Origin of the sequence: Akkermansia sp. 54_46 (assembly GCF_001917295.1) — a bacterium.
Classification (GTDB): domain Bacteria; phylum Verrucomicrobiota; class Verrucomicrobiia; order Verrucomicrobiales; family Akkermansiaceae; genus Akkermansia; species Akkermansia muciniphila.
In genome coordinates this window covers 1-84,182 of the sequence record NZ_MNUD01000030.1, presented here as the reverse complement: position 1 = coordinate 84,182, position 84,182 = coordinate 1, and the positions used below count along the sequence as shown (strand labels likewise).

The 84,182-nt window shown below is 55.4% G+C and carries 75 protein-coding genes; 42 read left to right on the top strand and 33 right to left on the bottom strand.

All coding sequences use genetic code 11. The features are described 5' to 3' along the window. From BHW66_RS06040 to BHW66_RS06030, 3 genes are all read left to right on the top strand, one after another. A partial coding sequence (locus BHW66_RS06040; protein ID WP_286688955.1) for a hypothetical protein occupies window positions 1-715 on the top strand: 715 nt, incomplete at its 5' end. A 295-nt stretch (window positions 716-1,010) separates the two neighbouring features. Beyond that, a complete protein-coding gene (locus BHW66_RS06035) occupies window positions 1,011-1,331 on the top strand; it encodes a hypothetical protein (RefSeq protein WP_146018624.1) in 321 nt (106 codons plus the stop codon). A gap of 125 nt (window positions 1,332-1,456) precedes the next feature. Next, window positions 1,457-1,738, top strand: coding sequence for a hypothetical protein (locus tag BHW66_RS06030; protein WP_046437555.1), 282 nt, complete (start codon window positions 1,457-1,459; stop codon window positions 1,736-1,738). Window positions 1,739-1,935: 197 nt separating this feature from the next. On the opposite strand, the gene BHW66_RS06025 is transcribed toward BHW66_RS06030, so the two are convergent. After that, window positions 1,936-2,130: a hypothetical protein gene (locus BHW66_RS06025; RefSeq protein ID WP_182916676.1), complete on the bottom strand. Its 195-nt coding sequence runs from the start codon at window positions 2,128-2,130 to the stop codon at window positions 1,936-1,938. A gap of 696 nt (window positions 2,131-2,826) precedes the next feature. Here BHW66_RS06025 and kdpA point away from each other — a divergent pair. The 10 genes from kdpA (at window position 2,827) to BHW66_RS05975 (ending at window position 15,617) form a co-directional block, all read left to right on the top strand. After that, entirely contained in the window at window positions 2,827-4,533 is a 1,707-nt protein-coding gene (gene kdpA / locus BHW66_RS06020; protein ID WP_046437594.1) for a potassium-transporting ATPase subunit KdpA, read from the top strand. Between the two features lie 85 nt (window positions 4,534-4,618). Next, window positions 4,619-6,652 carry a potassium-transporting ATPase subunit KdpB gene (kdpB, locus tag BHW66_RS06015; RefSeq protein ID WP_046437552.1) on the top strand — a complete coding sequence of 678 codons (2,034 nt, stop codon included), beginning with the start codon at window positions 4,619-4,621 and terminating at the stop codon, window positions 6,650-6,652. A gap of 19 nt (window positions 6,653-6,671) precedes the next feature. Continuing rightward, window positions 6,672-7,256, top strand: a complete 585-nt coding sequence (locus BHW66_RS06010; protein ID WP_046437550.1) for a K(+)-transporting ATPase subunit C — start codon at window positions 6,672-6,674, stop codon at window positions 7,254-7,256. Between the two features lie 178 nt (window positions 7,257-7,434). Beyond that, window positions 7,435-8,562, top strand: a complete 1,128-nt coding sequence (locus BHW66_RS06005; protein WP_046437549.1) for a histidine kinase — start codon at window positions 7,435-7,437, stop codon at window positions 8,560-8,562. 352 nt (window positions 8,563-8,914) lie between these two features. Next, entirely contained in the window at window positions 8,915-9,901 is a 987-nt protein-coding gene (locus BHW66_RS06000) for an SUMF1/EgtB/PvdO family nonheme iron enzyme (RefSeq protein WP_215833389.1), read from the top strand. A gap of 104 nt (window positions 9,902-10,005) precedes the next feature. Next, the gene (locus BHW66_RS05995; RefSeq protein WP_128153496.1) at window positions 10,006-10,272 is read left to right on the top strand and encodes a hypothetical protein; all 267 of its coding nucleotides are present in this window, start codon (window positions 10,006-10,008) and stop codon (window positions 10,270-10,272) included. A 369-nt stretch (window positions 10,273-10,641) separates the two neighbouring features. After that, the gene (locus tag BHW66_RS05990) at window positions 10,642-11,277 is read left to right on the top strand and encodes an MBL fold metallo-hydrolase (RefSeq protein WP_157759289.1); all 636 of its coding nucleotides are present in this window, start codon (window positions 10,642-10,644) and stop codon (window positions 11,275-11,277) included. Window positions 11,278-11,302: 25 nt separating this feature from the next. After that, window positions 11,303-11,899, top strand: coding sequence for a sigma-70 family RNA polymerase sigma factor (locus BHW66_RS05985; protein ID WP_046437545.1), 597 nt, complete (start codon window positions 11,303-11,305; stop codon window positions 11,897-11,899). Further along, the gene (locus BHW66_RS05980) at window positions 11,896-14,199 is read left to right on the top strand and encodes a serine/threonine-protein kinase (protein ID WP_286688954.1); all 2,304 of its coding nucleotides are present in this window, start codon (window positions 11,896-11,898) and stop codon (window positions 14,197-14,199) included. Before BHW66_RS05985 ends, BHW66_RS05980 begins: the two co-directional genes overlap by 4 nt. Window positions 14,200-14,468: 269 nt before the next feature. Beyond that, window positions 14,469-15,617: an aldo/keto reductase gene (locus tag BHW66_RS05975; RefSeq protein WP_046437539.1), complete on the top strand. Its 1,149-nt coding sequence runs from the start codon at window positions 14,469-14,471 to the stop codon at window positions 15,615-15,617. Window positions 15,618-15,844: 227 nt separating this feature from the next. On the opposite strand, the gene BHW66_RS05970 is transcribed toward BHW66_RS05975, so the two are convergent. Next, window positions 15,845-16,309, bottom strand: coding sequence for a MerR family transcriptional regulator (locus BHW66_RS05970; RefSeq protein WP_286688953.1), 465 nt, complete (start codon window positions 16,307-16,309; stop codon window positions 15,845-15,847). 234 nt (window positions 16,310-16,543) lie between these two features. Between BHW66_RS05970 and BHW66_RS05965 the strand changes: the two genes are divergently transcribed. Together BHW66_RS05965 and BHW66_RS05960 are read left to right on the top strand one after the other, a co-directional pair. Next, window positions 16,544-17,581, top strand: a complete 1,038-nt coding sequence (locus BHW66_RS05965; RefSeq protein WP_012420202.1) for an aminotransferase class I/II-fold pyridoxal phosphate-dependent enzyme — start codon at window positions 16,544-16,546, stop codon at window positions 17,579-17,581. A gap of 108 nt (window positions 17,582-17,689) precedes the next feature. Then, a complete protein-coding gene (locus tag BHW66_RS05960) occupies window positions 17,690-19,006 on the top strand; it encodes a hypothetical protein (RefSeq protein ID WP_128153497.1) in 1,317 nt (438 codons plus the stop codon). Here BHW66_RS05960 and BHW66_RS05955 read toward each other — a convergent pair. From BHW66_RS05955 to BHW66_RS05925, 7 genes are read right to left on the bottom strand one after another with little or no spacing between them, the layout of a single operon-like run. Beyond that, window positions 18,999-21,578: a VWA domain-containing protein gene (locus tag BHW66_RS05955; RefSeq protein ID WP_102734287.1), complete on the bottom strand. Its 2,580-nt coding sequence runs from the start codon at window positions 21,576-21,578 to the stop codon at window positions 18,999-19,001. The genes BHW66_RS05960 and BHW66_RS05955 overlap by 8 nt on opposite strands. Further along, window positions 21,575-23,302 carry a BatA domain-containing protein gene (locus BHW66_RS05950; protein ID WP_286688952.1) on the bottom strand — a complete coding sequence of 576 codons (1,728 nt, stop codon included), beginning with the start codon at window positions 23,300-23,302 and terminating at the stop codon, window positions 21,575-21,577. The genes BHW66_RS05955 and BHW66_RS05950 overlap by 4 nt, the downstream gene beginning before the upstream one ends. A 35-nt stretch (window positions 23,303-23,337) precedes the next feature. Then, complete coding sequence (locus tag BHW66_RS05945; protein WP_022196986.1) at window positions 23,338-24,207, bottom strand: DUF58 domain-containing protein; 870 nt, start codon at window positions 24,205-24,207, stop codon at window positions 23,338-23,340. A 34-nt stretch (window positions 24,208-24,241) separates the two neighbouring features. Further along, on the bottom strand, window positions 24,242-25,690 hold the full coding sequence (locus BHW66_RS05940) for a hypothetical protein (RefSeq protein ID WP_286688951.1): 1,449 nt from the start codon (window positions 25,688-25,690) through the stop codon (window positions 24,242-24,244). Beyond that, window positions 25,687-26,694 (bottom strand): ABC transporter ATP-binding protein, encoded by a 1,008-nt coding sequence (locus BHW66_RS05935; protein WP_286688950.1) that lies wholly within the window; start codon window positions 26,692-26,694, stop codon window positions 25,687-25,689. The genes BHW66_RS05940 and BHW66_RS05935 overlap by 4 nt, the downstream gene beginning before the upstream one ends. A gap of 2 nt (window positions 26,695-26,696) precedes the next feature. After that, window positions 26,697-28,280 carry a hypothetical protein gene (locus BHW66_RS05930; RefSeq protein WP_286688949.1) on the bottom strand — a complete coding sequence of 528 codons (1,584 nt, stop codon included), beginning with the start codon at window positions 28,278-28,280 and terminating at the stop codon, window positions 26,697-26,699. Window positions 28,281-28,304: 24 nt separating this feature from the next. Beyond that, entirely contained in the window at window positions 28,305-29,330 is a 1,026-nt protein-coding gene (locus BHW66_RS05925; RefSeq protein WP_012420210.1) for an AAA family ATPase, read from the bottom strand. A 233-nt stretch (window positions 29,331-29,563) separates the two neighbouring features. Between BHW66_RS05925 and BHW66_RS05920 the strand changes: the two genes are divergently transcribed. The 4 genes from BHW66_RS05920 to BHW66_RS05905 all read left to right on the top strand — a co-directional run bounded on the left by BHW66_RS05920 (window position 29,564) and on the right by BHW66_RS05905 (window position 32,882). Continuing rightward, window positions 29,564-30,748: a DUF418 domain-containing protein gene (locus BHW66_RS05920; RefSeq protein ID WP_102733071.1), complete on the top strand. Its 1,185-nt coding sequence runs from the start codon at window positions 29,564-29,566 to the stop codon at window positions 30,746-30,748. Between the two features lie 189 nt (window positions 30,749-30,937). Then, a complete protein-coding gene (locus tag BHW66_RS05915; RefSeq protein ID WP_286688948.1) occupies window positions 30,938-31,120 on the top strand; it encodes a hypothetical protein in 183 nt (60 codons plus the stop codon). Between the two features lies 1 nt (window position 31,121). Further along, window positions 31,122-32,120 (top strand): hypothetical protein, encoded by a 999-nt coding sequence (locus BHW66_RS05910; protein WP_102734292.1) that lies wholly within the window; start codon window positions 31,122-31,124, stop codon window positions 32,118-32,120. Between the two features lie 78 nt (window positions 32,121-32,198). Next, complete coding sequence (locus BHW66_RS05905) at window positions 32,199-32,882, top strand: hypothetical protein (RefSeq protein ID WP_022196995.1); 684 nt, start codon at window positions 32,199-32,201, stop codon at window positions 32,880-32,882. Window positions 32,883-32,919: 37 nt separating this feature from the next. Here the strand turns inward: BHW66_RS05905 and BHW66_RS05900 are convergent, their stop codons facing one another. Continuing rightward, window positions 32,920-33,972 (bottom strand): SPFH domain-containing protein, encoded by a 1,053-nt coding sequence (locus tag BHW66_RS05900; RefSeq protein ID WP_046437515.1) that lies wholly within the window; start codon window positions 33,970-33,972, stop codon window positions 32,920-32,922. Between the two features lie 260 nt (window positions 33,973-34,232). Between BHW66_RS05900 and BHW66_RS05895 the strand changes: the two genes are divergently transcribed. The 5 genes from BHW66_RS05895 to BHW66_RS05875 all read left to right on the top strand — a co-directional run bounded on the left by BHW66_RS05895 (window position 34,233) and on the right by BHW66_RS05875 (window position 38,555). Beyond that, entirely contained in the window at window positions 34,233-35,102 is an 870-nt protein-coding gene (locus BHW66_RS05895; RefSeq protein WP_046437513.1) for a TIGR01777 family oxidoreductase, read from the top strand. After that, entirely contained in the window at window positions 35,099-35,608 is a 510-nt protein-coding gene (locus BHW66_RS05890) for a lipocalin family protein (protein ID WP_046437511.1), read from the top strand. The genes BHW66_RS05895 and BHW66_RS05890 overlap by 4 nt, the downstream gene beginning before the upstream one ends. 367 nt (window positions 35,609-35,975) lie before the next feature. Beyond that, window positions 35,976-36,956, top strand: coding sequence for a ketol-acid reductoisomerase (ilvC, locus tag BHW66_RS05885; RefSeq protein ID WP_012420218.1), 981 nt, complete (start codon window positions 35,976-35,978; stop codon window positions 36,954-36,956). A 99-nt stretch (window positions 36,957-37,055) separates the two neighbouring features. Next, window positions 37,056-37,853, top strand: a complete 798-nt coding sequence (locus BHW66_RS05880; RefSeq protein ID WP_046437583.1) for an ATP-binding cassette domain-containing protein — start codon at window positions 37,056-37,058, stop codon at window positions 37,851-37,853. 6 nt (window positions 37,854-37,859) lie between these two features. Continuing rightward, on the top strand, window positions 37,860-38,555 hold the full coding sequence (locus tag BHW66_RS05875) for a FadR/GntR family transcriptional regulator (protein ID WP_022197000.1): 696 nt from the start codon (window positions 37,860-37,862) through the stop codon (window positions 38,553-38,555). Between the two features lies 1 nt (window position 38,556). On the opposite strand, the gene BHW66_RS05870 is transcribed toward BHW66_RS05875, so the two are convergent. Next, window positions 38,557-38,709, bottom strand: a complete 153-nt coding sequence (locus tag BHW66_RS05870) for a hypothetical protein (RefSeq protein WP_022197001.1) — start codon at window positions 38,707-38,709, stop codon at window positions 38,557-38,559. Window positions 38,710-38,714: 5 nt separating this feature from the next. On the opposite strand from BHW66_RS05870, the gene BHW66_RS05865 reads away from it, so the two are divergent. From BHW66_RS05865 to BHW66_RS05855, 3 genes are all read left to right on the top strand, one after another. Next, window positions 38,715-40,496 carry an alpha-L-fucosidase gene (locus BHW66_RS05865; RefSeq protein ID WP_102733053.1) on the top strand — a complete coding sequence of 594 codons (1,782 nt, stop codon included), beginning with the start codon at window positions 38,715-38,717 and terminating at the stop codon, window positions 40,494-40,496. Between the two features lie 362 nt (window positions 40,497-40,858). Next, window positions 40,859-41,455, top strand: a complete 597-nt coding sequence (locus tag BHW66_RS05860) for a hypothetical protein (protein ID WP_286688947.1) — start codon at window positions 40,859-40,861, stop codon at window positions 41,453-41,455. Between the two features lie 130 nt (window positions 41,456-41,585). Then, entirely contained in the window at window positions 41,586-42,983 is a 1,398-nt protein-coding gene (locus BHW66_RS05855; protein ID WP_102758663.1) for a sulfatase-like hydrolase/transferase, read from the top strand. Between the two features lie 115 nt (window positions 42,984-43,098). Here the strand turns inward: BHW66_RS05855 and BHW66_RS05850 are convergent, their stop codons facing one another. Continuing rightward, window positions 43,099-43,467, bottom strand: a complete 369-nt coding sequence (locus BHW66_RS05850) for a septum formation initiator family protein (protein WP_022197005.1) — start codon at window positions 43,465-43,467, stop codon at window positions 43,099-43,101. Between the two features lie 28 nt (window positions 43,468-43,495). Then, window positions 43,496-44,776 (bottom strand): phosphopyruvate hydratase, encoded by a 1,281-nt coding sequence (gene eno / locus BHW66_RS05845; protein WP_102733072.1) that lies wholly within the window; start codon window positions 44,774-44,776, stop codon window positions 43,496-43,498. 431 nt (window positions 44,777-45,207) lie between these two features. Between eno and BHW66_RS05840 the strand changes: the two genes are divergently transcribed. From BHW66_RS05840 to BHW66_RS05830, 3 genes are all read left to right on the top strand, one after another. Continuing rightward, the gene (locus BHW66_RS05840) at window positions 45,208-46,449 is read left to right on the top strand and encodes an LL-diaminopimelate aminotransferase (protein ID WP_046437574.1); all 1,242 of its coding nucleotides are present in this window, start codon (window positions 45,208-45,210) and stop codon (window positions 46,447-46,449) included. Window positions 46,450-46,728: 279 nt separating this feature from the next. Further along, entirely contained in the window at window positions 46,729-47,796 is a 1,068-nt protein-coding gene (locus BHW66_RS05835; protein ID WP_180975828.1) for an FAD:protein FMN transferase, read from the top strand. Next, on the top strand, window positions 47,745-49,463 hold the full coding sequence (locus BHW66_RS05830; protein WP_102758661.1) for a glycoside hydrolase family 27 protein: 1,719 nt from the start codon (window positions 47,745-47,747) through the stop codon (window positions 49,461-49,463). The genes BHW66_RS05835 and BHW66_RS05830 overlap by 52 nt, the downstream gene beginning before the upstream one ends. Window positions 49,464-49,800: 337 nt before the next feature. Here the strand turns inward: BHW66_RS05830 and BHW66_RS05825 are convergent, their stop codons facing one another. Then, a complete protein-coding gene (locus BHW66_RS05825; RefSeq protein ID WP_012420228.1) occupies window positions 49,801-50,025 on the bottom strand; it encodes a hypothetical protein in 225 nt (74 codons plus the stop codon). A 200-nt stretch (window positions 50,026-50,225) separates the two neighbouring features. Then, window positions 50,226-50,489: a 50S ribosomal protein L28 gene (rpmB, locus tag BHW66_RS05820; RefSeq protein ID WP_012420229.1), complete on the bottom strand. Its 264-nt coding sequence runs from the start codon at window positions 50,487-50,489 to the stop codon at window positions 50,226-50,228. A 455-nt stretch (window positions 50,490-50,944) separates the two neighbouring features. Here rpmB and BHW66_RS05815 point away from each other — a divergent pair, with 455 nt between their 5' ends. Next, entirely contained in the window at window positions 50,945-51,946 is a 1,002-nt protein-coding gene (locus BHW66_RS05815; RefSeq protein WP_022197010.1) for a 2-enoyl thioester reductase domain-containing protein, read from the top strand. A gap of 191 nt (window positions 51,947-52,137) precedes the next feature. On the opposite strand, the gene ruvX is transcribed toward BHW66_RS05815, so the two are convergent. Genes ruvX through BHW66_RS05795 form a run of 4 tightly spaced genes read right to left on the bottom strand, consistent with a single transcriptional unit; the run spans window position 52,138 to window position 56,228 of the window. Next, entirely contained in the window at window positions 52,138-52,563 is a 426-nt protein-coding gene (gene ruvX, locus BHW66_RS05810) for a Holliday junction resolvase RuvX (protein WP_022197011.1), read from the bottom strand. Further along, window positions 52,560-53,618: a sugar phosphate nucleotidyltransferase gene (locus BHW66_RS05805; protein ID WP_046437500.1), complete on the bottom strand. Its 1,059-nt coding sequence runs from the start codon at window positions 53,616-53,618 to the stop codon at window positions 52,560-52,562. The genes ruvX and BHW66_RS05805 overlap by 4 nt, the downstream gene beginning before the upstream one ends. Window positions 53,619-53,650: 32 nt before the next feature. Next, window positions 53,651-54,415, bottom strand: a complete 765-nt coding sequence (locus BHW66_RS05800) for an isoprenyl transferase (protein ID WP_257227932.1) — start codon at window positions 54,413-54,415, stop codon at window positions 53,651-53,653. Continuing rightward, window positions 54,387-56,228 carry a DNA topoisomerase IV subunit B gene (locus tag BHW66_RS05795; protein WP_022197014.1) on the bottom strand — a complete coding sequence of 614 codons (1,842 nt, stop codon included), beginning with the start codon at window positions 56,226-56,228 and terminating at the stop codon, window positions 54,387-54,389. Before BHW66_RS05795 ends, BHW66_RS05800 begins: the two co-directional genes overlap by 29 nt. A gap of 124 nt (window positions 56,229-56,352) precedes the next feature. On the opposite strand from BHW66_RS05795, the gene ispE reads away from it, so the two are divergent. From ispE to BHW66_RS05780, 3 genes are all read left to right on the top strand, one after another. After that, window positions 56,353-57,201, top strand: coding sequence for a 4-(cytidine 5'-diphospho)-2-C-methyl-D-erythritol kinase (ispE, locus tag BHW66_RS05790; protein WP_046437497.1), 849 nt, complete (start codon window positions 56,353-56,355; stop codon window positions 57,199-57,201). A gap of 63 nt (window positions 57,202-57,264) precedes the next feature. Beyond that, window positions 57,265-57,831 (top strand): hypothetical protein, encoded by a 567-nt coding sequence (locus BHW66_RS05785; RefSeq protein WP_012420236.1) that lies wholly within the window; start codon window positions 57,265-57,267, stop codon window positions 57,829-57,831. Between the two features lie 19 nt (window positions 57,832-57,850). Then, a complete protein-coding gene (locus BHW66_RS05780; RefSeq protein ID WP_102738992.1) occupies window positions 57,851-59,836 on the top strand; it encodes a helicase C-terminal domain-containing protein in 1,986 nt (661 codons plus the stop codon). A gap of 7 nt (window positions 59,837-59,843) precedes the next feature. On the opposite strand, the gene BHW66_RS05775 is transcribed toward BHW66_RS05780, so the two are convergent. The 3 genes from BHW66_RS05775 to BHW66_RS05765 are packed head-to-tail and all read right to left on the bottom strand — an operon-like array spanning window position 59,844 to window position 62,475. Continuing rightward, complete coding sequence (locus BHW66_RS05775; RefSeq protein ID WP_046437494.1) at window positions 59,844-60,614, bottom strand: ABC transporter ATP-binding protein; 771 nt, start codon at window positions 60,612-60,614, stop codon at window positions 59,844-59,846. Further along, window positions 60,611-61,423: a cobalt ECF transporter T component CbiQ gene (cbiQ, locus tag BHW66_RS05770; protein WP_022197018.1), complete on the bottom strand. Its 813-nt coding sequence runs from the start codon at window positions 61,421-61,423 to the stop codon at window positions 60,611-60,613. Before cbiQ ends, BHW66_RS05775 begins: the two co-directional genes overlap by 4 nt. Before the next feature lie 8 nt (window positions 61,424-61,431). Beyond that, window positions 61,432-62,475, bottom strand: a complete 1,044-nt coding sequence (locus BHW66_RS05765; protein ID WP_022197019.1) for an energy-coupling factor ABC transporter permease — start codon at window positions 62,473-62,475, stop codon at window positions 61,432-61,434. Between the two features lie 332 nt (window positions 62,476-62,807). On the opposite strand from BHW66_RS05765, the gene BHW66_RS05760 reads away from it, so the two are divergent. Next, window positions 62,808-63,092, top strand: coding sequence for a hypothetical protein (locus tag BHW66_RS05760; protein WP_012420241.1), 285 nt, complete (start codon window positions 62,808-62,810; stop codon window positions 63,090-63,092). Window positions 63,093-63,108: 16 nt separating this feature from the next. Here the strand turns inward: BHW66_RS05760 and BHW66_RS05755 are convergent, their stop codons facing one another. The 4 genes from BHW66_RS05755 to rplI all read right to left on the bottom strand — a co-directional run bounded on the left by BHW66_RS05755 (window position 63,109) and on the right by rplI (window position 66,050). Beyond that, window positions 63,109-63,474 (bottom strand): lipocalin family protein, encoded by a 366-nt coding sequence (locus tag BHW66_RS05755; protein WP_046437492.1) that lies wholly within the window; start codon window positions 63,472-63,474, stop codon window positions 63,109-63,111. Window positions 63,475-63,485: 11 nt separating this feature from the next. After that, complete coding sequence (argB, locus tag BHW66_RS05750; protein ID WP_046437489.1) at window positions 63,486-64,379, bottom strand: acetylglutamate kinase; 894 nt, start codon at window positions 64,377-64,379, stop codon at window positions 63,486-63,488. Window positions 64,380-64,441: 62 nt separating this feature from the next. Continuing rightward, complete coding sequence (locus BHW66_RS05745) at window positions 64,442-65,434, bottom strand: magnesium transporter CorA family protein (RefSeq protein ID WP_012420244.1); 993 nt, start codon at window positions 65,432-65,434, stop codon at window positions 64,442-64,444. A gap of 169 nt (window positions 65,435-65,603) precedes the next feature. Beyond that, window positions 65,604-66,050 carry a 50S ribosomal protein L9 gene (gene rplI / locus BHW66_RS05740; RefSeq protein ID WP_046437487.1) on the bottom strand — a complete coding sequence of 149 codons (447 nt, stop codon included), beginning with the start codon at window positions 66,048-66,050 and terminating at the stop codon, window positions 65,604-65,606. A gap of 254 nt (window positions 66,051-66,304) precedes the next feature. Between rplI and purH the strand changes: the two genes are divergently transcribed. From purH to acpS, 3 genes are read left to right on the top strand one after another with little or no spacing between them, the layout of a single operon-like run. Beyond that, the gene (gene purH, locus BHW66_RS05735; protein ID WP_012420246.1) at window positions 66,305-67,852 is read left to right on the top strand and encodes a bifunctional phosphoribosylaminoimidazolecarboxamide formyltransferase/IMP cyclohydrolase; all 1,548 of its coding nucleotides are present in this window, start codon (window positions 66,305-66,307) and stop codon (window positions 67,850-67,852) included. 39 nt (window positions 67,853-67,891) lie between these two features. After that, the gene (locus tag BHW66_RS05730) at window positions 67,892-68,632 is read left to right on the top strand and encodes a pyridoxine 5'-phosphate synthase (RefSeq protein ID WP_031930843.1); all 741 of its coding nucleotides are present in this window, start codon (window positions 67,892-67,894) and stop codon (window positions 68,630-68,632) included. Window positions 68,633-68,666: 34 nt separating this feature from the next. Next, window positions 68,667-69,053: a holo-ACP synthase gene (gene acpS, locus BHW66_RS05725; protein ID WP_012420248.1), complete on the top strand. Its 387-nt coding sequence runs from the start codon at window positions 68,667-68,669 to the stop codon at window positions 69,051-69,053. A 55-nt stretch (window positions 69,054-69,108) separates the two neighbouring features. Here the strand turns inward: acpS and BHW66_RS05720 are convergent, their stop codons facing one another. Next, window positions 69,109-69,858: a PEP-CTERM sorting domain-containing protein gene (locus BHW66_RS05720; RefSeq protein ID WP_046437484.1), complete on the bottom strand. Its 750-nt coding sequence runs from the start codon at window positions 69,856-69,858 to the stop codon at window positions 69,109-69,111. A 282-nt stretch (window positions 69,859-70,140) separates the two neighbouring features. Next, the gene (locus BHW66_RS05715) at window positions 70,141-71,967 is read right to left on the bottom strand and encodes a phosphoenolpyruvate carboxykinase (GTP) (protein WP_031930846.1); all 1,827 of its coding nucleotides are present in this window, start codon (window positions 71,965-71,967) and stop codon (window positions 70,141-70,143) included. A 255-nt stretch (window positions 71,968-72,222) separates the two neighbouring features. On the opposite strand from BHW66_RS05715, the gene BHW66_RS05710 reads away from it, so the two are divergent. The 3 genes from BHW66_RS05710 (at window position 72,223) to BHW66_RS05700 (ending at window position 75,588) form a co-directional block, all read left to right on the top strand. Then, window positions 72,223-72,894, top strand: coding sequence for an N-acetylmuramoyl-L-alanine amidase (locus BHW66_RS05710; protein WP_102758659.1), 672 nt, complete (start codon window positions 72,223-72,225; stop codon window positions 72,892-72,894). 46 nt (window positions 72,895-72,940) lie between these two features. After that, window positions 72,941-75,007 (top strand): ATP-dependent DNA helicase RecG, encoded by a 2,067-nt coding sequence (gene recG / locus BHW66_RS05705; RefSeq protein WP_046437563.1) that lies wholly within the window; start codon window positions 72,941-72,943, stop codon window positions 75,005-75,007. Window positions 75,008-75,144: 137 nt separating this feature from the next. Then, window positions 75,145-75,588 (top strand): hypothetical protein, encoded by a 444-nt coding sequence (locus BHW66_RS05700; RefSeq protein WP_022197033.1) that lies wholly within the window; start codon window positions 75,145-75,147, stop codon window positions 75,586-75,588. 107 nt (window positions 75,589-75,695) lie between these two features. On the opposite strand, the gene BHW66_RS05695 is transcribed toward BHW66_RS05700, so the two are convergent. The 3 genes from BHW66_RS05695 to BHW66_RS05685 form a co-directional block, all read right to left on the bottom strand. Beyond that, window positions 75,696-78,569: a 4Fe-4S dicluster domain-containing protein gene (locus BHW66_RS05695; protein WP_286688945.1), complete on the bottom strand. Its 2,874-nt coding sequence runs from the start codon at window positions 78,567-78,569 to the stop codon at window positions 75,696-75,698. A gap of 374 nt (window positions 78,570-78,943) precedes the next feature. Continuing rightward, the gene (locus BHW66_RS05690; protein ID WP_046437480.1) at window positions 78,944-79,648 is read right to left on the bottom strand and encodes a cytochrome c3 family protein; all 705 of its coding nucleotides are present in this window, start codon (window positions 79,646-79,648) and stop codon (window positions 78,944-78,946) included. Window positions 79,649-79,679: 31 nt separating this feature from the next. Then, window positions 79,680-80,957, bottom strand: coding sequence for a Gfo/Idh/MocA family oxidoreductase (locus tag BHW66_RS05685; protein WP_102758657.1), 1,278 nt, complete (start codon window positions 80,955-80,957; stop codon window positions 79,680-79,682). A gap of 297 nt (window positions 80,958-81,254) precedes the next feature. On the opposite strand from BHW66_RS05685, the gene BHW66_RS05680 reads away from it, so the two are divergent. Then, entirely contained in the window at window positions 81,255-81,671 is a 417-nt protein-coding gene (locus BHW66_RS05680) for a hypothetical protein (protein WP_146023454.1), read from the top strand. A 216-nt stretch (window positions 81,672-81,887) separates the two neighbouring features. Here the strand turns inward: BHW66_RS05680 and aroB are convergent, their stop codons facing one another. After that, entirely contained in the window at window positions 81,888-83,000 is a 1,113-nt protein-coding gene (gene aroB / locus BHW66_RS05675; protein ID WP_046437476.1) for a 3-dehydroquinate synthase, read from the bottom strand. A 75-nt stretch (window positions 83,001-83,075) separates the two neighbouring features. Next, window positions 83,076-83,546: a hypothetical protein gene (locus BHW66_RS05670; RefSeq protein ID WP_128191278.1), complete on the bottom strand. Its 471-nt coding sequence runs from the start codon at window positions 83,544-83,546 to the stop codon at window positions 83,076-83,078. Window positions 83,547-84,182 lie beyond the last annotated feature (636 nt).

Below are 84,182 nucleotides of genomic sequence, written 5' to 3'. Positions count from 1 at the left end.
CGAAATAGCAGCAATATTGAAATGCTCAAGCAGGAACTTGATGTCCATGTTTCCATATATAAAGAATATGATTTTTAGCAAAATATTATACTTTTTCTTGTTTCCGGCTGTATTGTTTCCATCCTGTCGCCAGGGGATGACTACGGCGGCACATCCCCTGAAACCGGTATTTGTACGCGTAGCAGATCCTCTCAATCCGGAATCTCCCCAGTCAAGAGAAAAGATAAGGGACTTGTCACAACAGCAGAGGCAGCAGTTGGCGGGCTATATCGTTCATTCTGCAAATTGGGAACAAATGACCAGGAAAGAATTTGAACTGATCCGCAGCGGACGGGGCCAGGAAGGTTTGTCTATGGATCACTGGAGTTCCGATAGTTATTTTAACAGGATGACTGTTCCCTATATCCGTTCGTCGAGTAAGGATGAAGATATTTTATCCCTTCTTCAAAACAATGAAGACGGAGAAGTTATTTTGAGCAGAGCGAATCTTTTTGAATTGGTAGCGGAAAATTATATAGAACATTATCCTGATGATAAGAAAGGATGGGATTTTTTATGGTTTTTTATGGGTGAGGACGTAGACGAAATACCTTTTTGCAGTATAATTAAAGAAATGATTATAAAGAGGAATCTCGATCGATTCGCCTATGGGAAGAAAATATTGGATATGATAGGCGATTCCTCTATCAGAAAGAATGATGGACGCTGCCTTTAGTTCTATAGAGGGGCTGACAGGCAACAAACTTTGGTCTGAAGCAGGGAAGAATAGTACAGGATATGGGCTGAGTTTGCAAATTTTCTCAACTGAACCGCAAATTTATTGATAAATCAGGAGTTGATGAAGAAAATTTATTCTGAATAATGAATGAAATTTATTATAAAATACTTTGATAGCAAAAAGAAATTTCATTTCAACGAAATATACAAGACAGCTAAATATATTAAATCATTAATTGTTATTTCTCCGCAGGTTCTCCAGATAGTTTAAATTTTCAATAACAGAAATAATTATGGACAATGAGAATACTAAAATAAAAGATACAGGATCTTGGTCCCCATTCTACTATTGGATAGTAGGAGTAGTGACTATGTGTGCCTTGATGTGGATGCTTCCTAATAATTATCCTAGAGAACCTTGGGAAAATATCATTAGAGTTTTACTTGGAGCATTGTTCATATTTCTCTTTTTTGTATGTCCAGTGTGGATGATTATTTCAGCAATACGCTATTGGAAGACAAAAGATTATATTCGTGCTACCGTGGCGGTATTAATTGCTTTGGCAATTTTAGAGAATGTTTTATTTGGTCCTCTGTTAAGCATGGATTTTTGATTTCACTATTTGTTTTCTAAAAATTCTGACGAGTGACTGGAAAGAAAAAAGGAGCTGCTGAACAATAAAATTGATCATTCCCGGCAAGCAAAAAAGTTATAAATCTCAGTTGAAACGGATAAAAGATGGTGATTAATATAATTTTTTTCTGGATATTAGTTGTTTTTGGAGTTATTATCAGCTTATATAATTGGATAATAGTTTTTAACTGTGTAATAAAATCCAAAAATTCATCTTGTATTCCTCTATTGGGCGGTGGAGCAATTGTTTTAGCTATGAATCTTCCTGGAATAGATATGGAAGAATACGAATCTATTCCCTTATTATTGGATTATGGATGCATTCCTCTTTTTGTCCACACGTTTTTTTCCTTTATATATAAAATGTTGAAGGGATTATTTAAATAGAGTAAAAAACAATTAGCCAAAAGGATCGTTTTTAACAGTTTTTCATCAAGGGTATTTGCATATAGCAGAGTGCGGATTGACCGAGGAAATGCCGGATTCGTGCGCAGTTACATCTGGGACCCTTCGGAACTGGAGGCTGTGCGCATCCTGTCCATGACGCGCCGGGAAGCGAACGGGATGTAGGAGAAAGAGCATCTCTACTGCGTGCACGAGACGATGAAAAACGTTACCTCCCTCTTCGGGGAAGCGTATATGGTCGCCGTATTCTGTACGAATACCAGCCGTATGGCGGTCTGATCACGTCGGGAGGCAATATGGGGGAAGAAAACGGGTTCCGCTTCTCGAACGAATACATGGATGGCGAACTGGGGCTGGTCTATCACAGTGCTCATCGGTATCAATTCGTTTGATATCTTTGGAACAGCCTCATTCCTGTTGGAAATCTGCCAACGGGGATTGGAAAGAGATAGGTATTCATGCAGAGTGAGTTCTGTAAATTTTGTTGAGGAAGCCTTTTGGAATTCTGTATGGAATTCAAGCTGCATCCGGTATGTTCCGGGTGCAGTTTTTGTGTAGACAGGTTTAGAAAGACTTGCCGCTATCCGCCTTCCGGGAAGAACGGAAGGCGGGAGCGCAGCCGGAAGAATTAATTTTTTCTTAACAAGAAGAAGGAGGAAGTTAACTACCCAGAATGGGATTTCCGGATATATTGAGGCAATGTTTTTACATTATATTAAACATCGCCGGTCCGTTCCGGGACTCCGTATCTGCCATAGCGGTTTTTCCGTGAAATTTTTTCAAATGAAAAAGAAAAACGGCATAAGATAATATTTTTGTTTCCATATATGTTGGAATGGTTTGAATTTAAATTTCATAAAATATCATGATGGAATCATTGTTGGGTTTTATCTTTTGTCTATTGAGCGGAATATTCTGTTTTTGGCTCTTTTTCAAATGCGTCGACTGGTTTGAAAAAATCTAAAACTGCGCCTGTCTATGTATACACTATTATTTGTGATTAGCTTAATTGTGTTCGGTTATTTGATGTATGTCTTGATCAAACCGGAAAAATTTTAACCAGCAAGATGATGAAAACAGAAATTTTAGGTATTATTGCGCAAATCGTTCTTATGGTGGCTTTGAGCTATCCTCTGGGGAAATATATTGCCAAGGTTTACAAGAAGGAGAAAACATGGCTTGATTTCATGAGGCCTGTTGAAAGGCTGATGTTCCGCCTGTCCGGGATTAATCCGGAGGAAGAAATGAACTGGAAGCAGTTTTTGCGGGCTTTGCTGACCGTAAATCTGTTCTGGTTCGTATGGGGGATGGTTCTTCTGGTCAGCCAAGGGTATCTGCCCCTCAATCCGGACGGCAATATTGGGCAAACGTGTCACCAGGCGTTCAATACATGTATTTCATTCATGGTGAATTGCAACCTCCAGCATTACAGCGGGGAGAGCGGTTTAACCTATTTTACACAGTTGTTCGTGATTATGCTGTTCCAATTCATTACGGCAGCTACCGGCATGGCCGCAATGGCAGGGATCATGAATGCCCTCAGCAAGAAGACAACCAAAACGATTGGCAACTTCTGGGATTACCTCGTGTTGAGTTCTACCCGTATTTTGCTGCCTCTTTCTCTGGTAGTTGGGTGCATCCTGATTACGCAGGGTACGCCAATGGGGTTTGACGGAAAAATGGAAGTGACGACTCTTGAAGGGGTGGAACAAACCATTTCCCAGGGCCCTACTGCGGCTGTCGTACCCATTAAACAGTTGGGAACTAATGGTGGGGGTTATTTTGGCGTTAATTCATCCCATCCGCTGGAAAATCCGACCTACCTCTCCAACATGGTTGAATGCTGGTCCATCCTGATTATTCCGATGGCGATGGTTCTGGCCTTTGGTTTTTATCTAAATCGCAAGAAACTGGGATACAGTATTTACGGCGTAATGCTGTTTGCCTTTTTAATTGGCGTCTGCGTTAACGTGTACCAGGAGATGAACGGAAATCCCCGCATTGAAGAAATGGGTATTGTTCAGGAAAGCGGAGCCATGGAAGGGAAAGAAATCCGGCTCGGGTCCGCGGCTACGGCTTTGTGGAGCGTCGTTACGACAGTTACATCAAATGGGTCCGTCAACGGGATGCATGATTCCACCATGCCTCTTTCAGGCATGATTCAGATGCTGAACATGCAGATTAATACGTGGTTTGGCGGCGTCGGGGTAGGGTGGATGAATTATTTCGCCTTTATAATCATTGCTGTATTCATCAGCGGTCTTTTGGTTGGAAGAACTCCCGAATTCCTGTGCAAGAAAGTAGAAGCCCGTGAGATGAAGATCGCTTCCATCGTGGCGTTGCTCCACCCGTTTGTGATTCTCGTCGGTACGGCTCTGGCTTGTTACCTGTTTGTTTACGCGCCATCGTTTGTGGAAGGCGAAGGCGGGTGGGTCAATAATCCCGGCTTTCATGGACTGAGTGAATTCCTTTACGAATATACTTCAAGCGCCGCCAATAACGGTTCCGGGTTCGAGGGACTGTCCGATAATACCTGGTTCTGGAATTACTCTTGCGGTATTGTCCTCATTTTGAGCCGTTTCATCCCGATCGTAGGACAGGTTGCCATTGCCGGGCTTCTGGCGGGCAAGAAGTATATTCCCGAGACGTCCGGAACGTTGAAGACAGATTCCGTGACATTCAGCGCTGTGACTTTTGCCGTGATTTTCATCGTTGCGGCTTTGTCCTTCTTCCCTGTCCATGCCTTGAGCACCATTGCCGAACATTTGAGTTTGTAAATACAGGTCAGAACACGTTGATTACCGATAATATATTTATATATTTCTATTCCATTTTCTGGAATTGAAACAAGAAATCTACGATATGAAAAATTCCAATAATACTTCCCTGTTCGAAAGGGAGCAGGTACGGGAAAGCTTGAAGCAGTCATTGATCAAGCTTCATCCGGGAATGATGAGGAGGAACCCGATCATGTTTACCGTGGAAATCGCCACGATGATCATGCTTCTGGTAACCGTTTATTCCCTCTTCAGTGACGGGCAAGGGGCTTTCCTTTATAATTTCCTTGTTTTCGTCATTTTATTCCTTACCCTTCTGTTTGCCAATTTTGCCGAGGCGATTGCCGAGACCCGAGGAAAGGCGCAGGCTGATAGCCTTCGCAAGACGCGGGAGGAGACGCCGGCCAAGTTGATCGTCGATGGAACGGTTACCGTCATCAATAGTTCCCAGTTGAAAAAAGGGGACTATTTCGAATGTGTCGCGGGAGATATTATTCCCGCCGACGGGGAGGTCGTCGAAGGGTTGGCGTCCATTGATGAAAGCGCTATTACGGGGGAATCCGCTCCGGTTATCCGTGAGTCCGGCGGGGACAAGAGTTCCGTGACGGGGGGAACCAAAGTGCTGTCAGACCGTATTAAGGTGCTTGTCACCGCGCGTCCTGGGGAAAGTTTCCTTGATAAAATGATTGCCCTGGTTGAAGGCGCTTCCCGGCAGAAAACTCCTAACGAGATAGCGCTAACCATTTTATTGGCTGTCTTTACTCTGGTTTTCCTCGTCGTCTGCATTACCTTGAAGCCGATAGCGGACTATTCCGGAACGGAAATCAGCATTGCCGCCCTGATTTCCCTGTTCGTATGTCTTATTCCTACGACAATCGGAGGATTGCTTTCGGCGATCGGCATTGCCGGAATGAACAGAGCCTTGAGGGCCAATGTGATTACAAAGTCCGGGAAAGCTGTGGAAACAGCCGGGGACATCAGTACTCTCCTGCTTGATAAAACGGGTACGATTACTATTGGCAATCGGAAAGCGACAGGGTTTTTCCCTGTTCAGGGTTTTGACAAGCAGGCTTTTGTTGAAGCCTGTCTGATGTCTTCTGTTTCAGACGATACACCGGAAGGGAAATCAATTATTGAGCTTGGGCATGAATATGGAGTCCATATGCGCAACCTTCATACGGAAGGGGCTCGCATGATCCAGTTCACGGCGGAGACGAAGTGTTCGGGCATTAATTTGAGCGATGGAACCGAAATCCGGAAGGGGGCTTTTGACACCATCCGCAAGATGACCGAGGAAGCGGGAAATCCGTTCCCCAAAGAAGCTGAGGAAATTATTGATAAAGTGGCGGGCAACGGGGGTACTCCTCTTGTCGTCTGCATCAACAGAAAGGTTGTTGGCGTTATTGAATTGCAGGATATTATCAAGCCGGGCATAGAAGAACGCTTCGAACGCCTGCGCAAGATGGGGGTGAAGACGGTAATGGTGACGGGGGATAATCCGAGTACAGCCAGGTATATCGCAGAAAAAGCCGGTGTTGATGATTTCATTGCGGAAGCCAAGCCTGAGGATAAAATGAATTATATCAGGAAGGAGCAAGCTTCCGGCAAACTGGTTGCCATGATGGGAGACGGGACGAATGACGCCCCGGCTTTGGCGCAGGCTGATGTCGGTGTGGCCATGAACAGCGGAACCCAGGCCGCCAAGGAAGCCGGCAATATGGTTGACCTTGATAATGACCCCACCAAATTGATTGAGGTTGTGGAAATAGGAAAGCAGCTACTGATGACGCGCGGCACGTTGACGACGTTTTCCATTGCCAATGACGTCGCCAAATATTTCGCGATTGTGCCTGCGCTGTTCATGATTGCGATTCCTGAACTTGCTGCGCTGAATATTATGCATCTGCATAGTCCGGAAAGTGCCATCCTGTCTGCGATTATTTTCAATGCAATCATTATTCCCATTCTGATTCCTCTGGCTTTGAGGGGCGTGGCGTACAAACCCATAGGGGCAAGCGCGCTGCTGCTTCGCAACATTCTGATTTACGGCGTGGGTGGTTTGATTGCCCCCTTCATCGGAATCAAACTGATTGATATGGTCGTCGGCCTGTTTTTTTAACTGAAATAAATATATTGTTATGAGAAATTTAGTGAAATCATTGCGTCTTACACTTGTCTTTTGCGTCTTTTTCTCCATATGCTACATCCTGGTGCTGTGGATATTCGGATTGATTGTCGGTCCTGGCGGAGGAAATGCGGAAACCCTGGTTTTGAACGGGCGCGTGGTAGGCGCCGCCAATGTTGGGCAGCAATTCACGAAGGATGTTTATTTCTGGGGCCGTCCGTCCCATGCGGGTGACGGTTATGACGCATCCAGTTCATCCGGCAGTAATAAAGGGCCGACCAATGAAGAATACCTGGCCGACGTGAATACGCGGATAGATTCGTTTTTGGAGAAGCATCCTTATTTGGAACGGAATGATGTCCCTTCCGAAATGGTTACGGCCAGCGCTTCCGGTCTGGATCCGCATATTACTCCGGAGAGCGCCTATGTGCAGGTGAAGCGTGTTGCCAAAGCACGTGGTATGGAAGAGGGTGCAGTGAGGTCCCTTGTCGATCAGGCCGTGGAAAAACCGCTGCTGGGCATGTTTGGCACGGAAAAGGTCAATGTACTCAAGTTGAATATTGCTCTTGAGAAGGCTGACTCTTCCGTGAGGCATTAATTTCCGCATTATTTAGGGCGGCAATGGCAATGCCGGTTCAGGTATGAATTGCCGCCCTGAAAAAATGAAATCGATTGCGGGCTTCACGTCATGGGAACGCCCGCAATTGATTTACATCTTTAAAGGGTTCTGTGAAATCAACAAAATGTTTTAACCGCAAAAGCCGGGTGAATGTAATATGACTGACGAAAGTAACGGATCGGAGCATTTTCTTGACCTGATACGGCGTTCGCGGAGGGGAAAGTTCAAGATTTACATCGGTATGATGGCCGGAGTAGGCAAGACGTACCGCATGCTGCAGGAAGCCCATGAATTGCTGAACAATGGCATTGATGTCAGAATTGGTTACGTTGAAACCCACGGGCGAGCAGGGACTGAAGCCATGCTCCGGGGGGTGCCCGTCATCCCTCGTAAAGTGGTTTTTTACAAAGGAAGGGAGCTTGAAGAAATGGACCTGGACGCGATTCTTCAAGCCCGCCCCGAGTTGGTTATTGTTGACGAACTGGCTCATACCAATGTGGAAGGGAGTCGCCACCGCAAGAGATGGGAAGACGTGATGGAGCTGCTTGACGCCAATATTAATGTGATTTCCGCGATCAATATCCAGCACATTGAAAGCCTGAGCGGCGAAGTGAAGGAGATTACAGGGATTGGGATGAAGGAACGGGTTCCCGACAGGATTTTGCAGGAGGCGGACGAAGTGGTGAATATCGACCTGACATCCGAGGAACTGATCGGCCGCCTCAAGGCCGGCAAGATTTACCGGCCTGAAAAAATCCAGATTGCGCTGAATAATTTTTTCAAAACGGAAAATATTCTTCAGTTGCGTGAACTGGCATTGAAGGAAGTTGCTTTCCGCGTGGAGAAAAAAGTGGAAACGGAAGTTCTCCCGGCAGTTTCTTCCGCCAGAAGGGAAAAGATTCTGGCCTGCATCAGCAGTAATGAACAGACGCCCCGACGCATCATCCGAAAAGCATACCGGATTTCCTCACGTTACAGTACGTCGTTTATCGCCCTTTATGTCCAGACGCCAAGGGAGTCCCCCGACCGTATCAATCTGGCGTCCCAGCGCCATTTACTTAATCATTTCAAGCTGGTGGCCGAACTGGGAGGGACGGTGAAGCAGGTGAGTGCGGAAGATATACCCCAGGCCATCATCGCTGCGTGCAAGGAATATCATATTACGGCTATTTGCATGGGGCATCCCGCATTTAAGATGCCCGGGGCCATGTTCAAGATACTGGGATATAAACAATTTCTTCGTGTCTTGTCGGAGATGAAGATAGATTTAATCATCATCGCATAAAAGGCCGCGGTGAATTTGAAAATAAGGTCGGAGCCGGCTCTTTTCACAGGAAGCAGGCGATGAGATTATCATTCTTGTCTTCCCTGAGCGGAACGGATTGTTGCCGACAGTTTCCGTTATAGACTCCCCGGGGGCGTTTTCCGTTACCATTCCCGAGCGGGGCGCCCCCTTCTATTTTTTCCCGTCTGGTTGTTTGAAAAACAGTCCAATGTTCCGGTCCGCCGCATCTCCGGCAGCACCTTTGTTGAAAAAGAATGTAGAATTCCCGGAGGAGCAGCATTCTTAAAAGTGAAACGATAACGTTCCGTCTTCCATGGAGGGGCGGCGGTTATCATAAACAAAAGGAACAGTTATGAGCATCAATTTGCAAAAAGTCATTATAGCCGTATGTGCAGCCGCAACGGTCAGTGCGGGATTCGCAGCCCGCACCGAGGGGGCCAAACTGTACCGATTCAGCACTACTATCGAAAAAGAGAGGACGGAGTTGAATGAAGAAACGAAACGCTTGATTGCTTCCTACCGCCGGGACCCGTCCGAGGCTAATCGGTCGGCTTTGAGGAAACAGGTCGGGATTAATTACGACAAGGTCCTTGACCGAAAAAAGGCGAAGCTTGAAGAATTGAAACGAACGGCCCGGCATGCGTCCAAGATACAGGAAATGCAGGAGATCGTGGATGAAATGGTTCAAAACAGGGAAGCGCGCATCGACCAAAGCATGCGGCGTTTCAGTGATCCGCGATTCAGACCAGGTGCCCGCAATGCAGATGGCGGGTATTTGCCGGTGCTCGGAGCTTCCTGGAATGTATCAATTGCATATACTCCGGTTACCAACGAGGATTATGCCAAATTCCTGAAGGCAACGGGAAGGAAGGCTCCTAAGGATTGGGATAATGGCGCCATGCCTGCCGGCAAAAGGAGGCATCCCGTGGTGAATGTTTCCTATGACGACGCTTCTGCCTATTGCCGATGGTTGTCGCTCCAGGATAGGAAAGCCGTTTACCGCCTGCCGACTGAAGAGGAGTGGGAGTTTGCCGCCGGGCATATGCCCAAGGATGCGGATTTTAATTGCGGCGAGAGAAACGGGACATCTCCCGTGGACGCCCATGCCGCGACATCCGGCGCCTGCGGAGCGATTGATATGTGGGGCAATTGCTGGGAATGGACTTCTTCTCCAGTTGAAGTTTCCAAGGCCGCGGCACACGGTAAAACGGTCATGGCGGTGAAGGGAGGTTCCTGGCGTTCGCCGCGGACGAGCTGCAGGACTGAGCGGAAAGGAGAAGGAAGGGAATCTTCTTTCGCTTTCAGTGATGTCGGTTTCCGGGTCGTCCGCGAAGGTTGAGGGGGATTCCATGCGTTTCAGTTTCTTACAGGCAATAGAATCTGGCTGGCAGACCTGATGGAAATTCCGGCCGAATTGGTAGATTTCCCTAGGGAACTGCATTCTTGAAAAGTGAAACGATACCGTTTCAGAAAAAATATCAACCCTCATTGATTATCATGAACAAGCTCATCATTCCTGCAATTATTGGAATATTCGGTCTGGCTCCCGGTACGGTTACTGCCAACGCGGCGGAATCAACAACAACCTCCTTTTCTGTTCAAATACTGAAAAAGAAACCGAAGGCGTTGAAGTACGGCCTGAAACACGGCCTCAAGAAAGGTTTGAAACACGGCCTGAAAAAAGGCAGGATAAACGGCGGTAAAAAATAGTCGCCGCCATCTTATCTGCTGCCGGGCCTGCAGCCCGGCAGCGTTTTCCCATCAATAAGGATGTTTTATCACCTGTAGTGCGGAAACATATCTGACTTCCGTACAGCTTTGATACATTGCCCATCATGTCTTAAAAAGTCAACATATTGAGAAGAAAGGCGTTTTATGGTAAAATGGTTGTTGTGCGGAGCCGCCATGATTTCCGGCATCGTGATCGCGGCTGAGACGGAAAATCGTTCATTCCAGTTTGGAAATTTTGAGGTGATTGCTGTTCAGGATGCTCTTTCAGCGATGCGGTTCGAATTATTCCCGGGTATGCCGGAAGAGGAGTTCCTCCGCTTAACCGGAGGCGGGAGGGTTCCTTCTTCCGTGAATGTTTTCCTGTTGAAACGCGGCGACGGAAAAATCATTCTGGTGGACGCAGGGAACGGAGGAAAACGGGGCGGGATGCTCCGTAAACTTGAACAGAGCGGCGTTTTTCCGGAGAGCGTCGATTTCATTTTGCTCACCCATATGCACGGCGACCACATCGGAGGATTGCTTGGGAAACATGGCGAAGCCGTTTTTTCCAGAGCCCTCGTCTATGTTTCCATGCCGGAATGGGAATTTTGGCAAAATGGTACGGCCGGACCACAGGGAAAACAGGTCCGGAAGGTGTTGCATGCTTACGGCAGCCGGGTGAGAACATTCCGGTTTGGAGAAGAAGTTCTGCCCGGCATCAAGGCTCTTGACGCTTCCGGGCATACACCCGGGCATACCGTTTTTGAGACTGATTCCCTGCTGATTGTCGGAGATTTGCTTCATGCTGCCGCGCTCCAGATTCCGCGTCCGGAGGTTTGCACGATTTACGATATGAATCCGTCCGGAGCGGTTCAGGCCCGGCGGCGCTTTTATGAGTTTGCGGCTTCTTCCCCGAAGCCGGTCGCCGGAATGCACCTGCCGTATCCCGGAATCGGCCGGATAGGAAGGAGTGCGGCGGGATATGTCTATCTGCCCGGAAAATGAGAAAGGATAAAAAAGACACGGTACAATGACGCAAGCAGAAACAGCATGCCCGGATGTCTGGGGAAGCCATTTCCTTGAATACCGGGGAAGGCTTCTTGCCCTGGCCCGGAGGAATTTGAATCCGGTTCTTGCCCGGCGCGTTTCGGCGGAAGATGTGGTTCAGGAGGCTCTGCTGGCAGCCTGCGGGAAAATGGCTTTTTTTGAAAACAATCCGGAGATTCCTGTCTATTTCAAACTGCGGATGATTCTGTTCCAGACCCTTACGGCTATGGAAAGGAAGCATCTGCAATGCCTCAAGAGAGACGCCTGCAGGGAAGTGAATGTGACGGATGACAGCGTGGGGTCCGCTGCCCGGTTGGATTGGAACCGGTTTGCAGATACTGTGACCGGGCCTCTTACCCGTGCCGTCAGGGCGGATCGTTATACATTGCTCCGGAAAGCGGTCGAGGCGCTGCCCGAAAACGATCGGCAGATTCTTGAACTCCGCCATTTTGACGACATGTCCAATGCGGATTGTGCCGAAGTTCTGCATATTGGGCCGAAAGCCGCAAGCATCCGCTATGTGCGGGCGCTGCAGCGGCTTCGGAAGCAGCTGATGGAGTTAACCGAGTTTCAGCCATGAAGGGGAAGATTTCTCTGGAAGATCTGGTTGAACAATTCCTGGATCAGTGCCGTTCCGGCAATGTTCCCGATATTCAGGATTTTGCCGGGGCGCATCCGGAGTTTGCTTCCGAGTTGCTGGCTCTTCTTCCGCTTGTGATGGAGATGGAAGATTGGAGCGTTGAAAAAAAACAGGGAATTATGCCTCCGGTTCACGATTTTCCCGATTTGGAGGGGGACGATTACCGGCTGATTCGGAGACTAGGCAGCGGCGGTATGGGGGTGGTATTTGAAGCGCTGCAATTGTCCCTCAACCGGAAAGTGGCCCTCAAGCTGTTGTCTCCGTTGCTGCTGCAGGATGCCGCCCAACGCAGCCTGTTTGAGCATGAGGCGCATGTGATTGCCAGGCTTCATCATCCCAATATTGTCAGAATTTTCAGTGCCGCGTGCCGTCCGGGATGTTGTTATTATGCGATGGAGTTGATAGAAGGCAAGAGTCTGGACGGATGTGAATTCAGTAATCCGTATGAGATAGCCCGCATTGGCCTCCAGGCCGCCAGGGCGATTGCGTACGCCCACCGCTGCGGCATTCTACACCGCGATATCAAACCGGCGAACCTGTTGCTGGATGAAGCGGGGGAAGTACACGTCAGCGATTTTGGACTTGCTTTTCTGCTTCAGGGGAGAAATGAAGTTATTGAGAAGGAAGGAGCTCAGAGCGGAACGCTGCGGTATATGTCCCCGGAGCGGCTGGTGCATGGAGTCAATACCTTTTCCAGCGATCAGTATGAGTTTGGGGTGACGCTTTATGAGCTTGTTGCAAAATCCCCGCCGTTTCCGGGGCTAGCTCCTGAAGAATTGATGGAACGGATTTGCAGGGAACCGGTTCCGCCGTTGAAGTGCAGCGAACCCGACTTGGCCGCGATTATTAACAAGTGCGTCAGTTTCCGCCCGGAGTCGCGCTATCGAAGCATGGACGAACTTTCTGAAGATTTGCTGCATTTTTTGAATCATGAACCGGTCGGGGCCTCCTCCCCGTCTCCGGCCAGGCGGTTGCAGCTGTGGATGAAACGTAAACCGGCTGTTGCCGTATTGTCTTTGGCTGCGGCCCTGTGTGTGGCCGCTTTCGTTGTCGCGTTGGGCGCCGGTTATCTGCAGACGGCGTCTGCGCTGAAACTGGCGGAAAACAATGCCGCAGTTGCCGATGCGGCTTTGTCACAAGTGTTCACCCGTATTGCGGAGCAGCCCCCTTCACAGAAAAATACGCAGCTGCTTTCAGCTTTGCTGCCCTATTACAGGATGATCGCCAGAGGAAAAAATCTGCCGGAGTCAAAGGTTTGCGAGGCCAATGCCGTCATCGGGGAATGCGCACTGCGCACCGGGAGTTATGCTCTTGCGGAAGAAGCGTTCCGCAACATGATGAAATTCAGGAAAGACGCTTTTCCCGTCAACCAGTTGGCGACGGCTTTGAAAAAACAGGGTAAAGATAAAGAGGCAACGGAACTTTTCCGGCAGGTGGCCGACCGCTTTGCGATGTCGGAGCGGGCGGAGGATCGGTTTGAAACGATCCGCGCGTTGCTGGCTTTGTCCGGTTCTCCGGAGAGTGTTGAGCGTTCCCGGGCGTTCGGAATGTTGGAAACATTGTTGGAGGATGATCCTGACCATCCTGAATACCGTTTTCAATACGCACAGCTTTTGGCCGGAAATCCCCGCCTTTTCCGGGAGAGACGCATTCCCGGCATTGAACCGAATGCAGCCGTGCTGCTCCTCCAGCTTGCCGACGCCCATCCGGAACGGCCGGAATACGGCCTGGCGCTGGTAGAGCTGATGCTGAAGAAACTCCGGTATGCCAGGAATTTCCGGGAACATAACCAGAGGGAACTTGCCGATACGGTGAATCTTTCCGAAAGGCTTCTCGGGCGTTGGCCGAATGATCCGCAGATTATTTCCGGCATGGTCCGGCTGCATGCACGGTATATTGGGGCCCTGCGACGCGAAGGAAAAGATGCCTGGGCCCGAAGGGAAAGCGACCGCCTGCAGGGCATCCTGGAAGTTCTTTTTTACAATCCCGAGATTTCCGATGCCGTGAAAGAAAGCCTGATCCGCCTCCAGCTTCAACGTTTGAAACTGTTACGGCATGACGGCCGGAGTTATGAAGGAGAGGATCTGCGGAAAAAAATCAGCCGGGAGCTGGGCTTTTACCACGGACCGATGCTCCGGGTGTTCCGGGAGGAGTTGGATAAAGCCGGGCCGGATGATGAATCCTCCGTCGGGAAAAGTGAAGATTCCATTATTTTTGAACGCACCAAGCAAGGTTTGTAAATTGTCCGCTTACCGGCACTCAGCAATTTGTTGTGCGAGGGGGAAAGGAAAGCGTCCCGTTCCGAGCGGCGCTGGTGCAGAAGAAGGCGGGTATTTGCCTCCGTTGCAGGCGGAGTGTCAGATGCGTTCCTGATGCATCTTTGTTTTCCGAGCCAGCTTTTTGTTCCAAGGCGCTTCCTGAGATAAATTGCGGTATTCCCTTGTTGACTTCCAGTTGGTGGAACCCATATGCTCGGATTATATATCAAAATTTCAACCATCAACGTTTAATGAGCATGTATAAACACTATTCTGACGGCCGCCGCCGCTTTCTCAAAATGTCCGCCTTGTTCGGTACGGCTGCGCTGATTTCTCCGGCCATTGCCCGGGCAGAGGGCGGGGGTGCCGATTCTCCGGAAAACGGCGGCTTTGCCGCCTCCCGGAGCCGGACGCTTGGCAAGGGTTCCTGTGCCTTGGAAGCTTCTCCCCTTGGCTTCGGAGTCATGGGAATGACCTACAACCGCAGCCAGTCTCCCTCGCGTGAGCAGTGCATCCGGCTTCTTCATGAGGCCGTGGAGCGCGGAGTTACTCTTTTTGATACGGCCATCATCTACGGCCCCCTGAGCAATGAACTTCTGGCTGGGGAAGCTCTTTCCCCCTTCAGGGGGAAGATCAGCGTCACTACCAAGTTCGGGCACGAAGTTATTAACGGAAAGGGGACGGGCCGCCAGGACAGCCGCCCGGAAACCATCCGGCGCTACTGCGACGAGTCGCTGCGCCGTTTGAAGGTGGACGCTATTGAATTATTCTACCAGCACCGCTTTGATCCCAGGGTTCCCGTTGAAGATGTAGCGGGAACCATCTCCGAACTGGTCAAGGAAGGCAAGGTGCGGCGCTGGGGCATGTGCGAAGTCACTCCCGGTACAATTCGCAAGGCCCACGCCGTCCATCCCCTGACAGCCATTCAGAGTGAATACCATCTCATGCACCGGGATGTTGAAAACAATGGCGTTCTGGATGTCTGCCGTGAACTGGGTATAGGCTTTGTCCCTTACAGCCCGCTCAACAGGGGATTCCTGGGGGGCTGCATCAATGAATACACGCAATTTGACCCGAACAACGACAACCGCCAGACCCTGCCGCGTTTCACGCCGGAGGCCATGAGAGCCAATATGCGTATTGTCAATATTCTGCAACAGTTTGGGAGGATGCGCGGCATGACTTCCTCCCAGGTTGCCCTGGGATGGCTGCTGCAAAAGGCTCCTTATATCGTACCCATTCCCGGCACCACTAAACTGTCCCATCTGGAAGAAAACCTACACACGCTTGATTTTACCTGCTCTCCGCAGGAGTGGGCGGAACTGGAGAACGCCGTAGCCTCCATACCCGTGACCGGAGCACGCTACAACGTGGAACAGCAAAGGCAAGTAGGGCATTGACCCGATTTGTTTGCCGGGATAAACGGCAATCGCAACGGCGGCCTCCGCAGAACGTCCGTCAGGCGTTCCATACTTCCGGAATTCCTTGTTGATTCCGTTCTTACGGATTGTCTGAAAAACATTTCCTTCTGAAAGCATTCTGTTGGAAGAAGGGGATGTGCTGTTGCGCGAAGCGAGTAGCCTCCATTTGCCCCTCCCGGCAGCAGGCCCAGGCGTCAGCACCTTCTTCAAATTTTTTGTTTCAGGAAGGAATCCATCCATGCCGGGTTCACCTGTGGCAGAGGTTCGCCTTTGTCATATGCCTCGCAGCACTGGCCGATATACTCCATTTTGATTTTGGAGTATTTCAGGCATTTTTTCAGTTCCCGAATGCGCGTTTTCATGGCCTGATGCCCTTCCTTCAACATGCGGTAACGTTCGCGCAATGTCGAATTACCTTGGCGAACCAGGTGAAAAAAGCGTTTGATTTCCTTGAGTTTCAATCCAGAATGCTTAAAGCAAACCAGCTCCGGCAGTTCTTCCATTTCCTTGCGGTGGAAGACACGGCATCCCGCCCCGTTTCTCGGGATGTCCAGGATTCCTTCTTCTTCAAAAAAACGCAGATTGGACGGCGTGGTGCCTGTCAATTCCGAGACTTCCGAAAAGGAAAGGCACATGTCTTTCTGTTCTCCAAGTTCTGATGCGTCTTGCATGAAGACACGACGGCTTTTTCTTAGGCTGCGGGAAACGACAATTTCCGTGTATGGGCGGGGAAGCCGGTTATTATTGCCTTTTTAAGGTACGTGGCATTCATTTTCTCAAACTGCATGCGGCTTTCCGTTTTTTCTGGAGTTTCCAGCAGCGCTGTTCCGGTTCCGGTGTATTTTTCATATTCCTTTACATCAAAGGTTCCGGGGGATATGGTCCCCGCGTTTTTCAGCAAGGCAATGATTCTTTTCAACTGTGATTACAGTGAAGGCGCCCATGCGGATATTCTCCGCAGAATGGCGGAAACGAATATGGAGCAGACTGCCGGTTACGGGGAGGACCCCTATTGCGACCAGGCCCGGAAGCTGATTGCCGGCTTGTGCGGCAGAACGGATCTGGATATCCATTTCCTTATCGGCGGGACCCAGACCAATTTCACGGTAATTGCGGCGGCGCTGCGCCCCCATCAATGCGTGCTGTGCGCGGACACGGGCCATATCAATGTGCACGAGTCGGGAGCCGTTGAAGCTTGCGGACACAAGGTTTCCGCTATTCCTTCCCCGGACGGGAAGCTGACGGCCCGGCAAATTGAGGAGGCGTGGCATGCCCACTGGGATGACGAGACCCGTGAGCATATGCCTCAGCCCCGGATGGTTTATATTTCCCAGCCAACCGAATTGGGCACCATTTATTCCAGGAAGGAACTTCAGGAAATTTCCGGAGTCTGCCGCCGGCGGGGGCTGTATTTGTATATGGACGGAGCACGCCTCGGCTACGGCTTGTGCGATGAGGACAATGACCTGGATTTGCCGGCGATTGCCTCCCTTTGCGATGCTTTTTACATCGGCGGCACGAAGGTAGGCGCTCTGTTTGGTGAAGCCCTGGTTCTGCGGCATGAGGCCCTGAAGGAGGATTTCCGTTACATCGCCAAGCAGAAGGGCGGCCGTCTTGCGAAAGGGCGGCTTCTGGGCATTCAGTTCCTGGAGCTGTTCCGCGACGGCCTTTATTTCCGGCTGGGCGCCCATGCGGACCGCCTGGCTGTGATGCTGCGGGATTTTTGCCGTTCCAGAGGGCTGGCGCTTCCCTTTTCCAGCGGAACGAACCAACAGTTTGTCACGATGCCCGATTCCGTTCTGGAGGAGCTGGGGAGGAAATACGGTTTTGCCTATTTGCGCCGGGAGGATGAAACCCACAGCACGGTGCGCTTCTGCACGAGCTGGGCCACCCGAGAGGAAGACGTACGGGAATTGATGGCGGATATCGCCCGCCTGTGCTGAAATTTCCCTCCGTCCGGCAATGCCGGGAAACTGCGGAAAGGGCCGTTCCCCCATTCGTTTGCGGAAAAGCATTTTTGTCTTTCCGGGAGGAACCTGTTGAGCCATGATATGGTTATGCCCTTAATCGTGGGACAGGAATGGCGGAGGAGAATTTCCCGCATGCAGTGGCTGCTGAATGCCGTGCTGGCGGTGGAGTGCCTTAGCATGCCTTTTTTTGCCGCCGGGGCGGTAGCTGGGATGGTCTGGTACGGCGGACGCAGGATGGGGGCTGACTGGGGCTGGCTGACGGGAGGCGCCCTTGCCGCCGCAGGTTTATTTTTGGCGGTGTGGGGGTGGCTGCGGCTCCGGGGCCGTTTTTTCAGCAGACGTGATACGGCGGCCTTTTTGGATGAACAGCTGGGGTTGCATGCGGCGTTGAGCGCCGGTGAGGAATGGGGCCATGCCGTGGAGGCAGGGGAAAGCGCGGTACAGGGGAATTCCGTGCTGCGGATACGTTCCGCCTGGTGCCTGGCCTGGCTGGCGGGAGGCGCGGTTCTTATGGCTTGCGGGGCTTTTTTGCCGTTGCCCGCACCGCAAGCCGTAGGGCAGCTTCCGGATTTGCCGCCCGTTCTGGCCCGGGTGGGGGAAGTCCTGGACCGCCTGGCGGAGATGGAGAGCGTGGATAATAAGAGCCTGGAGCCTTTCCGGGAGCAGTTGGAGGATTTGAAAAGAATGCACCGGAATGAGATGTATTCCCATGCCGGACTGGAAGCGGCGGATGCCCTGAAGGGGAAAACGGCAGCGGCCGTTGCCGGATTATCCAATCAGATGTATCGGACGGATTCCGCCCTTTCCCTGCTGGACAGCCTGAATGGAGCGTCCAGCCCGGAGGCGATGCAGTCCCTTCAGGAGGCGTTGACGGGAATGGAGTCCCTCGCCCTGCAGCCGGGCGGCATCATGAGCCGCCAGCTCCAGAAGCTGAAGGCTTCCCTGCCTTCCCGGCAGATTGATCCGGAGACGGCCCTCCGTCTGCGGGAACAGCTGGAACGGGCCGCCCAGCAGCTGCGGAGCATGTGCGGGCAGTGCGGCATATCCCTGATGGCGTCTCCGGATGAGCGTACCGTGATGGAAGCCGGGCAGGGAGAGGGAAGTGAACCCGGACGCGGAGGAACGGGGCGTGGACGCGGGGACGCTCCCCTTGCCTTTGAGATGGAAGAGCGTCCCCGGCTTGACACGGTTTCCAGACGGGTGGTTCATGAGGACTTGAGCCGCGCCGCTCTGGGGGAAGCTGCGGGGGTGGAGACGGCGGCTCCCTCCCCGGAAGGGGCTGGAAATGGACAGGAACACGGCGGCCGGGGGGCTCGTCCGGCCCGCGGTGGAGATGCCGTGTGGTCTGATTGCCTTACTCCTCAGGAACAGTCAGCCCTGAAGGAAATTTTCAGATAGATTGATTGTTTTCTCCTGAAGGCCGGGAGCGCGTACCCCCCTGCCGCGGTTGTCCCCGGGGAAGCAGGCCGGTCCTGGTAAACAGAGCGTCCAGAACAAGGAGGACGCAGGCGCTCCACAGCAGGATGGGACGGAGTTGGAGGTATGTTCCGGGCCTCGGTTCCCGGAAAATGGAGGGAAGGTCCATCCTTTCCCTGCCTCCGGTCCGGTTCACCAGATCCAGGAAGGCGTTGCCGGATTCAGGCGGCATGGCCCATTCCGGGTCCACCTGCTGGCTGACAGGGCCGAAGGGGATAACGCTGCCGCCGATGCGGACCGCGCCTCGCGCCATGACTCCGTGCGGGAGGGGAAAGCTGCACTGGAATATTCCCGGCTGCAGGTGTTCCCAGATACCGTTTTGTGTACGGGAGCTTTCTTTTCCGGAGAGTTCCAGGGATATTTCCGGCATGCGTTCCGCCAGGCGCGGGATGTTTTCCTCACTGTAGTAAAGGCGAATCCGTAACCGGTCTCCTGCCGTGTCCGCCTGCACGGAGTATCCCTGTGGGGGATTTTTCCTGTTGAGCCACCGGGCCAGGGTTTGGATAAGGTCTCCGTAGCCGTCCCATTGCTGGATGTTTTTTCCGAGTTCTCCCCCCATGGCGAACGTAACGGCGGCCGTCCGTCCCGTCCCCCTGTTCCAGAAGGAGACCAGGGGAGCCGCGTTTCCGTCTTCCGTTACGCAGGCTGCTGTTGCTCCATTCCTTAAATAACACAGGTTATAACCGTCTACGGCAGGGGGCCATTCCGGCTGACCGGCTGCAATTTGAAGCCAGCCGGCCGTACCGCGCAGGGAGGTGCGTTCCCTGATGAAGGCGGCCCGGGCCACGCTGACGGTTTCCTGTGCAAAGATGCTGGGGATATCCCCCGGGCGGTCGCAGAAAAAGATGCGCCCCCGTCCCAATTCCGCTATTTCCCTGAGCAGTCCGGCATCGGCGCTTTTTTCCGTTCCCAGTGCGATGACGCTTACGGTAGCCCCTTCCTTAACCATTTCTTTCAGAGTTTCCCGGTAGTCGGCAGGTTCTTCGGAATCGTCGGCATCTGCAAAGAGGAGCAGATGCCGTGTTCCGGCCACGGAACGTTGCAGTTCCCGCCAGCCCGCTTTCAGCCCGGCGCCGATGAAGATGCCTCCGCCCATGGAGGCAATCCTGGAGACGCTGGATATCATTTTCTTCCTGTTAGGGCCCAGACTGCTTAGCGTGACAATAGGGTGCGGTTCGCTGTCCACGGCGTGGACGGAGATGAGATCCTGGTCGGACAGCAGGGAAATGGTCTGGCAGGTTCCGGCATTGGCCAGATCCATTTTCGTCTTTCCTCCGGGAACGGAACAGGACATGGAGCCGGAACGGTCCAGAACGATGCTCATGGCCGTCATGAGCTTCATCTTGTCCTTCTTCATTTCCATGGAAACGGGGAGCAGTTCGTCAATGGGGGAGGAGAAGTAGCCGCCGGAGCCAAAACTATGCCTGCCCCCGCACATGAGCAGGCCGCCGCCCTGTTCCCTTACGTAATAGTCCAGGGCATGCAGAAAGTCCGGCGGGACGGAGGATGCGGAGAGGTTGTTGATGATGACCAGCCCCACGCCGGAGAGGTGGCGGGCATCAAGCCGGTTCAGGCCGGGCGGTTGTTGGACGCGGAACCCCTGCGCTTCCAGGAAAGGCGCCAGGGGATCGCGGTCGTAGCCGGAGAGCAGCAGGACGCCGTTTCCTCCCGTCACTTCAAGGAAGCTGACGGCACGGTTGTTTTCAGGGATTGGATCGTTTTGCGGCGTTATGGTCATTTCATAAGCGGAACAGCCGGGGGTGGAGAGCCTGTCCGCCAGCCTCACCGTGGCTTTGCCGTTGAGCAGGGTAGCCGTCCCCCGCAGCGGAGCCCCCCCGTTTTTGCTGATTTGCCACGGAACGGTGATGGCCGGGCCGGGAGGGCCTGCCAGGGTTGCCTCTAAAATAAAGGCTTCGCCGGGCCGGATGCGCGCCGGGGTTCGGATTTGTTCTATGCGGATGTCCGCTTCCCGGAAGGTGACGGACAGGCGGTAGTCCACCGGAATCCGGGACTGGATGAGCTGTTCCGCCGCTTGGTCCAGCGGCGTGGTGGGCCAGCCGTCCGTCAACATCAGGATGCGGTTCGTCCGGTTCGGGGACATCAGGGCCATGGTATAGGCCAGGGCCTGTTCCATGTCCGTTCCGGAGGTTCCCCCGGCAAAGACGGGGTCTCCGCGTCCCCGGAGCACGGCGGATTGCGCGAAATCCACCAATCGGACGCGGTCCCCGGCATGTTTGTGCCGTTCCAGAATAGCCTGGATTTCCTCTGCCCCGGCTGCCGGAATTCCCGCCGTGGAATTTGATTGGTCCACCAGCACCCACAAGTCCATGTCTTTGCCGCCCCTGTCAAGGGCAGGCTGAGCCAGGGCCAGCAGCAGGCAGGTCTGCAGGAGGAGGCGCAGGGGGGAGGCCAGGCGCAGACGCCTGTATTTCCAGCCTGCCGCCAGAAGCAGGGGGATCAGGAAGAACCATTCCGGAGTGTTGAATTGAATCATGGGCGCAGGGAGGTGTCTGGGACGGGAGGGAGCCAGGAAAGAATCAGGGCCAGGAACACCAGCGCCAGCCAGAGGGGGGCCAGAGGGTCACGTTTCATGTGCCGGAGCGCCTCTTCATGGGGCTGGGGAAGTCCTGTGTCAAACGTTGAGCAGTGGGAAAAATCTCCCATCCGGGCGTCGGAGAACCAGACGGAGCCTTGGAACAGGGGCGTTTTCCCTTCTCCGGGGGGGAAGATTTCCACATATCCGGTTTCTTCCGGGAGCCTGCCGTTAAAGACAGTTTCACGGCGTTCTCCCCCCGGCATGGTTTGAATGAGTTTTCCGCCTGCGGGCATGGATAAGAGAGTTCCTCCGGGAAGGTTGCCGTAATGTGTTCCGGGCAGATTCTCCTGTACGGATTGCATAAATCTGCGGGTCATGAGCAAGGGCGCCGGAACGCGGTCCGCATTGGATTTTTCCCAGGGCCAGTTGAGGAAAAGGCGTTTCCCGTCCACCCAGGCCAGGGGGGATTCCCCCTGCCAGAGCAGGACGCTGGCTTTTTCCCCCGGCTTCATGGAACCGATGGAGGGGATGAGCAGGCCGCTCCAGTTCAGCCCGTCAGTCAGCGGATGCCGTTCCGCCGTGACAGCGCCGTAAGATGGCTTGCCGCTGGCTGCAAATATGATGGCCGCTTTTCCGGGGGCCCTGGCGTTTTCCGTTTTCCCCTCCAGCAGGAGGAGGTCGGGATCTGAACCGTCCGGGACGGGGGAGAATCCCGGCAGGCTATGGATGATATTGAGGAAGATTTTTCCGGATTGTTCCGGAATTCCCATGCTGACGGCAACGGGGGCGGGAGCGGAGCGGACCAGCAGGAGCTCATTGTCCGCCGGGAAGGCGTCCGTCGGGAGCCGGAGCACGGCTTTTCCGCATTCAGGAGGGAGGCTGTATTCAAATTCCGTGACAGTTCCTGGATTCAGGAACAGGGAACGCCGGGCAGGAGGACGCCCGCCTTCCGTATGGATGGAGATTTCGCTCCGAAGAGGGGATGGACTATTGTTTTTAACGGCAATCCTCCAATGGCCGGGGCCGGCGGCCTCCACCGGGGTTATTCCCGCAAAACCCGCATTTTCCAGAGGTTTCCCTACACCCCGTGCGGATTGCCCGGCGGGAACCCTCCGGGCAGTGGATGTAATCAGGCGCGTGATGCCCGTTGGACCGGCAACGGCTGTGGCGGTGCGCAGGGCTGGGGCCAGGTCATGTGTTCCTTCGCGCGGCTGCCAGAGATCCAGGGCGTGCAGGGCCTGGCGGGCGGACGGCCCCCGGTAGAGCGGCTGTCCGGAAGCCCTGCTGCCCATGAGAACCCATGTGGCCGGGATTCCGGACCGGAGGATGACGTCCATGTCTTCGGAAACGGCATTCACGGCTTCTTGACGAAAAGGGGTCATGTTTGCGGAATCATCCAGAATGAAGACTACGGTCTGGCCGGAGCCTTTGCCGGGCCAGACGGGAGCGGCCAGAACCCAGGTAAGCAGGAGGACGGCCAGAATTTGCATCCAGAAGGAGCGCGATGCGCGCAGCCGGTCCCAGGCATTACCCTCATGGGCCTCCGGAACCAGCGCTTCCAACAGGAAGAGCGTAGCCGTGGCCTGGGTTTTTGTTTTATGCTGGAGGAAATGGATGGCGGTGATGAGGGGGATGGCCAGAAGCGCCCAGAACGCGGTCGTGTTGGTGAAGTGGGGGATCATGGGCTTGGGGGGAGAGTAAAGGGTGCGGGTGCGGTTCAGGAGAGTTCCACGGCCCCCTGCCGTAATGCTTCTCCGGACAGGGCTTCCGTCAGCGTCCCCTTGCAGGGGACGCGGGCAAGAACGGTCTGGCGGCGCAGGCAGGCAGAAATCCAGAGTTCAAAATGGGCGGCGTAGGCGCGGGCGTACCTCCGGGACAGGGAAGGGGTGATGAGCTGGCGGCGCAGGTGGCCGGATTCACAGTTTTTGAGTCTGGCGTTGCCGGCGGGGAGTTCCGCTTCTTCCTGCAGCGTGGGGGCCAGGATGACGGACATCCCTTTTAAGGAGGCCATGGTTTCCAGAAGGTTGTCCGGTTCCCCCGGGTAGAGCAGGTCGGAGATGAAGATTTTCATTCCATTGGGGCGCCAGATGGAAATGGAGGGCATGGATTCATCCGGGGGAAGGCTCTGGAGCTGCGCTTCCCATTGGCCGGAGAGAACATCTTCCTGGTCCAGGGGGATGATACGGCGCCCTTTCACCGCATGAATCTTCACCTGGGCTCCCGTTCCGATGGCGGAGAGCAGGCAAAATTGAAGCAGGCCCCGCGTGCGTGCCGCGCGCTCTTCGTGAAAAAACATGGATTCGGAAACATCTACCGCCACGTCTACCTGCGGTGACAGTTCCGCCCGGAAGACTTTCATGGTGAGCTGACCGGTTCTGGCGTACGCCGCCCAATGGATATCCCGCGGGTCATCCCCCCACTGGTAGGAGCGGCTTCCCTGAAAGTCGATGGAGTTGCCTGCTCCCGTTCCCTCCCAATGGCCCTGTGTTCCTTTCCAGGCGCAGCAGGAAAAGGGCAGGCGGAGACGGCGCGCCGCCTGTTCGGCGTCCGGCTGGATCACCTGGCTGGGGAAGGGGAAAGAAGTCATGGGGATGGGGGAGATGCAAAACGGAGGGCAAGAACTATTCCCGTTCCCTGCGGGAATTTCCCGGTTTCTGGAGAGGTTCGGGGGATGCGTTCCGGAATATGTCAATCCAGTGTTTGCTGGTGAGAGCCAGAACCGCTATTCCGGCAGCCAGGTCCATCAGGCTGAACAGGGAAAATTTGCTGAAAGCCGGCAATGTTTCTTGTCTCAAAAGTTCAGATAAATACCCTCCGGGGAGAAGGGGGACGGACAGATTCACGCCCCACAGCACGTTTTGCACCAGGCAGAGGATGAGGCAGATCATGGTGTACGTCAGCAGGGTATTGTTTTTCAGTTTTTCCCAGAACGGTTTCAGAAGCATGGCCGGCATGGTGATGGCGTACCAGCTGCCTGCTGCGAGGCAAAAGAGCCGTTGAGGGGACTGGAATTCGGGGACGGATGCCATGCGGTCTATCAGATACACGGCGATAGCCGCCAGGGCGCAGAGCAACAGGGTGAACAGGACGCTCCCCGGCATGCCGGGGAGGAACAGCAGCTGCTGGAGCCTGGAGAATCTTTTGTTTTTCATTTGCTCCATGTGAATGGGAAGAAGGCGGGCAGGCGTGTTCAGGTTGATAATCATCAGGAAAATTCCGTAAACCATGACAAAAATGGAATTTCCGGTCATGATGTTTTGAATGGAGCCGCTTGCGTTTTCCAGAAAGGGGAGGGGGAGGATGGAGGCTGCGAAAAAAGCCAGCAGAAGCTTCCGCAGGGAGGCGGCCGTGTTTTGTGCGGCAGGGGAGAACCATTCCCTTGCCAGCAGAAGCAGGGATGAGATGACCAGGAAGGCGTCCGCCAGGACGAGGAATATCAGGAGAACGCCTTCTCCCGCTCCATCCCGGAAAAAATCCAGCTCCGCATGGTTGCCTCCCAGGGTCAATATACCGATGCCCATGAGGGAGAAAGCGATGATGCGCATCAGGGAGGGCATGGCGGACGCCCACAGGGTATATGCGGTCAGCATGCCGGAACCCAGGTAAAGGAGGAAAAACAGGGTTACATCCTGTACCAGGTTAATTTCCCCGTAGTAATACCGGATGAGAAAGAAGGGCAGGGAGATAAAGGCAATCAGCAGGGATTGGGCCATGAAGGATATCCATTTTCCCAGCACGATGCGGCCTGCGCTCTGCCTGGTGAGCAGCAGCAGTTCGTTGTTTCGGGTGAACAGTTCGTTCCTGATGGAGGTGGAGGCCCTCAGCGGCATGATGAAGAGCAGGGCGACGACCATGGTAACCCAGAAGATGATCTGGCATCCGTCGGGGCTGACGAAGGGCTCCCCGTCAAGAGGATTGATGATGAAGCTGAACAGGAAGAAAAAGGAGAGCAGGGAGGGCACTATGCTGACCAGGAGGATGAATGACGGCGTTCTGAGACCCTGGCGCAATTCCTTGACCAGAGCGGAGGGCATCCATATGGGGAAATCAAGAGAGCGGGAGGTATTCATGAGGCGGGGATGGATGGGCTTTCCTGGGAAGAGGCGGGATTCTGCCGCGGGGCCGGTTCCCCGCTGCCGTGGATAAGGATGTCCACAAAAGCTTCTTCCAGACGGCGTTCGCTGCGGTGGAAATCAATTACGGGGAGGTCGAGGCAGAGCTGGCGGAGTTCCGCAGCCACAGCTTCCGGTTCGCAGGAGACGAAGGCGGCCACTACTTTCTGTTGCTGTACATGGCGCACGTTCCATCCCCGGCGGAGGGCCAGCCATTCCTCCAGTGAGGCGGTGTTGTCTCCGGCGGTGCGGATTTCAAAGGCGTATCCGGATTCCGTCTGGCGGTGCAGCAGGTCTTCCATATTGCCGTCATGGATGACGGTTCCTGCATTCATGAAGATGAGGGCGTCGCACATTTCCCCCAGTTCCGAGAGAATATGGGAGCTGATGAGCAGCGTTTTTCCGCGCGCTTTGAGCAGATGCACCAGATTTTTGAATTCAAGGCGCGCTTTGGGGTCCAATCCTGCCGCCGGTTCGTCCAGAATGAGGAATTGCGCGTCGCTGATCAGCGTACGCGCTAGGCAGAGCCGCTGCGTCTGCCCTTTTGAAAGTTTATCGATCATCTGGTTCTGGAGGCTGGCCAGTTCCGTGAAGTCCATCACTTCGTCCACGGCGTCCAGTAAACGTTCCCTGCCCATGCCGCAGGCCCTGGCGAAAAAATCCAGATATTCCCGGACGCTGGTGTTTTTATAGGGGTGGAAATAGTCCGGCATCCATCCGATGCGGGAACGTGCCAGTTCGGGATGATCCACAACATCGGCCCCGTTGAGCCTGATGTGGCCAGAGTCAGGCATTTCCAGCGTGGCCAGCATGCGCATGAGGGTGGTTTTGCCGGCTCCGTTGGAGCCAATCAGGCCGACGACCTGGCCCTGGCGGATGACGAAGGAGGCATTGTTGACGGCTTTCAGCGGACCGAATGATTTGGACAGTCCGGAAACTTCCAGCAGTAGGGGCGTACTCATGGTTATTCGTGCGGCTGGGGAGTGACGGGGCCGGAGACGGTGACGGAGGTTTTTTCCCAGTTAATGGAAGGCAGGGTGGGGATGGGGCCCAGTTCCCCGCCCGCCGGTTCCATGGATGCCCGGAAGTGCAGCGGGGGAGGGCCGTCCGGTTCTTCTTCCGGCAGGAACGGAGATGCCTGCATTTTACGGCCGGGAGGCAGTTGTTCAAGAGTCCAGTATTTTCCGGAGGCGTCCCGGTAGGTGAGTCCGTTCAGGGTTCCGGGAAAGGTGCTTTGGAATACGGGCGCCCCGCCGGGGCGCGTCTCCAGCAGAGTGAGCGCCGCCCGTGTGGAAACCGGCATGATGATCCGGTGCTGGAGCGTGGAGCGGCTGGTGAACCATTTTCCCCCGCATTCTTCCCCTTGCCGAGCCGCGCCTTCTATGGGTTTTTCCTTAATGGAGCCGCGCGCCTTGCTCATGCGTGCTCCGGTGATGCCTGCGTTTTCCGGCAATTGAAATGTATTGTTCAGCAGGACGGAGGTCTTGCAAATCTGGTTTTGGGAGATCAGGGCGGAGTGGTCCTGCGGATTAACCTGGATAAGAACTTCCCGGCTGCCCGTCCCTCCCGTGCCGTCTCCGGCCAGAATCAGGAGCAGCAGAAGAAGGGAAAATCCCACGGAAATGGCCGGGATCAGCAGGAACAGCCTTTGCCTTTTGCCTGCGGGAGCCCACAGGAACAGGCTCAGCGGGCCGACAAGCACGGCAAAGATGATCAGCCCCAGCCCCAGCGTGGTGGATGGGGCTGAGAAATAATAGGGAGCGGCGGAGGTAATCTCCGGGTAACAGTTTCCCTTTTCGTGGAGGTTGATGAATTCCTCCAGTTTCAGCTTTTTTTCTTCTTCCGGCAGGCCGTCCAGGGACGGAACGTGCAGAATGCGCCCGTTTCCCAGCAACCGGGTGGAAACGGAAAGCCCCCTGTCACCGATGAGCCACAGGTTTCCCCCTCCCGTCACCCATTGGCGGATGGCTTTGCGGTGGGCTTCGTCAAAATGGGTACGGTAGATTTTTTCCGGGATGATGAGGCAGGTCTGCCCCTCGTACATCCGGTAGTCGGCTGGCCATTTCATCAGGTCGCAGGAGGAAACGGCCGCGTTATAGGAAGATTCGGAAAGCAGGTGCCAGTCCGCCGGAGCGCCTTCCTGGATAACCGCGACAATTTTCCTGTGCTCCGTATCCGTGGGAATGGGGGAAGCTCCTTCATGGTTTTCCTTCACTTCGTAGACGAGATTGTAGGAGAGGGGAGGGTAAACGACTGCATGAACGCTTTCCCGGGCCGGAATGAAGAACGGATAAGTATGGCTGGTTCTCCTGTTTCCGTTCCACCCTTCATGGAATTGAAGAGTGGCTTTTCTGTCCGAGCCGGTGGTGTTTTCCAGCTTCACCCGGAGAGGGACGCGGGCGCCGTTCGCGCTGTAGTCAAATGCTTTCTCCACGGAAACGGCGATGGGGGGAGCGGCGGCCGGTTTTGCGTGGAGCGGGAGAATATTGAATGCCGAAAGAAGGAAGAGGCTGAAGAACAGCCATGAACGGGAGAGAGGGCGGCGCATGGGGGAAGGGCTGAGGAGGTGTGGTCAATGAATTTTTGCGGCGGCCAGGGAATCCGGCAGGGGCTTGTTCTGGGCAGGGATTTCCCTGACCAGGCGGTTGATGACTGCGGCGGGTGTCTGTCCGTCCAGACGGGCTGTGTGGTTGAGCAGGATACGGTGCTCCAGCACGGGATGAATAACGGCCTGCACATCCTCAAAGGAGCAGAAAGCGCGCCCGTGGCGCAAAGCTCGGGCTTTGGCGGCAGCCGCCAGGCCCAGGGCCGCCCGGGGGCTGGCCCCGTATTTAACGCCTCCGGAGGCTTCCGATTCTCCGGGATGCGTAGCGTTGACCAGCCTGCCTATATAGTCCGCCACCACTTCGGGAATGGCTACATTCCGGGCCATTTGCATGAGTTCCTGCAATTCCTGCGCGTTCAAAACCGGGGATATTTCAGGTTCCACGCCCATTTCCCGGTTGAGGACAATGCGGGCCAGCACATCCGCCGGTGTGCGGTTGACGTTGATTTTGAAAAGGAAGCGGTCCAGCTGGGCTTCCGGCAGGGGAAAGGTTCCTTCCAGTTCAATGGGGTTCTGGGTGGCAAGCACGAAAAAGGGGGAGGGGAGGGCATGGGTCTCTCCCATGACGGTGACGCGGCGTTCCTGCATGGCTTCCAGCAGGGCGGACTGGGTCTTGGGGGAGGCGCGGTTGATTTCATCCGCCAGCATGATGTTGGCGAAGACGGGCCCTTCCTGGAAGATGAAGTTTTTTGTTCCGTCCCTTTCCTGAAGAACCGGGGTTCCCGTGATGTCTCCCGGCAGTAGATCGGGTGTGAACTGGACGCGGCGCGCTGTGATATCCAGTGCCCTGGAGAGGCCTTTGACCAGTTCCGTCTTGCCCAGGCCGGGCAGGCCCTCCAGCAGGATATGCCCGCGAGCCAGTACGCCAATGAGAACCAGTTCAATGAGATCCTTTTGACCGAACAGGACCTGGTTCATGGCGGCAGCCAGAGCACGGAGCTTTTGCATGGCGCAGCCAAGTTCTTCCTGAGAGAGGATAGGGGGGGTATTCATGGGAAACTGACGGATTTCCGCGGCTTTTGGGAAAAAGACCGGGCATTTGTTAGATTTCTTCATGAACTTATGCCATGCATCCAGAGGGGCTGCAAGCAGAAAGATAGCGGGACCTGTTAATTTTCAGTAATATGAAGAGAAAATACCCTGCGGGGTTTGAGTGGTAAATGGAATTGCCGCAATATATGTTCCATCTGTTGAAAAAAGAAGGTTTCCTGGCATGTATTATTGTCATGCCTTCCGTATATCCCCCCGGCAACGAACGCATTTACGTGGTGGACGCTCTGCGCGGCTTTGCCGTAATGGCGATCATGCTGCTGCATTTTCTTGAACATTTCATCTATAATTCCTATCCCGTGGCTTCTTCCCCAATGATGGAAGCGGCCAACCAGCAGTTCAAGGAGGTCTTTTTTTTCCTGTTTGCCGGCAAGTCCTACACCATTTTCGCCCTTCTGTTCGGATTCTCTTTTGCGGTCCAGTACCGTAACCAGGCCCGGAAGGGAAGGGATTTTGCGGGCAGGTTTGTCTGGCGCATGTGCCTGCTGGCGGTGTTCGCCTGCATGAATGCAGCGTTTTTCCCGGGCGGTGATGTTCTGCTGACTTTTTCACTTGCAGGTTTGTTGCTGGTGCCGTGCCGCCGGTTGAAGACATCCTCGCTGGTGGCTTTGTCCCTGTTTTTCCTGGCCCAGCCGCTGGAGTGGGCCTATGCGGCGGTTCAGTGGATGCATCCGGGCTGGGTTCCTCCCTCCCTGTCTGTTGCGGAATCGTACGCTTCCCTGAAATCCGCCGTGGATACGGGAAATTTCTGGGTGATGGCCTGGGAGAACCTGACTACAGGACAATGGGCCAGCCTGGCATGGGGTATTGAAGCCGGGCGTTTGATGCAGGCCCCGGGTCTGTTCCTGCTGGGGTTTGTTCTGGGGCGCCAGGATTTCTTTCTGCAGAATGACGGAACGGCTGTGTTCTGGACCCGCGGACTGCTGTTTTCCCTGGCCGGGGCCTGTGCATTTTACGTGGTGATGTGTCTGCCGGGGCTGCCGGGGCCTGTGCATACCGTGTTTAGCATGTGGCACAATGTTTGCTTTACCGGCGTATGGGTGGCCGGGTTCGTTCTGTTGTACCGGCTGGAATATTTCAGGAAAGCGACGGCTCCGCTGCTGACCTACGGGCGCATGAGCCTGACCAACTATGTTTCCCAGTCCGTGATCGGCTCCCTGATTTTTTTCCCGTATGCACTGGGGCTGGCTCCCTACTGCGGGTATCTGACCAGTTTTGCGGTCGGCTTTGCCGCCATGACCGGACAGATATGGTTCTGCCGCTGGTGGCTGGAGCGGCACCGCTACGGGGTGCTGGAAGGATTGTGGCACCGGGCGACATGGCTGGCCGCCGGGAAGGTTTCCGCTCCGGAACACCGGTAAGAAACGGGGGCCGGCGCAATGATGTTTCCCGATACTTGCGGGACGCTTTTTAGCGTCTTCTGCCAAAGCCGGTGATTTATCCGGACGGAGGATGCATCCGGTTCCGCAAGGGGCATTTTGGAGAGGAGACATGGAACAGGGGGCAGAGGCAGGAGGAAAAGGGATGAATGTTTCATGGCGGCGGGAGACATGAAAGCGCGGTATTTTTTGAAGAATGGCTTTCCGGGAGATTTTTTCCACAGGGAACGGTTTGTTTTCCTGGGGATGGCGTACCGCGCCCTCTCCGATCCGTGTTCCGGCGGCTTTTCCGACGGACTGATGCAGGAGGGGATTCCGTACCAGATGGCGCTTTTCTTTAAAGGGGAGATGTAGTATGGCATGGTGTATGGAAAGGAGGACGGGCATAGGCGGTTTTTTCGGGCTGGAATTGCCGGAGTACGGCAATTTCCCGCAATGGCATCCCGGCAGGAGTGTAGCCGTTAATTCCGGCAGACGCGCTTTGGAATATATCCTGCGCCGCCTGGGGGATGTGCGCTGTGTCCGTGTTCCCCTGTATACATGCCGGACGGTGGTGGAAACGATGGAACGGCTTGGCATTCCCGTGATTACTTACCGCATTGACGAACGCTTGGAACCGGAGGAACTGCCGGAATTGGAAAAGGGGGAATACCTTTTGTACACCAATTACTTCGGAATCAAAGAGAAATGCGTGGACCGTCTGGCTTCCCGGTATGGCGGCAGCCTGATTGTGGACAATGCGCTGGCCCTGTATTCTCCGGCCCGTTCCGGAGTGGCCTCCCTGTACAGCCCGCGAAAGTTTTCCGGTCTTCCTGACGGGGGGATCGCCGTGATGGATGCGGAGCGGTCCTTGCCGGAACCGGAGGAGCGGGACGAATCCCTGCCTGCCGCCGCTTTTTTGCTGGAATGCCTGGAGCATGGGCAGGAAAGGGCTTCCGCCGCCTGTGAACGGAATGAACGGCGCTTGCGGAATACCCCGCTGCGAAGGGTTTCCCGGCTGACGGAGCGACTGATGAGCGGCATTGATTATGAACAGGCGCGGCTGCTCCGCATGAATCATTTCCTTTTTCTTCATGAAAGGCTGGGCCATTTGAACCGTCTTTCCGTGGAGGCGGATTCCTTGTCCGCTCCGTGTTATTATCCGTTTTGGACAGCTTTTCCCGAGCTGAGGAACGTGCTGATTGATAAGCGCGTTCTGATTCCTCTCCTGTGGCCGGAGGTATTGGAACAGTCCCCTGCCGGCAGCCTGGAACGGAAACTGGCGCTGCATCTTCTGCCGCTTCCTGTGGACCAGCGCTGCGGGCCGCAGGACATGGAGCGCATCGCCCGGATTGTGGAGGCATTCTATTCCTGAAGAAAAGGGAGGATTATTTTGTTAGACAGTTGGATAAGACGTTGACGATACGTGAATGAATGTTCTAACATTTTTGGTATGTCCGACTACCTTTCCTCTCTGGGCTATCCTTTCCGTGGAAGGCCCATGGTTTTTGTCTTTTCCGTCATGATGGTATGGGGCGTGTTCCTGGCGGCCCGGGATGTTCTCATCGGATGGATTGCCGCCTTTTGTTTTCTGTTGCCTTTCATGTGCGCCTTTTTCATGAAAATGGTGAGGCAGTCCGCCATGGGAGAAGAGGATATCTGCCCCTTTCCTGAACTGGATGAATGGCTTGTCTCCCTCATGTTGCCTTTTGTCCGGCTGGTGGTGTGCATCATCGTTTCCTTCCTGCCTTTCGCCGTGTATGCGCATACTGCGGCCTGGGCGGCGGATACTACCCTGGCGTGGCTGTTCCTGGCGGCGGGTGTGATTTACTTTCCCGGTGTATTCATGAGAACCTCCGTTCGGGAACGTTTTTCCGGTCTTTCTCCCGTGGGCTGGTGGGGGCTGGTCAGAAGGGCTCCCTTTTCCTATGCCGGGTTACTTGGCGCCATATGCGCCGGGGGATGGATCATCCTGAACCTTCCTTCAGGGCCTTTGATGGATTTCGCCATGGTGCCCGTGAAGCTGTATGTCGCCTGCGTGTTGATGAATATGTGCGGACTGTTCATGCTCAAGCATGAATTTGCCGGGGAGGAAGAGGACGGCAGCTTTTCCCCTTCCGGGCCTGCGGCCTCGTGATGCTGCCGCCTTTCCGGCGGGCCGGGAACAGGTGAGTTTATTTGGCGGGTTCCTTGTCCAGGTTCAGGATGCCCAGTACAGACATGTTGCCTTCCGCATCTTTTCCGGAGGGGAGATAGACCTTCGCATTGTTCAGCATGTTTTCAAAGGCCTTGGCGCGGAGCATGTTCGGTCCCATGGCCTTTTCCTTCAATGCCAGTCCTTCCGCTTCCGCCCGGGCTGCTTCCAGGGCTGCTTCCGCCTGGGCCTTGCCCCGCATGACAATGACTTTGGCCTCCGCTTCTCCCCGGGCCAGGTTGGCGTTTGCTTCCTGGCGCGCTATTTCCATTTTCATGGCGCCTTCCGCCTCCCCGCGTGCACGCTGGATAGCGATGTCTTTCCGGGCGATTTGAAGTTCCGTTTCCTTGCGTTCGTTTTCCTGAGTCGTCTGAACTTTTCTGACGACGGATTCAATGATGGCCTGCGGGGGATTTGTTTCCCCCACGGCTACGGAATCCACAATAAAGGGGGTGCCGTCCAGCCGCTTGCTTAACTGCGTGTAAACGTTGTCGGAAATTTTTTGCAGGCTGCCGGAGGCGTCCAGGGCATTGTACTGGCTTAATTCCGCCCGCACGGCTGTACGGAAAGGCTGCTGAATGAAATTTTTGTAGGCAAAGAGCATGATTTCGTCCGCCACTTCGTCATCATTGCGGCCGGAGCTTTGGGCGATGCCTCCGTAATCTTCCATGAATTCCTTGACCCGGGACGGGTCCAGCCGGTAAACCAGAGAAGCTTTGCAGGAAATGGGGAGCTTGTCCTTGCCCAGGATAGCCCCTCCATTGCGGGCGTCGAATTCTTCCACCGTGGTATCCGGCGTGATGGAAACCTTGCTGACTTCCTTTCTCCACGCCCATCCCGTGGAGGACGGCCCGATCAGGATGCCTTCAAACCTGTTCTGTCCGAAAATGGGTTTGGAATAGACATATCCGGCAAAGCCGGACAATACGCGCTTGTTGCTGAAATTCTGGAAGGCAAAAATGGCGGCGCCCGCAGCGACGAAGATGACGGCGGGAATGAGCAGGGAGAAGACGGTTTTGGGAGATTTATTCATGACAGGGCAGCGGTTGTGACGGTATCCAACATAAGATGAGGCTGGTGAAAATCAAGTTATCTTTTCCTGTGCGGCCGGGAAAAGTGTTCCACTGAAAAAATTCTTTCCGGAAGAGGGAATGCGGCAAAGTATGTCCTCTTCTGAACACAGGGGAGTGCCGGAAATGTCTTATCCGGCAAAGGCTGCCTGTTCCGTGGGGGAGATTCCGGCGAGGTGCCGGACCTCCGCCCCGGAGGCGGGCCTCCATTTGGGTTAAGGTGATGAATGTAGCCATTACGGGATCCGGAGGATTTATAGGGAGTCATTTGTCCAAGCGTCTTGAGATGTTCGGGCATCGGGTGACGCCCTTGCGGCGCTATCTATTTGCCCAGGAGGGCGTGGATTGCCTGGCGCAGGCCCTGGCGGGATGCCATGCCGTCATCAATCTGGCCGGAGCGCCCATCGACCGGCGCTGGACGGATGCCTACAAGAGGGAGCTGGTGGAGAGCCGCATCATGACCACCCGCAAGCTGGTGGAAGCGGTCAACAGGCTGCATGAACCGCCGGGAGTGATGATTTCCGCCTCTGCTGTCGGGTACTATGGCTCGTCCGGCGGCTGTCATGGGGAACTGGACGCTCCGGAAGCGGATTCCTTTCTGGCGGAATTGTGCGTGGCCTGGGAAAAGGAGGCCGGGCTGGTGAACAGCTCCGTGCGGCTGGTCCTTACCCGGTTTGGCGTAGTCCTTTCTCCGGATGGAGGGGCGCTCCCCGAGATGATGCGGCCGGCCCGGTTCGGCGTTACGGCAACCGCAGGAAATCCGGATCATCTTTTTTCCTGGGTGGCTTTGGAAGATCTGGCGGATGCCCTGGTCTTCATTATGGGCAGGCAGTATATTTCCGGCCCGGTCAATGTAACGGCGCCGGAGCGCACCACCAACCGGGAATTCTACAGGGCAGCCGCGGAACATTTCCACACCCGTCTGTCCATCCGTGTTCCGGACGCCGTTCTGCGGTTGCTGATGGGAGAAGCTTCCCAGGTGATTACCGGCGGCCAGTGCGCCGTTCCGGAGACGCTGATGAGGGAAGGGTTTACGTTCCAATATCCGGATATCCGCACTTTTTTTAACAAAGCATTTTCTGTCAAATCATGAGCATGATACAGACCATCGTTACTTCCCTGTTTCACGGTCATTCCGTCAAAACCGATCCCATGCCGGATTTCAATCTGGAACGTTATCTGGGGGAATGGCACGAAATAGCCCGTCTGGAAAACTGGTTCGAGCGCGGGCTCAGCAGGGTTCTTGCCCGGTATGACCGCAGGGAGGACGGTTCCATTTCCGTGGTTAACAGCGGTTATGACGTTCGTACCGGGGAACGGAAGGAGGCGCGTGCACGGGCGGTGGCGGGGGATGCCCCCAATCATTTGAAAGTGTACTTTGTACCACTGGTATACGGCCGGTATGAAGTGGCTTTCCTGGATGAAAATTACACCCGCGCCGTAGTTTCCGGCGGTTCCCTGAATTATCTGTGGCTGCTTGCCCGCTCGCCGCAGTTGAAGGATGACGAGCTTCAGCCGATGCTTCATTGCGCGGAAAAACTGGGGTATGATACTTCCCGGTTGATTTACGCCAATGTCCAGGCCTCTCCGGACAAATGACATGGGGCGGGCTTGAAGAAGCGGTGTGCCGTGAATATGGGATATTTTTGAAATGGGGAATGTGGAAAAGGTGGCTTTTCTCCTGCCAGGAAAAAATTTTTGGGCATGGGCCGGGCGTTCCTTTCCAGTGTTCCGCCGTGCGGGAATGTCATGCTTTTGAATTCTCCGGTGTGGTTCTTCTTCCTGCATGGCTCCGGTCCCGTATTTTTCCGCTTTTTCCTGCCCCGTCCTTTCCGTTTTTTTGCAAAGAACAGGGAAAAACACAGGCGCCTGCTTAAAATAGGCTTGCAATCATGAGAAGGATGGATATGTTGACATTCATCCAAACATTGGATGTTTGGATGAATTACTTAAAGAAGGAGTAACAATGGATATTATTCATGACAACGCCGCTGATCTCAGCGCATTGAACGGCAAGACCGTTGCCGTGATCGGATATGGCGCCCAGGGGCGCGCTCAGGCACTTTGCATGCGTGATTCCGGTGTGAACGTGATTATCGGCGTTCGCCCCGGCAAGTCTTTTGACGCCGCCGCCCAGGATGGATTCCAGGTAATGAGCGTCGCGGAAGCCGCCGAAAAAGCGGACATCATTCACATTCTGCTGCCGGATGAAAGCCACGGCGCCGTGTATGAAGCTGAAATCAAGCCTCACTTGAAGGCCGGCAAGACGCTTTGCTGCTCCCATGGCTTCGCGTATGTTTTCAATACCATCGTCCCCCCCGCGGATGTAGATGTCATCATGGTGGCCCCCAAGGGCCCGGGCACGGAAGTGCGCCGAGTATTTGAAGAAGGGTTCGGCTGCCCCGGCCTGATTGCCGTTCATCAGAACCCCTCCGGCAAGGCCCGTGACGTGGCTCTTGCCATGGCCAAGGCTGAAGGCCTGACCCGCGGCGGCGTGCTGGAATGCACCATGGCCCAGGAAACGTATGAAGACCTGTTCGGTGAACAGAACGTCCTGTGCGGCGGTCTGGTGGACCTGATGAAGTACGGCTTTGAAACCCTGACGGAAGCCGGCTACCCGCCGGAAATGGCTTACTTCGAATGCGTGCATGAAGCCAAGCTTATTGTGGATCTGATTTATAACGGCGGCATTCAGAAAATGAACTCCGTGATTTCCAACACGGCCGAATTCGGCGAATATTACAACGGCCCGCAGATCCTGCCCGCGGAGGTGAAAGAACGCATGAAGGAATCCCTCAAGCGCATTGAATCCGGCAAGTTCGCCAAGGACTGGCTGGAAGAGGCAGCCAAGGGCGCTCCCAACCTCAAAGCCAAGCGCGAAGCCCTGGGCCAGCACCCGGTGGAAATCGTGGGCGCCAAGATTCGCAGCCTGTTTGAAAGGAACTAAGGTTTCTTTTACCTGGAACGCGTGCCGTTCCGCCGGAATGCGGCGGAGCGGCACGGATATTCCCGGGCTTTTCCCGGAAATCCGCCATTTGTTCAGTTTATGGAGCACGCCACGCCGGCCGTCAATGTGGAAAACGCCAGGGTATACCTGGGCGGGCACGAAATCCTGCACAATATTTCCTGGCAGGTGCAGCGCGGAGAACGTTGTTTTATTCTGGGGGCCAACGGCGCCGGAAAGACAACGCTGGTCAAGGTGCTGATGGGGTTTGCGTGGCCGCTCTTCGGAGCCAGGGTGCAGGTTCTGGGCAAGACCTTCGGGCACGTGAACCTGCTGGAATTGCGCAAGTCCATTGCGTGGGTGAGTCCGTTCATGCACAAGTGGCTGGAGGATGGCTCCTGGAACGGGCGCGACATGGTGCTTTCCGGCCCCGACGGCACTATCGGCCTCTTGAGGGAGCCGACGCCGGAAGAGGAGGAAAAAGCCGCAGGAATCATGAAATCCCTGAAAGCGGAGCATTTGATAGACAGACCGGTGGTAGCCATGTCTTCCGGGGAACAGGTGAAAGTGCTGATTGCCCGGGCTCTGATGACGAATCCGGAACTGATGATTCTGGACGAACCCAGCGTTTATCTGGATTTGGCAGGGCGGGAATTTTTATTGAAAACCATTGAAGAACTGGCTGAAACGAGGCCTGATCTGACCATCGTGTTCATCACCCAGCGCATTGAAGATATCCTTCCCGTATTTAACCGCGGCATGATTTTAAAGTCTGGAGAAATCGTGGCGCATGGAAGCCGGGACGAGGTGCTGACGGAGGAAAACCTGAAAGACGCCTTTGGGCTGGATATCCAGTTAATCAAGACGGAGAAGGGGCGTCTCTGGACCGTTATCCGATAATTTTTCATGAAGCAGTCCAAGACAATGGAGCTGAAGAAACCGGTGCGGGTGTCCCTGGCCCGCCAGGTGCTTACCGCCATGGAATCCATGATACGGTCCGGCAAATGGAAGGTTGGAGACCGCATTCCCGCGGAAGCGGAACTGGCCCGTGCCTTTTCCGTCAGCCACAACACCATCCGCGAAGCCCTTCAATCCCTGATTCACATGGGGATGCTGGAAGCGCGCCCCGGGGACGGCACGTACGTGATGGCGTCAGACCGCTTTGCCGTCGCGGTGAGCAACCGCCTCAAGGAATCCGAGCTGCCTCAGATTCTGGAGGCGCGGCTGGCTTTGGAAAAGGAAATTGCGCGGCTGGCCGCCGTTAAAAGGACGGATGAAGATTTGAAGGAGCTGGAAAATGCCCTGGAAGACTGCCACGGCAGGGTAAGGCAGGGCATTGAGGATGACATGCTGTTTCATGCCGCCGTGGCCCGCGCCACGCATAATCCGGTGCTCTCGGAATTATATAACGTGGTCATCCGCCATGTGCAGGAGAATCTGGAAAAGCTGCTTCAGGAGAAGCAATACGACTCCGGCGCCATGAAGCTGCATGACGACCTTCTCGCAGCCATCAGGAATCAGGAGGCGGATGAGGCGGAGAACATTATTGTAAAGATTGTGGAATTTGACACCGTCAGTATAGGCGGGTCATGCCCTTCTTAAATTAACGGAACAGGCGATTCCCATCATGCGGAATCGGCATTTTTTTCTTTTCGGCCTTTTTAGTAAGGCCGTCCGGAGAAATGAAATTGGGGAACAAGAAAGCAGAACCGGCATGAATAATTCTGAAAGAAAAAGTGTTGCGTTTTGTATTCATTGGTAATGAAGGCGAATGTATTTTCCATAATGATGTTGTTCTTTCATCTGTTTCCGGCATATGGAATCGACCCCAGCGTGAGGGGATTTGAAGAACTTCATGAAGTGTTGAAAAGTGCGGTTCGGGAACTTGATACCGTTCAGTCTCCGGATCATCTTTCTATGGCTATGAAGTATTTCCGTGCCTTGGTGGAGGAATGTGGGCGTAATCCCGATCTTGTTGCCGTTCTTGAGCTTACTTCAGAATCATGTCCCCCTCAACTAAAGGAGGCTTATAAAGCGGCAATGGAGTTGCAGGGGAAATTGCATGATGCCTCTAAACGGCTGGCTATGAGTGGAATGATGCAAAATAAAGAGGAAATCAAACCGTATTTGGAGTTTATGCAAAAGTTTACTTTAAAGAAAAATGCTCAAAAAAGAACGGAACCGCAGGTGCATGAAGGAGCGCCTCCCGAGACTGAGGATGCCCGGGACGCAAGAATGAAATGGTGGCGAGATGGAAAATTCGGCATGTTCATCCATTATGGGTTGTATTCCGGGCTGGCGGGGGAAATTCAGGGGAAAAAATATAAGGGATGCGTGGAATGGATTATGCAGTATTCCGGAGTGGATAGCGAAACATACGCCAGAGAGGCCCTTCCCCGGTTTAAGCCCAAACGCGGAAAGGCTGAGACATGGGTAAAATTGGCCAAAGAGGCCGGGTGCGTTTATACAATCCTGACAAGTCGGCATCATGAGGGTTTTAACATGTTTGATTCAAAATTCAGTGATTTTAACGTTAAAACGACCAAGGGTGTTGATATTGTAAAGGAATATGCAGAGGCATGTAAAAAATATGGAATGAAGGCAGGATATTATTTTTCCCTTCTTGACTGGAGCCATCCGGATTACGATCCGACAGGTTCAGGCATTTCTTATCCTAAGGGTAACTATGAGGCTCAAAAACAAGGACGGCGGCAATTCGGGAACCATGAAAAATACAAGGATTACCTTTACAATATTTTCAATGAGCTGCTGACCAGTTATGCCCCGGTAGATCTGGTATGGTGGGATTTCAGCCAGCCTGGTTTTCAGGGAGATAAGGCGTGGAATGCGACAGCATTGATGAAGAATCTTTTTGAAAAAAATCCCAAGGCAATTCAAAATAATCGCTTGTACCATTCTGCAAATCATCTTAGTGAAGGGGGAATCAGAGTAACTCCCGCATGGAAAGGGGATTATTCCACAGCGGAACACCATATTCCGGCAACTGGCATTAATGGAGATTGGGAAGCATGCCAGACTCTTAATGGAACATGGGGATATTCAGCGGATAATCAGGAATGGAAAACATCTCAAGCCCTGATTCGGGAGTTAATTGATACAGTTAGCCGCGGAGGGAACTTTCTGCTTAATATAGGCCCCATGCCCGACGGATCCATTCCTCCTGAAAGCATCCGTATTTTCAAGGAAATCGGTTTCTGGATGAAAAAAAACGGTGAAGCCATTTATGGAACCAGAGCCAATCCGCTGAATATTGAACTGACATGGGGACGCCTTACCAGAAAGGGGGAAGATATTACCTATATTTTTGTTTATGATAAACCGGATAATGGAGAGCTGACCATTCCCTGCTCGTTTGAGGGTGATGTGAAAGCGGTTCTGCTTGGCGGAGAGAAAACTGTCAACATGAGTCAGGATAAAAAGTCCAATACCACGACATTCTACATAAAAAATATGAAGATGGATACAGCCGCCACTGTGATCAAGGTGATGGGAAAACGCATGATTCACAAGAGGTCCGCGTGACCCTTCCGAGGGAGCTGGAAGGGGCGAAGGTTCCAGCTCCCCATTTTGAAAATGACATTGGATCGCCCTGTGTCACGGATGATAGTTTGCCGGACAAGGCAGTAAAAACAGCCAATGTGGTTTGTTTTATATTCTATCTGTAAAAATAGAATGAAGCCGGATTGTGTAGGAAGAGAAAGACCGACGTCCTTTTTTCCTGTTTTTAAAAAGTGGTATTCCCATGAATGGGATGCGTGTGGGAACGGGCTATGTTTTTTATTCTTTAACGAATATGGAAGTTTGTTAGAGTGCCCGATATGGCTATCCACACTGAATGGAAGTGCCTGGCATGCGGCGCCTTTCTGGCTATGGAAGATGTGAATATGGCTGCAGATATGGTGTTATGCCGCTCCTGCAATAAGATAAGCAAATTTTCAGAGATTGTTCAGGAGGAAAGGGATGAGGAAATTCTTGATTCCATTCCCCGCCGCATGAGCGTGACGAAAACGGCGAGGGGGCTGGAAATAACGTATAAGAAACCAAAAGGTGCGGGACTTTTTCTACTGATGTTTTCGATTTTTTGGAATTCTGTAACATGCGTTGCCCTGTTTGCGGTGAGGAAGGAAATGTCTTGCGAAAATCTGTTCGGACTATTGTTTTTAATCCCTTTTGTTCTGGTTGGGGCTGGTACATTTGCGGGAGCTTTTTATGTGTTGTTTGGCCGCATGACGCTGATCCTGACGCCAAGCAGGGGGGAATTGTTCCGAGGAGTAGGTAATCTGGGCCGCCGACAGCATTTTTTGCTGGAGAAAGATTCCCGTATTTCCATCGAGGAAAGCAGTATACGGCGGAATCATGGAACTCTGTATAAAATTGTGGTGGAGCAACCGGGAGGAAAGCCATTCGAGTTTTGTACGGGTATTGAGGAAGCGGAGGCCCGGCAGTATATAGCGGCTCTTTTACGACAGATGAGAGAGTAGTTCTGCCGTTCCGTAATTTCAGGCAAAGTCATGGAACGCCGGAGGATCTGGTTTGCGGAAACGAAGCGTCAGGGAATTTCTGAATGAGGTTTTTTGATTGATAGGGCGGCTAAGATACGTAGATAAACGCATGATGAAGAAAGAGCGCCTTTTGTTGATTCTATGCGGTTTGTTTTGCGGAGCGGCAGTGGCGCAGCCCCGTCTTCCCACACCGCCGAACATGATTGTCATTCTGGCGGATGACCTGGGTTATGGGGATTTGGGCTGTACTGGTTCCAGGCAGATTAAAACGCCTTCCATTGACCGGCTGGCCAAGGAGGGCGTGTTTTGCTCCCGGGCGTATGTGACGGCACCGATGTGTTCCCCCTCCCGCATGGGATTGCTGACGGGGCGTTTCCCCAAGCGTTACGGCATCACGACGAATCCCAATATCCAGATGGATTATCTTCCGGAGTCCCACTACGGGCTGCCGCAGACGGAAAAATTGATTCCGGAGTATTTGGCCCCCTACGGGTACCGGAGCGCGGTATTCGGCAAGTGGCATCTTGGCCATACGAAGGGATACACGCCGCCGGAGCGCGGTTTTACGCATTGGTGGGGGTTCCTGGGCGGTTCCCGGCATTATTTCCCCGTGAAGAAGGAGGCTGAAGGCCTGAATCCCTCCATGATTGTATCCAATTTTACGGATAAGACGGACATCACCTATTTGACGGACGATATTACAGACCGGGCGGTCGAATTTCTGCGGGAAGCCGGAAAGGATAAGAAACCTTTTTTCATGTTCGTTTCCTACAATGCCCCCCATTGGCCCAATGAAGCCAAACCGGAGGATATCGCCAAATTCAGGAACGTGCAGAACGGGGAACGACGGGTTTATTGCGCCATGGTATATGCGATGGACAGGGGAATAGGCCGCATTCTGGATGCCTTGAAAGCGGACGGTTTGGAAAAGGATACCATCGTCGTCTTCCTGTCGGACAATGGAGGCGCTCCGGAAGCTTCTTCCTGCAATGCCCCTTTCCGGGGTGCCAAGAGGCAGCATTTTGAGGGAGGTGTTCGCGTACCTTTTATTATCAGATATCCGGCGGACAAGCGTTTGATTCCCGGAAGCGTTTGCAGACAGCCTGTTTCCTCCGTGGATTTGCTTCCTGCTTTGCTGAAGGCGAATGGCCGTCACATTCCCAGGAAGCTGGACGGCATGGATATTCTGGAGCTGGTGGGGAACAAGGGAGCTTCCGTTCCGCGCACCTTTTTCTGGTGTACGGATTATACGTCCGCTGTGCTGGCCGGTGATATGAAGTACCTGCTGGTACCGGACCGCGCTCCGCAGTTTTACAATGTGGCGGATGATCCCCAGGAACAGAGGGATTTGTATTTTTCCAGGCACCAGGATGCGGATTCCCTCGCTAAAAAGCTGGGAACATACCTGACTACGACGCCTGCATGCCGTTTTCCCGACAGTATCAGCTGGTCCGCCAAATTGATGAGGGAGTATGACAAGACTGAGCCGGACAGACAGCCAGAGTAAGGCTGCGTTAGATTTAGCCCGTATTTCGTTCTGCATGCCAGCGTTTGGGAACCTCCCACGACGGGAGAGGGGGAGGAACCGCGTGCATGGTTTTCTTTTCCCGCTGAAAAACGCTTTATTTCAGGCGCTTGGGTTCCGCAATGCGGAGAATGTGCTCTCCGGGAAGGGCCAAGTTGCCTTTATCCCGGGCAATCATTTCAAAGTAGTGGGGATCCTGTGAGATCCAGATAAATTCGTTTTTTGCCTGTTCCATCTGCTCCCTTGATTTTTCCAGATGAGCCTGAAGGAAGGAACGTTCATGCTCCAGGGAGCGCAGATCCTTCCATGGCTTGAAACACACCAGGGAAAGCAGCATCGTCAGGCACAGGGCCAGGACAATGGCAAAGAGGCGCAGGGCTCTCTGGACGATCAGGGCACGTTTCTCCCGGCGGATTTCAAGCTCCGCCAGGGTAAAACGGTGGTAGTAGCGGCGTCTCCAGAGCATTCCTTGCAGTCAAACGACACATTTTTGATCATAGAATATGAATTTTACCACCATAAACTGCGTCATTTCCCAGTTCTTCTTCAATTCTAAGCAATTGGTTGTATTTGGCCATGCGGTCGGAACGGCTTAGAGAGCCGGTTTTGATTTGCCCCGCGTTCGTCGCTACGGCAATATCCGCGATCGTGGCGTCTTCCGTTTCCCCGGAGCGGTGGGAGATGATGGCGGAGTATTTGTTATCCTTGGCCAGTTCCACCGTATCCAGCGTTTCCGTCAGGGAACCTATCTGGTTGACTTTCACCAGGACGGCATTCGCTACATGGCGGGAAATGCCCTGATTCAGGAATTCCACATTCGTCACGAACAGGTCGTCCCCTACCAGCTGGGTATTGCCGCCCATGGCTTTAGTGAGCTGTTCCCAGCCCAGCCAGTCGTTTTCCGCACAGCCGTCCTCAATGGAAATGATGGGGTATTTTTTCTGGAGTTCCTGATAGTAAGCCGTCAGTTCCTCCGCCGTTCTGCCTTGGCCGTCTGATTTTTTGAAGACGTACAGGTTCCGGGAGGGATCATAGAATTCGGAGGAAGCCACGTCCAGGGCAATGAAGATATCCGTGCCCAGGGTGTACCCGGCCCGTTTTACGGCCTGTGCAATGCATTCCAGGGCGTCGTCCGCTGATTTCAGGGCCGGGGCGAATCCCCCTTCATCCCCCACGGCAGTGGAAAGGCCGCGGTCATGCAGCACATCCTTGAGCGCATGGAAAACTTCCGCCCCGTAGCGCAGGGATTCCCGGAAAGTGGGAGCCCCCTTGGGCATGATCATGAATTCCTGAAAGTCAATGGGGGAGTCCGAATGGGCCCCTCCATTGATGATGTTCATCATGGGGACGGGCAAAACCTTGGCGTTCGGCCCGCCCAGGTATTTGAAAAGGGGAAGGTTGAGCTGAATGGCGGCGGCTTTCGCCACGGCGAGGGAGACGCCCAGGATGGCGTTGGCCCCCAGGCGGGATTTATTGGGCGTGCCGTCCAGGTCGATCATGATTTTGTCAATGGCCGGCTGCAGGGTGGCATCGTGCCCTGATATTTCCGGGGCAATGATTTTATTGATGTTTTCCACGGCTTTAAGCACGCCCTTGCCTCCGTAGCGCTTGGCGTCCCCGTCCCGGAGTTCCCAGGCTTCATGCTCTCCGGTGGAGGCTCCGCTGGGGACGGATGCGCGTCCGATAGCTCCCCCGGCGAGGGCCACGTCCACTTCCACGGTGGGATTGCCCCGTGAGTCGATAATTTCACGGCCGCGGACGTCGATGATTTCCATTTCATTCATGATCATAAGATTTTTTCTTGTTCTTTTTAGACAGGGAAACGGGTTTTTCCGTTCCGGAGAAGCATGTCATGTCCCTGGAAGTTCCGGTTTCAAAAGCAGGACTGGCGCAGAAGGGGGGATGAAGATTGCCGGCGTCTTCAGGACCATAATGCCCCGCAGAGTGAAGGTTTTTTCTTGCCGGGCATCTGCCTGCCCATTTTTGGGAATCTTGCCCGGAAAGAAACTCAGGGAAATCAGGGAAGACAAGACGTTTGGTGAGGAGCATGAAACGCAGAGGGACAGGAGCAGCCGCTTTGGCACGGTGGAAACAGCATCAGGGGAAGACGCACCGTTTCGTGACGCAGGGAAGGACGGCATGCCGGAAAGGGGCCTTGATTCCGTCCCGTTCCGGGTATGGAATAAAAGCGCTTACTACTAAAACCATGCCTAACATTAACGATAATTTTCTCAAGTTGCAGGCGGGATATTTGTTCCCGGAAATAGGGCGCCGCGTACATGCGTTTGCCGAATCCCATCCGGAGGCGGCCAAAAGGCTGATTCGCTGCGGCATCGGCGATGTGACGGAGCCGCTTCCCATGGCGGCTATTGAAGCCATGCACCTGGCCGTGGATGATTTGTCCACTCATGAACGTTTTCACGGCTACGGTCCGGAGCAGGGGTATTTCTGGCTGAGGGAGGCAATCGCCAAAAAAGCCTATCAGGTTCACGGCGTGCATGTGGAAGTGGATGAGATTTATGTTTCTGACGGAGCTAAATGCGACACGGGAAACATTCTGGATATTTTCGGGACCGGCAACAAAATCGCCGTGCCGGACCCGGTTTATCCCGTGTATGTAGATACCAATGTCATGGCCGGGAATACCGGGAGTTCCAGCCCGGATGGTTCTTATGAAGGGCTGGTGTATCTGCCGTGCACTCCGGAAAATAATTTTGTGCCGCAATTGCCTGATGAGCATGTGGATTTGATTTACCTGTGTTTCCCGAACAATCCCACCGGAGCCGTGGCTTCCCGGAATGAACTGCTGAAATGGGTGGAATACGCCCGGGCGAACCGTGCCATTATTCTTTATGATTCCGCTTATGAGGCTTTCATACAGGATTCTTCCATTCCCAGATCCATTTTTGAAATTCCCGGCGCGCGGGATTGCGCCATTGAGTTCCGTTCCTTCTCCAAGCAAGGAGGCTTTACAGGGGTGCGCTGCGGTTATGTGGTGATTCCCAGGGAATTGCACGGATATGATTCCGAAGGGAACAAGGTTTCTATCAGCCAGCTCTGGAGCCGCCGCACCAGCACGAAATTCAACGGCGCTTCCTATATTGTCCAGCGGGGCGCCGCGGCTCTGTTCACCATGGAGGGCATGGCCCAGACCGCCGCGCTCATCAGCCATTACCTGGGGAATGCTTCGCTTCTGCTGAATGCCTGCCGCCAGGCGGGCATGCGCGTGTGGGGCGGGGAAAACGCCCCTTATGTATGGGTACAGTGTCCGGATGGTCTGGACAGCTGGCAAATGTTTGACAAGATGCTGCATGAGGCGAATGTGGTTATTACGCCTGGTTCCGGTTTTGGTTCCAGGGGGGAAGGATTCTTCCGCATTTCCGCGTTTAATTCACGGGAAAACGTGGATGAAGTCTGCCGCCGCATCCACAGCCTGTTTGCCAGATAGAAGGGCGTTTTCAGACAGATTGTCCAGGCCGCGGTGCAAAACACCGCGGCCTGTGTATTTCTTTTCGGGTGAGTTGATGACCGTGGCATTGCATTTCCTGCCGGGAGGGGGCTCCTGTAAAAAGGTCATCTTCCTTTCTTACGGATTTGGACCGGGAAAGAGCAGAGTCCGTTTTCAAGTGATGGGATTCCGGTAAAGGGGCGTTCCTATGGCATATTCGGCCCTTGCCCCCGTTCATTTGTACGGAGTAGGTTGTTGCTTATGTCCCCGTGGGTGCGCATGAGTTCCTTTTTCCGGCAGGCTGCTTTTCCTGCATGTTGCGCCTGCCTGCTGTCTGTTGCTGGCGCCATCCGGGGGCAGGAAGGGGAAGCGGAGCTCCCTTCTGTGGAGCCGCTTTCCTGCGCGCACTCCCCGGATGGGAGGGTAACAGTTCGGGGGGCGGTTATGGGTACGGTGTTCACGGTGCGCGCTTATCCCGGGAGTGGCATGGACGCGGGAGATGCGGAGAGGATTTGCGGGGAGGCTCTGGCCTGTGCCGCCCATTGGGAAAAAGTGATGTCCGCCATGGATGCGGAAAGCGGTCTGGCCCGGCTTAATGCTGCGGAATACGGCATTTCCGTGCCTGTTTCTCCGGAATTGGAAAGGGTGCTTCTTCTGGCCCTGGATTATGCCCGGCTGACGAACGGCGCTTTTGATCCCACGCTGGGGCCCTGCATCCGTCTGTGGAAAAAGAGCCGCCGCCTTGGCATTCTTCCGTCCGGCGAGGAACGGGAATGCGCGCTCCGTGCATGCGGATGGGAAAAGTTGTCCGTCCGTAAGGGAATGGCGGTCAAGGCGGTTTCTGGAATGAGGCTGGATTTGGGAGGCATGGGAAAGGGCTTTGCTGTGGACCGGATGGCGGAGATGTTGAAAACAAGGGGTGTATGTTCCTTCTTCATTGACAGTACCAGCGATGTTCTGGCCGGCGCTCCTCCTCCCGGGGAACCGGGATGGCGGCTGCGGGTGGATACGGGAAATGGGCAGGGGGAAGTGTTGCTGTTGAGCCATGCGGCCGTTTCCACTTCCGGGAGCGCCCGTCAGATGGTGAAAATTGGCGGGAAAGCGTATTCCCACGTGCTTGATCCCCGGTCGGGGCTGGGCGTTACGGAAGGGAGGCAGGTGAGCGTCCGGGCGTCTTCCGCTGCGCTGGCGGATGCCCTGGCGACGGCAGGGTGTGTGATGCGTGAGGAGGAGTTCCGTTCCCTGGCGGCCGGATTGCCGGGAGTGTCCGTTCCGGCCTTTTTTCAAAGTCCGCCATGTTCTGCGGGGGAAACGCAGAAACAGGATGGACTGCGGAAGGAGGGATGAATGGGGGCAATGAAAGGAATGGCAAAGCAACTACGTTTTTAAGGTACACCTTTATAACCCTATTTATGAGATTGTACCATTTTTTACTCCCTGCCGTTGTCAGCGCTGCCGTATCCGCATCATTTGGGGCAGAGTTTCCTAATCCCTATCCTGCGCCTGTTCCCGGTGTCCGCCTGACTCCAGAAATTCCGCTTTCACCCTCCATTAATGGCGCCCGTATCGTCGGGGCTACCCCCGGTTCCCGCATGCTGTTCCAGGTTCCCGTCTCCGGGGAGCGGCCCATGAAAATTCAGGCAACAGGGCTTCCCCCAGGCCTGAAGATGGATTCGCGCGGATTGATTGCGGGTACCGCTCCGTCCGGGAAGAGGGAATACAAGGTAAATATCCAGGCTTCCAACAGGCATGGAAAGGATATGAAGGAGCTGATTCTGAAGGTGGGGGACGAATTGTGCCTGACTCCGCCCATGGGCTGGAGCAGCTGGTATTCCTACAGTGAGGCTGTAGGGCAGGATAATGTGCTGAAGACGGCACGGCTTTTTGTGGAACGGGGGCTGGTCAATCATGGCTGGACCTATATCAACATTGACGACTGCTGGCAGGGCAGGCGCGGAGGGAAGTATGGCGCCATTCAACCCAATAAGCGTTTTCCTGACATGAAGGCCATGTGCGACGCTATTCACGCCATGGGCATGAAGGTGGGCATTTATTCCACGCCTTGGATGGGAACGTATGCCGGTTTTATCGGAGGGAGCGCGCCTAACGCTAAGTCGGACTACGGGGAAATGGCCATTCCGGAAAAGGAGCGCAAGCAGGAGGATCAAATTTTTGGAAGTTATCCGGGCGTTCATCGCAGAAAGGCGGATCATGTGGGAGCCGTCTGGCTGTTTGACCGTGACGCTAAACAATGGGCGGATTGGGGGGTCGATTATGTGAAGGTGGATTGGAACCCCAACGATGTGCCTACGACAAAACGTATCCGCAAGGCGCTGGACGAGTCCGGAAGGGATATCGTGCTCAGCTTGTCCAATGCCGCCCCGTACGAACATGTGGAAGAGCTGGGCAAGCTGGCGAATTTATGGCGGACGACGGGGGATATCCAGGATCACTGGGGCAGCGTCAGCGGCATCGGTTTTTCCCAGGAACGCTGGCAGAAGCATATGCGCCCGGGACATTGGAATGACCCGGACATTCTCCAGATTGGGAAGCTGGGCAAACCTAACCAGCCCAACACCACGTTTGTCCAGACGCGGCTGACTCCGGATGAACAGTACACTCACGTGACCCTGTGGTGCCTGCTGTCCGCTCCGCTCATCGTCTCCTGTGATTTGGAGCATATTGATTCGTTTACGATGGGGCTGCTTACCAATGACGAGGTGATAGCGGTGGATCAGGATCCGGCTGCCCGCCCCGCCCGCAAAGCGTGGCGCCAGGGGAGTTTCCAGGTGTGGACGAAGGAGTTGTCCGACGGTTCCGTGGCGGCCGGCTTTTTCAATACCGGGAAGGAGAAAGGAATTTTGAAGGTGAATCTGAAGGAGCTGGGGCTTTCCGGCGCGTATGAGGCAAGGGACCTCTGGAAACGCGCTGACCAGGGGACCGTACAGGGAGATATGGCGGTAGAATTGAACGGGCATGGAGCATCCATGTTCCGGTTCAGCAAAAAGAAGTAACGGGAAGGAGACGGCTCTGTATTCATTCAGGGGCGGCAGGTATATGCCGCCCCTGAAGCCTGTGGCAGGGGAGGCTTTTAATTGAACCGGCATCCATAGAAACAAACCTTCTGCACAAAATCCCACTTTTAAAGTACCTGCCTGCGGATTGCCGGATTCCAGGGGGCAGGAGGGGCTGTGAATGCCTCCCCTGTACCAGAGCTTGCGCTTCAATTCCGGAAAGTTTTTCCCGGGAAGCCTTTGTTATTGTGTAATAAAAAAACCGCTCCGGCAGATCCGGAGCGGTTCTTATAAAAGAGATTGATGTGACTTGCCTTAATCTCTCCCGACAGCTTTTCTAGGCGGCAATGCCGAAATGCTGCTGAATGGAGGCGAAAATCTTGTCGCGACGGGCGCGGGCTTTTTCAATGTCACGGGTTTTCAGCGAGAATCTCAGGCGTTCCGCCGTGGAGTCCGGCTTGTGAACCGTAACGTGGCACCACCAAACCCCCCTGTTATTCCACAGGTGGTGGTTGGGGTTGTCATCATTAATTCTAAGAGCGATTTTGGTTTGGGCTTTCATCTGTGTGATCTTTTCCAGTAGAGGACGTATTGTTTACGTCCGTTGGCGTATTAATGTTTCAATAAAACCTTCAACTTGGAGGTGCCTCACTTAAGCAGATGATCCCTTGTCTTTTTGGACATCTTTTTCTGCCAGTTGCTCACCTCGTTGAAGCCTTAGAGTTCAAGTGGTGAAACAACGTTCAAAAAAAAGAATCTTTTTTACAGGAGACCTACTTTTTTAAGAGTGTTGTAAGCACCGTTCTTGTTGATCGTACGCAGGGCCTTGGCGGAAATCTTCATTTTCACGAATTGACCGAGTTCAGGAACCCAGATGCGCTTCTCCTGAAGGTTGGGGAAAACGGTACGATTGACAGTCTTAGTGACGTGACGACCAATACCGCCCTTTTTCTTGGCAAGACCGGAGCGATGGATACGACGACCTTTGTGAGGCATGGTACCTCTGATGATGCAAATTCGGGACATGGCAATCGAAGTTATTTGTTAATGCGAGAGAGATAGTCTAGCGTATTTTTGCCTAAGGTCAAGAACAACCGGACGAAAGCCCTGGAATTTATCCTGGACTGTACGGAAGCATGCCTTTTCTTTTGCGTGAACTCCGGTTTTTTCTTCCATGATGAAGAGGGGCTGCAGAGGCGGTGAGCTGAAAGCGGGAGAGGCTGATCCGGGAAAATGAACGGTACCGCAGATAAAGAGGAAAATGAGGCGTTCTTCCGTATTTTTTCCCGGACTTCCTCTGTGGAGCAGGGGCAGGCCGGATAGCCGGGCCGGATGAAGGTCTTTCTCCACAGGAAAAGTGCAGAATGCGGGAAAGATTGCACCCCTGGGTTTTTTCACGGCAGCGGTATTATGGCTGACTGCTCCCGGGTAAAACGTATCCGGCGCTTGCACGGAGGGGCGTTCCATGAGAAAGTGAAAGCATGAGTGAGAATCATTATGCAGAGTTTTCCGAATGCAGCATGAAGCCCCAGGAAGTGCTGGAGTACGTTTCCGGCCCCATTCCCGTTCCGGAGGAGGGAGAAGTTCTGGTCCGGATGAAGGCGGCCCCGATCAATCCGGCGGACATCAATTTTGTGCAGGGAGTTTATGGTTTGAAGCCCGTATTGCCGCACTCCCGCGCCGGCCTGGAAGGCTGCGGCGTGGTGCAGGAGTCTCGCGCAGAGGGATTCCGAGAGGGAGATGAGGTGATTCTCCTGCGCGGCGTGGGTTCCTGGAGCGAGTATGTGGCGGTTCCCTCCGTGAATGTCATGAAGCTTCCGGTGGGGGTAGATCCCGTCCAGGCGGCCATGCTGAAGGTGAATCCCCTGACCGCCCTGCGCATGCTGGAAGGGTTCGTTTCCCTGGAGCCGGGGGATTGGCTGGTGCAGAATGCCGCCAATTCCGGAGTGGGAAGGTGCATTATTCAACTGGCCCGTGAAATGGGCGTGAAGACAGTGAATTTTGTGAGAAGGCCGGATGAATTGAGGGATGAATTGACTGAGCTGGGCGCCGATCTGGTGGTGGGCGAGGATGACGGGGATGTGGTGAAGAATACGCTGGCCCGCCTGGATGGAAAGAGGCCTGTGCTGGCTTCCAACGCCGTGGGCGGAGAAAGCGCCCTGCGCCTGATGGATATACTGGCTCCCGGCGGGAGCATGGTGACGTACGGAGCCATGAGCCGGAAGAGCATCAAGGTGCCGAACGGTTTTCTGATTTTCAAGGGTATTAAACTGGAGGGGCTGTGGGTGACGCAGTGGCTTAAGAATGCCCCTGTTTCAGAGATTGAGGCCGCCTATGACAAGCTGGCGCGCCTGATGGCGGACGGCAGGTTGAAGCAGGCCGTGGACACCGTTTATCCGCTGAGCGATGTGCGGAAAGCTGTGGAGAAGGCCCAGGAGGAGTTCCGCAGCGGCAAGGTGGTGCTGAGCATGGATTGCGCCTGATGCGCGGAAAGGGAGCTTTGTTTTCCCGTACTGCGGAATGCTGAAAGGACGTTTTCAGCGTTCCGTGGTTGGGGGCGTTGGCTGGCGGCGTTTTTGTTTGCCGGGAGAATGGTCTTGCTCAGGAAACGGGAAGTAAGGAGTTCCGTAGGAGCGTAGAGCCGGGAGGGACGGAGCGTGCGCGCCGTTTGGCTTCAGCCCAGCGTGGAATCAAGCCAGGTGTTGAGTATTTCCACGGCGGCTACCTGGTCGATGACGGGGCGGAAGTTTTTTGCCTTTTTCCCGGCGGCGTGCAGTTTTTCCTGCGCAATGACGGTGGTGAGGCATTCATCCATGAAGATCAGGGGAAGGCCGGGAAGGGCTGCGGCCAGTTCCCTTCCGAAAGCGCGCACCTTGGCCGCGGCAGTTCCTTCCGTGCCGTCCATGCGGACGGGAAGACCCAGCACCAGGGTGCGTATTCCCCGTTTCTGGACGAGCTGGACAATGCGGGAAATTCCGTCCGTCTGATGCCTGTGGATGGTTTCTACGGGATGGGCCATGATGCCCACGGGGTCCGTGGCGGCAATGCCGATGCGGGCTTCTCCGTAATCGATGCCCAAGGCGGGGTGCGGACTGGTCATCTGAGTTCGTCCGGCAGCTGGTTGACGATTTTCTTGATTTCGTCCGCCTTGTTTTTATCCGCAATGAGGATGGCGTCCGCCGTTTCCACCACAATCAGGTTTTCCACTCCCAGCAGGGCCACGTGCTTGTCTCCTTTCTGGGAGAAAACAATGTTGCCGGAGGCGTCCTGCACGGTGATGTCCGTGTTGGTGGTATTTTTATTGTGGGTTTCCAGATAGTTGGCTACGGATATCCAGGATCCTACATCGTCCCAGTCAAAGGTGGCTTCTATGTTCAGCACTCTGTCCGCATGCTCCATGAGCGCGAAGTCTATGGAAATGGGGGTGAGCGCCGGAAATTCTTCCCGAATGGTTTCCTGCGGGGCCGGAGATTCGGCAACGTGTTCCACGAAGGAGGCCAGTTCCGGGCAGTGCTTGTCCAGCTGTTCGCACACGGCGGGAATGCTCCAGACGAACATGCCGGCATTCCAGCAGAAATTGCCCCGGCTCAGGTAGGATGCGGCCGTGGCCGTGTCCGGTTTTTCGCGGAATTGAATGACTTCACGGCAGGAACAGCCCGGAACGGATTGGATTTCTTCTCCGCGTTCAATGTAGCCGTAGGAGGGGCAGGGCCAAGTAGGCTTGATCCCCACAGTGACAAGCGCTTTTTCCCTGGCAGCCGTGTCCATGGCAGCTTTCATCAGGGTGCGGAAAGATTCCTGGTCCTGAATGAGCTGGTCGGAGGGGATGACGAGCATGACTCCGTGCGGATCCGCCGCCTTGATGAGGCCGATGCCCAGGGCGATGGCGGGAGCCGTGTCCCGGCGCACGGGTTCGGAAATGATGTTGTCCACGGGAATATCGTGGGCCTGGCGGCGCACTTCCGCTTCCTGCAGATGGTTGGTCAGGATAAAGATGTTTTGCCGGGGCACCAGCCCGTCCAGCCTGTCGATGGCCTGGCGGAGGAGGGTTCCTTCCCCGAACATGTTCAGGAGCTGTTTGGGGCGGTGGTCGCGGGAGAGGGGCCAGAAACGGGTGCCGCTGCCGCCGGCCAGGATAAGAGCGTATTGGTTCATGTCTGTTTCGCAGGAATGGGGGTTAAAAAAGGTCAGAGCGCTCCGAAACGGCGTTTTCTGCGGGAGTAGTCCAGCAGAGCGGCTTCCATGTCCCGGTCGCCAAAGTCCGGCCACAATGTGTCCGTCACGTAAATTTCCGCGTAGCTGATCTGCCAGAGAAGAAAGTTGGAGACGCGCATTTCTCCGGAGGTGCGGATAAGCAGGTCCGGTTCCGGCATGCCGGCGGTGTCCAGATACTCGCCGAACAGGTCTTCCGTCACGGCATCCGGCTGGAGCTCCCCGCGGGAGACTTTTTCCGCTATTTTCCTGGCGGCGGAGGCAATTTCCCCACGGCTGCCGTAGGAAATGGCCAGAACCAGGTTGAGCCTGGTGTTTCCCGAAGTGGCTTCCAGACTGTCCTGAAGAAGTTTCCGGGTGCGGGCGGGAAGACGGGAAAGGTCGCCTATGGCATGAAGGCGCACGCCTTTTTCCATCATTTGATGGAGACGTTTTTTCAGGAATTCGTGCAGCAGGAGCATTAACGCGTGCACTTCCGTCTTCGGGCGGTTCCAGTTTTCCGAGGAAAAAGCGTAAAGAGTGAGCCAGGGAATATTATGGGTCATGCAGAAGTCCGCACAGCGCTCCACCGTATCCGCTCCCGCCCGGTGGCCTGCCTGCCGCGGCAGATGACGGCTGTTCGCCCAACGGCCGTTGCCGTCCATGATGCAGGCGATGTGAATCGGCAGTTTTTCCTTGGGAATGGTAAGCATAGATAGGCGTTGCTTTACTCTAGTCCATGACCGGATCCAGTTCAACACGCAAGTTGTTCAGGATGTATTCCTGTCTTTCCCGCGTGTTTTTGCCCATGTAGAAGGACAGCAGGTCTTTCACCTTGTGGGAGTCTTCCAGACGGACGCGGTCCAGGCGCATCCCTTCCCCGATGAAAGCCTTGAATTCCTGGGGGGAGATTTCTCCCAGGCCTTTGAACCGGGTAATTTCCGGGTTTTTCCCCAGCAGGCCGATGGCTTCCTCCCTTTCTGCGTCCGAGTAGCAGTAGATCGTTTGCTGTTTGTTGCGCACGCGGAAGAGGGGCGTCTGGAGGATGAAAAGGTGTCCCTCCCGTATCAATTCCGGAAAGAACTGGATGAAGAATGTCATCAGCAGGATACGGATGTGCATGCCGTCGTCATCAGCGTCCGTGGCGATGACCACTTTGTCATAGCGCAGTTCCTCCAGCCCGTTTTCAATGTTCAGGGCATGCTGGAGGAAGTTGAATTCCTCATTTTCATAGACGACTTTACGGCTCATGCCGAAGGAGTTCAGCGGCTTGCCCCGCAGGGAGAAAACGGCCTGGGTTTCCGCGTCGCGCGCCGTCGTGATAGAGCCGGAGGCGGAGATACCTTCCGTAATGAAGAGGGTGGTTTCCCCGGCGCGGGAGTGCTTGGAGTTGTAATGCACCCGGCAGTCCCGGAGATTCTTGTTGTGAATTTTGGCCTTGCGGGCGTTTTCGCGCGCCAGTTTCTGGATGCCGGAGAGTTCCTTGCGGTCCCGTTCGGAATCCTTAATCTTGGCTTCCAGGGCTTTGGCCGTTTCCGGGTTTTTGTGCAGGTAGTTGTCCAGCTCCCTGGCAATGAAGTTGCCCACAAAGGTGCGGATGGTTTCCCCTTCCGGGCTGATGGTGTTGGAGCCCAGTTTGGTTTTGGTCTGGGATTCGAAGACGGGTTCCTTCACCTTGATGGAGATGGCGGCTACGAGGGAGGAACGGATGTCCCCCGCCTCATAATTTTTCTTGAAGAAGTCCCTCAGGGTTTTGACGATGGCTTCCCGGAAGGCCGCCTGGTGGGTGCCTCCCTGGGTGGTGTGCTGCCCGTTGACGAAGGAGTAGTGCTCCTCCCCGTATTGGCCGCCATGAGTGAAGGCCACTTCAATGTCATGCCCTTCCAGGTGGATGATGGGGTACAGGGGTTCTTCGCTCATCGCTTCCGCAAGCAGGTCCAGCAACCCGTTTTTGGAGATGTAGCGGCGGCCGTTGAAATGCAAGGCCAGCCCTTTGTTGAGGTAGGAGTAGTATCTGCACATTTTTTCGATATACTCCGGCCGGAATTGCGTGGCCGCTGGAAAGATATCCGGGTCCGCGTGGAAAGCCGTGCGGGTGCCGTTGGGTTCCTCCGTGGCGCCGTCCTTCCGTCCCTTGGGGATTTCCTTTCCGCGGCAGAACTGGTAGGACCGCGTTTCCCCGTCGCGGTAGGCCTGGATTTCAAAAAAGTCGGACAGGGCGTTGACCGCCTTGATGCCCACTCCGTTGAGGCCTACGGATTTTTTGAAAGCGTCGCTGTCATATTTGGCTCCGGTGTTGATTTTTGCGGCGCAGTCCAGCAGTTTGCCCAGCGGAATGCCGCGGCCGAAGTCGCGCACTTCGCACAGGCCGTCCGGAGTCACGTCAATGGTGATTTTTTTGCCGAACCCCATGACGAATTCGTCGATTGAGTTGTCGATGACTTCTTTTAAAAGGACGTAAATGCCGTCGTCCGGAGAAGCGCCGTCCCCCAATTTGCCGATGTACATCCCCGGGCGCATGCGGATGTGTTCCCTCCAATCCAGGGTTTTGATGCTGTTTTCGTCGTAGGCCATGTGCAACGGGGTCGCGCTTATTATAGCGGCGCCCCCGGAATTTGCGAAGAAAAAATGAGGGCCCGTTCGTTTGTGTTTGATGAAGCTTGACCCGGAGGCCGTCCCTTGGTGGAATCCACGGCGTATGATCAGTTGCAAGGCTCCGTGCAAAGTGAACGTTTCCCTCCGCGTTCTGGGAAAGAGGCCGGACGGCTTCCATGAGGTGGATACTGTGATGGTTCCCCTGGATTTGTGCGATGTGCTGGAGTTTTCCCCGGCGGCCTGTCTGGAAATGAGCTGCGACGCCCCGGGCGTGCCTCTGGATGAGAGCAACCTGGTTATGAAAGCGGGACGGCTGATGGAGCGGGAGCTGGGAAGGTCCATGCCGTGGCATGTCCGCCTGGTGAAAAAGGTGCCCCATGGTGCGGGGCTGGGCGGCGGCAGCAGTGACGCCGCATGCGTGCTGCGTACCCTCAATGAGCTGGAACACGGAGGTTTGTCCCGGGAGCGTCTGGCGGAGCTGGGAGGGGAAATCGGCTCCGACGTGGGGTTTTTCATTTATGGCGCGGCGAGCCGCTGCACCGGGCGCGGAGAGAAGGTGGAGCCCTTGCCGGAGTGGAAGGGATGGCGTCCCCGGGTTGTTTTATTGAAGCCGTCGTTTGGGGTTTCCACACCGGACGCCTACCGCCGCTGGTCCGGTTCCAGGGAATTGCCCGACATTCCTTATGGGGAGCAGGATGTGGGCGGCCATGTGCTGGTCAATGATCTGGAAAGGCCCGTGTTTGAAAAGCATTTATTCCTGGCGGAAGTGAAGCGCTGGCTGATGGGGCGGCCCGGGGTGCGCGGCGCCATGATGTCCGGTTCCGGTTCCACCATGTTCGCCGTGGTGGAGGATGAAGGAACCGGACGCGCGCTGATGGAGGATGCCGCCCGGGAGCTGGACCCCACTTTATGGATGTGGTCCGGCCTGGTGATGCAGGATGACGCGCGGTAAAAACATGATTCCGCAGGAGGCCTTGCCTTGACGGAGGGGGATGCATGCCGTTACACTCCGTCCATGATTAAGAGTTTGTTGGCAGGCATGATGGTGGCGGCTGTATGCGCCGTCCAGGCCGGTGAATATGGGGACAGCGCCGTCCGGGCCGCCCGGGAGCTTTCCGGGGCGGTGAAGACGGGCGACATGATGTGGATGATTGAGAAGATGTACCCGCCCATGAAGAAGCAGCTTGTTGCTTCCTTTCCAGGCGGGGAGGCCTCCTTCATGGAGACCATGAGGGAAAAGATGCAGGCCGCCGCCGCCGTGATGAAGGAACGCGGCATGGTGGTGGAGACGTATGAAATAGGCCAGCCTGCGGCGGAACATCTGGTGAAGGGAGGCGGGGAGGTGCTGGTGGTGCTTCCCACGCGGATGGTCATTTCCATGAAGCGTCCGGACGGGGTGCCCGTGAAGGTGGAGAATACCGGTGTTCTGGTGCTGGTGAAGGATTTGAAGGATAAGGGGCCCTGGACGTTCATCGACGCTTCCAGAATGAATGCGAACGGCTTGCGCTCCATGTTCTATGACCTGCCTGAAAAGGTGAATCTTCCGCCGGTTTCTTCCCGCCAGCTTCCCGTGGGCCAGTAAGGGGGGCAGGTTCCCACATATGAAGGCCGCCGGGGAAGAGGGCATGGAAGGCGTCAGCGCTTTTGAGGCTTATGTCCACCGGGCATTTGCCCCGGACGGATTGTTTTCCCGCGCCAGGGATTTTGAGTACCGGGAGGAGCAGCAGAGCATGGCCCTGGCTGTGGCGAGGGCGCTCCAGGTGGATGCGCCGCTGCTGGTGGAGGCCGGCACAGGCGTGGGCAAATCCCTGGGGTATTTGCTGCCGGCGGTGAAGTTTGCTTTGGATTTTGACCGGAAGGCGGTGATTTCCACGCATACCATCAATTTGCAGGAGCAGTTGTTCAACAAGGATATTCCGCTGCTGCGCACCGCCCTGGGGATTGATTTTTCCGCCGCCCTGCTGAAGGGCAGGCAGAATTACCTGTGCCATACCCGCCTGCGGCGTGCGCTGGCGCAGATGGATTCCCTCTTTACGCAGGGTGAGGCCGCGGAGTTGAAGAGGATCCAGGACTGGGCCCTGAGAACGCAGGACGGCACCCTGAGCGATATGGCATTTCGGCCGTCTTCCAAGGTATGGGCCATGGTCTGCAGCGAACCGCATGCGTGCAGCATGCGCCATTGCGGCCCTTCCTGTCCGTACCAGGCAGCCCGCAAGCGGGTTCTGGAGGCCAAAGTAGTGGTGCTTAACCATACCCTGTTTTTCGGGCTGATGGCCCAGGCGGAGGATTCCGAGGAGGCGGGGTTCGTGTTTCCCGGGGATTTTGTGATTCTGGACGAGGCTCACATGATTGAGAACATCGCCGCCCGCCAGCTAGGCGTCCAGCTCTCGGAACCGCATTTGAATTATGAATTGCTGCGGATGTACAATCCGCGCACGCACAAGGGGTTGCTGAAACCGCTGAACAATCCGTCCCTGTTTCAGCGGGTTCAGGACGTGATGGACGCCTCCGGCCTGTTTTTCCAGAATGCGCGGGATGACCTGGGGTTTGCTGGTTCCGGAAAGATTGTCCGCATTCTTCAGCCGGAGTGGTCGCAGGATATTCTTTCTCAGCCTTTGATGGAACTGATCGGGGAATTGAAAACGGAGAGGGAGAAACAGGAGGAAAACGCAGCCGCGAAGGATGAACTGGCGGATATGGCCGCCCGGATGGAGGAGGCGCAGGCTTCCCTGAAGGTGCTGATGGACATGACGGAGGAAGGTCACGTATATTGGGCGGAGCGTTCCGGTCCGGATGGAAGGAACATGAGCGTTTGCTCCGCTCCCGTGGAGGTGGGAGATATTTTGAGGGAACGCCTGTTTTTCGCCGGACGTTCCGCCATTCTGACTTCCGCCACGCTGGGGACCGGAGATGCGGACATGAGTTATTTTGCGGGGCGCGTAGGGGCGGAAAGCGTTCGGAAGCTTCAGATTGGAAGCCCGTTCAATTACCGGGAGCAGATGCGGCTGATTGTAGCCCGCTCTATGCCGGAGCCGGACCAGCCGGAGTATGCGGAAGTTTTGCCGGAATGGATTAAAAGGTATCTGGCGGAGTCCCGCGGCAGGGCTTTCGTGCTGTTTACCAGCTATCGTCTGATGGTTCAGGCGGCGGAGAAAGTGCGTCCTTTTTGCGAGGAACAGGGATGGACGCTGTATGTGCAGGGGCAGGATATGCAGCGGCATGCCATGCTGGAGGCGTTCCGGAAGGATGTGGACAGCGTGCTTTTCGGTACGGACAGTTTCTGGACCGGGGTGGATGTGCCGGGAGAATCTCTTTCCAACGTTATTGTCACGCGCTTGCCGTTTGAAGTGCCGGATCATCCGCTTGTGGAGTCCCGTTTTGAGAGTATCAGGGAACGCGGGGGGAATCCGTTTTACGAATATTCCGTACCTGTAGCCATTCTGAAGCTGCGGCAGGGGGTAGGGCGGCTGATCCGCACCAGGAGCGATTCCGGCATGGTGGTGATTCTTGATCCGCGCGTAGCTACCAAGAGGTATGGAATGCGTTTTCTCAAGTCCCTGCCGGAGGCCCGGCTGGAGTTTGTATGAGGTTTTTTCAGGATGCCCCGGAATTGTTCCGTTGCCTCTCCTGCCGCATCAGGAGGTAGCTGAGGGGTTGTTCCAGGCGCGCTTCTTCCAGAAGGGAGCGGTCTGCAAAGATGTCGGGAACGGGAGCGTCTGCCAGGATGGAACCGTCTTTCATTACGATGCAGCGCGTGCACAGATCCATGACCATGTCCAGATCATGGGTAGCAATGATTTTGGTATGGGTGAATTGGCGCAACAGGCTGATGAGGGTACGGCGGGAGGCAGGGTCCAGGTTAGCGCTCGGTTCGTCCAGCACCAGGATGTCCGGACTCATGGAGAGGACCGTGGCGATGGAGACGGCCCGTTTTTCCCCTCCAGAAAGATGGTGGGTCATTTTGTCTGCCAGGGCTTCCGCATGGACTTCCCGCAGGGCCTGTTCCACGCGGCGGCGGATTTCCTCCGGGGGGAGCCCCATGTTGAGCGGCCCGAAGGCCACGTCTTCCCGGACAGTAGGCATGAATAGCTGGTCTTCCGCCTGCTGGAAGACCATTCCCACGCTTTCCCGGACGCGGGCGACGGTTTTGGGGGTCACGGGAATGTCCCCTACCCGTACCTGGCCGGAAGAGGGGGGCAGCAGGCCGTTGAGGTGGAGCAGCAGCGTGGATTTCCCTGCGCCGTTCCCGCCTACGACGGCGACGGATTCCCCGTGGGTGATGCGCAGGGAAACGCCGTTCAGCGCCGGAGGGGAATCCGGGTAACTGAAACACAAGTCAATAGTTTCTACAAGGTGGTGGCTCATGGGATGAGGCTGCGGGCGTACTGGCCCGCGAGCATGGTGATGTTGAAACAGCGGAACAGAATGACGAGAATGCAGAAAAGAAGGCCTCCCGCTGCGCCGCGGCCAGTGATGACGCTGCGGGAATTGACGAATTCAGGATCTTCCCCGCCTCTGCACAGGACGGCCTGGTAAATGCGTTCCGCCCGCCCGAATGTCCGCAGCAGAAGTTGTCCGGCCATAGCCCCCCACGTGGAAAGAGGGATGGGCCCGGAGCCTCCCCGCCGGGAGCGGAATGCCATCAGCATATGTTGGCATTCATCCACCAGGATAAAGGCGTACCGGTACAGGAAGGTCATCAGCGTGATTAGAATGCGCGGAGCGCCGAGCTGCCTCAGGCCGCGGCAGAGAGGCGCAAAGCCTGTGGAGGCCAACAGCGTGAAGGCACCCAGGATGGTGAGCATGCACCTCAGGATGATGGAGATGAAGGAGATCATGCCCTGCGTGACGGGAATGCCGAACCATTCTCCCATGGGAGTTCTGTCCACCAGAGGGTTGAAGAGGCCTATCATGACGGCGACGGGCAGCAGCCACAGGGTACGTTTCAGAAGGTAGCCCAGGGGAAGGCCCGCCAGGCGGATGACACAGACCGGGAACAGGAAGAAAGGCAGGAGCCCCGTAATTTCCTGCGGAGGCCAGGAAAGAACGCAGATTTGATAGACGAGGAAAGCTCCGATTTTAATGCGGGCGTCCAGACGGTGGATGCCGGTATTTCCGCAGGAAAACCGATCCATCTGGCGGAATTGCTGCGAGGCGTCCGTAAACAGTGGCATGGGGAGGGTCAGCGGGGGCAGTGGCTGTGCGGTTTTCTGCCGAACAGGAAACCGGCCGCAAAAATAAGGGCTGCGATAATGGCGCTTCCCAGCACGCCGGCCATGCTCGTTTCAGGGTTGACAATGGAGGAGGAAGCTTCCGTTTCCGCGGTGTTTGCCCCGTCATCAGCGGGAAAGGCGTAGTCCGGCATAATGGCGGTGGCCTCCTGTACGGTTTCCAGGTTCCGGTGGAGGGGGGACGGTTCCGCCAGCCTGGTTTCTTCCGACCCGGTGACTCCGGCTACAGACCATTCCAGTCCGTCAGGATAGGCGGAGGCGAACCAGGAGAGGGCGGCTCCGCAGAGCAGGGCCGCTACCGCAAAGATGCCCAAAACGGTCCAGGATGCTTTTTTGACGGTTCCGGTTTCCAAGTCGGCCGGGCGCAGCAGGGACGGCTGTGCCTTGCTGATGAAGATGACGACGGCTGCCGTAGCAAGGCCTTCTACGGTGCCGATGGCCAGATGAATGGGCAGCATCAATTCAACAAATTGGGCGAAGGGCAGGGCTGAGATGCCGGAGGCCGTTGTTTCCAGAACGACGGAGAAGGCCCCCATCTGGAGCCCGATGACGGCGGCGATGACGCTGGCCAGCGTGATGCGGCCCGTGCCGGTTTTTGTTCCGGCCAGGGGCCTGTAAATGAAAGGGTAAGCCACCAGGCAGGAGAAAAACCCCATATTGAAAATATTGCAGCCCAGGGCCAGCAGTCCCCCATCCGCAAAGAAAAGGGCCTGCACCGTCAGGATGGCCGCCATGACCAGGAACCCCGCATACGGTCCCAGAAGGACCGCCAGGATGAGGCCGCCGCCCAGATGGCCGCTGGAGCCGGTGCCCGGAATGGTGAAATTCAGCATCTGGCAGGCAAAGATGAAGGCTCCCAGCACGCCCATGAGCGGGACGAGCCGCATTTCTTTTTCCTGCCTGACCTTACGTGCGCAGAGCGTTGTAATTGCAGCGGAAGCCGCCCACATGGTGCAGCCTACCGCCGGTGAGATGAAGCCGTCCGCCATATGCATGATGTTGATGCCTTTCTATTGAATAGTGTGAAGTATTGCTGAAAGCCCCGTACCGGGCAGATTGGCGCCACTTTAGCATAAACGCCGCAAAGCCGAAGAAGGAAATGCGGCAACGGAGGAAAGTATGTTCCTTCCGCTTCTCGGTTTTGGTTCCCGTGCGGAGCTGGTAAGGACTATTTCCGGCAAAAGAGCCTTTCCGGAGGGGGAACGGAAGGGAGGGCGCGTTTCTTCGGGTGTATCCGGCGGCAATTCATCTGCCGTTCCGTGCCGACAAAGGGTGTGGACGGGTTGGGCGTGATGCAGGCGGGAAAACTGTCTGCTAGACGGGACCCATGATGAATTTTTCCATAGCCAGGTGTTTGTTTTCCATAGGAGGATGCACGACAATCCTAGGCAATATTTCCGCAGACACGGCCGTGTCTTCCGCCGGAGCCATCGGAGGCCTGGGCGTTCTGACGATTGCCGTGAATTACACGCTGAATTTGCTCAAAAAGAAGGATGAGCAGTTGATGGCGAAGGATGCCCGCATTGAAGCCCTGATGGACCGCCTGATTGACAAATGCCCGAATTGCGAGCTGGCGAAAGCAGCCAACAAGTCCCTGCTGGATGATGAATGACGGCAGGCGCGGGGGACTATCTCCCGTCAGCGTCCGCCATGCGGGTGTAAACCTCCCGGGTTCCGTCCGTGTTCAGAATCAGCGTGTTTCTGCTGAGACTGTCAATGGTGGAGGTAGCGGTGAAGAGGGAGGAATTGCCGTTTCCCATGCTTTTCCCCGTCAGGATCAGGCGGCTGCCGTCCAGCTGCCAGCCTTGGTAGAGAAGCGTGTGCATGTTGATGGAAACGGCCCTGCCGTCCGGCAGGAGCTGCATTCCCTGGACATGCCCAGGCTGCCCGGGGACGGGCTGGGTCCAGGAGCCGGAGAGGCTGGCGGGAGTGGGCTGCATGGAGCAGGATGCCGCCAGCAGGAACAGGGCCGGGAGAAAGAGGGAAAATTTCACGGCGAGGGAGTTCAGCGTTGTTCCCGGATGATTTCCGTGCCGATGCCGTCCGGAGTGAAAATTTCCAGCAGCAGGGTGTGGGGAAGGCGTCCGTCAATGAAGTGCACTTTGCGCACACCCGCGTTCAGGGCGTCAATGGCGGAGTGGATTTTAGGTATCATGCCGCCGGATACGGTGCCGTCCTTGATAAGGTCGAGGGCTTCCGTACGCGTGACGGATTTGATGAGGGTGGAGGGATCCGAAGGGTCTTTCATGATTCCGGGGACATCGGAAATATAGATGAGTTTCACCGGCTTGAGTTCCTTGGCCAGGGCGGCGGCTGCCAGGTCTGCGTTCACATTGAGCGGTTTATGGGTGCCCAGTTCTTTTGCCAGCGGAGAGACGATGGGGGTGATCTGGAGTTCCAGCGCTTCCGTGATGCGCTCCGTCAGGCAACCGATGACGTTGCCCACTTCACCGATATCTATGGGGTTGCCCTGTTCATCTTTTTCATGGATGCGTTCCCCAACGAAGATTTCCGTGCCGGGAATGCCTACGCCCTTGCCGCCGTAGTCGCGGAACATTTGAACCAGACCGGGATTGATGGTTCCGGAAAGGGTGCGTTCCACAATGGAAATGGCTTCCGGAGTCGTGACGCGAAGCCCGTTGACGAAATGGGCTTCCAGCCCTGCCTCCGCCATCGCCTTGGAAATGGCTTTGCCCCCGCCGTGGACAATCACGGGGTTGAAGCCCAGGACTTCCAGCAGAACGATGTCCCGCATGAGCTTTTTGACCAGGCGGGCGTCATCCATGGCGCTGCCGCCGAATTTGATGAGGAATGTTTTGTCCCGGTAGGCCTGGAGGTAGGGGAGGGCGCCGACAATGACGGAGGCCTGTTCAATCAGGCGGGTGATTTTGGAGTCCATGTCAGTAATGAAACGGTAGGAGTTTTAACGGAAGGAGAGGGAGATTTTGAGGCAGGACCCGTTCAAAGCAGGCGCCTGCTTCTGAAGTAAACCAGGGGCAGGATGATGGAAACGAGCATGACTACCAGGGAGATGTAGTAGCCGTATTCGTTTTCCAGGCCGGGCATGTGGGCGAAGTTCATCCCATAAATGCTGGCAATTAACGTGGGGGGCATGAAGACCACGGCCGCCACGGTGAAGATTTTAACGATTTCGTTCTGTTCGATGTTGATGAGTCCCAGAACGGCGTCCAGCATGAAGTTGACGTTGCTGGAAAGGAAGTTGGCGTATTCGGAAAGGGAAGTGACGTCCCGGCTCAGAGGACGCAGCTTGATGTACAGCGTGGAGTTGGTGTCGTCCAAGGCCTCTTCGTTGCTGGCGTACGTGAGCAGGCGCAGAAGGTTGACCAGGCAGTCCCGCTGGCGGGTGAGCAGGTCGCCCACGCGGCCCAGGTCCTGGAGCGTCAGGCGCAGGGCACTGGAGACGGGCACCCGCTTGCTGGTCTTGCCTTCAGGTTCGTCCCTGCGGAAGATGTTTTTGGAAAGGCGGTCCAGTTCTGCGCCGAAACGTTCCAGCACGTCCGCTTGGCGGTCCACGATGGTTTCCAGCAGGCCGGTGAAAACCTGGTCCCGGCTGATTTGCTTCTGGCGCAGGAGCTGGTGGGAAAAAACGCGGAAGGAATAGGAGTCCGAATGGCGGATGGTGATGATTTTCGCCCCCATGAGGACGAAGGTGATTTCCGACAGGGAGGGGGATTCCGTATCCACGCGGCTGAGAACCGTGGTGGTCATGAAGCGCGCTCCGTCCTCCGTGTACAGACGGCTGGTGGCCTCAATCTCCCTCATTTCGTCATAGGTCGGCATTTCCAGCCCGCAGAGGCGTTCCACAAACTTGATTTCCGCCGGTTCCGGGGTAAGGAGGTCAATCCAGAAGACGGAATCCAAGTGTTGTTCCGCCGCATCCACCTGGGTGGTGCGCTCAATGCCTTCCGGAGTTTGACGATAGAGCCGGATCATGCCGTTGATTTCGGTGGGGGGATGGAACGATGCCGTGCATGAGGTCGAGTGACACCCAACGCAGGCATGATGCCTTGTTTGTTCAGGGAAGGGAAGTAAAAAGGGTGACAAAAAGAGGCCCGGTCCCCAAGGTGGGAACCGGGCCTGCCGGAAAAGGGATGCGCGCCTCTTAGGCGTTTTCCTTGACGATCACCTTGAGCGTGGCTTCCACCTGGGGATGCACCTTGATGACGACTTCGTGTTCGCCTTCGCTCTTGATCGGCTTTTCGAGTTCAATCGCCCGGCGGTCCACTTCCACGCCCTGAGCGGTCAGGGCATCGTGAATGTTCTGGTTGGTGATGGCGCCGAACGCCTTGCCGCCTTGGCCCACTTCAAGGGTGAGGTCTACGGTCAGTCCGCTGATCTTGGCGGCCACTTCCTGAGCGGCGCTGAGTTCTTCCGCTTCGCGCTTGGCGCGGGCGGCCTGAAGATTGGCGATGAAACGGCGGTTGGAGGCTGTTGCTTCGTGGGCCAGACCCTTGGGGATGAGGTAGTTGCGGCCATAGCCAGCCTTAACGGTCACCAGGTCGGCTTCTGCGCCGAGCCCTTCAATTTTTGTTGCGAGAATTACTTCCATCGTTGCCATGGCTAAAAAGAAATGGTTATTTGTGAGCGGTTGAAGTAGTAAGTATTCGCCCGAATGTCAAGACAAGAGCGATAAAAAGGGCGTTTTTTTATGTTTTGGGAGGAAAAATCCTCCCGGTTGTCATGATTGGTGACATTGCGCTTGCTTCACGCGGCAGTAGTATGTAGGGAAAGGAACCGCATTTATCGCGTTCTCTCCCGGAGGGGTGGGGTTCGCCCGCGGGTACATTACAGATATTTGATCTTATGGCTATTCAGCGCGCATTGATATCCGTTTCCGACAAGACCGGCCTGGAGGAGTTTGCCAAGGGCCTGCACGAGTTTGGAGTAGAGCTTATTTCCACTGGCGGGACCGCCGCTTTCCTGAAAGGCCTGGGCCTTCCGGTGATTGAGATTTCCGACTATACCGGAGAACCGGAGTTGTTTGAAGGGCGCCTGAAGACGCTTCATCCCATGGTGCACGGGGGTCTGCTGCACCGCCGCGATAATGAGGAGCATGTGCGCCAGGCTAAGGAAAACGGCATCAAGCCCATCGACCTGGTCTGCGTGAATCTGTATCCTTTTGAAGAAACCGTCGCCAGGCCCGGAGTCACGCTGGAGGAAGCTATTGAAAAAATAGATATCGGCGGGCCGTCCATGCTCCGTTCCGCCGCCAAGAATTACGCTTCCGTCACGGTGGTTTCGGATCCCGCGGATTACGCGCGCATTCTGGATGAAATGCAGACCCACAAGGGGGATACGACCCTGAAGACCCGTGAAAACCTGGCGGTGAAGGTGTTTATGCGCACCTCCAATTACGATAACGCCATCACTAATTATCTTGGCCACCAGAGCGCGGAAAGCACCAAGGGCAGCTTCTGCATCTGCGCTCCCCTGTATCAGGAATTGCGTTACGGGGACAATCCCCACCAGGAAGCCAGCCTGTACGGCAGCTTCGGGGATATTTTCCACCAGCTTCAGGGCAAGGAGCTTTCCTATACGAACGTGCTGGACATTGAAGGGGCTGCCGAGCTGATTACCCAGTTCCGCCGCCCGACGGTGGGCATTTTGAAGCACACGAATCCCTGCGGCGTGGGCCAGGACGACGAAGACCTGCGCAACGCATGGCAGAAGGCTTTTGAAACGGATACGCAGGCCCCCTTCGGCGGCGTGATCGTGGTCAACCGCCCGATGACGGAAGGCCTGGCCCGTGTGCTGAGCGCCATTTTCACGGATGTCATCATCGCTCCGGAGTATGATGCGGAAGCCCGCGCCATTCTCCAGAAAAAGAAAAATTGCCGCATCATCCGCATGAACACGGAAGCCTGGATGAAGGCGCGCCGCGAACCCATCATCCGTTCCGCGCCCGGCGGGTTCATGACCATGAAGCGGGATACGGACGTGATGGGGCTGGACAATCTGGAAGCCAAGGTGGTGACCAAGCGCCCCCCGACCGAGGAAGAATTGACCGCCATGCGTTTCAACTGGCGCGTCGTGAAGCAGGTTCATTCCAACGCCATCGTTTTTGGCGGTACGGACCGCACGCTTGGCATCGGCGCCGGGCAGATGAGCCGTGTGGATTCCGCCCGCATTGCCGTCTGGAAGGCCGGGCAGGCCGGCCTGGATCTGAAGGGCAGCGTTGTGGCGTCCGACGCCATGTTCCCGTTTGCAGACGGCCTCCAGGTGGCGATTGACGCCGGAGCCACCGCCTGCATCCAGCCCGGAGGTTCCATCCGCGACGAGGAAGTGATTGCCGCCGCTGACGCCGCGGGAATTGCCATGGTATTTACGGGACACCGCCATTTCCTCCATTAATTTGAATGTTCGTCCCCGCCCCTTTGTCTTAAAACCGATATGCTGCTAGGTGTAAATATAGACCACATCGCCACGTTGAGGCAGGCCCGCTACGCGACCATGCTGGATTCCTTCAATGTGGAGCCGAGTGTTTTGGACGCCGCTTATGCGGCGCAAAGGGGCGGGGCGGATTCCATCACCCTCCATGTCCGGGGCGACCGCCGCCACATGCAGGATGCGGATGCCCTGAGCGTCCGGGAGAGCGTGGCCCTTCCCCTGAACCTGGAAATGGGAAATACCCCGGAGATGGTGGATTTTGCCCTGCGGCTGAAACCGGACTATATCTGCATGGTTCCGGAGAAGCGCGAGGAAATCACTACGGAAGGCGGCCTGGACGCCGTTTTTCATGAAAAGGATCTGGCTCCAACCATGGCAAGAATGGCCGACAACGGCATTCAGGTGAGCCTGTTCATTGATCCGGAAGTGCCCCAGGTGGAGGCTGCCGCCCGCCTGGGCGCCCCCATGATTGAGTTGCATACCGGATGTTTTGCCAACCATTCCGGCAGGGAGCGCACGGAGGAACTGGCCCGTTTGAAACGCGCCGCGGAACTGGCCCATTCCCTGGGCATCCAGGTGAATGCGGGCCATGGCATCAATTACCAGAATCTGGAACAGCTGCTGGCTGGCGTCCCTTGCCTGCATGAGCTGAACATCGGCCATACGATTGTATCCCGCGCTCTTTTTGTGGGGATGGAGCAGGCCGTGAGGGAAATGCGCCAGGCGATCGACCGCCTGAGCTGATTGCGCCGTTTCAATTGATCCCGGTTGCCGGAGTATGAGCCGCATTGCAGGATTGGGAATGGATTTGGCGGATATGGAACGCGTACGCCAGGCCCTGCGGAAAAACGGGGAGGCGTTTGCGTTGCGCATCTGCACCCCTGATGAGTGGGCTTATTGCCGGAAGCACGCGGATCCCGTGCCGCATCTGGCGGCGCGCTTTGCGGCCAAGGAGGCCGTGGCGAAAGCCCTGGGAACGGGAATCGGGGCGAAGTGCGCTTTTACGGATGTGGAGGTGGTGCGCGGCGATGCGGGAGTTCCTTCCATTCTTTTGCACGGGGCTGCGGGAGTGACCGCCCGGGAGCTGGGCATTACGGGCTGGTTCCTGACCATGACCCATTCCAGGTTGAGCGCCGCCGCCACCGTTATTGCCTTGGCGCAATAAAAAAGCCGTTCCCTGGGAAGAAAGGAACGGCTGGCATTAAAGGAGGAAAGGGAAGTTATTTTCTCCTTCTGCGTGCGGCAAATCCCGCGAACGCAAGCAGAGACAATGCCGCTGTGGAGGGTTCCGGAACAGCGGCATAAGAGACGGAGAGCGAACTCAGTTTCGTGCCGTTCAAGCCGTCATTATTCCAACCGGGAGCACGATGTCCAATGCTGTACATCTCGTTTTGGGTATCTCCTCCGTCATCAGTTCCGGTGTACCAGGCGATATCGCTGATAGAAACGGTTGCGGTGCTGGCAGCAGTACCATTATCAAGAGTAACGGTTACGTCATGTCCCAGGATATCAACGGTTACGTTTGTCCACGTATTTGCCGTCAGTCCGGCTTCTGCGATTGCTCTTCCGGAGGAGAGATTGCCGGAGTTGATGGCAACAGCCCCATTGCTGAGTCCCAGGCTGAAGCCGAATCCGCTGCGGGCAACGTGAATGATATTCTCAAGGGAATTGTTGCCTCCCCATGAGATGTCCATGGTGATGCTCATGGTCCCCTCCCCGGAAAGGGCTCCGTTCAGCATTTCCCGGAATACATTTGTACCGCGTTCGTCAAAGGTGGAACCGGTAAGAACCGTCCCCTTCTCTGTATCTTGGGCAGTATTGAAATTACCTGTAGCAGTTCCCCCCATGACGGCAGCCGCGGAGGAAAAATCCCATGTATAGGTAGCTGTCTCCGCCGCCTTTGCCGCACCACAGAAAAGCAGCCCTGCTGCCAGCAGCAAATATTTTTTAATGGATAGATTGATAGCCATATGACAATAGCACGTAATTGCAAAAAGATTCAACGATTTTCAAATTCGTTGAATGTTTTTCTATCTTAACCCATTAATAAATAGGTTTTTGAAAATATCCCTATTACAAGATTGGTTTCTTTTTTCGTTTGTTTATTTTCACTGTTCCATACAGAAAACGAGAAAATTATAGATTTTTTTCTTGTAAAACGGATTTGAAATTCGTTGCTATGGAATAAAAGAGGCCGCCCTGTCAAAGGGCGGCCTCTGCCTTAAGAGTTTTTTCTTAAGTCAGGTGGACTTTTAAGAAAAGCTCTTAATGAGGAGCTGGCGCTGTTCTTCCAGTTCGGCCGGGAGCTTCTTGCCCACCTTGTCGAACAGCTCGGTCTGGCTTTCCAGTTCAGCCTGCCATTCGCTCGGGTTGAGAGCCATGTTGGCGTTGAACTGTTCTTCGCTGTAGTCGAGGCCCGTCTTATCCAGTTCGGCATAGGTCGGGGAGACGCCCAGCACGGTCTTCTGGCCTTCAGCCTTGCCCTTGGCGCGGCGCAGGATCCAGTCGAGAACGCGCATGTTGTCGCCGTAGCCCGGCCAGATGAAGTTGCCGTCCTTGTCCTTGCGGAACCAGTTCACGTTGAAGATCAGCGGAGGATTGGCAACGGTCTTGCCCATGTCCAGCCAGTGCTGCCAGTAGTCGCCCACATGGTAGCCGATGAAGGGAAGCATGGCCATCGGGTCGCGGCGGACCTGACCGATGTTGCCGAAGGCGGCGGCGGTCATTTCGGAACCCATCGTCGCGCCGACGTAAACGCCGTGCGTCCAGTCGCGGGACTGGAAGACAAGGGGCATGGTGGTGGCGCGGCGGCCGCCGAACAGGATCGCGGAGAGGGAAACGCCTTCCGGGTTCTGCCATTCGGGATCAATCGTCGGGCACTGGGAGGCGGGGGCGGTGAAACGGGCGTTCGGATGAGCGCACTTGCGTCCGCAATCCGGGGTCCAGTCATTGCCCTGCCAGTCGATGGCGTGGGCGGGAGCGGGGCCGTCCATGCCTTCCCACCAGACGTCGCCGTCGTCGGTCAGGCCAACGTTGGTGAAGATGACGTTTTCCTTGATGGTGTCCATGGCGATCGGGTTCGTCTTGTAGGACGTGCCGGGAGCCACGCCGAAGTAGCCGTTTTCCGGGTTGATGGCATGGAAGGTGCCGTCTTCATGAGGCCAGATCCAGGCGATGTCGTCACCGATGATGGAGGTTTTCCAGCCGGCTTCCCGGTAGGAGGCGGGGGGAACGAGCATGGCCAGGTTGGTCTTGCCGCAGGCGGACGGGAATGCGCCGCCGACGTAGGCCTTGGTGCCGTCCGGGGATTCAATGCCCAGAAGGAGCATGTGTTCAGCCATCCACTTGTTCTTGCGGGCGATGGCGGAGGCGATGCGCAGGGCCAGGCACTTTTTGCCGAGCAGGGCGTTGCCGCCGTAACCGGAACCGAAGGACCAGATTTCTTCCGTTTCCGGGAAATGGCAGATGTACTTTTCTTCGTTGCAGGGCCACGGCACGTCCACCTGGCCGTCTGCAAGCGGAGCGCCCACGGTGTGGAGGCAGGGAACGAATGTCCCGTAACCGTCACGCTTCGGGTTGCCGCCGCCCTTGACTTCGTCTTCCAGGCGCTTGAGAACCTGTTCACCCATCTTGGTCATGATGCGCATGTTGGTCACGACATAGGGGGAATCCGTGATTTCAATGCCGATTTTGGCCAGGGGGGAGTCCAGGGGGCCCATGCAGAAGGGAATCACGTACATGGTACGGCCCTTCATACAGCCATTGAAGAGGCCCTTCAGTTTGGCCTTCATTTCAACGGGATCAGCCCAATGGTTGGTCGGGCCGGCGTCTTCTTCCTTCTCGCTGCAGATGAACGTGCGGTCTTCCACACGGGCTACATCGGAGGGGGTGGAACGGGCGAGGAAGCACCCGGGGCGCTTCTCGGGGTTCAGTTTGATAAAGGTGCCCTTTTCTACCATCATGTTGCAAAGCTCGTCATTTTCTTCCTGAGAGCCGTTGCACCAGTAGATGGAGTCGGGTTGGCAAAGCTGGGCGATTTCTTCGACCCACTTCTTAGCTGCTTCGTGAGTGGTACTCATGGTGAAGATAGTGTATGCACGGAAATAGCCGTTGGCAAGCCTCCCGTGCGGCTTTTTATGGGGCGGTTTTGTTTCTCCGGGCATGGAAACCGCATGCGGGGAATGGCGTTGCCCTGATTGCCGGATGGCTGTGCGCGGGGGCTTTCTTCAGGATATCCCTTTTTCCTGCTGCCGTGTTTCTCGGAAAGGGTGAAAAAGACTGTTTTGACTGGAAATCTGCTTGCCAGCTCGTCTGCGATAGTCTAGGGAAGAATCATGAATGTCAGAATGTTGTCGGCAAATGCGGTGTTTCTGATGCTGCCGGCTTTGCTGGCGGCGTGTTCGGACGCCCCGCGCCCGCCCGCCGTCAGCTTCAGGATTCAGAATGTGCCTCCCGTGCCGCGCACGATGGCCCAGATGTCCAGAGAGGTGCACATTAACCGTGATTTCATGTCCCCGCGCTCCCGTGCTCGCCGGGCCGCCCATTCCATGCATCCGCGGTTTATCACGATTCACAGCACAGCCAATCCCAAGGGTGACGCCGCGGCGCATGCCCGGGCATTGAAAAGGGGGGCCATGGGGTCCCTGAACTGGCATTTTACGGTGGACCAGTACTGTGCCGTCCAGCATATTCCGCTGAATGAGACGGGCCGCCACGCAGACCGGGGCGGCCCCGGAGACATGTACTCCATCGGCATTGAGATGGGGGAGGTAAGGAGCCATAACCCCATTGTTACCTGGAACCGCTCCGCCAAGCTGACGGCAGTGCTGATGAAGCAGTACCATATTCCGCTCCGTAATGTGGTTCCTCATTATTATTGGACGGGGAAGAATTGCCCGGCCCCGCTGCTGACCAACGGCCGTCCGGGACATAAATGGAGCTGGTTCATTTCCCGCGTGGATTATTACAGGCGCTGTCTGGAGACACGGCCCGCCGCAGCGCTCTGACGGGTACGCGCACATGGTGCATGATAAGGGATACGTTCTTGGGTTCATGGCTGGAGAATTGCTTTTAACATCTTCTCTGGAGGAATGCGTTTTTATCCGCCCCAGAGAGTTGGCGGCCATGCAGGCGGCGGGAATGGCCTCCGTACGGGATTTGTTGTTCATGCTTCCGCGCAGGTATGAAGACCGCCGCATGTTTGACCGCTATGATTCCCTGTCTTCCGGTGTGCCCGTCTGCCTGAGAGGGAGGGTGGTGGATGTGGGCTGGAAAGGCTGGGGCGGACGGGGCGGCAAGGGCCGCGGCCGGTATGTGGAAGCCGTGCTGGCGGATGAGCAGTCTTTGGGGCAGGCCCGTTTTTCCTGCCTGTGGTTCAGCATGCCGGGCGTAGCCAGGATGCTGTGCGCCGGGCAGGAGATGATTGTATACGGGCGCATGAAACCGTATGGGAAAAAGCTCAGTATGGTGCATCCGGATTTTGAAATTATCCGGGAAGGAGATGAGCAGTCCATTCATTTGAACCGCATTGTTCCCGTGTATGGCGGCCGTATGGGGATTGCGGTCCGCAGGCTGCGGGAAATCGTATGGGAGACGCTGTCCAGGCTTTCCCCGGCTCCGGAACCGGAGGTGTATGAGTTTGTGCCGGACACTCCGTGCAAAACGGCATTGAGGGATCTTCATTTTCCTGAGACCGCAGAGGCCCGGGACCGGGCGCGGCGCCGTTTTGCGTTGGAGGAATGCCTTGCTCAGCAGTTGAACGTGGCCTACAGAAGAAGGCGGGCGGATGAAATGCCCGGCATGCGGACCGCAGGTTCCAGCCATTTGGTGAAGGATCTGGCGGATTCCCTGCCGTTTGAGCTGACGGAGGCTCAGAAGCGCTGCGTGAGGGAGATTTACCGGGATATGAAAGCCCCCCGTTCCATGAACCGCCTGCTTCAGGGGGATGTCGGGTCCGGCAAGACGCTGGTGGCTCTGTGCGCCATGCTGCTGGCCGTGGAACACGGTTATTCCGCCGTGATGATGGCGCCCACGCAGATTCTGGCGGAACAGCATTATTTGAAGTTCCGGCAGATGCTGGACAAGCTGGATGTGCCTGTTTCCCTGGTGACGGCGGACAGGAAGGAAGAATCCCATGTATCGTTTGGAAAGCAGGGCGGGATTGTGGTTGGCACGCATGCCCTGCTGTACGGGAAAAATGTGCCGGAGCGTGTGGGGCTGGTCGTGATTGACGAACAGCACAAATTCGGCGTGAATCAGCGGGAGAAGCTGATTGACCGGGAAGAGCGCCCCGACGTGCTGGTGATGACCGCTACCCCTATCCCCCGCACGCTGACGCTGACTTTTTACGGGGAGCTTGACGTTTCCATCCTGGACGGCGTGCCCGGGGGGCGCGGGGCGGTCGTAACAGCCATCCGTACGGAGAAGGATAAGGGAAAAGTGCTGGCATTCGTTCGGAACCAGCTGGAGGAAGGGAGGCAGATTTACGTGGTTTCCCCCCTGATTGACGGAGAGGATTCCCGGAAGGGGAAAGCCGTGACGAAGGAATGGGACGAGTGGAAGGCTCTGCTGCCTCATGTGGATGTGGGGCTGCTGCACGGCAGGATGTCTTCAGAGGAAAAAGAGGCGGTGATGAAGGATTTCCGCTCCAACCGCATCAGCGTGCTGGTGTCCACCACGGTGGTGGAGGTGGGGGTGGATGTTCCGAATGCCACGGTGATGATCATCAATAATGCGGAAAGTTTCGGGCTTTCCCAGCTTCATCAGCTCCGGGGGCGCATCGGCCGCGGGTCGCACAAGTCCTACTGCATTTTGATGACGGACGCCCGTCCGGAGGATGAGCAATGGGAGAAGCTGCGCATCGTGGAAACTACGGCGAATGGATTTGACCTGGCGGAACAGGATTTGAGGCTACGCGGCCCTGGAGACGTGCTGGGTACGTCCCAGAGCGGCTTGAAGGGAGTACGTTTTGAGGAATGGCTGCTGGATGCGCGCCTGATTCACCGCGGGCGGCAGCTGGCGGAGGCTATTCTGGCGGAAGATCCCAATCTGGAATCCGCCAAATACTGCCCTCTCCGTTTTTTGCTGGAAGACGGGGCGGGGAGGCGTGTGGCCGGGTAAGATTGTTTTTCTGCCGTTTGCTGACGGTCAGCTTGTAAGAGGCGCATGACAGATAAGAGGGCAACGATTTATCCGCCGGAATGAATCTAAAGAAGCAAAGAAGATGTTTCTTCTTCAACCCGAACACCGATAAAACAATGATTCAGACGTATCAAGTACTCCCTGTGGTGGCCATCGTATGCTCCGCTTCCGCCTTTGCCCAGAACGCTGCCGATCCCGTGCAGATGGTCAAGCAGAATATCGACCTGATTTCTTCCGCCAACAAGGTTTTGGACGACGTGAAGGACAACGCTGCGGTTGAAATCGCCATTAAGCAGCTCAATGCGTTGACCCAGCAGGCCAAGCAGCTGGACAAGTCCATGGAAAAGATGAAGCTTACTTCCGAGCAGGCTATCCGCATCACCAAATTGAACGGAGACGCCCAGGACACCATCGTGGACATGCTGGAAAATTGCGAGCGCATTCAAAAGGACAAGCTGATGACTCCGGCTCTGCTCAAGGCGGTGAATGATTTTGCCGACGCCGCCAACATCGACGTGGTGGAAACGATTACGACCGTGGAGCAAATTGTGGAAGATTGAGTGACCAGCTTATCAAAAGACCTTTGACTGGTAAGGCCGCCTCCTGAAGAAGGCGGCCTTATTTTTTAAGGAAGGGCCGTTTTTTATCAATTTCCGGGCAGGGCATTTTATTTCTCCATGGCCGGATTGGGGTTTCTTGCCGGAACCAGGTAGCCCGTGCCGGGAGACGTGCCCAGGCAGGAGAGGAGATCCTGGTGGCGCGGCAGGGACTTGGCGCGGAAAACGGCTGCGGCGGGGTCCAGCACATTGCCGAAGGTGATGGCTCCCATCGGGCATGCGAGCTGGCAGGCCGTTTGAGCCGCCCCGTCCGGAAGCAGCATGTCCTGGGCCGTCACATGGATGGAGGTGGATGGCTGGCCCGGATGCTCCTTCATCAAGCGGGATTTGTGCCGGATTTTGGCACGTTCCACCATTTGGACGCAGTAGGTGCATTTTTCCATGACGCCGCGGGAGCGAACGGTTACATTGGGATTGCGCTGAAGGCGCGTGGCCTGTTCCGATGCTTTGGCGTAATCAAAAAAATTGAAGCGCCGAGCCTTGTACGGGCAGTTGGTGGCGCAGTACCGGGTACCCCAGCACCGGGCGTACACCATGGCGTTCAGGCCTTCCGCAGTATGCACGGTGGCATTGACGGGGCATACGGATTCGCATGGGGCCTTGCCGCACTGCTGGCAGGCCACGGGGATGGAGGTGAGCGTCCCTTCCTCCGTGAAGTATCTGTCGATACGTATCCAGTCCAGGGCGCGGCCCCTGGCCATCTGGTCACGCCCTACCACGGGAATGTTATTTTCCGCGCGGCATGCAATCATGCAGGCGTTGCAGCCGATACAACGGGACGTGTCAATGGCCATTTTCCACTGGTAAACGGCATCCGCGCCGGGAGGGGGAGGCGGGACGCGGGACAGACCGGGATGCAGGGAGAACGGGGCAGGTTGCACAACGGGGCTTTGAATGGCTTCCGTCCGCTCCCGGAGGGCAGACAAGGCAATCTGTTCCGGGGCAATGCCGTATGCTTCCGTTTTTTCCACCTGTCTGCGGAGTTCGTATCCGCCGGAATTTTCCTGCCTTTCCGCTACGTGGTTGATGCCGCCATAACCCAGAGGAAGAATAATGAGATTATCCGCCACTCCCGGAATGGGGCACAGGATGACTTCCATTTGCGTGGAGGGGGCGGTAAGCGTGCAGTGCATGGGCCCGGAATCCGAACCTCCCAGCCGCAGAAAGGTGGCGGGGGAGACCTGTGCGGACGCCGCCCAGCTGACGCCTGTTATTGGGTCCGGGCATTCCTGCATCCATGCATTGCGTTTCCAGCGGCCGTCCCCAATGGAATAGTCCGGGCGGAATTGCAATTCCAGCATCCCGGTTCCCAATTTTTTCCCGTGGCCGCCAAAAGGCGCTGCGGGCGTTTGCATCATGGCTGTTCCAAGAGCCGTTTCTTCCTGCGGGGACAGGGGAGCATAGGCCGTTTCTTCCGAATAGCCGCGCTGAAGCGCCTGAGCCCAGGCCGCAGTTTTATTTTCCGGATTCACGGCGCGTTCAAAGCATTTGCGCGCTCTGTGGTAAACGGGAGAGAGGTGGGTGGGGGAATTGTCCGCCGTGGAGAGATGGCCTTTGGAGGAAAGCAGGCCGGAAAGCACTTCTTCCGGAGAAATGCCCCCGTACAGGGGAAGAATGACGGGCTGGCGATAGCAAAATCTGCCCCGGTAATCCCGCTCCACTCCCCATGATTCCAGAAAGTGGGCTGCCGGCAGGTGCCAGCGGCAGACGCGGGAGGTTTCATCTTCATACATTCCAAGGTGGATGCTTTCCACCCTGTTCAGGGCTTCCGACAGTCTGGAACTGTGCCCGGAATCCAGCACGGGATTTCCCGCATCCAGTAAAAAAACGATTTCCACCTTTTTCCCCCGGATGTCCCGAACAAGATCGTCCAGCGTGCCATAGGGAGTTGGGCGCGGTGCCTTTAACAACTGGATGCATGTCCCCATGGAGCCGAGAAGACAGTTGAGCTTCCAGACGATGCCGGATAATTCCGGATGATTGTCCCCCAGGAGGACCACGCTTTCTCCAGAGTGGCTGAATAAGTCATCCGCACAGTGGCGAAGCCAGTTGAGTTCCCTTTCCGTCAGGGGATGGTCCGTTCGCCGGGGAGGGGAAAGCGTTTGGCCGGAGTTTTTTTTGCTGGAAAGATAGCGGAACAGTTCCTCCAGGAAAAACGCCAGGCGTGCGGGAGGAACGGGCAGCCTGTGGTCGGCATGGGCCCCGGTCAGGGAAACGCGTCCCTCCACGGCGTAAAGGCGTGTTCGGTTCCTGTTTTCTTCTTTGTAATAAAGCCCTTCCGGGGAGCGGGACGCAATGAAGTCGCGCGTGTTTCCATAGGGGTTTTGATGAAGAAAATCGCAATCCAGGGAGAGGATGCGCCTGGAGCGCGCAAAACGCACGCGGAACCGTACTTCTTCCGGCAGCCCCGCCTGCATGCCGGAACCCGGTTCAGGCACGGGGGAATACCGGTAGATGCGCACGAGTGAATTTTTCCTGGTGATTTCCTCCAGCATGGAATGGAGCAGAGGGGAAGCCGAAGGGGGAAGGAGAAGGCCGATGCCGCCACCATCCCGAAGATTGCGGGACCAGGAAGAAAAGGCTCCCCGGAATTCGTCTTCGGAGGCCGGATTGCCGTTGAACAGGACATGTTTGCTGCGGCCGGGGTCGTAAAGGTCCAGAATGGAGGCCTGAGCCGCAGCCGGCAGCCCCGGACCTTCCGGGTATTGCAGGGAGGGAATCAATTTGACGGGGCGCCCTTCATAACAGGCGGCCAGTACGGGTTGCGCGTTTCCTCCCATGGTCAGGCAGGTGGCGTAAGCCGTTTCCACGCCGGGAACAGACCATTCAGGCCCTTCGTTATAGGGAACCAGGTATTTTTCCACACGGCGGCAGGCCGGCAGCCCTATCCCTGCCAGGGCTGCCCCTGCACCCATCCATTTCATGAAGGAACGCCGCGTCATCCCCCGTTCTTCTTCCGGAAGAAAAGCGGGGTGGTTCTGGGGAACTTCATTCTGGGAAAATGGAGGGAGGGGAGTCAAACCGGGTAATGATGGGGATTGATGAAACAGGGATGGCTTTTTTTAGGAAATCCGAAGGATGAAATCAAGTGGTGATTGACGGTAGTCTTTATCTTTGGGCCAATAAGGGATAAACAGGGAACAGGAGGAAATCTTTCTTGTGGAATTCAATGTCATTGATTACGGATTCAAGGAAGGAATCATTTAATGAAAAGTCCTTTGGTCTTTTTATTACGCAGTATCCGGGAACGCAGGGAGGAATAACTTTGGCGCCGCGGATGTCAAACAGGCTATGGAGGTCAGTGATGGCATGCGGTGCAATCCGTTTTCGGCTGAATTTTCCATTGGCGTTTCAGGAAATTTCCTAGTTGAAGCGGGGTTTGGATGCTTTTCCCTTCTTCATCCCGGATGGAATGCGTGCGGAGGTAGTCTGCGGCGGAATAACGGGAACTGGCCGTTTCCTCCAGCGGGCGCAGATGGGGAGCCGGATTGCGGTGGCAGTCCAGACACCATTGCATGCGGGCGTCGCGTGGAGCCCTGATGCGTTCCATGCCCGCCACGTCTCCATGGCAGGACGTGCAGCCGATGCCCCGGTTCAGGTGGGCCATGTGGTTAAAATAGGCGTGACCGGACAGGCGGTTGACCATCACCCAGCGGACCGGTTCTCCTGTGTAACCGGGGTATTGCGGGTCCGCCGCTTCCCTCAGGGGGGCGATGAGCGGGCTGTCCGGAAGAATATGCTGGTGGCAGCCCAGACAGGACTTCGTATCCGGAATGCCGGCTCTGGATGAGCGCTGTGCGGCGCTGTGGCAAGCCGTGCAGCTCATCTTCAGATCTCCGGCGTGAAGTTTGTGGGAAAAGCGGACGGGTTGCACGGGTTCATACTCCGGAATGCTGAAATTAACATAATATATTCCCCCCAGTACGAACGCGGCAGCGAGCGCAACCAGGGCGGCAATCCCGTAAAAGCGCTTGTTGGTATTGGGTGGAAAGATGTTGGCCATGAACCGTGGAGAGAAAGGGATGGAGCCTCCGTCAGGCCGTTCTGCCCGGGCGCGGGATGCGGGCGGGCGGCAGGGGCGTATCCATCGTCAGGTCTTCAGGCACCAGCCGTGCGGTGCTTTTCTTAATCTGTTCCCAGGTAATGCGCTGGCCTGTGTGGGCCGCTTCACGCCCCATGATGGCAGCCAGGGTTTTATTGGCTGCGCTTTCCAGTGTCTGGGTCCAGGTGCCGGAGCGCAGGAAACGGTAAAAGGCCACATGCGTGTCTGCGTACATATTGCCGCGTTCCCCGCGGAAACGCCAGCGGTTATTCGCCTGAATGTAGGGGCGGTAGGGAGTAACCAGCATTCCTTTTTCGCAGATGGTGCGGTCCACGATTTCCCCGTGGCAGCCAACCCACTGTCTGCATGAAATGTGGGCCGTTACGTTGTGGCCGTACTCAAAATAAACGTCGTAATGATCCCATACGTCGCCGTCATCCCGGCGCTGGGCGCGTCCTCCGGAGCCGAAAGCCGCCAGAGGAAGCTGCTCGTTCATGGACCAGACCATGCCGTCAATCGTATGGACGATTTGTTCCACAAACTGGCCTCCGCTCAGCCAGTTCCATGCGGTCCAGTTGCGTAGCGCCCATGCCACGTCCGTATCGGAGGAAGGTCGGGAATCCAGGGCCAGCGGAGACTTGGGAGGAGTGGTATAATATAACCCGTCAAAGGAGAGGACACGGCCCAGCTGCCCGGAGGAAAGCTTGCGGTGGGCTTCCTCATTCGCCTTGTCGTAGCGCCAGCAGAAGCCGTCCAGAATCACCAGATTTTTGAGTTTTGCCAGCCGTGCGGATTCCAGTACGGAAAGCACGCCGGGAACGTCCACCGCCACGGGTTTTTCCGCATAAATATGTTTGCTGGCGTCAATGGCCACCGCCAAATGTTCCGGACGGAAAGCGGGGGGAGTGCAGAGCAGAACTACGTCAATATCCGTTTGCAGCAGTCTCTTGTAACTGTCCAGGCCGCTGAACAGGCGGCTCCTGTCCAGCCGGGCTCGGTTGCCGTACTGTTCCGCCAGTAATTTGGCGCCGAAATCGATACGTTCCTGAAACACGTCTGCCAATGCCCAGGCAATTGTTCCGGGATCGGCGTCCAGAGCGTTTTTCATGGCACCCAGGCCTCGGCCTCCGCAGCCTACCAGGCCCACCTTGAGCGGTTTTGTGTTCGTCAGGGCCTCTTCTGCGTTCAGGCAGGGCATGACGGCAAGGAATCCGGCTGTTCCTGCGGCGGTTTTCAAAAAACGGCGTCTGTTCCAAATAGGGTAACCCATCTCAGGGGAATTATACGGTGACGTCCTGTGAAATCAAACGTCGTATTGAAATGGTGACACAAAAAATAGGCGCAACCGTCATTCTCGGAAATGGTGCTCTGCGGAGGGAGTCAATGAACTCCCTATATTTTGCCTATTAAATGGGAAGGGCTGTTTCCTGCGTTCAGAACGAGAGGCAGAGGTTAAAGAGATATGTTGCCTGAAAAACAGTTTTTAAGGATAAAAACTGATTTGACTCCGGAATCCTCAGTGTTCATGATGAATTCAATGAGGCCTCCGGCTTTTCAACCAATCATCATGATGAAGCGAAATCTCATTCCTTCTACGGCTTTTTTGGCGGCGTTAGTGTTTGTTGCCTGTGACGGCGGCAAGAAGCAGGATCATCCCCGGGATGTTTCGGTTCCCAGCGAACAGGCCGTTCCTAAAACTCCGGGAGAAAAAATTCTGGCCGTTCTGCTGCTTATTCAGGATCAGGCTACGGCAAACGCCCACGCGGCGGAGGTGAAAGAGCTGGCTGCCTCCCTGCCCGGGGATATTCCCAATGAAGAAGCCGTAAATATTGCAAATGAATTGATGCGTCTGGCCAGCCGGGAATGTTATGGTTCTTCGTCTCTGGAAGATGCTTTGAAAGGAATTCATTTCGATGCCGGGGAATACACGGGCAGTGTGCCTCTGGATGTGGATGGATTCGAACCTACCGCGGAAGAGCCGTAAAAATAAATTCCCCGTGCCGGGAATTGGGTAATTACTACAATGTTCCTCTTCATTCTGTTTTGCCGGAATGAAGGGCGGTTTGATATGGTATCAGGTCCCCCGGTAAATCCTTTCCTCTTCCTGATGGGAAAATGCGCGAAGAGAAGGGGAAAATATCTGTACAGCCCGACTCCCGGAGTTTTCTTGCTGGAGAACAAAGGGCCACGGGTGGTAAACTCAATCCAGGAGGCGGCGCAATTCTTCAATGGCTTCCGCCATATCTTCCCGGGTAATTTTCGTAGAAATGCCTGCCTCCCCTGCTTTGGAAAGCAGAACAAAGCGGATGGTTCCGGCCCGGAACTTTTTGTCTGATGCCGTTTTTTGAAGAACAGTTGCCGTATCAATGCCGTCCGGAAGAACCAAGGGAAGTTCCAGCGCCTGAAGCGTGCGAAGGATCTTGTTGGCATCGGAAGAACTTAAACCGGCTTTCCGTTCACTCAGAAACAGGGCGGCGCGCATGCCGAGCGCCACTGCTTCCCCGTGAAGGATGGTTCCGTAAGGGACGGCAGCTTCAATGCCGTGGCCGATGGTGTGGCCGAAATTGAGCAGAGCCCGGATATCCAGAGTTTCCAATTCATCATTTTCTACAATGCGGGCCTTAATGGCCACGTTCCGGGAGATTAGGTCAGGAAGCCTGGTAATAGTATTCAGGGAGAAGCCGATGGAGAGTTCCGTCCCCAGCCCTTTCAATTCATGAAGCATGGAAGCGTCTTTGATAGCTGCGTGCTTGACGGCTTCCGCCAAACCTTCCGCCAGCGTACGTCGATCCAAAGTCACCAGCGTGGTAGGGTCGATTACCACGACGGACGGCTGATGAAAGGCTCCTACAAGATTTTTCCCTTCTGGAATATTGACGGCAGTCTTTCCTCCTACGGAACTGTCCACCTGGGCGACCACCGTTGTTGGAATTTGCATGAAGGGGATGCCCCGGTAATAAATGGAAGCGATGAAGCCGGCCAGATCCCCTACTACGCCGCCGCCCAGAGCGGCGATGCATCCGGTGCGGTCAAGCCCGGCCCGGACCAGTTCGGAACACAGCTCCTGGGCCTGAAGCATATTTTTGGAAGCTTCCCCGGCATTCACTACGTGCAGGCTGGGCATGAATCCCGCGCTCTCCAGGGACTTCATTACGCGCTCTGCATAAAGCGGGGCGACGCAGCTGTCCGTGATAACCGCAATCTTGCCGTCCAGACCGGCGCGGTAGGCAAACTCTCCGGTACGGTCCAGTGCTCCGTTTTCCACGTGGATGTCGTAGGAACGTTCACCGAGAGCAAGAGAAATGGTAGGCATGAGGCCAGTATGGGATATTCCGGAGGGAACCTCAAACGGAAAGTGCGGATGAGGCGAAGAAGACGCATTCTCCTTTTAATGCGTTCTTGTCCTGGGTGCCAGCGGAGAAAGAGTTTCCAGGATAACTTTCAAATGCTCCGCGCGTGAGGCCGTGAACCCGCCGTCATCCTTCCAGATGATATTGCCGTTGCCGTCCAGAAGGACAATCGCTGTTTCCGCCTTCTTGTGAAGGGAAAGTCTGCGGCGTACAAAAGACTGGTCATAATAGGAAATCAGGGAATTGGTCTTCATGTAAAAATCCGGAAAATCCCCCAGAGCCTGTGTAAAGGCGGGGACATCACCTTCAATTGGGGGTGGCTGCAGAACCAGCAAAATGCTATATTCCACCGGGGTTGGCGTATGTTTGTACTGTTTGCGGAGGTCCTCGCAGAAGGGAAGCCACTTTTTCATTCCGTACAAAGTTTCCGGGTGAAAAACAGTCAGCATGATATGGAAACTTTTTGGAACGATGGGAGGCAGGGAAATATTGTCTCCCAGTAAATTCATGCCGTTGATATCCGGAAAACGGTAACGTCCGTTTCCTCCTCCATAAGGATGCTCGGGATTGGGCGTTGGCAAGTGTATTTCCTGATTCTTCATGCCCTGTTAGACAAAATTCGAAGAAATAATGTTCATGTCGATGGTTGCCGAACAGGGTATGTTCATTGGTGCGGGGAAGGGCCTTTTTTCTGTTGGAAGGCTCTCTTTCTCTGAAAATTCCGGCCGATTAGAAAATCGGTATTCATGGAAAAGGGAATATATAGACCTGTTATAAGTTTTTCTCGAAGAAAGGTGGGGTACAAGAGTAGGGAAGAGAGGGACGTTCAAAAAAAGATGCGGTGGAAAGAGGCAGTATGACAAAAGCATATACTGTTCATGATATGTAGGTTATGTGAGTATTGGAGGGGTGGTGGGAATAAGCGGACGCAAAAAACATCTCGAAAAAAATTGACAAAAAGGTGTGGTATGGTAGATTTCTCGGCACGCCAACACGGTGACGGGATGAAAAGCCCGGCGGCTGAAGGGCTCGGAAGAGCGCTGGAGGCGGCTGGAGCCGGCCACCCGGAGAACCCCCCGGAAGGGGTTGCGATAAGAAGATTTGAAGGGAATGACTACCGAAAACCGCCGAGGGTTTTCCGAGGG

Bases quoted from the DNA above. Each gene is read 5' to 3' on its own strand.
- BHW66_RS06035 (WP_146018624.1), top strand. From the start codon at position 1,011: ATGGACAATGAGAATACTAAAATAAAAGATACAGGATCTTGGTCCCCA.
- BHW66_RS06030 (WP_046437555.1), top strand. From the start codon at position 1,457: ATGGTGATTAATATAATTTTTTTCTGGATATTAGTTGTTTTTGGAGTT.
- BHW66_RS06025 (WP_182916676.1), bottom strand. From the start codon at position 2,130: ATGAGCACTGTGATAGACCAGCCCCAGTTCGCCATCCATGTATTCGTT.
- kdpA (WP_046437594.1), top strand. From the start codon at position 2,827: ATGAAAACAGAAATTTTAGGTATTATTGCGCAAATCGTTCTTATGGTG.
- kdpB (WP_046437552.1), top strand. From the start codon at position 4,619: ATGAAAAATTCCAATAATACTTCCCTGTTCGAAAGGGAGCAGGTACGG.
- BHW66_RS06010 (WP_046437550.1), top strand. From the start codon at position 6,672: ATGAGAAATTTAGTGAAATCATTGCGTCTTACACTTGTCTTTTGCGTC.
- BHW66_RS06005 (WP_046437549.1), top strand. From the start codon at position 7,435: ATGACTGACGAAAGTAACGGATCGGAGCATTTTCTTGACCTGATACGG.
- BHW66_RS06000 (WP_215833389.1), top strand. From the start codon at position 8,915: ATGAGCATCAATTTGCAAAAAGTCATTATAGCCGTATGTGCAGCCGCA.
- BHW66_RS05985 (WP_046437545.1), top strand. From the start codon at position 11,303: ATGACGCAAGCAGAAACAGCATGCCCGGATGTCTGGGGAAGCCATTTC.
- BHW66_RS05980 (WP_286688954.1), top strand. From the start codon at position 11,896: ATGAAGGGGAAGATTTCTCTGGAAGATCTGGTTGAACAATTCCTGGAT.
- BHW66_RS05975 (WP_046437539.1), top strand. From the start codon at position 14,469: ATGAGCATGTATAAACACTATTCTGACGGCCGCCGCCGCTTTCTCAAA.
- BHW66_RS05970 (WP_286688953.1), bottom strand. From the start codon at position 16,309: ATGCAAGACGCATCAGAACTTGGAGAACAGAAAGACATGTGCCTTTCC.
- BHW66_RS05965 (WP_012420202.1), top strand. From the start codon at position 16,544: ATGATTCTTTTCAACTGTGATTACAGTGAAGGCGCCCATGCGGATATT.
- BHW66_RS05960 (WP_128153497.1), top strand. From the start codon at position 17,690: ATGGTTATGCCCTTAATCGTGGGACAGGAATGGCGGAGGAGAATTTCC.
- BHW66_RS05955 (WP_102734287.1), bottom strand. From the start codon at position 21,578: ATGATTCAATTCAACACTCCGGAATGGTTCTTCCTGATCCCCCTGCTT.
- BHW66_RS05950 (WP_286688952.1), bottom strand. From the start codon at position 23,302: ATGATCCCCCACTTCACCAACACGACCGCGTTCTGGGCGCTTCTGGCC.
- BHW66_RS05945 (WP_022196986.1), bottom strand. From the start codon at position 24,207: ATGACTTCTTTCCCCTTCCCCAGCCAGGTGATCCAGCCGGACGCCGAA.
- BHW66_RS05940 (WP_286688951.1), bottom strand. From the start codon at position 25,690: ATGAATACCTCCCGCTCTCTTGATTTCCCCATATGGATGCCCTCCGCT.
- BHW66_RS05935 (WP_286688950.1), bottom strand. From the start codon at position 26,694: ATGAGTACGCCCCTACTGCTGGAAGTTTCCGGACTGTCCAAATCATTC.
- BHW66_RS05930 (WP_286688949.1), bottom strand. From the start codon at position 28,280: ATGCGCCGCCCTCTCTCCCGTTCATGGCTGTTCTTCAGCCTCTTCCTT.
- BHW66_RS05925 (WP_012420210.1), bottom strand. From the start codon at position 29,330: ATGAATACCCCCCCTATCCTCTCTCAGGAAGAACTTGGCTGCGCCATG.
- BHW66_RS05920 (WP_102733071.1), top strand. From the start codon at position 29,564: ATGCCTTCCGTATATCCCCCCGGCAACGAACGCATTTACGTGGTGGAC.
- BHW66_RS05915 (WP_286688948.1), top strand. From the start codon at position 30,938: ATGAAAGCGCGGTATTTTTTGAAGAATGGCTTTCCGGGAGATTTTTTC.
- BHW66_RS05910 (WP_102734292.1), top strand. From the start codon at position 31,122: ATGGCATGGTGTATGGAAAGGAGGACGGGCATAGGCGGTTTTTTCGGG.
- BHW66_RS05905 (WP_022196995.1), top strand. From the start codon at position 32,199: ATGTCCGACTACCTTTCCTCTCTGGGCTATCCTTTCCGTGGAAGGCCC.
- BHW66_RS05900 (WP_046437515.1), bottom strand. From the start codon at position 33,972: ATGAATAAATCTCCCAAAACCGTCTTCTCCCTGCTCATTCCCGCCGTC.
- BHW66_RS05895 (WP_046437513.1), top strand. From the start codon at position 34,233: ATGAATGTAGCCATTACGGGATCCGGAGGATTTATAGGGAGTCATTTG.
- BHW66_RS05890 (WP_046437511.1), top strand. From the start codon at position 35,099: ATGAGCATGATACAGACCATCGTTACTTCCCTGTTTCACGGTCATTCC.
- ilvC (WP_012420218.1), top strand. From the start codon at position 35,976: ATGGATATTATTCATGACAACGCCGCTGATCTCAGCGCATTGAACGGC.
- BHW66_RS05880 (WP_046437583.1), top strand. From the start codon at position 37,056: ATGGAGCACGCCACGCCGGCCGTCAATGTGGAAAACGCCAGGGTATAC.
- BHW66_RS05875 (WP_022197000.1), top strand. From the start codon at position 37,860: ATGAAGCAGTCCAAGACAATGGAGCTGAAGAAACCGGTGCGGGTGTCC.
- BHW66_RS05870 (WP_022197001.1), bottom strand. From the start codon at position 38,709: ATGAATACAAAACGCAACACTTTTTCTTTCAGAATTATTCATGCCGGT.
- BHW66_RS05865 (WP_102733053.1), top strand. From the start codon at position 38,715: ATGAAGGCGAATGTATTTTCCATAATGATGTTGTTCTTTCATCTGTTT.
- BHW66_RS05860 (WP_286688947.1), top strand. From the start codon at position 40,859: ATGGCTGCAGATATGGTGTTATGCCGCTCCTGCAATAAGATAAGCAAA.
- BHW66_RS05855 (WP_102758663.1), top strand. From the start codon at position 41,586: ATGATGAAGAAAGAGCGCCTTTTGTTGATTCTATGCGGTTTGTTTTGC.
- BHW66_RS05850 (WP_022197005.1), bottom strand. From the start codon at position 43,467: ATGCTCTGGAGACGCCGCTACTACCACCGTTTTACCCTGGCGGAGCTT.
- eno (WP_102733072.1), bottom strand. From the start codon at position 44,776: ATGGAAATCATCGACGTCCGCGGCCGTGAAATTATCGACTCACGGGGC.
- BHW66_RS05840 (WP_046437574.1), top strand. From the start codon at position 45,208: ATGCCTAACATTAACGATAATTTTCTCAAGTTGCAGGCGGGATATTTG.
- BHW66_RS05835 (WP_180975828.1), top strand. From the start codon at position 46,729: ATGAGTTCCTTTTTCCGGCAGGCTGCTTTTCCTGCATGTTGCGCCTGC.
- BHW66_RS05830 (WP_102758661.1), top strand. From the start codon at position 47,745: ATGTTCTGCGGGGGAAACGCAGAAACAGGATGGACTGCGGAAGGAGGG.
- BHW66_RS05825 (WP_012420228.1), bottom strand. From the start codon at position 50,025: ATGAAAGCCCAAACCAAAATCGCTCTTAGAATTAATGATGACAACCCC.
- rpmB (WP_012420229.1), bottom strand. From the start codon at position 50,489: ATGTCCCGAATTTGCATCATCAGAGGTACCATGCCTCACAAAGGTCGT.
- BHW66_RS05815 (WP_022197010.1), top strand. From the start codon at position 50,945: ATGAGTGAGAATCATTATGCAGAGTTTTCCGAATGCAGCATGAAGCCC.
- ruvX (WP_022197011.1), bottom strand. From the start codon at position 52,563: ATGACCAGTCCGCACCCCGCCTTGGGCATCGATTACGGAGAAGCCCGC.
- BHW66_RS05805 (WP_046437500.1), bottom strand. From the start codon at position 53,618: ATGAACCAATACGCTCTTATCCTGGCCGGCGGCAGCGGCACCCGTTTC.
- BHW66_RS05795 (WP_022197014.1), bottom strand. From the start codon at position 56,228: ATGGCCTACGACGAAAACAGCATCAAAACCCTGGATTGGAGGGAACAC.
- ispE (WP_046437497.1), top strand. From the start codon at position 56,353: ATGATCAGTTGCAAGGCTCCGTGCAAAGTGAACGTTTCCCTCCGCGTT.
- BHW66_RS05785 (WP_012420236.1), top strand. From the start codon at position 57,265: ATGATTAAGAGTTTGTTGGCAGGCATGATGGTGGCGGCTGTATGCGCC.
- BHW66_RS05780 (WP_102738992.1), top strand. From the start codon at position 57,851: ATGAAGGCCGCCGGGGAAGAGGGCATGGAAGGCGTCAGCGCTTTTGAG.
- BHW66_RS05775 (WP_046437494.1), bottom strand. From the start codon at position 60,614: ATGAGCCACCACCTTGTAGAAACTATTGACTTGTGTTTCAGTTACCCG.
- cbiQ (WP_022197018.1), bottom strand. From the start codon at position 61,423: ATGCCACTGTTTACGGACGCCTCGCAGCAATTCCGCCAGATGGATCGG.
- BHW66_RS05765 (WP_022197019.1), bottom strand. From the start codon at position 62,475: ATGCATATGGCGGACGGCTTCATCTCACCGGCGGTAGGCTGCACCATG.
- BHW66_RS05760 (WP_012420241.1), top strand. From the start codon at position 62,808: ATGATGAATTTTTCCATAGCCAGGTGTTTGTTTTCCATAGGAGGATGC.
- argB (WP_046437489.1), bottom strand. From the start codon at position 64,379: ATGGACTCCAAAATCACCCGCCTGATTGAACAGGCCTCCGTCATTGTC.
- BHW66_RS05745 (WP_012420244.1), bottom strand. From the start codon at position 65,434: ATGATCCGGCTCTATCGTCAAACTCCGGAAGGCATTGAGCGCACCACC.
- rplI (WP_046437487.1), bottom strand. From the start codon at position 66,050: ATGGAAGTAATTCTCGCAACAAAAATTGAAGGGCTCGGCGCAGAAGCC.
- purH (WP_012420246.1), top strand. From the start codon at position 66,305: ATGGCTATTCAGCGCGCATTGATATCCGTTTCCGACAAGACCGGCCTG.
- BHW66_RS05730 (WP_031930843.1), top strand. From the start codon at position 67,892: ATGCTGCTAGGTGTAAATATAGACCACATCGCCACGTTGAGGCAGGCC.
- acpS (WP_012420248.1), top strand. From the start codon at position 68,667: ATGAGCCGCATTGCAGGATTGGGAATGGATTTGGCGGATATGGAACGC.
- BHW66_RS05720 (WP_046437484.1), bottom strand. From the start codon at position 69,858: ATGGCTATCAATCTATCCATTAAAAAATATTTGCTGCTGGCAGCAGGG.
- BHW66_RS05715 (WP_031930846.1), bottom strand. From the start codon at position 71,967: ATGAGTACCACTCACGAAGCAGCTAAGAAGTGGGTCGAAGAAATCGCC.
- BHW66_RS05710 (WP_102758659.1), top strand. From the start codon at position 72,223: ATGAATGTCAGAATGTTGTCGGCAAATGCGGTGTTTCTGATGCTGCCG.
- recG (WP_046437563.1), top strand. From the start codon at position 72,941: ATGGCTGGAGAATTGCTTTTAACATCTTCTCTGGAGGAATGCGTTTTT.
- BHW66_RS05700 (WP_022197033.1), top strand. From the start codon at position 75,145: ATGATTCAGACGTATCAAGTACTCCCTGTGGTGGCCATCGTATGCTCC.
- BHW66_RS05695 (WP_286688945.1), bottom strand. From the start codon at position 78,569: ATGAAATGGATGGGTGCAGGGGCAGCCCTGGCAGGGATAGGGCTGCCG.
- BHW66_RS05690 (WP_046437480.1), bottom strand. From the start codon at position 79,648: ATGGCCAACATCTTTCCACCCAATACCAACAAGCGCTTTTACGGGATT.
- BHW66_RS05685 (WP_102758657.1), bottom strand. From the start codon at position 80,957: ATGGGTTACCCTATTTGGAACAGACGCCGTTTTTTGAAAACCGCCGCA.
- BHW66_RS05680 (WP_146023454.1), top strand. From the start codon at position 81,255: ATGATGAAGCGAAATCTCATTCCTTCTACGGCTTTTTTGGCGGCGTTA.
- aroB (WP_046437476.1), bottom strand. From the start codon at position 83,000: ATGCCTACCATTTCTCTTGCTCTCGGTGAACGTTCCTACGACATCCAC.
- BHW66_RS05670 (WP_128191278.1), bottom strand. From the start codon at position 83,546: ATGAATTTACTGGGAGACAATATTTCCCTGCCTCCCATCGTTCCAAAA.